This is a genomic window from Staphylococcus caseorum (genome assembly GCF_049943195.1).
In the GTDB taxonomy this organism is placed as follows: domain Bacteria; phylum Bacillota; class Bacilli; order Staphylococcales; family Staphylococcaceae; genus Staphylococcus; species Staphylococcus equorum_A.
In genome coordinates this window covers 2595220-2710562 of sequence record NZ_JBNFUA010000001.1, presented here as the reverse complement: position 1 = coordinate 2710562, position 115343 = coordinate 2595220, and the positions used below count along the sequence as shown (strand labels likewise).

Sequence of the window (115343 nt, the reverse complement as noted above, 5' to 3'; positions counted from 1 at the left end):
ACATCAAGCACCAACTCCATCATTTATTATTTTATCTTAATTATGTATAAAAAGAGGCACAGACAAAACCAATTTGCCTTGTGACAAATCAAATTCATCTCGCCTCTCCTTATTTATACATGGCTGACAATCATCGTCATGTCACCATTAAATTGAATCTCATCGTCTTCTGTTGTCAGTATAAAGTGCGTACCTTTGTTTAAACTGTAGTCGCTTCCGTCTACAGTGATTTGTCCGCTGCCTTCAACAATTGAAACAAGACAGTAGTCCTGCGGTTTTCTATAATTTAAGTTACCATCGATTATCCAACGTTCAACTGTAAAAAAATCATTGGACACAAATTGTGTGTACTGCTGTCCTTGGATATTTTCATGTATTGGCGTTGTATTAGGCGAGTCTTCTGAAAGATGAATTACTGCTTTACTCTGTTCTAAGTGCAAATCACGTTTGTTTCCATCTTTATCTACACGATCATAATCATATATTCTATATGTCGTATCCGAAGATTGTTGTGTTTCTAAAATCATAATACCTTTTCCAATAGCGTGTACTGTTCCAGCTGGTACATAGAAGAAATCTCCTGCTTGTACTTTTACTGTTTTAAAAAGGGTATCAAATTGTTGTTGATCAATCATTTCATTTAATTCATCCTGATTTTTAGCGTTTACATCATAAATAATCTCTGCATCTTCTTGTGCATCTAGAATATACCAACACTCTGTTTTGCCATATTCACCTTCATATTTTTGTGCATATTCATCATTTGGATGGACTTGAACTGATAATTTATCGTTTGCATCTAATATTTTCGTTAATAAAGGAAATTTAGCATCTCCAGTTTCACCAAATAATGCTTTATATTCATTCCATACTGTTTCTAATGTTTTACCTTTATGTTTACCATTCTCAATTATATTCGGTCCATTGGGATGTGCTGAAATCCCCCAACATTCACCTGTATATTCATTAGGGATGTCATAATTGAATGATTTTAAAGCCGTACCACCCCATATACGTTCTTGAAAAACGGGTTGTAAGAATAATGGCATATGCGCATACCTCCACTTATATTTCTTTTAGTATATCGTATATTTGTTCTGTATGTGTTGCATCGATTAAACTTTGACGGATATCATCATCCATTAGCGCTCTAGATAAACGCTGTAACAATTTCAAGTGCGTATCACTACTATCACTTGGTACTGCAATTAAGAAAACAATTTTTGGTAATGTGCCATCTAAGCTATCCCAATTCACGCCTTGTTTATTATTCATAACTGCTACGATTGGTTTTTTCACTGCATCTGATTTAGCATGAGGAATTGCCACATTCATGCCTATAGCCGTTGTCGACTCCATTTCTCGTTTTAAGACGTCTGCTTTCAGTCTTTCCGTATCTGTAATATAATCATATTTATTTAATTGACCTACAAGATGTTCAATTGCTTCGTCTCTTGTCAATTTCTTCTCTGATATTTCAATTACCTCTTGCTGAAATACTTCAATTTCGTCATCTGTTGTTGCTTGTTTATCTTCGCTTATTTCAGCGCTATTTTGCGTTGCTACTTCTGTATCATTCTGAGTTTGCGCAGCCATTCCTGCGTCTGTATGCGCTGCATCTCCAGCTATTGCTGGTGTTTTTCTTCTTAGTGTCAATACTGAGAACATTGTCACAACACTACCTACAATTACTGCTATAAAGAACCAAAGCACTTGATCAATACCACCAAGCACAGCTACGATAGGTCCACCATGCGCTACTCTGTCACCTACACCACCAATTGCTGCAATCGCCGCAGCAATCATGGCTCCTATCATATTAGAAGGTATAATACGTAAAGGATCTTGGGCAGCAAAAGGAATCGCACCTTCCGTTATACCAAATAATCCCATTGTAAATGAAGCTTTACCCATTTCTACTTCACCTTTATTAAACTTGCGTTTGTTGATAAATGTTGCAAGACCTAGACCAATAGGTGGTGTACATACTGCAACAGCAACCATACCCATTACCGCATAGTTTCCTTCAGCAATCAGTGCTGAACCAAATAGAAATGCAACTTTATTTACTGGTCCACCCATATCAAAAGCAATCATTGCGCCAATAATCAACGCTAAAATCACGATATTTGTTCCTTGCATACCTTTCAGCCATGTCGTTAAGCCTTCAAAAATACTAGCAATCGGTGCGCCAATTAAGAAAATAAAAATGAGCCCTACGATAAGTGAAGATATTATCGGTATAATGATAATCGGCATAATTGGAGCCATTACTTTTGGTATTTTAATATTTTTTATCCATTTTGCAATATAACCCGCTATGAAACCTGCTACGATACCACCTAAAAATCCTGCACCTGCGTCACTACCATAAAAACTACCATCAGCAGCAATCGCACCACCGATCATCCCTGGCACAAGTCCCGGTTTATCTGCAATACTTACCGCAATATAACCTGCCAAGATAGGGACCATAAAGCTAAATGCTAAATTCCCAATATTTTCAATTGATTTCCAAAATGAATCTTCTGGTATTACTAACCCTTCAGGTGTAGCTTTGCCCCCTAAAGTCAATGCAATCGCCATTAATAGTCCACCAACAACGATAAATGGAACCATAAATGAAACACCATTCATCAAATGTTGATATATCATTTGCACGCCGCTTTTTTGCTCTTCATCATCTTGATTAGAAGCGCCTGTCGCATTAGCGTCATGATGTATGTGCGCATCTTTATCGATAATACGTTGAATGAGTTCTTGTGGTTTCTGAATACCTTCTCGAACACTTTCATTAATTAATAATTTCCCATCAAATCGAGATAAATCTACTTGGCGGTCTGCGGCAATGATAATCCCATCCGCTTCTCTAATTTCTTTCGCTGTCAAAACATTTTCAGCACCGACGCCTCCCTGCGTCTCTACTTTAATGTCTGCACCCATTTCTTTACCTGCTTGCTCTAATTTCTCTTGAGCCATATACGTGTGTGCTATCCCATTTGGACACGATGTTATCGCTAAAATTTTCATAACGTTCATCCTCCTTACTTATAATTGTAAACGCATTCATAAGCATATAAAAAAGAATAATTGCCGTTGGTAGTGCCAATTATTCTTTCACTAACTGAATTACTTTATCTTTTAAAATTTGATCTTCAAGCACTAGCAACTGATCTACATCATTTTCAGTTAAATTAGCTATCGTATGAATGATTTTTTTCATGGCTGGAATATCTTGTTCTGCTATTGCTAAGAAAAAGACTAATTTCGCCCTATTTTGTTTCCAGCCAAAACCCTGCATATTTTTAAAAATTACCACGTGTGATTTCAGCACCTTTTCAGGGTCGCCATGGGGAATACTAATACCCTTTCCTATAAAAGTAGAAGAAAATTTTTCTCTTTCTAAAGCACTTTGAATATATTTTTCGGTAACTGAATGGTTGTCTCTGAAAATAATTTGCGCCTGTTCAAATACATAGGATGCTTCTGTTAGCTCTTGTTTGTCTGAGTGTACATCAAATTGAATGGCTGCTAATTCATCCTGATTTAGCACAGGATTTTGCTTATGGCGTATAAAGGATTGAATTTTATTAGCATCTTCGTTGGAAAATAGTGGCGAAACTTCCATTACTTGCAATGTATCTGGCACCTGAGATTTATCTATAAAGTACGTCGTAATTAAAGCATCGACACCTGAAAAATCATACTGTGACACATCTTCTAACTTCAATGTATCTATCACGTATATCCTATCATCTAAATTTGCTATCTTAGCTTCTAATAAACTTGAAATACCCAAACCATAATAGCAAGTAATTACGATATTAAAACGATTTTTCTCATTACGATCTATGGATGATTGAAAATGTAATGCTAAAAATGCAATTTCATCTTCTACTAGATTTATTTTTGCGTCTTTAGACAGATGATTTACAGTTTCATATAAGGTGTTAAAAACAAAAGGATAATGTTTTTTAATATCTTCAGTTAATGGATTGTTAATGTAGACATTTTTAGCAATGCGTAAATAGGTTCTACTAAAATGTGAATAAACATTGTCTCGTAATGCTTTATCTTTGGTAAAATTCACTCCTACACTTTTTTCCATTTGATATATCATCCTATCGATGTAACTTTTAACGAACACTTTTTCTAAGCCTAAATCGTATTTATTAAAATAGTAACTAATAAAAAATGAAAACAATTTTGCAGTTTCATCACTTAACCCATATGCTAATTTTTTATTTATTTCGTCTATACAATGCTGGGCTATAATTTGTGATTCTTCATCTATAACCCACGAAGCATCATCGTCATTGTTTCTTTTAAATATAATAATAAGATGTATGAGCAATTGTCGAATTCGAATATCGGAAGTTTGTATTTGGTAATCACTTAAGTTACTTTTAATAATTTGAAATATCATTTGAATATGTGCTTCCGGTATTTCATTTAGAATGAATTGCTCTACGGTCTGGTCTTTTGTCGAGAGCTGATTTAAATGCAGAATTGCATTTCTTATATTCATTTCGTTACCATTAACTGTGATACCTTTTTTCTTAGTAATGTTTACACTAATATCAAATGATGTACACCATGATTGTATTCTATTTAAATAGTCATTTACTTCTGATTTTGTTAAATCAAAGTCGTTTTCCAATTGATCAATGGTCATAGGTTGTTGATGCATTAGCAACTGATAGCCTAATTTCAACAGTATTTCACTTTCTTTATTCGTAAATGCTGTAACGATTTCTGCCAATTGTTCCACACTATATAAGGTACGATTCATTTTATATCCTCTACCTTTTACACTAACAATGAGTTCTTCCACTAACTCGCTATTAATATACTTAATATCACTTCGTACAGTTCTGTTGGAAACATTCAAGTAGTTCGCTATTTCGTTTGCACTTAAATAATCATTGTTATTATTTAATATTAAACGAATAAGTTTAGCATGTCTTTCTTGCATAGCTGCACCGCACTTTCCACATTATTACACGCCTTATTAGTAAGCGTTTCCTATAATATCAAATACATTGTAGCTATAACTCATTATATAAGCAAGGAGTTCACTGTTTGCATAACGTTACATTAATTTCTGCTGTAAATTATTGTTTTAAATAAAAAAGAGATAGCAACTGAAATTTTCATTCATTACTATCTCTCAATTATTAGTTTGTTACTTTACTAATTGTTTGTTGTATATATTGATGTGCCACTTTGAGTTGTTCAATTTCTGTTTGACTGAGTTGAATTTCAAACCTCTGTTTAATACCTTCACGTCCCACTAATGTAGGTAGACTAAAGGCACTCTCATTCAAACCATATTCATTACTTATTGAAGTTAACGGCATGATGGTCTGTTGGTTTAATGCAATTGCTTGTATTAAATAATTAACTACTTTCGATATCGCTACATTTGTCCATCCTTTTTTATAAAACACATCCATAGATACCTGATCAATTTCTGAAGTTATACGTGTTTTATCGATTGGTGACGTATGCGTCAATTGTTCAAATTCATCTAATGTCATGCCATAAATTCTAACTTTACTCCATACTGGCACTGCATGTTGTCCATGTTCTCCAATCACAAATGCTTCAACATTCTTAGGGTCAACTTGGTAATATTTCGCAATCAATGTTTTAAAGCGAGATGTTTCCAAAGCTGTTCCAGTACCCATTATTTTATGAGAAGGATATTGAGATGCATTGCTCATATAAGTAATTGTATCCACTGGATTGGAAACTACAATAACAATCGCATCTTGTGTCACTTGATTAATTTGTTTCATGACTCCCTCAATCATAATTCTGTTACCTTTCGCTAGTAATACACGATCGCCCTCATTAGGATCTGTTGGCACACTCGCTGTAATCACAATGAATGATGCATCAGCTAAATCTTCATAACTACTTTCTCGAATATTGATGTGTGTTGAATTCGGTAAACCTTGCGTGTGCAAATGATCCAGTGCTTCACCACTTGCTCTTTCTGTATCTGTATCAATTAATACAATATCTGAGAATAAATTTAAATTTTGGACGTCTGTGAGTACTTGGCTTCCTACTTTACCAAGTCCAATGATTCCTATTTTGGACATTTTATCCCTACCTTATCTATAGAATATTAATATATGATACTTTTAACTACTATATAAAATGTAACAAACGCATTGTGTTATATCTTATTTTTCATATGGAATGACATCTTGACCGTATTCTTTTTTAATAAAGTCTTGTGTATCTTTTGATTGTAGTACTTTAATTAACGTTTGGTATTTTTTATCATTTTTATGTCCTTTTTGAACGGCAACTATATTTGCAAATGGTGATGATTTATCCTCAACTGCAATCGAATCTTTATGTGGTGTTAGACCGTTATCGATAGCATAGTTAGAATTCATAATAACTGCCGCGCCTTCTTTACTGTTATATGTTTTAGGTAAAAATTCAGCGCCTTGTTTGTTATTAAATTTTAAATCTTTTTTATTTTCTACAATATCCTCAAATTTTGCATCTTCAATATTTACACCTTTTTTAATTTTAATTAAGCCTTTATCAACAAAAAAAGATAAGAAGCGTCCTTCTTCAGCAGGGTTGTTCGATACATAAATCGTTGATCCTTTAGGGATATCTTTAATATCTTTATATTTTTTACTGTAAACACCCATTGGCGTAGTTAAGACTTTCCCTACTTCTTCAATATTATAATTATGATCTTCTTTTTCAGCTTTTAGATAAGGTACATGTTGGAAAAAGTTTGCATCTACATCGCCTTTATCCAATAATTTATTAGGTACTTTATAGTCATTCACCGTCTTAATTTCTAAATCATAACCTTCTTCTTTCATTGCTTTTTTAGCATGTTTAAGCACTTCGCCATGTGGTGCTGGAGATGTTGCTATCGTGATTTTTTTATCTTCACCTTCGCCCTTTGAATTTCCGCACGCTGCCAATATAACTACTAATACTAATAATGAAACTAAACTTATAACACTTTTCATTAAATCTCTCCTTATAATTTGTTTTACTTTACGACTAAAGCTATGTATAAAAAAATACTTTCTCTTCATTTTCAAGAGAAAGTATCCACCTTCTCTCATCTTTGAAAGTAAAATTACTTTCTGTGAATTAGCACCATTTCAAAAACGACGGTTGCTGGGCTTCATAGGGCACATCCCTCCACCACTCTAGATAAGAGTAAATCATATGCAATTGATTGTTTTAATCCTAGCATCGCGCTCATGATTAGTCAATAAGTTTTTAGAAAATTCTAAATCATTTGTTTTCATAAACATTTTACTTTCGTTCCATGTGAAACAATAATCATTCTGATAAATAACTTTATAATTTGAGGAGTTTAAAGAAAGAATAATACCTTAATTTAATATATACATCTACAATAATAATATAAAATATATATAAAAGTATGCGTAATAATTTTATGAAGTGGTATATATACATTAACGAGATAGAAACAATACATAACATGAGGAGTTGCATAATAATGAGAATTTTAGTCTTAGGAGCAGGTGGTATCGGTGGTTACTTTGGTGGTCGCCTAGCTGAAGGTGGTCAAAATGTTACATTTCTAGTACGTTCAAAAAGAAAAGCATATCTAGAACGAAATGGTCTATCTATTCATAGCGAAAAAGGTGACTGTCATTTTAACCCTCAACTTATTACAAGAAAAGACCGCGTGAAACCATTTGATGTAGTACTCTTGTCTTCTAAGTCTTATCATTTAGAACATGCCCTTGAAGATTTAACACCATTTGTTAATGGCAATACGGTGATTATTCCATTACTTAATGGAATCGCACATCTACCGAAGTTACAGTCAACTTTCGGCGACAATAAAGTCATGGGTGGCTATTGTGTCATTGAAACGACGATAAACCCCGTAGGTGAAATCGTTCATACAAGTCCTTTTGACAAACTCTTTTTTGGTGAATTGAATGGCGACCAAAGTGAACGTGCTGAACAAATTGCTCAAGCTTTTTCAAATACTAAGGCTGAATTTATTTTAAGTTCAAATATCCAGCAAGGTATGTGGCATAAATATTTAATGATCACTGTACTATCAAGTCTTACTACACTCATGCATGCACCAATTGGACCAATTCGTGATAGCGTGGGAGGCGTAGATTTTATTGAGTCACTATACAACGAAGCCGCTTCAATTATGCGTGCACATAATGCGCCCATTTCGGATAATATCGTCGATCAATATATGAAATCACTGCCGCAATTATCTTATCACTTCAAGACTTCTATGCAACGAGATATGGAAAAAGGATTAAATATTGAAGCAGATCATTTACAAGGTTATTTGTTACATTTAGCAGCATCATACCAAATAGATGCGCCTCTGCTAACTACTGTTTATCAAAACCAAAAAGTATATAAAGAAATGCTTCAATAATAACTATTTATTATTGATTTCAGAGTGTCGACAAAATCTATTGTTTTGTTGGCATTTTTTTGTGCACGCTTTCCGCGGGCACACCTCAGCCTGTAGTCTTCGGCTAGTGCTTTTCCCGCCGGAGTCGGCACAAATCACTGACTTTATTTAAACAAAAATAATTTTATTATTGAAGAAAGATTGTCTCAAGTAAAAATACCTATAAAAAATAAACCAAGTGCTATAAAAGCACTTGGTTTATTTATGTTTTGAAAGTATTCATAATAAAACATATTGAAAAGTTTCATTATGTTATTTTTTTATCATTAATTTTTTGAAACCATTTATAATCAGCGGATAGAACAACGCTAAAATAGTCATCAATGATAAAACGATACTAATTGGGGATCCCAAAAATATATCTCCTACATTGTTATTACTAACTATTAAGCTTTTACGGAAATTCTGTTCCATATCTGAACCTATAATTGCTGCCAAAATCAAAGGTGCAAGTGGAAAATCTAATAATTTCATAACTAATCCAATAATACCGAAAATAATTAAAATATAGAAATCAGTTATACTATAACCTAATGTATATGTACCGATAAACGCTAGCACCAAAATAAGTGGATATAAAACTTTTGGCGGTGTACGTAATATCTTTAATAACAATCCTATTAAAGCAATGTTTAAAATCACTAAAAATATATTACCGATAAACATGCTATTAACGAGTGTCCATATCGTTTCAGGTTCGTTTGCAAATAATAAAGGCCCTGGTTGTAAGCCTAGCATAACTACCGCACCTAAAATCACAGCCGTTGTCCCTGAGCCTGGAACGCCCATCGTTAATAATGGTATTAAAGCACCTACTGATGCAGCATTATTAGAAGCTTCTGGCGCAGCTACACCTTCTATTTGTCCTTTCCCAAAATTCTTACCATTTTTAGATATTTGTTTTTCGGTTGAATAGCTTAACATTGCCGCAATAGAGCCACCAGCTCCTGGTAAAACACCTATTAGAAATCCAATAGGACTTTGTCGAAACATAGCACCTCTTGTTCGTTTCCAATCTTCTTTTGATAATTTCATTGATCCTACATCAGCTTTAGGCGGTTTCAATGCATCTAAATGTAAATAATTATATAATACTTCTGCTACTGCATATACACCAATGATAACTACTAAGAAGTTGATGCCTTCACTTAGATGAGGTATGTCAAAAGTGAAACGATAAATACTTGTTTGTAAATCAACACCTACTGTACTAACAATTAAACCGATACTCGTGGCAATAAACCCCTTAACCATCTTTCCAGATGATAAAGTTACAATAGCTGAAAGTGTAAATAAGAATAGTAAAAAATATTCTTGTGGACCAAATTTTAAAGCGAAGGCAGACAATGGCTTAGCTAAAATGATAAAACCAAACACTGCAGTAATACCACCTATTAATGAAGCTATAGCTGAGATAGTTAGTGCTTTACCAGCCTCTCCATTTTTGGTCATCGGGTAACCATCGAATGTAGCTGCAATCGCTGAACCATCACCTGGCGTATTTAATAAAATCGAACTTCTCGAGCCACCGTACATGGCGCCATAATAAATTGAAACCATTAAAATCAGTGCACTTACTGGTTCCATACCGAATGTCACAGGTATCAGTACTGCAACCGCAGTCGCAGGCCCTAATCCAGGTAACATACCTACCACTGTACCTAGAAAACCACCGATAAGTACCCATAAAAGGTTCATCGGATGAAACGCAGTTGATAATCCTTCTAAAAAACTACCTGCATCAATCCCCATTTAAATCACCCTCCTTAAGGTAAACTGACATTCAATAATTGTGCGAATGTGTACCATGCAATGCCAGAAAAAATCACCGTAACTAAAATATTTTGTAACCATCTTTTATATCCATTAATTAAGAACATAATCGCACCTAAGAATATAATTGTTGAAATTAAAAAACCAAGACGTTCGAATATTAAAGCGTATATCACTGTTAAGATAATTGTTAAAACGATACGTATAAATGTTTTTCTTTCTAGTAATTGTGAAAAAGCTGTGAATTCTTCGTGACGTTTTTTAAACTCTTGATAAAAATAAACAATGCTCATTATAAGAAGTAATAAACCAACTAACATTGGAAAATACATCGGACTATTAGGGTCTCCAATGTTTGATTTTGGTATATTAATTGTTAATACTAAATAAACTACACCAAATAATATTAATAATACTGGAAAGACAAGTCGTGACATTTATACTCCCCCTTATTTCAGACCTGAATCTTCGACTAATTTTTTATATTTCTTGCGTTGTTCTTTTAAGAACGCTTCACTTTCTTCGCTATCTTTGTAAAAGTTTTCCCAATCATTGTTTTTTCTTATTTCTTGCCATCTGTCAGATTCAACTACTTTTTTCATTGTAGTATCCCAATATTCACGTTGTTGTGGTGTCATATCTTTCGGTCCCATGACCCCACGCCAATGTGGAAATACGACATCAACACCTTGTTCTTCCCAAGTAGGCACTTCTTCAATACCTTCAACTGGTTTATCTGCAGTGACTGCCAACATTTTTAATTTCCCAGTTTGGTGTTGTTCTTTAACTTCAGAGACTGCAGTAGATGCAACATCTACGTGACCACCTAATAAAGCCGTTTGTAAATCTCCTCCACTCTTATACACAAGGAAATCTATTTTTTCTACATCAACACCAAATTCTTTTGCTGCCTGTACAAATGCTAAATGATCATTGTTTCCTAAACCTGGTGCGACACCTATAGTTAAGGATTCTGGATCTTCTTTTAGTTTTTCCATCACTTCTTTACCAGAGCTTAAGTTAGATTGATTAGATGCTGTTAAACTAATCCATTCAGTTGCTAAAATAGCAATAGGAGTGAAATCATCTGTACTTAAATCACTTAGCCCTAATTCATTGTTAGATAATAATAAACTGGAATTAATAGATATGGTGTTCGGTGAACGTGATTTTAAATATTGCCAACCTACCTCTCCACCACCTCCAGGTTTATTAATAACATTGACATTTTGCTTTGTTAAGTTTTCATCGATCATAATTTTTTGAATGGCACGAGCTGTTGTATCCCAACCGCCTCCTGGAGAAGCCGGTGCAACAATTTCTACCGTTTCATTGGGAAATTCCTTATTTGACGCATTCGAATTATTATCTTTGCCACAACTTGCTAGCACAATTGAAAAAATGACAATTAAAATCCCCCATCTTTTCATCCTAATCCCCCTTTTGTTGAAAGCGTTTACAAACTAACTTTATATTATCAGATAATTCAGTCTATTAAAACATTAATTTATGCTTTTTATGTTTTTCTTATTTGAAAGTCAATATTTTAAAAGTTATATTAAAATATTAATAAAAGTGCTAAGTATTATTTAAAAAGGGCATCAATAAGCTTCGTTATAATACTTTATCTAGTAGTTAAAATAAATGCTTAATCACAGTAGAAACAGGATATATTAAGTATAATGCTTTCTTTAAAATTCTATTTTAATCAAATATGTATTAATAAGGATTAAACGTATAATTTGGGGGGATTTACTATGGGACAGAATCATCCATTTGATAAAGCTACACAACTAACTGAAGAAACGCCTGGTGTTTATAGTGGCCATACGTCCGAAAAGTATGCCAATATGATTGGTCCGTTTGGTGGTGTTATTGCATCTACGTTACTTCGTGCCGTCTTAGAACATCCAGAACGATTAGGAGAACCAGCATCATTAACTATCAACTACGCAGCACCTGTAGCTGATGGCGATTTTAATATTATAGCATCACCGACTCGAACAAATGGATCTACTCAGCATTGGTATATTGTCCTTTCTCAAAATGATAAAACTGTTATTACTGGAACGGCTGTTACTGCTCAACGACGAGATACTTGGTCTACTACCGAGATAGCGTTCCCTAATGTACCAGCTGCTGAAAAAGTTGCACTTCCATCTATAGAGGGCGCACCACCTTGGTTGCAGAATTATGATATACGAATTATTAAAGGGGCACCACTCGCGTTATCACAAACACAATCTAACAATGCTCATGATTCAACGACGCTTCAATGGATACAAGACAATCCAAAGAGAAACCTCGATTTTCTCTCACTTACTTCAATATGTGATGCTTTCTTTCCACGTATTTGGGTGCGTCGTGAAAAAATGGTGCCGATTGGAACAGTTTCAATTACCATTTATTTTCATTCTGATTCAGAAACACTTAAAAAACATGGCGATCGAGAAGTCTTAGGCCATACGCGTGCGCTAAAATTCTATGATGGCTTCTTTGATCAAACTGGAGAAATATGGAGCTATGATGGAATTTTACTCGCGACGACGAGCCAATTTGTTTATTATAAAGAATAACTATCTTAAATTTCATAAGAATTAAAAAAGAGCTATAAAGCATCTACGACATAGATGCTTTATAGCTCAATTTATGAAATATTTTAATGACTTACTTCTTCATTTTGAAAATGTCCACCATGATATTGATCTACATATTGATAATCATGTTCTGTACGCGCTTTCAAAATTGCGTTTCTTAATAGATTATTTACTTTATTTTTTCCATGTATGATTTCGCCCCATACACGTGCATTTTCTTGTACAAATGTTGTACGTGGTTTACGCTCTTCTTCAAATTCTTTAAATGCTTGTTCATAATTCGTTTCATGTTTTTCTAACATATCAGCCATGAATGATGCATCTTCTAAAGCTTGGCATGCGCCTTGAGCAAGATACTGTAGCATTGGGTGCGCCGCGTCGCCCATCAATGTGAAGTTGCCTTCTGACCATTTATCAATTGGCTTGCGATCAAACATTGGCCATCTTTTTTGTCTTGAAATATAAGAAACTGCAGTTTGCACTTTATCACATGTCCCTGAGAATACTTCATCCATTTCTTCTGGTGTACCCCAGTCATCTGCGAGTTCATTACCTGGTTGATAGTTTTTACTTTTAAATACAACAACTTGGTTATAAAGTTCACCTTTACGTACTGGATATTGTACAACATGCATATCAGGACCAATCCACATATAGACATCGTCCAGGTTACCAATATTAGTAACTTCTTCCATTGGAATTGCACCTCTATATGCAACATATCCTGAACAAATAGGTTCGTCATCAATTAAATAACCGCGTGTAGTAGACCATAAACCATCTGCGCCGATAACAGCATTTGCTTCATGACTATCACCATTTTTAGCTGTGACTTTTACATCTCCGTTGTTTTTTGTTTCTATGTTTTTGATGTATTGATTTGTAGATAATTCAATATCAGGATGTTCTTCACATGCTTCTAATAAAATACGATGCAAATCAGAACGATGAAGTACGATATAAGGTGCACCATATCTCTCACGATAATTTGAATCGATATCTAGCGCAGATAATTCTTCACCCGTAAATGCGTTCATTAATACTAACCGTTTTGGAAAAACAGCTACTTCATTAATCTTATCCATTACGCCTAATTTTTGTAATACATTTGTACCATTCGCCGCAAGTTGAATACCCGCGCCAATTTCTTTGATTTCTGGTGCCTTTTCTAAAACTTTAACATCATTTCCATTCTGAGCAGCACCCAAAGCTGTTGCTAAACCTCCAATACCGCCGCCAATAATGATCATTTTTTTATTTTCATTACTCATGATGTTTACCCCCTTGTTTTAAAAATCAACTTTAAAAAATTATTATGATTAAGTTATTTTATATCATGTAATGTTATTAACGAAAATCGTCTGTAAATTCGCTAATTATTTTTTGATGCCCCTTGTTTTCTTCTAAACTATTTCCTCTTTCTAACTCAAAGCGATCCATAATTGGAATATCATTAACTGAGAATAAATATGAATCTTCACTTGCTACATGTTCATGCCAATTCCAGTTTGGTACTACAAAGTAATCCCCTTTTTTCCAATTAAATTTCATACCATTAATAACGGTATAACCAGATCCTCTATGCACACAATATATAACTGAGTGTGTATGTCTATGTGCTTTTGTATGATGTCCTTTAGGTAAATGTGTCATTCTAGAGCCGACCGTTGGGTTAGCAGATTTTCCTGTTGACGGATTAATATATTCAACTGTAAATCCATCATATGGATCAGGTTCAAAGTTCATAAGACCGTTGATTGCATCTACAGTGCGATCCCATTTATAGTTAGCCAGTGGCGCTACATCAAATTTGTCATCACCAATTGGACGTACCATTCCACCTTGATATCTTTTTTCAGAGAAGTTATCTGGAACATCAGGTTGTTGCAATCCATCTTCGTATGGTTCAAAGAAAGTACCACCTAGATTATAAATAGTAGGAATATCTAACGCATCCATCCATATCATTGGTTCATCACCTAAATGACCATGACCATGCCATAAATTTTTAGGCGTTGTTAAAAAGTCCCCTTCTTCCATAAATATACGTTCACCTTGAACAATTGTATATGCGCCTTCACCGTCAGTTATAAATCTGAGTGCACTTTGCGTATGACGGTGTGAAGGAGCTTCTTCTCCTGGTTGTAATAATTGCACTGCTGCATAAAGCGTCTGAGTAGTCGATACATGTCCCCATGGTTGACGATAAGTTAATCCTGGGTTTTGAAAATAGATAGCACGACGCTCGCCACCTCTGTCAGGCGTAAATATTTCCGCTGCCTCTGATAATTTTTTCTTCAACAATTCACCACTCCATAAATAAGCTTGTGCGTGTGATTGTGGTGTCTTATTCATTACTTCAGGAATAGCTTCCCAAAGTGGTCCTAAGTTATATTGTTGAATATCTCGTGTGAAATCTTTTACGTCACTGTCTTGTAAGAAACTTCCTTTATCTGCCATAAAAAAATCTCCCCTTTATAATATAATTTTATTCAGGCACTTTACTTAAATTTCTTTTAATTTGCTCAAGATGCTTTTCAATATGCTCATCAATAAAATGTTCAATAATAAATGAAACTGGTTTATTACCAAATTTTTCGAAATTTCGATGTGGATTTTCTTCTGCTAAACGACTTTCGTCAATTTTTGAAAGTCTTTCATTTACTTCGTCTTTCAAATTCGAAATTGATTGTATAACATTTTTAACATTTAATGCTTCTGGGTTAGACACTGCTTCTAATCTAGCTTCATCTTTCAAACCTCTTCCCCATTTTGAACCCGGTTCTGATAATACTGTTTCAGTTTCGCTTAACCAATATGAAGTCGCTTCTTTAACATGATTTAAAATTTGTAAAATAGACCATTCATCTTCTGTTGGGTTCCAACGTATTGTTTCTTCTGGCAAACCATCTACTACTTCTAAAATATTATCTAAAGTATGTTGAATTGATTCGATATACGTTTCTATTTTCGACATTTTATATGCCTCCTTCAAATTTATTTTTGTTTATTTTCTGCAACTACTTTATTTTCTAAAGCACCTATTTTATCGATTTCTATTTTTACGACATCGCCATCTTTCATAAATACTTGTGGATCACGCGCTGAACCTACGCCACCTGGTGTACCTGTTAAAACGATATCTCCTGGTTTCAATGTTGCTAATCCAGATAAGAAAGCAACTAATTTTTGAACTGTGAATACATGATTAGATGTATTTGAACGTTGCATTTCTTCACCATTTAAAGTGAGTACCAACTCTAATCCGTCTGGATCTTGTAATTCATCAGAAGTCATAATCCATGGACCCATTGGCGCTGTGCCATCTACTGTTTTTCCTTGTAGCCATTGCAATGTTCTTTGTTGAATATCACGATAAGTCACATCGTTAACGATTGTGTATCCTGCTACATAATTAAGTGCGTCTGCTTCAGATACGTTTTTTGCTTCTTTACCTATTACAAAAGCAAGTTCTGCTTCATAATCTAATTTATCTGAGATAGGATAATGAACAATATCGTCTTCTGGACCAACAATTGTATTATCAAATTTAGCAAATACTACTGGATTTTCAGGTAAGTCACGACCCATTTCTTTAATGTGTTCTTCATAATTATGTCCTACGCAAAACATTTTTCCTGGATTTTGAATAGGCGCCTCTATTTTTACGTCTTCTTTTTTATAAATTAATTGATGATTAAATACATCTGGTTTAGCTTGTGCAAACTCGATTGCTTCTTTAGCATAGTTTAAACTTTCTTCTCCACCTTCAATGAACCCCTTCGCATCAGATGGAACATATGCTTCAGCAATCGTTTCACTACGATATTTCCCCTTGCTTTGTAATAAAGCTTGAAATGCGTAGTTTAAATCTACCACTTCATTTTTTTCTGTTAATGTACCTAACCTAGAATAACCATTTGTTTTAAAAGTAATCAGTTTCATAAAATATCTCCCTTTGTTTTAAAATTTAAGTTTTCTTTATCAATAAAAACTTATTCTTTCTAATGATTTTCCACTAATGTGATAATGAGTTCACCATTTGTAAACAATTATAATTAATTGTCAGAAAATTGTCAATCTTCCTTTTGGCAGTAATTCATTTCTATTAGTATAAAAAGTCATTATTTCAAACTAAAATTTAGGAAATGTATAGTGGTAGAATATTGTGCTATAATTTGTTTGCAATGAAGGAGAGTGAGTAATAAATGGCGGATAAAAAGAGTAAAGACTATATCCAATCTTTAGATACAGGTATTAAAATATTGAATGTTTTACAGAAATCTAAATCTCCTATGAAATTTAGTGAGATTCAACAAATTACTTCTATTACGAAAAGTAACTTATATAAATATATGAATACTTTAGCTAATAATGAATTAGTCTATCGTAATCCAGCTACAGGTGAATATCATTTAGGGAACCAACTCATACAACTGGGTATGTCGGCAATGGGTAATTTAGACTCACTAGCTATTGTGACACCATACTTACAAGAAATTGGCCGTCACAATAATAATACAGTGCTGTATTCAGTAATCACTAGACGAGGCCCAGTCGTTACAAAAATTTGGCATGCAGAAGGTATTTTGAATATTGGTGCACAAATTGGTACAGTACTCCCCCCGAAATCTTCTTCCGGTAAAATATTTGCAGCCTTTTTTGATGAAACTCAAAAAGAGTACGAAGATGAAGAATTAAATAAAATTCACAATCAACAAATTGCTTTTGCTGAAGAACCGTTGATCCCTGCAATTTCTTCTGTTTCTTTCCCTGTGTTTACATTTAATAAAGAATTAGAAGGAATCATTTCTGTTATAGGAGTAAAAGACAATTTACCGGATTCCCTAGACTCACCAGATACATATTATTTATTAGAAAAACAAAAAGAAATTTCTAAATTATTAGGTTTACACCTTTAATATTCAAGATAATTTAAATCATTTTCTGTTGCTTAGTCTAATAATTGAATATATAATCACCCATTAAATTATTTTAATGGGTGATTATTTTAAGGTTTAAATGTCATATTAATTACGCCGCTCACCCCTTTTCTACTTAGTTTTCTAACAGTTTGAATTACCACTCCATAACAGTTAAATATTCTTAATTTTCACATTTTTCATTGTAATTGTAAAAAAATACCTATATAGTCACCACTAAAGAACAAAGGACACTAATATGATAAATATACTGTTTTATTATTATATTTTATTATTAGCGTTTAATTTCATGGAGGGGTATATTTATGGGGGAAATCAATACAACCAAAGTAGTTAATAAAAGTAAGTTCAACAAATTTCATTTCAAATTAATTTTTTGGAGCTTTTTTCTTATTATTTTCGACGGCTATGATTTAGTTTTGTACGGGACAGCAGTACCTATGTTAATTGAGGATTGGGGGCTCTCCGAAATTGAAGCAGGTACTTTAAGTAGCTATGGCCTATTCGGCATGATGTTTGGGGCTATAGGTTTTGGCATTTTAGCTGATCGTATTGGTAGAAAAAATGTCATAGCAATCACATTGATTTTATTCAGCTTATTTACATGTCTTTGTGGGTTTGCTGCAAATACAACACAGTTTGGCATTTATCGTTTTTTAGCAGGTTTAGGTTTGGGGGGTATCATGCCTAATGTCATTGCACTAGCAACAGATTTTGCACCTGAAAGAATGAAAAATCTTGTAGTTTCAATTGTGTTATGTGGCTACTCAATTGGTGGTATTCTTGCACCAGTATTAGGGTTAACATTAATGCCTATCGGAGGCTGGCGTTCAATCTTTTGGGTAGCAATTTTACCTATATTTGCACTACCTTTTTTACTTAAACAATTACCTGAGACTTTTAGTTATTTAAATCGTACTAATAGGAAAAAAGAAGCAGTAAATACATTAAGAAAAATTGATCCAAAACTTAACATATCTATGAACGATACGATAAAAGATATCGAAGTTTCTACTACTAAAGTGCCTTTAATGGACCTATTTAAAGAAAATCGGGCGCTCAGTACAGTCTTATTTTGGTTAACTTTCTTTTGCTGTTTGTTAATGATTTTTGGTTTAAATACATGGCTACCAAATTTAATGATGCGTGCTGGATATGAATTAAATTCTAGTTTAGTATTTTTAATCGTATTACAAGTTGGAGCAATCATTGGAACACTTATAATCGGAAGACTATGCGACAAATTTGGTTCCAAAAAACTACTTGTGCCATTATACATTGCTGGCGCTATCTCTTTATCTCTATTGTCTTTAGGTAAAGATGTTAATATATTTGTTATTTATATCTTAATTGCGATCGCAGGCGCTGCTACCATAGGTTCACAAAATCTCGTTCAAGCTTTCGTATCGCAATATTTCCCAGCTTATATTAGATCCACAGCGCTAGGTACAGCTTCTGGTATTGGGAGAGTCGGCGGAATGATTGGACCACTAATGGGTGGATTTTTACTCACATTTGCATTACCTATGCCGTTGTACTTTATCGCTTTTGCTATTCCAGGTTTAATAGCTGCCTTAGCACTTTATTTAATACCGATGCAGCATGCAAGTGAAGAATATAAAAAAATGTATCAGGCCAAAGACGTGCCGAAAGACATACCAAACGAAGTTAAATAACTTAATAATTTAGAAGGGAGTGGGAGAAAAATTAGATTTCTCTCCTACTCCCTTTTTTGTACGCTTAACTTGGACATAGCCTCAGCCTTGTAGTCTTCGGCTAATCCTTTTCTTTCAAGAGTCAGCCAAACCACTACATTTTTAATATCAATGTTTATTTCATAAATCAAAATTTCGTACAATTATGTAGTACATTTATAAACATACTGCCTTATCGCTAGAGATTAAATTAAAACAAATCGGGAAGATAATGATTAAGAAGGTGAAATGATGTTAGATAGGGAAGAAGTTTTTAATTATGTAAATCGTAAGTATGATGTGAAACCAGATTATCCTTGGAAAACTTATTCGAATTTTGCAGCTTTAAGACATAAAGCTAACAAAAAATGGTTTGCTTTAGTGATGAATATTGCTCAAGACAAATTAGGGTTAAATGGCTCTGATGAAATAGATGTATTAAATTTGAAAATCAGACAAGAATTTATTGGACCTTTAAGAAAAAAAGAAGGGTTTTACAAAGCCTATCACATGGATAAATCCAATTGGATAAGTATCAATTTAAATGAGATTAACTCTATAAATCATATTAAAGATTTAATAGCAGAAAGTTATGAGCTAACAAATTAACTTTTACAGTTTCATTGATCATTTTTAATAAGACTTCATACTAAATTGACATTAAAAAACAGGTAAGCATCCTTAATTTATAAGATGCTCACCTGTTTTATCTTAATTATTTAATTTTACTGTTCCTCTGCTTCTTTTTGATTCGTACGTTTTTGTAATAAAATGGCTGCCGCTGCTAAGATTAAGACTAAAACGGCGATACCGATAAGCCCAAGATATTTCGCAATATTACCAAAAACAATACCTACGACTAAGAAATCTGTATCTGAGAATGTCGTTGCTGCGCCACCAAGTTCACCTAGGAATGGCAAGAACAGCAGTGGTAAGAATGTAATTAACAAGCCATTTAATGCTGAACCTGCTATTGCACCTCTAATACCACCACGTGCGTTACCAAATACGCCAGCCGTTGCCCCAAGGAAGAAGTGAGCTACTACACCTGGAAGTATAACTACCCCACCAAATAAGAATAAGACGAACATGCCCAAGACCCCAACTATAAAACTGACAAAAAAGCCAATTAATACAGCATTTTGTGCATAAGGGAAGACTATAGGACAGTCTAATGCTGGTTTTGTGTTAGGTACTAATTTTTCAGAAATACCTTTAAACGCCGGCACGATTTCAGCCAATATTAAACGTACACCCGTTAATATGATAAACACACCAGCTGCAAAAGTAACCCCTTGAATCAGTGAAAATACAATAAAGTTTTGACCGTCACTAATTTCTGTATGTACGAAGGTTGGACCCGCAAATAACGCTGCCACAAAATAGAGTAATGTCATTGTTAATGAAATACTGATTGTACTTTCTCTTAAAAAGCTCAAGCCTTTAGGAAAATTAATTTCTTCTGTTGATTTAGACTTTCCTTTAAATAACTTTCCAATCTCTCCAGCTGCCCAATAACTGATCGTACCAAAGTGACCTAAAGCGACTTGGTTAGTCCCAGTTATTTTCTTCATTGTTGGTTGTGCTAACGCTGGTAATATAGCCATAATCAATCCTAAAATAATAGATCCTGTGATTACTGTCAATGTCCCAGTGATATTACCTACTGACAGTAATATAGCTAAAAAGGCTGCCATATAAAATGTATGATGACCTGTTAAAAAGATATATTTCAAATTCGTAATACGTGCGATAATGATATTAACAATCATCCCAAACACCATAATTAATGCTGCTGTTGTGCCATATTGTTCTAAAGCAATTGAAATAATCGCTTCGTTATTAGGTACGACACCTTGCACGCCAAAAGCGTGTTGGAATATTTTTCCAAATGGTTCTAATGATTGTGTTACAACATTCGCCCCTGCACTTAACACTAAAAATCCAAGTATCGTTTTAATCGTACCGGACGTGATGTCAGTGGCTGATTTTTTCTGCATAATTAGACCTATTAAAGCAATTAAAGCAACTAATATAGCAGGTTGACTCAAAATATCAACGATAAAATCTAGGATAGGTTTCATAACGTTGCCCCCTTACTTATAATTTATAAAATGTTCAAATTACTTAATTTCTCATTCAATTTATTTTGTAACTCTTCTTTATCTAGAATATTATCTAAAACAATAACGTCCCCTAAGTGCTTTGTATTTTCTTCTAAATCTCTACCGCAAATAAATAAATCTGCCATATCAGGACTTGCAGACATGACATCACTGTGTTCAACTTTAACGTCTGATGGTGCATTTAAATTTTTTAAAGCTTCCTGTGCATTCATTTCCACCATAAAGCTACTTCCTAAACCGTGACCACATACAACTAAAATTTTCATTTTCATCATTCTCCTTTAAATATATTTATTATTTCATCAATGTCTGTTGCTGCTAATAATTTATTAACTGTGTTCGAATCCCCTAAGATTGTTGCTAAATTTCTTAAAAATTCTAAATGTCCCTCGTTATCAACAGCGCTTAATACAAACACGAGAGACGCATGATGTCCGTTCTCAGAAAAGTTAATATGGTGATTCAATTTCAATAAACTTAATCCTATTTTTTTAACATCATCACTCGGTCTAGCATGCGCTATTGCAATTTCAGGTGCTATTACAATATAGGGCCCTAATTCTTCTACGCTATAAATCATCTTTTCAATGTATTGTTGTTTAAAGTACCCTTGTTCTAGCAGAGGTTCAGATGCAACACGAATTGCATGTTTCCAATCATCTACTCGATCTCGTATCTGTACTTTATCCGATGATAAAATTTCCGGACTCATTTATATCCCCCTTATTAATGTTGACTTACATCACGAATACATGACATGATATCTGCTATATTTCCAGAAAACAGTGTTGCTCTCGTTGCTTCCTCCATGATTAGCTCGCTAAATTGTCGCAAAGCATTTAAATGTATCTGCGGCTGCTCCGTAGCTAATGTAATAATGATATGTACTGGATCATATTGCTGATGATTAAAGGTCACACCCGTTTTAAAATGAACTAAACTAAAGCCTACAGGTTGTTTAACATGTTTATGGTTAGCATGAATCAATGCAATATGAGGACTAATTACCATATAAGGTCCAAATGCATCTAATTGTTCAATAATGTCAGCAGCATAGGCCTCATCTACGATTTGATCATTTACAAGCGGTGATACACATTGTCTAATTGCATCGTTTCTTAAAAGTGTTTGCTGTTGTGTCAATATTCGAGATTGTGGTAATACTTCTTGTAACGTTGGTCCTAACCCTTTAACATCATTTACATATCGCTCTCTAGAATGGTTAATAATTTCATTCAATTGTTTTCGATCGTCTTTATTTAAAAATGGCGAAACCCTAATTACTGGTACGCTTGCTTGTTCAAAAGGAACCGTAGAAATGATATAATCAATACCTTCATGTTTTAGCATTACTTCATCTATTTCATATATAGAATAAGCATCTACAATTTCTAATTCTGGATAAATATGATCCATCCTACTTTTTAATAATTGAGATGTTCCTATACCTGATCCACAAAGTAATACGACTTTAATGGCATTTGTTGTCACTGCTGAAATCCGTTCAATCGCAGAAGCAAAATGCAGTGTGATATACGATAATTCATCATCAGTAAAGTGTATTTGGTAATTTTCTTCAATGCCCCATACATGCCTTTTAATTCCTTCTATAATATGGTGATACTGCGTATGGATTTCCTTATTTAAAGGGTTCGCATGCGTCATATCAAACTTCAATCGATGAATTGCAGGTCTCAAATGTACGATTAAACCATTTGCTAATTTGCTATCAGACATTAAATCTAGTCCTAACTCACCACTCATACGTTCAATCAATTGTTCTGTTAATATCTCTAAATCGTCTATTTGTTGATTGAGTTCATTCACTTCTGACGTTTTAGCACCTAATAAATGTAAAGTAATAAAAGCTGCTTCACTTTTTGGAAATTCAATCTGAAAAATATCTTCTAATTTTTCTTTAATTTTAAGTGCAATATAAAATTGCTCTGTTTTAGCGAGCTTTTCATACTCTTTATCAGGTATATCGAAGGCAAAATGTTCATTTGTACGATGAAGCGCAATCAAAATGTGATAAATCAATCCATCAATTGCACTTTGAACTAATTGATATTTTGCATCTAATAATATAGAAGTTACTGTTAAACGAATTTGTTCTAACTCTTTATTCGAAAAAAGTTGATGACCCATGTGATGTGTGTGCGTTTGAAAATATTCATGTACACGTGTGGCATAGGCTTTACGATAAGCATTTTCCTCACCCTGAATTACAAACCCTTTATTTTTCTTGTACTCAAGAAACAAATCGTTTTCTTCTAACCAAGATTGAACATTTTTTAAATCTTCAACAATTGTACGACGTGTTACTGAAACCAATGTTGCTAATACTTGGGATGATGTGGGTTCAATCGATTCAAACAACTTCAAAGTGATATATAATATGCGTTCTTTCTTTGAATAATGCATCGATGTTCCCGTATATTTTGGCTCTAATGTTGCCAACTGAAGCGCTGTTGTTGTAATCTTTATCCCATCATATTTATTCCGATGAATCGTTAAATCTAATTTATCTTCCATAGTTTCAATGTATTCAAGGTCATATTGTATTGTTCTTTCAGATACATTGAACTGTGTTGCTAAATTATGAATTTGAACAAAGGCTTCACGTTCAAGTAAGTACGTTAATATATGATGTTGTCTCTTGCTTAACACATCAGCAACCTCCTTACAGTTATATTGTAATCGCTTTCTTGTACGTGTGGATGTGTAATCTATTTCGTCTCACAATACGAAAAGTTGCACATCTAAATAAAAAATACTATTTTTAAATTATAAAATGCATTGATCTAATTTGATACATTTTTGTTTATTTTTCAAAACAAAAAAGATGTAAAAGTAATTAAACTTTTACATCTTTTGCTGACATTATTTCACTACCATAACAAATCATTCAATTATTTATTATTTTTTACTTCTTTATATAAATCTATCATTTCCTGGGCAATATCTTTAAAAGTGATTGCCGTCATTAAATGGTCTTGACTATGCACTGTTAACAGCGTCAAATTGATATGTTCACCTTGTGCTTCCTTTGTTAACATATTCGTTTGTACATGATGTGCTTCAAGCAAAGCAGCTTCAGCTTGTTTCAGTTTCGTTTCCGCTTCATCAAACGCACTTTTTTTAGCTGCAAATATGGCTTCCATAGCATGACTTTTAGCATCACCACTATAAGCAATGAGCGACATTGCAAATTCCAAATTCTTCTCTTCTTCAGTCATTGTTCCACCCCTATTCGCTCATTAAACGTTCAGCTGCACTTAATACGTTTGCGCCATTCATCGTACCGTAATCTGTCATTTCAATGACTTCTACAGGTATGTTTTTGTCTGTACATTTTTTAGTATATTCATCTTTTTTAAAACGGACTTGTGGACCTAATAACAAAACATCTACTTGAGCATCTTCAATTTTTTGATCCGCTTCTGTCGTTGAGACTGCAAATATTTCACGGTCTAAATCTTGGTTTTCAGCTTCTTTTTGCATTTTCTGAACTAACATACTTGTACTCATTCCAGCTGCACATACAAGCATTATTGTTTTTTCTGCCATATAAATCCCTCCATTTATTATTACTATAACCTATCTGTTAATTGATCTCGCTATCATGGATAATGTGTGGCGTTGTCCACGTATCGCTTTACTTAATTCAAAAATATTTTCTACAGGAGCTAAACCGCCATAGCCTGCGTCACCAATATGTTGAATATCCACACCGCATATTTTATTTCGAATTGCGAAGTCCCTAATTGTACTGGCGTCAGAACTCTCTTGACTTGTCCCTATTGCTGACATGACTAAACCACCATGATGATGGACTGCTTTCACTATGTCTTTTAATTGTGCTTCATCAAATCCTGGAACTGTTCCAATAGATGGTACTAAAATAATATCAGCACCTGCATCAATAAATTTTTCAACATATGCTTTAGTAATTACAGGTTCATCTACACCTGCACTGTGCATTTTTCCGGCTATAATCAATCCTGAAAAATTTGCTCTTGTCTCAGCAATTGCACCAACAATTTTTTCATTAGATACGCCAGTACCTGGATTCCCCGTCATGCAAATAAAGTTTATGCCTAATTTTTCTAAAGCTTTTACTGTTTTCGGACTTGCTTGTCGTCCTTTAGCAATATTTAATTTTTCTTCTGCCATGCTCGCTTGCTCATCTACTGGTTCTAAATTGACACCTATAGGTCTTGCAACAAGACGTCTTAATTCTTTAATGACATGTTTTTTCTCGTCTATGTTTTCTACTTTAGGATTGAACGCGTCTAATCCATTTAATAAAATCAAATCTGCCCCGAATGCACGTGATAGTTCTGCATTTGTTATATCGGGTGTCACTGGTGTACGCGTAACAACATTCTCTGCTAAAACAACGCGACCATCACTTGCTTTAATACTTTGTTTTAATTCTTCAGCCGTCATTTTCACTATTTCTGAGGCATTAGCACTTAATAATCTCTTAACCATATTATCTACTCCTTTATTTTGGTTCTTCCGTTTCTTTTTTTCCGTTTACTTCTTTATCTTCTAAATATAAATTATATTTCTCCATTGCTCTATAAAATGGGTAATAGAGTAAAATATCGATAATGATACATACAATTTGAACCAATGAACCACTATAATGCCCTGTCGCTAAAAATCCACTGATGATAGGTGGTATCGTCCATGGCATCGCCGTCCCATTGGTGAGATGCACGATCCCGCTCGACATTGCGAAATACGTTATCGTCGCATTAATCATTGGTGCTAATACAAATGGAATAATTAATCTCACATTAAGTACAACAGGCAAACCAAACAATGTTGGTTCATTAATATTAAATATTCCCGGCATTAAAGTAAGTGGTGCCATCGTTTTTGTGATTTTACTGGAACGTTTTTTAAAAGCTAATATCGCAATTACGATGACTAGACCTATTGTTGAGCCACCGCCTCCCATAAATACAAAATTATCAATAAATGGCTGCGTTATGATATGCGGTAAGTCTCCGTGTGGATTGGCTTGATATGCTAGACGGTTTTCATCAATATTTTTCAACCAAATTGGTTGCATAACTGCATTTACTACGTTTGCACCATGGATACCGACAAACCAAAAAGCACTATTAAGACCAACTAAGATAATGGTACCGATCAAGCTACCTCCCATCAGACTTAACGGTACACCTAATGTATTAACAATCAATTCATGGATGTTGCCAAACGGTAAATTATCCAATGCGATATATACAGCAAGCCATAATATGATAATCGCTGCCCCAGGTATTAATGCACTAAAACTTTGTGCGACTGCTGGCGGCACTTGATCTGGCATTTTGATTCTAATGTTTCTATTGATAAACCACTGAAAGATTAACCCTGAAAGAATACCAATAATAAGTGCTACAAATAAACCCTGACTTCCCATATATATTTGAGGTATTGCTTCTTCAGGTACTTTATCTCCAGTCATTACATTCGGTGTGACAACTAAAAATGCTGACATCGCAATAATACCGGCTGAAACCCCATCTGTATTATATTGCCGGGCAATACTATGGGCGACACCAAAACTTGCAACTAGTCCCATTAATCCGAATGTCCCATTCACTGCTTTCATTAAATATGGTTGAATCCCTTGTGCTTCTAGCCACTCTATCCAGCCCGGTATCGCAATACCACTGATTACTAAAAATAATGAACCAATAATAATCAAAGGCATTGCAACGATAATACCATCTCTCATTGAAATCAAAATTTTATTAGACCCCAATTTAGAAGCGACTGGTAACAAATGTTTTTCTAATGCGTCATTAAATTTACTCACATCAACACCCCATCGTAGATTCGATTTTGAAAACGCTTTCAATGTTTTGATTAATTATAATTTATAATCAATTATGTGTCAATATAGTTGCAACTTTTTATTTTTAATATAATAATAAGAGTATTAAGAAATTATGGTGATAAAAATGAAAGCAAACATGACAAATAAACAGCGGATGATACGTGGCCAAATTTTAAATGAAATATACGTACGTGGCCCTATATCAAGAGTTGACATAGCAAGAAATACGGGAATCACACCAGCAACAACAACTGCAGTAACCGCAGAACTAATACAAGATAATCTCATTAAATCTACGGATATTGAAGTTGATCATTACGATATTGACACTAAAAAAACGTCAGGACGCAAAAAAATATTACTTACAATTTGTAATAAATACAATTACTATGTTGGTATTGAATTAGCCAGAGATTTTGTAACGTTATGTTTAACTGACAATCTTGGTAATATCGTTGATCAGAATATGATTGATATTACTACAATACAATTCTTAAAAAAAATTACTCCAAACTTTATATTGGAAGAACTTAATCATTTCTTAAAACAACATGCATCTTATAATATTCAAGCAGTTGGCATTGCTTTACCAGGTCACTTTGATGAAACAGATCAACAAATTGCTTCGAATAGTGTTTGGTCCGGTTTTGATTTGAAAAATTTACTTTCTCGTATTGACCTGCCTGTATTTTTAGAAAATAACGTACATTGTATGAGTCTATATGAACATTTACTTACATCAGAAAATGATGGCGAAAATTTCATCTTCTTCCATGCTGTAAAAGGGATTTTTTCATCTAGTATGTACCGTGGTAATTTATATGGAGTTTCCAATTTTTCTGTAGGGGAAGTTGGACATACCATCATCCATCCAGACGGTGAACGCTGTGAATGTGGTCGTAGAGGGTGCTTACAAAACTATTTAGGTGGTATGAATATTATAAATAAAGCTAAAGTTATTTATAGAAGTGCTCAAAGCACATATCTCACAAGTTTAGTAGCAGACTCAAATGATATAACTTTAGATACTGTTATAGAAGCGTATCGTTTAGGCGATAGTGGCATCGTACAAATTATCAAAGATGCTATGCGTGCAGTCGCAATTACGCTCAATAATTTAACCATGTTAGTAGATACTAATAAAATTTATTTGCATGGACCATTATTTAACAATGATATTACAGATGTCATTTTAAAAGAATATTTAAGTTATCAAAACTTATACGGTGGATTAGGTGAAATTGATTTTCAAATGAAAGTTTATCACCCCATTAATGGGGCCAAAGGTGCCTGTGCCCTTGCCATCCACCAACATTTAATTTGGTCAGAATTATAGATTAAGTCAAAATATAATAGTTCGATAAAAGAGTTAGCGGAGGATTTTTTGTCTTCCGCCTTCTTTTTTGATTTCTAACACTTATTAATGACAAGTATTATCTATAAAAATTTTTATCCCTCACAAAAATTAAATAAAAATAACTTTTTAAATTATTAATTTTTTCCTTTTTTGAAAAAGCGGTGCGCACTAGATATAACTGTGATATTCTATTTTAATAAACATATTATAAGGGGGATTTTTATGCATTGCCCAAATTGCGGGGAGTCAGTTACAAAAAAAGATTTATTTTGTGGTGAGTGTGGTACCAAATTAACACTTCAAGATCAATCATCTACTGACAATCCAACTACTAATCAACATACATCTAAGTCTGATGCATCACAGAATCATGAACCATCTCATACCTCTCATCAGCCAAAACAACCAAGTCAATCAAACAAAAACATTACCAAACATTCTGATGATATTTTTAATGAGGCAAAATTATTTTTCTCCAGCTCATTTTCTAGGACAGATGAGGCAGTTATAAGTAAACATCAATTTACATTTAAAACGCTTTTCAGTCTCATTATTGCAGGGTTTATAATTACACTTATTTTATTATCTTTAGTTATACCAGCAGAGGTAGCATTTTTTGCGACAAGTAAGGCTAATATCGTTTTTAACATTACCTTTTACATACTAATATCTATTTCAATAATTTTTGCCATTACATTATTATTGATTAAACTGCTAAACATTAAAATCAGTGTACATAAAGCACTTTCAGATTTTGTATTAATTAATACTTTTTCTGTAATTGCGTTCTTATTAGGCTTATTATTTCTAGCCATTAATGTGCCAAGCTTTGGATCAATGCTTGTTTTAATTTCTATGCTATTTACATTAGTGTCACCAATTTATCTCACAACAAAGCACAGTCATATGCATCAACTTCGTATGCCCGTGATTTATGCTATTTTAATTTATATTCTTATTTTAGGTGTCCTCCTTCGCATTCTTATTGAAGGAACAGTTTCAAATTCTTTAAGTGCTTTAGATTCATATTTTAATACAGATTATTAAGGAGAGAGTTAATTAATGAAATACTGTAGTAATTGTGGAGCCGAAATTAAACCAAACCAAAAAGTATGTACACAGTGTGGCACACCTGTACATCAACAACGTAGTACAAATAACAACGACAATCATAATAAAAAATCAAAATTACCACTTTATATTACAATTGCTGTCATTGTAGTTATCATTATTGCATTATTTACAGCTTATAAGATAATTGAAAGTCAGCTTTCACCGACAAAACAAGCTGAAGCTATTTCAAATGATTTAAAAAATAATAAGCCCAGTAACTTAACTCATAATTTAAAAGCAAACGGCGAGTCTCTGTCTAAAGACGAAGCCAAAGCTGTCTATAAATATATTAATGAAACAGATAGCCCTGAACGTGTTGGTGATGAAATTCAAAGCGCTGCACAAGGTATGAAAGATAATACAATGGGTGGCACTTCTGTTACGGTTGGCGATAACGAACTCATAAACATCTCTCAAGATGGTAAAAAATGGGGTATATTTAAAAACTATAATTTTAATGTAAATGAAGCGTCTGTTACCATTCTTCCTGAAGAAGATAGTACATTATCTTACAAACATAACGACGATACGAAAAAAGTGAAACTAAAACAAGGTAAGACAAAAACACTTGATGACTTCCCTATTGGAATATACGATTTAAAAGCTACTCAAAAAGTAGATGGTAAAAAGTTTGATGGTGTCGTTCATATCGATATGTCTGAAAGTAACGATGCTGATCCTCAATTCAAACAAAAGCGTTTTACTGTAAGTACTGACTCAGCATATATCGATTCAGATTCACTAAAGCTTTATATCAATGGTGAAAAACAACAAGACTTTGATGAATACGCTAGCGAAACATTTGGTCCATACTCACCTGACGAAAAAGTAGAAGTATATGCTACAACTGAAGTTGAAGATAAACAATTCACATCAAATGTCGAGAATGTTTCAAGCCCTGAAAACGACGAAGAAGAAGTTGACGTTACTTTAACCTTTGATGATGATGCTATTAGCGACCATGAAGACAAAGTATTTGAAAAAGAAACTCAATCTGAAGATGACGAAGACGCATCTAGTTCAGATGAGGAGGATGTCACACGTGATAATGTTATAGACAAAGTCGAATCATATGAAGGCGAAAGTTTAGACACTGATACTTATACTTATAAAGAACCTGAAGAAACAGATGATGGTTGGGGATTTTCATTTACCGATAAAGACGGTAATTTAGCTGGATCATATACTATAGATGATGACGGTTATGTCACAGAATATGATGAAGACGGTGAAGAAGTCGATTCTGGATATTAATATTATTTTATAGGGAGTGGGATAGAAATCTAATTTTTCTAATAAATTTCGTCGTATGAACCCAGCCCGGCACAGCTACTGTAAACAAGTGCTTCAGCGCTTTTAAAGAACTACTTGTCTTCATAAATGAAGTAGTAGTTCTTTAAAAGCTTGATATAAGCGCATTTTCAATTCAGTCAGCCACTGCAATATAAAAAAACAGCCTGAGACATGTGCTATGTCCCAGGCTGTTTTTTATTTAAATAAATCTTTCTTGCTTCTTTTCAAAATAATTTTAATAATATGTAGTTATTCACGTTATTCGAACATCTTCACTTCCCTTTTTTCTAATCACTCTACGCCACTTTCATTTATCTTTTTTAATTGTCACAATTTTAGTAACTTTTATATGTAAATCTATACTGATGTAATATTACATGTTAGAATTTTATTGAAGTAAACTCGTAATATTTATCTATAAATACACTAGATCCTAGGGACCTGGACTGCTGATCCAGGTTTCTTATTATTTAAGAAATAGGTGAAAAAATGAACTTCGTAGAATTAACAGCAAAAGAATTCACTGATTTTATTAATCAACATTTTGTGCATTATACCCAGTCTTATTCTCATTTTCATTATAGAAATAAGAATAAGACAGATGTACATTTAGTAGGCGTTAAAGAAGATGATAAAGTGATAGCAGCTTGTCTATTAACAGAAGCTAGGGCATTAAGGTTTTTTAAATACTTTTATTCTCACAGAGGTCCTGTTTTAGATTATAGTAATCCAATATTAACTAAATTCTTTTTTGAAAATTTAAAAGTATATTTAAAAACTCAAAAAGCATTATTCGCTTTAATAGATCCATATATTTTAGAAAATATTAGAGATGCTGATGGAAAAATAATTGAACACTATGATAATGAAAAGCTTAAAAATGCATTATCAAAATTAGGTTATGCCCATCAAGGTTATAGTATTGGTTACTCTACTACTAGCCAAATTAGATGGTTATCTGTTTTAAATTTAAAAGATAAAAGTGAAAGTACCATATTAAAAGAAATGGATTATCAGACACGTCGTAATATTTAAAAAACTTTTGAAATGGGTGTGGAAATAAAAACATTGGATATTTCAGAAACCGATGTTTTCTTTGAACTATTTCAAATGGCAGAAGAAAAGCATAATTTTAAATTTAGAGATAAAGCTTATTTTGAGGAAATGCAAAAAATTTATGCTAATCATTCTATGTTAAAACTCGCGTATATCAATTTAGAAAATTATAAGCAGCAATTGCAAAAGAAAAACGCTAACCTTCTTTTAGAAATTAAAAATTTAGAGAATAAATTACAAGAAAACACTAATTCTAAAAAAACGAAAACGAAATTGAAGCAATTAACGCAACAACAAAACAGTTACGAAAGAAAAATTAATGAGACGATTGAATTAATTTCAACTGAAGGAAATATCTTGAATTTAGCTGCTGCATTTTATATATACACGAAAGATGAAGTTTATTACCTATCTAGTGGTTCTAATCCTAAATACAACCAATTTATGGGGTCTTATCGTTTACAATGCGATATGATTAAATTTGCCATAGAGAACGCTATTCCAAGATATAATTTTTATGGCATTACTGGAGACTTCAGTGAAACTTCTGAAGATTATGGCGTACAGCAATTTAAAAAAGGCTTTAATGCACACGTAGAAGAATATATTGGCGATTTTATAATTCCAATCAGAAAATATTTATATAAACTATATTTATTAAATAAAAATAGACATATTAAGTGAATTAGATTCAAAACCAAATGCTGTAAATGTATTTGGTTTTTGAATCTATTTTTTGTTCGTTCATTTCATTACTCAATACCACTTGAAAATGTCAGTGATTCGGGCCAACTCCTCATTAATTAATAAAGTACTAGCCGAATACTATAGGCTGAGGTTGCGCCCGCGGACAGCGCGCACAAAAAAATGCCAACAAAGTCGGAAACTTTGTCGACATTCTAAACCAATACAAACTTGTATCGCTTTTGTATATTTATTTAATTTAAAGCTGAATCATCAACGATAACTTCTACATTTGGATGTTGATGCAATATTGAAGCAGGAAGTGATTCCGACACTTTACCATCCATTAATTGTTGGATTGCATCTTGCTTATTACTTCCAAACGCTATTAGAATGATGCGTTTCGCACTCATGATAGATGCTAAGCCCATTGAAATAGCTTGTTTAGGTACATCTTCAATATTATCGAAGTGTTGACTATTTGCTTTGATTGTTGAACCCGTTAAATCTACTACGCGTGTTTCACTTTCAAATGATGAAAATGGCTCATTAAAACCAATATGTCCATTTTCACCGATACCTAAGATTTGAATGTCTGCTGGTCCTGCATTTTGTATACATTGCTCATAGGCTATACATTCTTTTTCTACATCTTCTGCATCACCTTTAGGTAAATAAATATTATCTTCATTCCAAGTGCTATTATGATTGAATAAATGTTCTTTCATATAAGCATGGTAACTTTGTTCGTGATCTGCCGCTAACCCAATATACTCATCTAAATTAAATGTCACCACATCAGTTAATTCTGTGTGATTAACATTAATTAATTCCGCTAAGTATTTATAGATATCAATCATTGTACTTCCCGTAGCAAGACCTAACACAGCATTAGGTTGCGACTTTATTTGTTTCAAAAGCTCTATAGCAACATATTGACTCGCCGTTGTGCGATCTTTCAAATTTATAACGTTCATATTTCTACCCCATTCTTTCTAATATCACTATATATTTTCATAATTAACATTTAATAACCTATATTACATAATTATCTATTTTTTATCAAATTAATATAAAATGAATCATGCATACAATACCATTATACGCTTGTTTATGACTGTTCACTATCTAATAGTTCTTGTACTTCATTTTTTATCGTAGTTACATGGGGACCATAAACAATTTGAACGCCGTTCCCCTTCTGAATCACGCCTCTTGCTTCGGTCGACTCTAATATTTTTCTATCAACATCTTTATCAGTCTTTAAGGTAACTCTTAATCTTGTTGCGCAACAATCAACGACATCAATATTCTCTTTACCACCTAGACCTTGAATAATCGTTTTAGCACGATCAGTTGCTTCTACTGTTTCAGCCGCTTCTCCTTCTTCACGCCCAGGTGTTTTGAAATTAAATTTCGTAATGCAAAATCTGAATATAATATAATAAAGCATAAACCAAACGATACCTATTGGAATTACCCACAAGAAATTCGTCTTAGCATTGCCCTGCAATATACCAAATAATAGATAATCAATGAAACCACCACTAAATGTTTGACCAATCGTAATATTAAATATGTCTGCGAGCATAAACGCTAAACCATCTAAAAAGGCATGTATGACATAAAGAACCGGTGCTACAAATAAGAAACTGAATTCTAATGGTTCTGTAATTCCTGTTAAAAATGATGTTAACGCTGCAGATAACATTAATCCGCCAACGACTTTTTTACGTTCTGGCTTTGCAGTATGGTAGATTGCCAATGCAGCACCACATAAACCAAACATCATAGTAATGAATCTACCTGACATATATCTTGATACACCCGAATAATATTTAGTAACATCAGGATCACCCAATTGAGCAAAAAAGATATTTTGTGTACCTTGTACAATTTGTCCTTTCACTTCTAAAGTACCACCCAGTGCTGTCTGCCAAAATGGTAAGTAAAAAATATGATGTAAACCAAATGGCCCCAAAAGCCTTAAAATAAAACCAAAGAAAAAAGTACCAATAACTCCTGTTTTATCTACAAGTCCTCCAACACCAAATATCCAACCTTGCACAGTTGGCCAAATAAAGAACATCAAGACACCTAATATAATAGAACCTAATGCTGTGATAATAGGCACAAAACGTGAACCGCCAAAGAAGCCTAAATAGGTTGGTAAGGATATTTTATGGAACTTATTATGTAAAAGCGCTGTCATGATGCCGGTTATAATACCGCCAAATACGCCTGTTTCCACTGTTTGTATTCCTAGGACTGTACTTTGCCCTTCTTTAGCTAAATTACCGTCTGCTAATGTATCTGTAATAATTAACAAACCATTCATTGAAGCATTCATAATGAGGAACCCTAACATGGCAGCTAAACCTGCTGTTCCTTTATCACTTTTGGCTAAACCAATCGCAACACCTACTGCAAAAATGACAGGTAAATTTTGGAAGACAATATCACCTGCAGATGACATTAATATAAATATATTTTGTAATAGTTCAATATCCAATAAAGGATATGCTTTGATTGTATTTGGATTACTTAATGCGCCACCAATACCTAACAATAAACCGGCTGCTGGTAAAATTGCTATAGGTAACATAAAGGACTTACCGAATTGTTGTGCTTTCTCAAATAGCTTACTCATAATTGATTAACCTCCTAATTACCATAAATATACAAGTAAAGAAAATGATAATCAATACAATTCGTCATTATGAAAAACATTTTCAAAAGGGTATAACTCTTTTTTATGTAAGCCCTTTATTATAAACCCCGTTTAGTTCACTTAAATAACAGTTTTCTTTATACATTAAAAATAATTTGTTTCGCCCATTAGGACACTTCACAATCTACATCGTCATATTAAAAGTTTCGCGACGGTGTATTGAGCCAGCTTTTTCGATAAATAATAGTAGCAGCAGACTACAAGCTGTGACTTCATAAGTCGTGCAAAAAAATGAGGAGGGACAGAAATCAAAATTTGAAATTTGATTTCGTATTCCCTCCCCTACGACTATTACTTCGCTTAAAATATATCGCCTAGTGTCACTGACATAATTGCTTTTATAGAATGTAATCTATTTTCAGCTTGATCAAATATCACAGCGTGCTCACCTTGAAATACGTCATCCGTAATTTCCATTTCAGACAAACCATATTTTTCATAAATCTGTTGTCCTACTTCAGTGTTTAAATCGTGAAATGCTGGTAAACAATGTAAGACGATTGCATTAGGATTCATCGTATTCAATAACATTGATTCATTTACTTGGTAAGGTAATAATTCATTAATACGGGTTTCTAAAACAGATTGATCCTCACCCATTGATAACCATACATCTGTATAGATAGCATCTGTTTGATAAATTGCTTGATTCACGTCATCCGTAATTAAAATTTCACTCTGAGATTGTGCAGCATAATCCTTAGCCATCGTTTGAATTGCTTCATCAGGTTGTAAAGATTTAGGTGCAGCAATATGTACGTTAACGCCTAATATAGCTCCAGTGATAAGTAAATCATGTGCTACATTATTTCTAGCATCACCTACATATGTTAATGTTTTACCTTCTAAAGTTCCCCAATTTTCTTTTAATGTAAAGAAATCCGCAATCATTTGCGTTGGATGCCACTCATTCGTCAAGCCATTCCAAACTGGCACATTGGCATTTTTAGCTAAAGATTCTATATCTTTTTGATGATAACCTCTAAATTCAATGCCGTCATACATACGACCTAATACTTTTGCAGTATCAGCTGTAGATTCTTTCACACCTAAGTGAATATCACCTTGGCCGAAATACTCTGGATAAGCGCCCAAATCATACGCAGCAACACTAAATGCCGAACGTGTTCTTGTAGAGGGTTTTTCAAAGAGTAACGCTAAATTCTTTCCTTTCAGATAAGGATGAGGGATCCCACGTTTTTTCTTTTCCTTTAACTCTCCAGTAAAATCTATTAATGTATTCAATTCTTCTGCTGAAAAATCGCATGTTTTCAAAAAGTGTTCTCCTTTAAAAACTTGTAACTTATTTAAAGCTGTTGTGTTCAACCCCATTTTCATCACTCCAATATTTTTATAAGATTTATATACATAATATACGTAATTCACATATAAAACAAGTATAAATATGCTTTATTATGTATATTATTGAATTTTAGTTTAAAATGTTATTTTTAATTATTTGATAAACAGCACTCATTTTAACTAATGAATTTAACATTTATGCAGTTTTTCAAAGCATTTATGCACTGTGAATTTTCAATAAATAACACTTGTGAAATTTATTTTTTGAGTTATGCATGAATACGCATTGTGCTACTTTTTTGTACTACAATGACGCTGAAATACTTCATTGACGGAGGTGATTGATTCTGTTAACTAAAATTGTGGCTGTAATCAAACAGATCGTTGCTCAATTTATTTCTGGTGGCTTCCAAGAAAAATAAGTCATTCATTTCCAGTCCATTTCAAAACGATTGCATAATCAGCTTTTAAAAATAAAAGAGTCCCATTCTAGTTTTAAAACTAGAATGAGACTTTTTTAATGGTAAATATTTATTTTTTAATACATGCTTTTTACGATTACGTTGCTTCTTTCTTACTAAGCTTTGCACGCTCTTCAGGCGTTTTTAAGAAACGTGTCATAATTGCACTTGCTACATATAATCCAAAGATTAAGTACATCATGCCTTTTACACCAATACTATCGTAGAATAACGCTACTAATCCAGGCCCAGCAAATACACATAACCCTGCACCTAAGTTTAGTATAGCCATCGCTGGCCCTTTGTCGCCATCACCTACAAGCGAAGGTACAAGTGCAGAAATTGGAACAAATCCTGCTAGACACATACCCCATAAAAACCCTACAGTGCCGATGACAAATACATTACCTGTAAATAATTCTGGTACAAAATACAATCCTAATGTGAACACAGCACAACCAATACCGCCGATGTATGAGATTGTATTTTTCCAACCAATCTTGTCACTCAATGCACCGAATATTAAATTAAATATAATATTTGCGACAAAAATTGTTCCCCAAATATTGAGCCAAGTTGTTGTTGCAATTCCTTTAGATGCTAAATATATCGGTAAGAACAATGGAAATGCATATTGTGCTGCTTGATTAATAATTCTTACGATACATGCCACTGCGACGCGTGGTTCTCTTTTTAATATCGTAATTCCAGCACCCATTTCTTTTACATGTTCTTTCACACCATGGCCTTTCTCTTCTATTTCAAATTGATCTCTGTTTACAAATACAGCTAAAAACGTTCCAATAAGCACCCATATAATCGCAGTCCATAAAGTGAACACATGACCAAACCATTGAATTGCGAATGAAGAATAGAATGAACCAAGTACGCTTAAACCACCTGTAAATACAAACCAGAACCAACCTACTGCGGCACCCAATCGTTTTTGAGGTGAACGGTAAGCGACCCACACTAAAAATGAATAAGCAAACAACGGATAACCAAATCCTCGAATGGCATACGACGGAATCATTAATTCATAATTCATCGTAGGTATTGCAAATCCTACGAATATAATATGACCAACAATATACAGCCCTGTGCCTAACAACATAACTTTACGCGGTCCAATAATTTCGACCAAGACGCCTGAGAACCAAGATCCAATTGCAATGGTCACACCATAACAAGTCGTTAAAATTGCAGTTTGTTGAACGGATAAGCCGTGATCATGAAGATAAGGGCTTATCCAAGCAAGTTCTAATCCATCACCCATCATAAAGATTAATACGCCAATATACCCCCATAATAAAGTTGGTGGCATACCCATTTTTGATAATTTTTTATTCATATTTAACACACCCCTATGTAATTAAATTGATAACTTGTGGCTACTTATACAATTACAAAACATACTAAAAACCTAAGTGATAAAAATAAATTTTAATTGCTGCCTTTCATATTTCATCGTACAGAAAACGCTTTCATATATTGTCTTTATATTATTGTATTTTTTCTAATAATGCAAATTTATTTTCGTTTTCTTTCGTTCCTTTTCGATTAATGATTATTTTTAGATACTTTTCATATAATCAACACTTCTATAGCACTTTATTAATTCTACATAGCTATTTTTTGGATATGTTTAATAATTTATTTAAGTTATATATTAATTACAGAAGATTGATTTTTATTTTGAAAACGTTTACAATAATTATGATTTAATCATCATATGACTAGATGATATTAATTTTGTAAGTTAGGGGTTAAAATATATGCTGTTATTAATTGCTTTAAGTGCAGTAATTGTACCGTTTATCTTTTTAGTACTACTTCGTATGTCAGCTTTAAAAGGTATGATAATCAGTGCAATTGTTGTTACATTATTGGGAATATTTGTTTGGGGTATGAAAGGTAATGTCGTAATTGCTTCATTATTACAAGGTACACATAAAACGTTTACGATTCTATATATCTTATTCGGTGCACTTGTATTACTTAACACATTACGACAAACTGGGGCTGTAAATCGTATTAATGCAGGCTTCCAGAAAATATCTGGAGATATGCGTGTCCAAGTGATTATCGTCGCATTCTTATTTGGGTCATTAATTGAAGGTGCGTCTGGTTTTGGTACACCTGCAATGGTTACAGCGCCATTAATGGTTGCTTTAGGTTTCAGACCAATGATTGCTGTAGTATCTGCATTAATCGCAGATAGTGTTGCCGTATCATTCGGTGCAGTTGGTACGCCTGTTCTTGTAGGATTAAGTACATTGACAGATGCTGATAGTGCATTCTTCCAATCTACTGCTGAACGTATCACTACATTAGATTTATTGAGTGGTGTTTTTATTCCAATTATTGTAATCATTACTTTAGTTGTTTTCTTTGGTAAGAAAAATAAATTAAAATCTATAATTGAAATGTTACCGTGGCTCGCTTTAATTGGTATTGTTTATGCTGGGTCAGCATTTGCCTATGCATTCTTATTCGGCGCAGAGTTCGTTGCAATTTTAGGTTCATTAACTGGTCTTATAGTAGCAGTTATAACTGCAAGTAAAGGTTGGTTATTGCCTAAGACTGAGTGGAAAGATGGATTAGATGATTCATACGAAGCTGATGAATCTGAACACACAATGAGTTTACTTACTGCTTGGGCACCGTATTTAATGGTAGTTGTCTTATTATTACTTACTAGAACAGTACCATTTATTAAAGAATTCACAACAAGTGTTTTAGATTTAACTTGGACTAACATTATGAATTTTGAAAGTATTTCATCAGATTGGGAAGTATTGTATTCACCAGGAACCATCTTAATAATATCTGCAATATTTGCGATACTCATTCAGAAAAAACCGTTTAAAGATCTGACTAAAGCTAGTGTAGAATCTTTAAGTACAATTAAGATAACTGGTATTACGCTTATTGCGACACTCACAATGGTTCATGTGTTCATCAACTCAGGTATTAATGCTAATGACTTAATTAGTATGCCTGAATATATAGCTAATGCTATGTCCGAATACTTAGGTCCAATTTGGTTATTTGTCGCTCCGTTCTTAGGTGCTTTAGGTTCGTTTATTACAGGAAGTGCTACTGTTTCAACACTTACGTTCTCACCAATTCAAATGAATATCGCAAACGCAATTGGTGCTGAGCCGTTCACTGTATTAGCCGCACAAATTATTGGTGCCGCCGCAGGTAATATGATTTGTGTTCATAACGTTGTTGCAGTTTGTGCTGTTGTCGACATGCCAGGTAAAGAAGGTAGTGTTATTAGAAAAACGCTCGGACCTGCACTACTATATTGTGCACTCGTAGGTATTAGTGCATATATCTTCACACTTTTTTTCTTCTAATTTAGTTGGAAGTTAATTAATAAATAAAACAGACTAAATGCTTTGATTAGCATTTAGTCTGTTTTTATATGTTCTTTTTTAATACTACAAAACACCTGGGATATTCAATAGATTAAAGTGTATTTTTACTTTATAACTTCGTTATATTATCATACTCCTTAATATTTTGATAAAGTACAATTAACTTATTAATTAAATTTATTTGCCAAACTAAACAATGGATTGGATGGGGATCTACAAATGAAATTTAAAAACGTTACGTTATTAACCTCTGAGTTGGAAGAAACTTTGCAGTTTTACGAAGAAACATTAGAATGTCCTGTTCAAGTTCTTGATCACGATTCTTTTATTGTTCAAATTGGGGAAACTCAATTAAATTTTCAAAAATCCGAAGAAATCAATCAACCGTTTTACCACTTTGCAATAGATATTCCTTACAATCATTTTTACGATATGAAACAACACTATCAAAATATTTTATTTTTATTGATGGAAGATGGCCAACATACAACTTATTTTGAATCTTTCGTTGCACATTCAGTTTATTTTAATGATCCTTCAGGTAATATTGTCGAACTCATTGCAAGGGTATCTAATATGACAGATGAACCTGAATTTTCAAGAATTAGTGAAGTCGGATTTGTCTGTAATGAGCTAGATGATGTGTATCAAGCTTTAACCAATCACCATCTTACAACACATGAAGGGCGTTCATTTTCTCCAGAAACTTTAAATTTTATGTGTGATACAAAGGATGAAAGTTATATTTTATTAACACCTGAAAATAAAAAATGGATTTTTTCTGATAAAGCATCTACTGCATTTCCGATAGCTATTGAAACACAAGACTTCAAATTAACTTATGATGACAAACATCAATGGTCTTTAGTATCTTTATAAATTTATACATAAAAAAGGATGGAAGCGTGACATTATTTATGTCACACACCCATCCTTTTTATATTCAACATATTATTCTCTGACTTGTGATTTGTCACTGACAAACTTTTTTAATGTTTTATCTAATCCATCTTTTGCTTCTTTATCATAATCATAAGTGCCGTCTTCATTTGAAGTGATGTGTTTATCTAATATAAATCTGCCTTTGTGAATTGTGTCTGCACCTAGTTCTTTAATCACTGGATCCAAACTATATTGAATTGCTAATACATGCGCAAAGGTTCCGCCTAATGCTAATGGCAATACTGTCTTACCTGTGAAAGCGCCTCTTGGCAATAAATCTAAATACGTTTTAACAATACCTGAATAGGCTGCTTTAAACACAGGCGATACGATAATGATACCATCTGCGTTTTCTATTTTTTGATGTGTTTCATTAATAGACGCATTAGAAAAATCCGCTGTAATCAACGCTTCTGCGTCTAATTGATGAACATGTACAACATCTGTATCAATACCTTCATCTTCTAGATATTTTTCAGCATACTCGACAATACCTGTTAAACGAGATTGTAATTTATTTCCACCTGCAATGATTGCTACACTTGCCATCTTTAATGTCCTCCTTTATTTATTCAAACTGCTTATACTTTCTCAGACACCTGACAAGAGCTCAATTTTTAAAAACTAAACATGTTATTGTTATGCATGTTGTTTCTATTGAATTTAAATTTCTGCTGTACTATAACTATATTGCTTATTAAATTGCGGTTTATATTGTGATCCTGGATGCGTAGATCTTAAATACTTTTCACCTTTACCGAATAAATTTTCTCTAAGTGTTGTATTTTCTTCATCATAATCTTTATGATAAACGCCTCGTGCTTGTAATATTGGAACCACTTTTTCTATGAAATCTTCATATGAATTTGGTATCGTTCCATACGCAATATTAAACCCATCTACATCAGCAACTTCAACCCAGCGCTCTATTTCATCAGCAATTTGCGTAGGTGTGCCGACAAAGCGAACTGAGCCAATACCTAAGCCATGATGCTTAATAGCTTCTTTCAACGTCCATTTACGTGTTGGATCTTTCGCATAAATATCTAACAAGCTTTGAATCGCATCTGTTTCAATATCTTCTAAATATTGATCTGGGTCAAATTGAGAAAAGTCTATGCCTGTGTGTCCACTTAATAAAGCAGCAGTTCCTTCATAAGTGATATGTTCGATTAACTCTTGATGTAATTGTTCTGCTTCTTCTACCGTATCACCAATAACGGGAACAATCATAGTAAATACCTTTAAATCTTCTTTATTTCTGCCTTGCTGTGTTGCTCTAGAACGAATGTCATTTACATCATTAGCTAGGCCTTGAAGTGAGTGATTCACGACAAAGATTGCTTCTGCATGTTTACCTGCAAAGTTACGCCCTTTATCCGAAGCTCCTGCTTGAAATAACACTGGTGTACGTTGTGGAGATGGCTCTACAATATGTGGCCCAGGAACATTAAAGAAACGCCCACTGTGATTAATTAAATGTACTTTATCTGGATCTGCATACGTGTTGGTAGCTTTATCTTTTACAACGGCGTCATCTTCCCAACTACTTTCCCACAATTTATATGTTACATCTAAAAATTCGTCTGCACGATCGTATCTTGTTTCTTTAGGCATACGTTCTGTTAATCCTAAATTTTCCGCTTCACTTCCTAAATAAGATGTCACAACGTTCCAACCAATTCGGCCATGTGTTAAATGATCTAATGTAGAAAATTTTCTCGCAATATCATATGGTTGAAAATAAGTCGTAGATACAGTTGGTGCAAATCCTACGTGTTCTGTTGCTTGCGCCATAGCAGATATCACTAATAATGGATCATGATCTGGAACTTGTACGGCATGTTGTACAGCTGTTTTATAATCATTGCCATATTCACTATACGTTCCTAATACATCAGCGATAAATAGTGAATCGAACTTCCCTTTTTCAAAAAGCTTTGCAAGCTTCACCCAATAATCGATGGTGCCATGTTGTGCGCCTTCATGTTTGTCATGTTTCCAAAGACCAATTGCATGTGGTGCTGGTGAGTTCTGAATAAAGCCATTAAAATGTATTTGTTTTTTTCCCATTGTATTACCTCCTATGAGTTTAAGTCACGCTTATGCTTATATTTCATCGTTATGATTTTATTTTTTTATTTATTTTGTAAAATAATTTTATATTAATTAGATATATTTAATCGGATATTAGTTGAAAATTATTTTTCAATCGTACTTAAATCTCCAGCTGGCAAATCTAATTCCCAAGCTTTTAAGACACGACGCATAATTTTACCAAAACTTGTTTTCGGTAATTTATCCATAAAATCAATTTCTCTTGGTGCAGCATGTGCAGCTAAACCAGTCTTAACAAATTGTCTTATTTCAACTTTAAGTTCATCCGTTTTTTCTACGCCTTCACGCAATGTGACATATGCTTTGATAATTTCACCTCTTACGTCATCAGGGATACCAATAACTCCTGCCTCTGCAATCGCTGGATGTTCTACAAGTTTAGACTCAACTTCAAACGGGCCTACTCTTTCGCCTGATGTCATAATCACATCATCTACTCTACTTTTGAAGAAAAAGTAATTGTCTTCATCTCGATATGCTGAATCTCCAGAAATATACCAACCATTCACAAAATATGAATTGAATTTTTCTTCATTTTTCCATATTTTTCTCATCATAGAAGGCCATCCTGCTTTTAACGCCAAATTACCTAATGTATTCGGAGGTAATTCATTACCTTCGTCATCGACAATACTTGCTGTAATACCTGGTAAGGCTTTACCCATAGAACCCAATTTAATAGTCTGACTTGGATAATTCACAATCATTAATCCACCGGTTTCTGTCATCCACCAAGTATCTAGTATACGTCTGCCATATACTTCATTGCCCCAACGAATCACTTCTGGGTTTAAAGGTTCACCGACTGACAAAATACTTCTTAACGTTGATAAATCATATTGCTTAGTGAATGTCTCGCCTTTACTCATCAACATACGTAATGCTGTAGGTGCGGTATACCATAATGTAACTTTATATTTTTCTATCATTTCATACCATAATTCTGGAGAGAATCTTCCACCTATGACACAATTTGTTACGCCGTGAAGCCAAGGACTGAATATGCCGTAGGACGATCCTGTTACCCAAGCTGGATCTCCAGTACACCAATAAATATCATCTTCTTGTAAATCTAATACATATTTTCCTGTAATGTAATGCACAATCATCGCATCCTGTGCATGTAAGACGCCTTTAGGTTGGCCAGTTGAACCAGACGTGTAATGCAATACAAGTGGGTCTTCACGATTTAACCATTCAATGTCGAAACTATCACTCGCATGCTTGAACGCTGTATGAAAATCAATATGTTCTGGCGATACGTTGTCACCCACAACTATAATAGTTTCTAAGTCTGGTAATTTTGAGTAAGGCACACGGGGTAATAACTCTTCTGTTGTAACTAAGACTTTAGCGTCTGCATTGCTTAAACGTTCTTCTACTGCTTGATCCATAAATGCTTCGAATAATGGACCACATATTGCTCCAGTTTTTAAAATACCTAAAAATGAAAAATACAGTTCTGGCATTCTAGGCATATACACAAACACTCTATCGCCTTTTTCTACGTTAGCTTCTGTCTTTAATAGATTCGCTACTTTATTTGAAGCTAGCTTTAAATCTTCGAAAGTAAAAGATGCTTCTTGTGCGCTGTCTTTATAATTCAAGGCAATTTTTTGCCCTTTACCGTTATCTACGTGACGGTCTATACATTCATATGCCATATTTACTTTTCCTGTTTCATACCAAGAAAATGCTTTTTCCGCTTCTTTCCAATCAAAGTTATTATATGTATGTTCATAATCTTGAAGATTAAAGTTTCCTTTTTCACCTTTTAAAATTTCAGTTGTCATGTGTATGCCTCCTATAAAGATTTAAAAATCATTATAGATGGAACTTTCTGAATATTCAACCTATTATTTAATAATTCCGATATATTTAGTATGATTTAAATCTTTGAAACCTAGAGCCACATATCTTAGCAGTTTTACAAATAATTTTAAACTTTTTTAATTGTTCTACAATATCATTTTAAATTATTATAGTTTAAATGATATTTATTATTCATTTGATTATGATAGCTTTGGTGTGATAATTGATAAGAAAAATAATTATCACGCTAGCTTAAATTTTATAATTGACGAGGATAAATATGGTATTAACACCTCAAGGGATATAGAGGTCTTTTGAGAAGATATTTGAGACTCATGGAAGTATTTGGTTTATTTAGGGAAACTGAGGATAATAGGCGATTATATAGCATTGTAATGAATGATTGAACTTGTATTTTTAAAAATTGCAGTGATTTGAGGTGATTCCCAAGCTAAAAAAGACTAACTATTTATTGTTAATAAATAGTTAGTCTTTTTTTAAATATATGATTGGTCGTACTATTGTTGGATGGTTGTACCAACGTTTTGACCACTTTGTAATTTCTTAATAATATGTGATTCATTACCTGCAGCAATGACTACTTTTTCACAGCCTGATTCAATCGCTTGAATCGCATCTTGAACTTTAGGAATCATACCGCCATATATTGACGCTTGATCAATATAGTGATTGATACGTTCAGCATTCAGTGTAGCTTGCACTTTTTCATCAATGATGACACCAGGAATATCACTTAATAGATAAATTGGCGCCTGTAAAAATTGTGCGATTTTATATGCTAATGTATCTGCATTAATGTTATAGAGTTGCCCCGTGCTTCTATGTTGACCTATAGATGCAATGACTGGTACAAATTGTTCTGTTAACGAAGCAAGTACAGAAGTATCGACATCTGTAGGTTCACCGACATAACCATATTTATCGTCTAATGGGATGACATCAAATAATTTTGCATCTACGCCATTTATACCAATGCTTTGAATATCTGATTTATTAATTTTGCTAACAAGCGTTGGATTCACTGATCCAATTAATGTCTGACTTGTCACTGCAAGTACTTCACGCGTTGTTACTCTCAAACCATCTTTAAATTGTGTAGATACCCCTTGTTGCTCTAAAGCTTCATTAATAAAAGGTCCACCGCCGTGTACAATAATGGGTTTAAATCCTTGTTGTCTTAAATGTGCAATGTCTTCTATTGTTGAATCATGTAAATTTGTCAGAGTGCTGCCACCTATTTTAATTACAATATAGCTCATTGGTCACACTCCTTAGGTTCTATATGAAGCATTAATACGTACATATTCATATGATAGGTCACAACCATATGCTGAAGCTGCGCCTTCACCATTACCGACTGATGCTTCAATATAAATGTTATCTGCTTCTAATTGTTTTTTTAAATGTAACTCATCAAATTCAACTGACATGCCTTCTTCAACAACAGGCACATTACATAAAGAAACATTCGTCTGACTTGGTTCTATGTCTTCAGAAGCATAGCCCATTGCTGTGACAATTCTTCCAAAGTTGGCATCTTCGCCATGAATTGCTGTTTTCACAAGGCTTGATGATACAATACTTTTAGCAATTTTTCTTGCTTCTGCAACATCATTTGCACCTTTAACTTTAGCCGTAACTAATTTCGTTGCCCCTTCACCATCTTTAGCTATTGATTTAGCAAGATACTGACTCACGAAATTTAATGCATATTCAAATTTTTCCCAATCAGGGTGTAACGTATCGAGTTTATTATGGTTCGCTTGTCCATTCGCTAAACCAAGCACCATATCGTTTGTACTAGAATCTCCATCAACTGTAATCATATTAAAAGAGTTATCAATCGTTTGTTTTAAACAATTGTCTAGCGTGTCTGCATCAATTTTGGCATCTGTCGTAATAAATGACAGCATTGTTGCCATATTCGGATGAATCATGCCTGAACCTTTAGCTGTTCCTCCAATTGTTACAGTTATATCATCAATTTCAACTTGCACAGATAAATGTTTAGTAAATGTATCCGTTGTTAAAATCGCTTGATTGAAAAACTCGCTTTGATTATATTGTTCTTTTAAGACATTTTGTGTACCGTGTTGTATCTTATCCATTGGTAAAAATGATCCTATAACGCCCGTAGATGCGACGCCTACGCTCTCTTTGGATAAATTCAAATGCTCTGCTACCCATGCTTGAGTGTCTTTGGCATCTTGAATACCTTTTTCACCAGTACATGAATTAGCATTTGCTGAATTCACTACAATGGCTTGTAACGATTGATTATTTTTAATCGTTTCTTCAGTAACTTTTAACGGTGCTGCTTTAAAACGGTTCAGTGTATAAGTACCTGCTGCTGCAGCTGCTGTCGTAGAGTATATCCATCCAAAGTCTTTTTTCTTTCTTCTTAATCCAACATGCATGCCTCCAGCTATAAAACCTAATGGAGAACTTACATCACCTTGTAAATCTATTTTCAATTGGTTGAGTGTATCTAACGTTTCAATATCTTTCATCCCATCTCACCTTTCTTTTATATTACGGATATACAGGTAGTTGTATTAACCCTGTTGCTTCATTTAATCCATACATTAAGTTTAAATTTTGTATCGCTTGGCCACTTGCACCTTTGACTAAGTTATCAATAACAGAGACAATCACTGCTGTTTGCGTTTCTTCGTCAACATACATACCGATATCACAGTAATTACTACCATATACTTCTTTAGTTTTAGGATAATTACCTAAATCTCTAATGCGTACAAAGGGTTTACTATCATAATATTGCTTGAAAGTTGCATGTAAATCTTCGCTAGTAGTTTGTTTGTTTAATTTCACATATATCGTAGAGAGTATGCCACGTGTCATTGGTACTAAATGAGGGGTAAATACTACTTTGATATCTTCATCTGCTAAATGCGAGACATACTGTTCTATTTCAGGCTTATGCTTATGTTTACCAATCGCATAAGCACTCAAGTTCTCATTCATTTCAGCGTAATGGACGTGTTGTGTCAGTGACCTTCCAGCCCCTGAAACACCTGTTTTGGCATCTATAATAATTGAGTCATGTTGAATTATTTTTTGATCTATTAACGGATGTAACGCTAATAATGTAGCAGTAGGAAAACAGCCTGGGTTAGCTACAAGTTGTGTATTGGTTTGATCTACTTCAGACCATTCTGCAATACTATAATTTGCATCATCTAATTGTTGTTGTGTCGCAGCTGCTTCACCATAAAACTGTTGATAGATATCTCTATTAGTTAATCTGAAATCACCTGACAAATCGATGACTTTTATATTTTTCTCTACCAAATCAGGCGCTATATGTTTACTTACATTTGAAGGTGTAGCAAAGAACATCACATCACAGTCAACTGTTTCAGTGTCTAAAGCCTCGTAGCGATGCGTTAAATGAGTTAAGTGAGGAAATGTTTCTTTTATTGGTTCATCCGCTTTAGAATGTGAAAAGATATATTTTATTTTTACATTTGGATGGTGCTGTAATAATCGAATTAATTCGACCGCACCATAACCACTTCCTCCTACTATCCCAACTTCTATCATGACGTTCATTCCTTTCTGAATATTCGAACTTTTTTAAGTGTTATGCTTTACTTTTTTCTAAAACTTCTGTTATTACTTTTATAACTTTATCAATTTCTTCATCTTCAATAACAAGTGGTGGTGCAAGTCTAATAATATTTCCTTGTGTTTCTTTACATAGCACACCTTGTTCAATCATCTCTTGACAATAAGATTGTGCTGGTTCAGTTAATTCAATACCGATAAATAATCCTCTGCCTCTCACATCTTTTATGATGTTGCTGTCTATCAGCTGTAAATGGTTAAGTAATTTTTGTCCTTGTTCAGCAGAACGTTCGATTAAGTTTTCATCAATTAACACATCTAATGCTGCCATTGATACTGCACATGCAAGTGGATTACCTCCAAATGTCGAACCATGTGTGCCAGGTGTAAGTACTTTCATCACGTCATCATTAGCTAACACTGCTGAGATCGGATAAAGACCACCACCAAGTGACTTACCTAATAAGTAGATATCTGGTTCTACACCTTCCCATTCCATTGCAAACATCTTACCTGTTCTACCAAGACCAACTTGTATTTCATCTGCAATAAATAGAACGTTATGTTCATCACATAAGTTTCGAACCTCTTGGATGAAATAATCTGGCGGTACGTTGACGCCACCTTCACCTTGGATTGGCTCAAGTACAATTGCTGTTGTATTTTCGTTAATGAGTGATTTCAAGCGAGTGATATCTCCGAAATCCATATATTGCATATTATCTAGCAAAGGTCCAAAACCTTTTTTATAACTTTCTTGCGAAGATAGCGATAAGGCACCTAGTGTACGACCATGGAAATTACCATTCATTGCAATAATTTCGCCTTGGTTTTCCGCTATACCTTTAACATCAGATCCCCATTTACGTGCAATCTTAATTGCCGTTTCAATGGCTTCAGTGCCTGTATTCATAGGCAACACTTTTTCCTTATTGGCAAGGGAACATATTTTCTCTTCCCATTTGCCTAAATTGTCGCTATATAATGCACGTGATACCATAGTTATTTTTTCGCTTTGCTCTTGAAATGCTTTTATAATTTTCGGATGACAATGCCCTTGATTGACGACTGAAAAACCTGAAATACAATCAATGTAGCTATTATCTTCAACATCCCAAACTTTAGCACCTAGACCTTTCGTTAAAGCCAGTTTAAGTGGGCTATAATTGTTCGAACTGTATTGATCTGTTAGTGCAAATAAATCATTCATCGAAACCCTCATCCCTTTTCTATAAATATTCTAAATTTTGAATTAATATCCATAAATCATACACGTAATTTTACAATTAGTCAAAGACTAATTAAAATAATAATTAAATAAACGATTGTTTTAAAGCCTTTTTACAAATTTTATACAGACTTAACATTTCTTTGAATACTGTGATGACAAACTATAAAATGTATATATGTTGTATGATTTGGTGCCTGTTGGCTTTTAAAAAACTTGTTATGTAATTATTTCATGGTAGTACCGCTCTATTATTTTCATAAAAAAGGCAAACTAAGTTTACTTTTCACTTAGTTTGCTTAATATTAATTATCACTATCTAAGATTTTTCATTTACTATTTTAGAATTATGTTTTTTACATAAATTTGAGCTTTAATCTTTATTGATTTGCTTAGTACATTTAAAAAGATAAACTTCGCCGTAATATGCTGTATCAAACTTTAATAATTAGATATGAAATCATGCGGGGAATGAATCTCGTTAATACAATATTTAACGTTACTTGTTAACAATAAGAAAGCAACGCTTACAAAGTATAAAATAATTCATAAACTGCTACCATTTTATTTGCGTGCTTGCTAATTTATTTTACGTTCAAAACAAGGCGAATGCACTTTTTATACAAACTCTTGTATACGAAGTTATTATACGCATATAAAAACTCAAGTCAAATCGACTTTTTAATCGATAATAACTGTATATAAAAGTATCTTTATACAAATTAGGCGTACTTAATGTATAAAGATATGGCACAATTCATTCGCCTTCAGTCCTATAGATAAAGTCCATAGCGTGTCATTTTACGATGTTACTCATTTATTCATTAAAAGTATATTCACTGTAAATATCACATTTACGCTTAATAGCCTTCAAACGTTGTAATACCAACACTTTCAGCCAATTCATAGCCTTTCAAATCACAAATTTACCCTTATTTTACTTTTTTATTGTATTTATACACAAATGAAGCAGTATCTACAAGGAATTGTGTTTAATCCATTCAGATACTGCTTTTTATGATGTTACTCAAATATATAATTATGCTTTTAGTAAGGTGATTACATAAATAAATCTAGTATTAGAACAACAATTAATCCAGTAATTGATGTCGTCAATAATAAGACGCCCCATGTTTTAAATGTGTCTTTTATTGAAATATTAAAGTATTCTTTAAATAGCCAAAATGAAGCATCATTTACGTGTGTAATGGTATTACTACCTACCGCAGTAGCAAGAACCATAAGCACTGGACTTACGTTAAATGTAGGGATCAGTGGTCCTACAATACCTGCTGCAGTAATCGCTGAAACTACACCTTGCCCAGTAGCAATACGAATTAACGCTGTAATGAGCCAAGCCATAATAAGTGGTGAAATATTAGTATCTTTCATAATGTCTGCTATATAGTTCCCAACATTAGCTTCTAATATAACTTCTTTGAACGCACCACCTGCACCGACTATGAATATAATCGTTGCAACACCTTTCAAGCCAGTTTCAAATGTCTTCATCATGTCATCCATATTTTTACCTTTTCTAAGACCAAAGATAACAATAGCAGTTAAAATAGCAATAATAAGACTGATTTCTGCACTTCCTATAAAGGTCACAGCTTCATGTAATAATGTATCTTCAGTAATAAATAAACTTAGAATTGTTGAAATAGAAATTAAAATAGCAGGAATAAGTGGTATAAATAAACTCATTCCAAAACTTGGCATTTCACTTTCAGAAAAAACCTTGTTCTTTTTTAATAACGGAGGTACTGGGTAATCCATTTTCTTCATAAACTTAGGTAATACAACACCAGCCATAATTACACTAGGTACAAAGACAATAATGCCTAATATATAAACCATGCCCATATCTGCATTGTAAGCATCTACAAGTGCAGTTGGACCTGCTTGAGGTGGGAATATACTATGAGATAGCGTCGTGGCAGCAACCATAGTAATAGCTAACTTCATAAATGGTGTTTTTGCTTCCACAGCAATACTAATTACTAATGGTGCTAAAATCATAAATGCCACTTCATAAAATACAGAAATCCCAAATACAGCACCTACAATAATTAATGCCCAATGCACATGTTTAGCACCAAATTTATTTATAAGTGTTGATGCAATGCGTTGTGCTGCACCTGAATCCACCATTAATTTACCGAGTACTGCACCAAATCCAATAATAAGTGCAAGACTTCCTAACGTTGATCCTAATCCTTCTTTAATCGTGTCTAATATTGCAACAGGTTTCATCCCGTTTATAAAACCAACCACTATTGCTGAAAAAATGAGTGCTAGAATACTATTGATTTTGAGCTTAATATTTAAGAATAATAGTAAGGCAACCCCTATTACGAGTGAAATGAGTGGTAGATGTTCGCTTAAAAATGACAATTTCATGTCCTCCCATCCCTTAATAACTTATGAAAGCGAATTCACAATTCCTAATTATAATAGATTTAATTAAAAATAACAACGTTGTTATTTAAAAATTGCATTTAATTTAATTTCTCAAAAGGTATTCAACATATTAATATAAAAATAAAAGCATACCCGTCATTGTATATAAGTCGCTTTATAACAATAACGGATATGCTTTTTAATTTTGTTTATGGTACGTATCAAAATGCCATTGCTTATCTTTCAGAATATCTCTATAGAACGGATCAGTGCCGATCACTTTAATGCGATCTGCTAACGCTTCTACTTCGTCTAAATGATGTGTGGTTAATATAATCAGATATTGTGCTTTCATTTTATTGAGCAAGCTATGAATATCATATCTTGATTTCAAATCTATACCTACAGTTGGTTCATCTAATATTAATATTTGCGGTTTGCTTAAAAGTCCTATTAATACATTCACTTTTCTTTTCGTGCCACCTGATAGTTTCGACACAGCAACTGTTCTATCTGTTAAATGAAGTTGGGATGCATACTGGTCTATCATGTCTTCGGTTATAGGATTTTTGCATAACGCCTTAAAGCAATTGATGTTTTCATTTACTGTCATGTGTTCAAATAACGCAATATCTTGAGGTACATAACCGATCATATCTTGAAGTTGCTTTTTTGCAACTTGGTCACCAAAGTAAGTAATATTGCCATAATCCGCTTCCTCTAATCCTGAAATCATTCTTAACAAAGTAGATTTTCCAGCCCCATTTTCACCAAGTAAAATAGTTAACTGTTTATCTTCAAATGTCATATTTAGCGATTCAAAGATGCTTTTACTACGGTATTGTTTTTTGATATTTTGTAATTCTATCATCTTATCACTCCTATAATTGTATGAAGATATAAATTAAACCCATCACCAGTGCATATATAAGTGTCATAAATAGTCTATGGCTTAATGTATTTACTTTAAATAATAGCCAAGCTACGCCCAATTCATAAATTAAAATAACCCATAGCGATTTCACATAAAACATCAACGATAAACTTTGCTGAAATACGACTGCTGTCACACTTAATAAAATCATTAATATCATAGTATGTGCAATAGCATATGTGCCAAACAATTTAAGGCGACTATAGCGGAACATAAACAACCTTGCCAATGCACCATTTTGTTTCAATCTTTGATGTAACACAATTTGAACACTGCTGACGCATAATAAAATTGCAAAGACAACACTTAATGATATAGAAGTATTAGAACTGTGATTAATAACATAATGCGCTATCTTTGATTCTGGTGTTTCTTGATTTAATTTTCTATTAACTGCTTTTAATGAAGTATCTTGATCATTATCTTCTAAGTGCGACTTCACTATATTAGGTATTTGCTGTTCATACAAAGAACGACTAATCATTTCTAACGTAATATCTCCAATAAAGTCATCTCTGCCATATAGGGTTAGTGCATCTTTTAAATGATTACTATGCAACTTGTCACTATAATTTTCTGGTATTTGCAAACTGACTACCGCTTCTTTTCTAGTAACGCGTTCCTCAATATATGCTTCTTCAAGCGGCACATGCTCTACCTGCACAAATTCGTTGCCATCTATAGCTTCAATCAAACTTTCAGATGCTGACGAACGTTCTTGATCTTGGACTGCCACTGGTATTTGAAACGATTGATTGAGTGTCTTATATAAGCCCCACACCGCTAATAAGGCACATAATAATAGTAGCGCTAGTAACACGTATTGTTTCCACTGTTTTACAACTACGATAAAAAGGTAAGGTTGAATCATCTACGATACCTCCCAACAATGACAAATATTAATACAACAAATGATAATAGAAAGCTAATATAAAACATGATCGGCGTTTCTAAAATGTAATTATTTAATATGATTTCCAACATTTGATTTGTTACAAAACTAAATGGTTGTACCGTGAAAATACCATTGAATAAATGCTTGAAATATATAGTAGGTATGATTAGACCTGATAGTAACAAAATGATAATACTGAATATACTTTTCAAAATATAATTCATCCATTTAGATGATATTAAATCAATAATCGTCAGCCAGATTATCAACATCAAGATATAATATATGAGTTGAATCACTACAGTAGACCAATTGTAGCTTTCAAAATCATTCGGCAATACATTGAGCATCCAAAACAAGCCAACTACAGCCCAGATACTTGTATATAATAATGTGAATAAACTTCGAATAAGCGTCAGTTTCTCAAATGAAAAATGATACATACTTAACCTAGATTTCAGTGCTGTTACTTGATTCATTTTTAAAATTGAAAATAATGATAAAGCGAAGATAAAAATAGACGCTAAATAGCCGGTTATCACATAATAGCTCGCAGTATCGTATATTTGTACAGGTTTATAATCAAACCCACCTGTACGATTTAACCCTGTAAACAATAAGTCTGTTAATAAAAGCATTGTGTCTTCTTTTCCAGCATCCTCTGCAAGTGATGTATAAGCGAGTCCCCCACCCATAGACAACATGAGTCGATTGTACACTGAACCTGTTAATTGATTAATAACTAAACTTTTAGTCGATTGTTTATCATATGTATAAACTGAAATAGGCAAGTTACCATTTTTATAAAATGACTTAGTCATTCCTTTTTCAAACACATAGTATCCTTCTAACTTCTGAGCTTTTAACAATTGGTGTGCTTCTTGTTTATTATAGCGTTTGATACTAATATCTTTGCCTAAGTCATCGCCCATCGATTTAAGTATTAATGCAGTTTCTGTCGATTGATCGCGATCTACAACACCAATTCTAAATTTGGAATCATTTTGATTAAATTGTTGTATGACAAGTAAGGTTGAAAACAAACCAATGATAATTAACACTAAATATAAAAATAAATGCCATTTTTTCAATAAAAAAGAGTGGTAAATGCGAAACAATTGTAATGTTCTCATTTAACCACTCCTTTCATTAATATTTTAGTTTAGTTTAAATTCTTGTAATGCTTATTTATCTTCAAGATCTTTCACAACATCTTTCAAGATGTCTCCAGCATTATCAGAAATTTCTTTTTGTAATTTACTGAAATCACTGTTAGACATTGTATTTAAGTCTTTCGCACCAGCTTTATCAAACTTAATGTCTTCTTTAAGTTTAGTTTCGCCTTTGATGTTAACTGTAACAGGTTCATATTGAACTTCTGTAGTAATGTCGAGATCTTGTTTCTGTGAATTATTCTTCACATCAGTCTCTAATTTATTTTCATATTCAATTGTAGTTTCATCGTAGTTTGCACTGATTTCGACATCGCCTTTATCAGTACGTTTGTTACCGTCCACTGTTTCTTTATTTGTAACTTTGATATCTGATTCTTTAATACCATCATCAAAACCTAATGTATATTTATCTTCATACTTATCATCATCTTTTGTTGACTCACCTTTAAGCGAAATCTTAGCCTCATCAGCAGATACGTTATAATCCATAACTAACTTGTCATCATCGATTAGACTTGTACCCTCTAATTTAATTTCAGCACCGCTGTTATCTTTCAATGTTAAATCGCGTTTAAGAATTTGATTATCATCTTCCCATATTACAGATTTAATACTTGGGAATTCATCTTTATCAGCATCTTTCACTTCTTCTAAAGCTTCATCAATTGAATCATCATATTCTTCAGCATTAAATTGGTCTTCTGCAATGCCTTTAATATCTTTATCTTCTTTAGCTTTTTCTAAAACTGCTGTCAAAATTGATTTCGTTTCAGTTTTGCTAATATTCATTGTTACTTTATTCGTATCTTTCTCTTCGCCATCCACATCGATCTTATCGTCTTCTTTTTCAAAATTATCATCATCAAGTTTATCGATAATTAATTCACTATAGCGTTCACTAATTTTCTCAACTTTTTCTTGTGAAATTTGTGTACCAGATAATAGAGAATTTAAATTCAATGTATCATTCGTGATTGCTGAATTGTTGCTGTTCATACTTGATGAACTACTTGAAAAACTGCTTGACGAACTAGTTGATGAACTATCCACTGTTTCACCCGTTAATTTTTCATAAACATCTACGAGTTCATCATTTTTAGCTTTGTAAACATCATCTAAAATTGGTGCTGAGTAATATTGATTGTCCTTATCTGCTGCCCATTGAAACTCCCCAATTTCATTGTCGGCTACAGTAGGGTTTAATGCTAGTACTGACTTTTCGTTCTCTGGATCATGTCCCATTTTAAATCCTAACCCAGAAGCATCTATTGCAGATTTTGGTATATCAGATGATTTAAGTAATTTCTCTGGTACATCTGCACTTGCATCTAAACTAATTAAATATGACTCATCTTTCATTTTGTCTTGAAATTTAAATTCATTTTCAAAACGGTCCTCAGCGTATTCTTGTATTTGCTTAGCGGTTTCTTGCTCACTTAATAAATATGTGTTCTTCGGTGAATTTTTCATGAAATAATAAGTAGCTGCACCACCTATCCCAACAACGAGTAACACCCCAATAACGACTGCTATGACAATCTTCACTGTCTTTGACATATCGTCCAACCTCCCATAAACTTTTATTTCTTTTATAATATCACAAAACTTATAATATTAATTAATTAATTTGATAATTTTTATAATTTTTCGCATATTTTTAAATTATATATTTATACTTTTTATACCAATGATATTATTTAATTAAGCGCAATATATTGTGCTTAATTAACGATTGTACAAATTATTACAAATCACTCTTATAGATTCATTACATAAAAAAGACGCAATGCCCATGAATAAGCATTGCGTCTTTTCGAAATTATTTAATTCTTATAATTCACTTTATTAATCTTTTTTAACTTCATCTTCCCACCAAAGTGCATCTTTAGGATTTTGAATGACGTCTTCATAATCTTCTTGGTTTTCAACGTTTGGATAATTTCCTCTCAATGATTTATTTGATGTTGATTTAAACATTGTTAAGAAAATAATAAGTCCGATAACGTTAATAAACATCAAATAATATGAAGGTGAAATTTCTTGACCTGTCGTTTGTACTAACATTGATAGAATAAATGGTGTCAAACCACCAAATATTGCAGCACCGATATTATAAACAAGTGACAAGGTACGTAATCTCACTTTTGTATGGAACATACTTGGTAACACTGATGGCATTACGCCTTCAAATGTAGACATGAATAATGCGATGATAAATAATCCTAAGATAACGACTGGTATCATTGGAATACTCATGAGCCAGAAAGCAAGCACAGAGAATAAACTAAAGCCAATTAAACCAAATAAAATCGTCTTCTTATTACCAACTTTATCACTGTACCAACCAAAGAAAAATACGGCTGGTATCATTACTAACATTGTGACTGTACTCAGTATAGAACTCATGGTGCCCCCTAAGTTAATGGTTGAGTTTAAGTACGATGGCATAAAGGATAGCACCATGTAGTTAGCCACATTTAAGAATGCTACACCAGCGAAACAAACGATGATATCTTTCCAATAATATTTAAATATATCTAAATAAGAATATTCTAATTCTTCTTGTTCTTCTAATGTCGATTCATAAGCAGGACTTTCGTCTAATCCTGTACGCAAGAAGATACCTACAATACCTAATGGCGCAGCAAGGATAAATGGAATTCTCCAACCCCAGTCTGCCATTTGTTGATCGCTTAACAATGCATACATAAGACCAGCTAGAACTGCCGCCATAATACTACCTGCGAGTGTACCAATTTCTAGTCCACTACCTAACTTACCACGTGCTTTATCTGGTGATGATTCTGCTATGTACGTCATCGCACCAGCGTACTCTCCACCAGTTGAAAATGACTGAATCATACGTACTACAAGTAATAGAATTGGCGCCCATATACCGATTTGATCTTGCGTTGGTAGTAACCCAAGCATCAATGTTGAAGCTGCCATAAGTAATATTGTTGATGATAATACAACTTTCCGTCCATATTTATCCCCTATATGACTGAAGAAGATACCACCAATCGGTCGTACTATAAATGCAAAAGCAAATACAGCAAATGTAGATACAATTTGCATCTCTTGCGGTAAATTACCAAAGAAATTGGCACTTATAACTACCGCTAATTGCGCATATAGCCCGAAGTCAAACCACTCAATTGCGTTACCAATACCTGTGGCAACCACACTTTTTTTAGCTTGATCGGAATCTACCCTATTAACTTTTTCTTTTTTAAACTTCACAAAAAAAACACCCCTTAATTTTTGTCTATCAATATAACATAACCTGTGCACAAATTTTTAAACAATTTAAATTTAATGTTCCATGTATTTTGCGTTTAAAATGCATAAATACTTATATATCAAAACGATACAGCACTCTACTTTATTCTCTATATTTATTATAATTACCATAGCATTGGACTTCATGGATTAAAAAATAAGATCAATTAGATAAAATAAATTTATTTTAAATCACATTATGTTATATAAATACTTTTTACAAATCAAAAATCATTCTTAAATTAATTATTCAGAACGAAACATATTGATTTCTTTGGTATAATAGCCTCATAAAAATGAACATATGGAGGCACTCAAGTTATGAAACAAATTTATTTTAACCATGATGGTGGCGTAGATGACCTCATCTCTTTATTTCTTTTAATACAAATGGATGATGTAGAGCTTATTGGTGTAAGCGCAATTGGCGCAGATAGTTATATCGAACCAGCAGTAAGTGCATCTCAAAAAGTAATTAACCGCTTCTCCGACCAACCAATACATGTGGCCGCTTCAAAAGAACGTGGTAAACATCCTTTTCCAAAAGATTGGCGAATGCATGCATTTTTTATGGATGCATTACCTATTTTAAACGAATCATCAAACCAAAAATCTTTGTTATTAAAACAGCCTGCTTACCGAGATATTATAGATAAATTACAAGACCATTCTCAAAAAGTCACTTTACTTTTTACAGGACCCTTAACAGATTTAGCCAAAGCTATTACAGTAGAGCCTACTATTGTTCAGAATATCGACCGCCTTGTGTGGATGGGTGGTACATTTTTAGATAAAGGTAATGTTGAAGAACCTGAACATGATGGTACAGCTGAATGGAATGCTTTTTGGGATCCTGAAGCTGTTCAAATTGTGTTTGATACGGATATCAAAATAGAAATGGTAGCTTTAGAAAGCACGAATCAAGTGCCTATGACATGGGATGTTAGACAAGCATGGGCTAACGAACGTCATTATCCTGGCGTAGATTTCTTAGGTGTAAGCTATGCTGCTGTCCCACCATTAACACATTTCCAAACGAATTCTACTTACTTCTTATGGGATGTATTAACAACAGCTTACGTTGGCATGCCTGAACTCGTTCACCAACATAGCGTAAATGTATCTGTACATACTGAAGGTGCCAGCCAAGGCCAAACGTATATTGACAACTTAAATGGTAGAGCTATTTCAGTTGTTGACCACGTTGAACATGATGCTTTCTTCAAATACATCACTGATTTAGCTAAAAATGTCATACGTTAAAAAGTAAATACTAGTTTTACTAATATAAAAAAGAGGGATCTCCAATTTGTGGAAGATCCCTCTAATCATTAAATATTTTTAATAGACACATATATTAATAACTATCCGGAGTTAAATATTGTTTATCGATGACATCTTTAGTAATTGTTTCTAAACGCTGTTTCGTAACGTCATTTTCGTGATCATAGCTTAATGCGTGTCGTTTTGCTAACTTATCATCGTATCTTTTGAGTGGATACATTTTAAAACTATGTCTTGTGTTGTCATCTAGCGGATTAGCTATTTCATAATGCGTAATTAAAGATTGCCATTTAACATCTTTAATCGTTACACCCTTGGGCAATTTCTCAATATTAAAACGAATATTACCCCCTAATACATTACTTTCATCACCAGTAGTTTGCCCATTCAAAAAATTTCCCAGGGAATAAGCTACAAGTGTCTTATGATTGTCTTTGCCTTCTACCCACTCTATAGGTTGGATGACGTGAGGATGTGTCCCAATTACAACATCTACCCCTGCATTTGCAAATACTTCAGCATATTTTTTCTGTTTACGCGTTGGTTCATGTTTGCCTTCACTTCCCCAATGTGCCGACACAATAACCGCATCACTTTGTGTTTTAGCTTTCGCTACATCTTTTTTAATCTGAGTTTCATCAAAATAGTTGATATGATAAGGTTTTTCAGGAGAAATATCATTTGTGCCATATGTATAACTTAATAGTGCAACTTTGATTCCATTCCTCTCAACAACGGGTATATGATTTCTCGCTTTTTGTGAATTAAACGCGCCAGTATATAAGATATCGTCAAATTTTTCCCATAAATTTATCCCATTCAGCAATCCATCGGTCCCTTGATCAAGCGCATGGTTATTCGAACCATTAACAATGTCAAACCCCACATCAACGATATCATCCGCTATATCCGTCGGCGTATTAAATTGTTTGAAGCCTGAAAATCCTTTTTCATCTCCACCAATTGGTGATTCTTGATTTATATACGAAATATCCGCAGATTTAATGTCTTCTTGTAAGTATTCATACATAGGTTTAAAGTCGAAACTATTATCATCTTGTAATGCATCCTGATAAACTACTGGATGGATTAAATTATCTCCAACTGCATAAAATGAAATTTTATCTACTAATTGCTTTTGGTCTTGCAAGCATAGTCCACTAAAAAATATAAAAACAGTAAATAACAGTGTCATCATTATTTTATATTTCCACATAGCTTCCCCCCTTTGACCATTTCAAAAAACATTCACATTACATATATTAATTCTATTATAATTAAACATCTCAATTTATTATAGAGTATTTACAATAAACTCAAACTTCTTTAACAATATAATAATTGGGGCTGAGACATAAATTTATGTCTCAGCCCCAATTGGATTCAGCTTATAATATTATACGTGCTTAGTAATTGTTTCTGCTGGTAAACGATATGAACCATGAGCAGGATTTTTAGCTTTTCCTATCGCTATAATCATGACAGGTTCATAACGTTCTGAATCTATATCAAAGGTTGTTGCTATTTGATCACTTTCAAATCCACCTATTGGATTCGTATCATAACCATAAGCTCTGGCAACTAACATGAATTGCATAGCAGCTAGACTACCATCAATTTTTATAATATCGTTCATTTCACTTTTTTCTAAACTTCTATAGAAAGGTAATACTTTCCCAAGCAATTCATCTTTCACATCTTCGGGCATTAACCCTTGCTTAACAGCGTTACTATAGATTTCTTCACCGTATTCATGACTTTGCATATCCCCAAAGATAACTACCATTGCGGACGAAGTATCATTTTGACGTGTATTAAAACGTATAAGTGGACGTAATTTATCTTTACCTTCATCACTTTCTACAACTAAAAAGCGCCATGGTTGCATATTCACTGATGACGGTGCTTTTGTTGCTTTTTGAATCATTTCATCCATTTCTGAAGTTGGTATTTTAACTTGCTCATCAAAAAGTTTTACAGATTTTCTATTCATTACTATATCTTCAAAGTCGTTATTAATCATTATTCATTTCTCCTTAACTATTTTTAACAAAATCAAATTATACTCAATTTATTTAGATTTACAAATCATCTGTTTGAGAATGAAATAAATAGTAACGAGAACTTAAATAATCATGAACAATACTTCATCAGAAACTTAATATAAGGATACGTTTTTCAAAAAAATCTATTATACTCTTTTTAATTAAATACAATTCATTCACTTAAACTTCACGAGTGCAAAATCACAAGTTGTTCTAATCTGTTATTTGCATAGACATCGTTATATTTCTATCACAAAAACCCATTTTTTCGTATAATTTTTTAGCAAAGTTATTCGCAAAAACATTCAGCCTTACTTCTTTGATATTTTTCGCTTTAAAATACTCGCCGACAAATTGTATTAATTCTTCAGCGACCCCGTGTCTTCTATATTCATCAAATACATACAACTCATATATAAATCCATACTCTTCTTGAATAAAATAATCTGTTTTGTCATCTATAAGTACGAAACCTTTCATGTGAGATTCTTCTATTAATACATAATATTCAGCACCTTCGCTTATTAACTGTTTTGACACTGATCTCATCGCATGATCTGATAAGTCAAAGTCTGCTGTTATTGCTTCTTTAAATACAGTCGGTATCGTCTTATTGATTATTTTCAATTCTTCTTGGTTTGCTTTTCTAATTGTCATTATTATGCACCCTTTCTTCAACACTCTTTCATTCTAAATACTTACACTCATTGTTATATCACTTTACATTTCAAATAATTTTTATTACTTTGACAATACCCTAAATCAAAAGAAATTAATTTCAAGACTGTGCAAAATAAAAACTTTATCGTCTGACAACTTTAATATCAATAGAATTCTTATTAACTACTGGATATATTGTATTTTTATAGTAAAATAGGATAGTGACTTTATCTATATACCATTAATTACAGGCGGCTTCACTATATTATCTAAGATAGTTTTTGTAATATACAAGACCTATTTTTAATTGTGAATACTGTACATGATACAATGGATGCTTTACAATCAACAGATCATCCGATGATTAACAACCATTGTTTTTTAAATAGAGCATTTCAATAACTTACAACGCTATTATCAATAGTTGAAAATATTATAAAAAGTTCGATATATTCTACCTTATATCAAAATATAAAGAGAAAATTTTTTAAAAAGAGGGAATAAATAATGAAGTCTATATCTGTCATAGTGACTTATTACAACTCAGAAGACTATATAGAAAGATGTTTAAATAGTCTTAAAAAACAAAGATTTCAAGATTTTGAGTTAATTTTAGTTAATGATGGTTCAACTGATAATTCAAAAACAATCGCAACACAAAGTATTGCAAATTGGGATATACCAATAAAAGAAATTGATTTACAACAAAATACAGGTCATGCACATGCAAGAAATATTGCGATGCAAGAAGTAGATGCACCATATTTTATATTCATTGATTCAGATGATTATTTAGCTTCTTATGCACTTGCATTTTATATGAAAAAAATAAATCAATTTGACGCACTTATTTCACCAATACATTCATTTACACTTGATATACCACAATATATAGACCAAGACTTAGTGCGTGTAGACTATTTAGATACGAAAACTAAATCAAATCAATTTTTACGCAAAAATTCAGCATGTAATATTGTCTTTAAAACGGCTATCGCACGTGGACATAATTTACAATTTAATGAAGGCTTAGATGTCTTTATTGACTGGTCTTTCATATTAGATTTCATAAAATACTCAAACGGTTTTGTACGTGTGAGTCGCTTCCCATTTTATATCAAAGGCGAAGTTTATGACCCATTCTTAAAACCAAGGTTATCTAAACAAGATTTCGGCATCGTCTTCAACGATTATGTTTATAGTTTTTCAGACTCTATCCAACGTGCACCTTTAAAAGAAAACAAACGTTTCATAAAAAATAAAATGAAAAGTTTATTTAAATATTCGTTTGAGCCTTCGTTGAGAAAAACACCTGAAAGATATGAACAAAATAGTGAGTTATTACCAAGCGTTACAAGACAACTCTTTCCTACAATTTTCAAAAATGAAAAACCTTTATTTATTGCTGAAGCACTCATGCTTATGTTTAATAAGAGAAAATCAGCATTTAAAATTAATCAGCTTAGAAATAAAGCAAGATTAGCTAAAAATGTTGTTTTACGCAGAAAAAATAAACATCGTGCACTTTACCAATTGACAGATTCTGAAAATAAAGTTAATCCAAAAACAATCGTATTTGAAGCTTTTGGTGGTAAAAATTACAGCGATAGTCCTAAATATGTTTATGAATATATGATGAAACATCATCCGAATTATGAATTTATATGGGTATTAAAAAAGCCTGACAGCATACAAATACCAGGCCCAGCAAAAAAGGTTCGAAAAAATTCTAAAGCATACTATGATGCTTATTCTAGAGCAAAATATTGGGTATCAAATGCTAGGCTCCCACTGTTTCTAAATAAAAAGCCTAACCAAGTCTATATCCAAACTTGGCACGGTACGCCATTAAAACGCTTGGCAAACGATATGAAAGTCATTCGTATGCCTGGAACAACAACAGATCGTTATAAACGCAACTTCAGAGAAGAAACAAATCGTTGGGATTATCTCGTTTCACCAAATGCTTATTCATCAAAAATATTTGAAACAGCATTCTGGATGAATCCAGAACAAATTCTAGAAATTGGTTATCCTAGAAATGACGTTTTAGTTAATCGTTCACAAGACGAAGCCTATCTTCAAGAAATCAAAGAAAACTTAAATTTACCTGAAGATAAGAAAGTGATTATGTACGCTCCTACATGGAGAGATGATGAATTTGTTAAAAAAGGTAAATACTTGTTTGATTTGAAAATAGACTTAGATAACTTACAGGAACAATTAGGTGACGAATATGTGATTTTATTAAGAATGCATTACCTAATTTCTAATGCCCTCGATTTAAGAGGTTATGAAGAGTTTGCAATTGACGTTTCAAATTACAGTGACATCTCTGAATTATACTTGATTTCAGATTGTTTAATCACAGATTATTCGTCAGTCATGTTTGATTACGGCGTACTAAAAAGACCACAGTTCTTTTTCGCTTATGATTTAGATAAATACGGTCAAGATTTACGTGGTTTCTATCTTGATTATCATAAAGATTTACCAGGTCCAATTTATCAAGATGCTTATAAATTAGTTGATGATTTGAAAAATTTAGACCAAGTAAAAGTAGATTACAAAGATAAAATCGACACTTTCTATAATGACTTTTGTTCATTAGAAGATGGTAAATCGTCTAAAGCAATTTCTGATTTAATTACTGGTCAACAAGACGAGTAGTTTTTATACAAGCGTTTCAGCGCTTGTATTCCTTTTTAAATTAGCCTTGTGGGGCGGGAATAAGCAATCAAATTTCAAATTTTGATTGCTTATTCCCGCCCCTATTTTCATTTAATTTTTGAGCTAATAACTGCCAAGCTCTGTGATAATTATCGTCTAATTGTACAGGTTTAAAACCAAACTCAAGATACATATTGATGGCTTTATAACTTATCGTTTGTGAAGTTAAATAAGCTTTATTATGATGTAACGCTAAAATATTCATTGCTGCACTAAGTAATGGCTTAGATAACTTTTTGCCTTGATATGCTGGTATGATGCCAACCCAATGAATTCTCCCCATCATTTGACTATCATCACCTAAATAGCCATACCATGCAGTAGTCGTACCCACAACTTCTTGCTTCTCATTTTCAATGAAGATACAACGTTGTTCCATCTCTGTTACATGATTTCCAAACTCTTTATCAAACCTTTCTAATGCCATTTCCTCAGTTTTAAACTCACCTGCTAGCGTTTCTATATAAGCCCATAATTTTTCATCGCCTTTACGAAATTTCCTAATGACAAAACCTTTAGGCACATCATACTGTGGTATGTCATCTAACTGTGTTCTCACCATTTGTACTTTAATATTTTCCATTCTGCCGCACCCCACATCTTTAAATTTGTTATATCAACTTATGTTTATAATAGCCTTATTCCCATCATAAAAACACCTATTACAACTTCAAATAAAAACTTATCTATTATGCACATTATAAATTTATGAAAAATATAAAAAAACTGCCAACCAAAAAGTTATACACTTTTGGTGACAGTGAAAATATCTAGGATGATATTCAAATCTATACTTCCTTATTTTGAAACACCTATCGTGTTCAACAATACAATACCTATGAGTATAAACACGATTGCTATGATGCCTGTGAGATTTAGATTTTCATTAAATAAAACGACTGCGAGTACTGTACTTAGTACTAATCCCAAACCAGCCCAAGTGGCGTAACTTAAGCCTAACGGTAGATATTTCATAGCTAAACTAAAAAAATAAAAACAAATCATAAATGAGATGATTGCTGATAAACTTGGGTATAATTCACTCAAGACTTCAGAAGCCTTGAGTGAAACCGTGCCTGTTACTTCAGTAATAATAGCAATCAATAAATATAAATAAGCCATAATACTCCTTCCCTAAATCGAAGCACTTGGAAAGTTAATCGTTTTTATATTAACGCTTTTACCAATCACGCTACTTCTATTTAATCAATATCAAAGTTCTATTTAACTATCGTAGCAATAGTTCTCTTTGTAATTTACAACTCTAAAGCAGCATCATTTTAACAGCTATAAATAATAAGCAACTGGTGAAAATCATTGAATTTATGACTTCACCAGTTGCTGTTTTTAAATTATATAGATTGGTTCATTACTTTTATTTTACTGTTCCTGCATCTTTGTCATGTACACCATGACGATAGAAATCAATGTTTTCTGGTTCCATAGGTTTTTTACCACGGATAATGTCTGATGCTTTTTCTGCCATCATTAATACAGGCGAGTGGATATTTCCGTTTGTAGTGCGCGGCATTACAGATGCATCTACAACACGTAAGTTTTCCATACCATGTACTTTGAATGTCTCAGGATCAACAACTGACATCTCATCTGATGCTGGGCCCATTCTACAGCTACATGATGGATGTAATGCTGTTTCGCCATCACGTTTAACCCACTCAATAATTTCTTCATCTGTTTGTACTTCAGGTCCTGGAGAAATTTCTCCACCATTAAATGGATCTAAAGATTTTTGAGACAAGATGTTTCTGGCTACTTTGATAGCTTCAACCCATTCGCGTTTATCTTCTTCTGTAGATAAGTAGTTAAATACGAAATCTGGTTTTTCAAATGGATCTTTAGATTTAATCTTCAAGTAACCACGAGAGTTAGAATACATTGGACCTACGTGTACTTGGTAACCATGAGCATGTGGCGCTTTCGTCCCATCGTATCTTACTGCGATTGGTAAGAAGTGGAACATTAAGTTTGGATAATCTACGTCGTCATTTGAACGTACAAATCCGCCGCCTTCGAAGTGGTTAGATGCTGCTGCACCTTTACGACCTAAAATCCATTGCAAGCCAATGAATGGCATCTTCAACTTATTAAGGCTAGGTTGCATTGAAACTGGTTGTTTACATGCATGTTGCACGTATACTTCTAAATGGTCTTCAAAATTTTCTCCTACGCCTGGTAAATGTAAACGAGGTTCAACACCAACTGAACGTAGGTGTTCTGAATCACCAATACCAGATAATTGTAATAATTGTGGAGAGTTAATTGCGCCACCTGATAAAATAACTTCTTTCGCATTCACTGTATGTTCTTTACCATTCTTCTTGAATGTTACACCAGTTACTTTATTACCTTCAAAATTTAATTTAGTTACAAATGCACGCGTTTGTACGTCTAAGTTTTTACGTTTCATAGCTGGATGCAAGTAAGCTCTTGACGCTGATACACGTCTACCATTATGCACTTGACTATCAAAAGGTCCAAAGCCTTCTTGACGGAAACCATTAACGTCTGGTGTTTTATTATAACCTGCGTCAACACCAGCATTGAAAAATGCTTGGAATAACGGGTTTTTAGCAGGTCCACGTCTTAATTTAATTGGACCGTGGTGACCACGATACTGATCATCTTTAGTAGAACCGAATGTTGTTTCCAAACGTTTAAAGTATGGTAAACAATGGGCATAGTCCCATGATTCCATGCCTTCTGGTTGCGCCCATTTTTCATAGTCTAATGGGTTACCACGTTGATAAATCATACCGTTAATTGAACTTGAACCACCTAATACTTTACCACGCGCATGTCCAACTTTACGGCCATCCATATGTGGTTCTGCATTTGTTTCATAAATCCAGTCATATAGTTTATTTCCTGCTGGATACATTAATGCTGCTGGCATTTGGATTAATAAATCCCATGAATAGTCACTACGTCCAGCTTCTAATACAAGTACTTCATTAGAAGCATCTTCACTTAAACGGCCACCAAGTACCGAACCGGCACTCCCACCACCAATAATGATATAATCATATGATTTTTTCATTTTTGATAAAACCTCCTAAATTTTTAATTATTAATATTTTATATTTGTGTGTAATTTACTTATTGTTTACCAAACCAATTTACTGGTTCTGGGTTCGTATTACGTAGAATATGTTTTTCAACTTGATATTCTGCTAAGCCTTCTTTACCAAGTTCTCTACCAATACCTGATTGTTTGTAACCACCCCATGGTGCTTGTGCAAAGTATGGGTGGAAGTCATTAATCCAAACTGTACCCATCTTCAATTTATTAACAACACGTTCAGCTTTACCGATATCTGAAGTGAATACGCCACCTGCTAAACCATAAATTGAATCATTTGCTAGTTCGATTGCTTCTGCTTCTGTTGAAAAGCCTTCAATCGTTACAACTGGACCAAATACTTCTTCTTGTACAATACGCATTGAAGTATCACAATCTGTAATGACAGTTGGTTCAAAGAAGAAGCCATCTTGTAAGTCTTCACGTTCTGGTCTTTTACCACCAATAGCAATCGTTGCGTTTTCTGATTTTGCAACTTCCATATATTTTTCTATTTTTTCTCTGTGTTCAGCTGAGATAACTGGACCCATTTCAGTTTCTGGATTAAATCCATCACCTAATTTAATATTTTTAATTCTTTCAACTAAAGCTGTTTCGAATTTATCTTTGATATCGTTGTGTACTAAGATTCTTGCGCCTGCAGAACACACTTGGCCTGCATGGAAAAAACCACCATTCAAAGCTTGATCGACTGCAAGATCAAAATCAGCATCATCAAAAATAATATTAGGATTTTTACCACCAAGCTCTAATGCAACATTCGTTACGTGGTTAGCAGCTTGTTTCATAATATGTTTCCCTGTTTGAATGCCACCTGTAAAAGATACTAGGTCTACTTCTTTATGAGATGATAACGGCTCTCCTACTTCAGAACCTTTACCTAAGACTAAGTTAATAACACCTTTAGGGAAGCCAACTTCCTCCATCAATTCAAATACACGAATTGTTGTTAGCGGTGTGATTTCACTTGGCTTCATAACTAGCGTACAGCCTGTAACTAATGCCGGAGCAATCTTCCATGAAGCTTGTAGTAAAGGGTAGTTCCATGGTGTGATTTGTGTGACAACACCTACTGGTTCTTTTATCACTTTACTTTCAGTATTAGGAATTGGTGAATCTATCATTTCGCCACCATCTTTATCAGCTAAACCAGCAAAATAATGAAATACATTCGCAATGTCGTCCATGTCCGCATATGATTCTTCTAATGTTTTACCTGTATCCAATGTCTCAAGTCTTGCTAATTCTTCACGGTGTTCTACGATTAAGTCGGCAATTGCGCCTACTTTTTTACCTCTAGATTCACTTGTTTCTTGAGACCATTCACTGCCTTCAAATGCATTTCTTGCAGCTAAAATGGCACGTTCACTATCTTCTGAAGTACCTTCTGCGACTTCAAAAATGACTTCTTGGTTATATGGATTAATAATTTTTCTTGTTTCTTCGTTCGAGCTATTTACCCACTCACCATCAATATATTGACGACGAGATAATTGATTTAAAAGTTCCATGAAAATTACCTCCGTTAAGTTTGTTAAATTTTTATTTAACGAATTTTACAAGCTTTATGTTAGCATAGTAATCGAAAGGGTGTCAAACGAGTTTAGTTATAAGCTGGTTATGGATTTGTATAATTATAAAAATATAGTTATTTTGAATTCCTTAATCATCAATAGCTTGAATTTGTATAAAAATTTATCGGAGGTGTACATCGTGGTACATTCAAACAACCCTGATAAGCAATTGGATGAAGCTAAAGACATCGTCATCAACGCAATTGGTGAAACGATGGACCTATACGGGATTAACAGAAGTGTAGGTAATTTATTTGGTACTATGCTCTTTGAAGACAGCATGACGTTAGATGAAATGCGTGAACAACTACAAATGAGCAAACCTAGTATGAGCGCTGGAGTTAAAAGACTCCAAGAATTCGATCTTGTCAAACAACAGTTTACACGTGGCAGTAGAAAACAACATTTCATTGCTGAAAAAGACTTTTTCAATTTCTTTAGTAACTTCTTTACCCGCAAATGGAAAAGAGAAATTGTAATTAACTCTGAGGCTGTTCATGATTCAGTAGCTATCCTTGATAAGGTCATCAATGACAAAAATGCTGATGCAGCTACAAAGACAGAAGCTAGCGAAGTCAAAGCACAATTAATTGATACATTGCCTTACTATGATTGGTTAGATAATTTGGGCCAAGCAATCGAAAGTGGCGAAATATTTAAATACTTCCCTATTCCAGAAAATAAGAAATAACACTTATTTCATTATTTCAGAGTAATTGTACAATCGAAAAATGGCAGTTAGATTTCACTTTAGATATCTAGCTGTCATTTTTTTCATTTCCAGATACACTTTTCTCATTGATTTCAATACATTTAGTGAAAAAGCGATGTAAAAATAGGCATTTAAAATTCCTGATACGTCACAATCCACTTCCATCTCCCACTACAAAAAAGCAGTGAAGCAATCTATCGTCATAGATGCTCCACTGCTATATATATTTTTTTATCTATAAGTTGTCGTCATTTTTCTTTTCTCTCACCTGTGTAATTCTCAGTGAGCGTCGTTCTACTTCTTTATATTTATCCGCACGGCGCTCAAGTTTGAGTCGATCCTCATTTAATGTCCGTAAGAACGAGATCATCATCATGACGAAGACAATGAGTACTGGCACACTAGCAAGTAAGGAAGCTGTTTTTAACACTTCCAATGATCGCTCACCACCAACAAGCATTAATGCAAATGGTAATAAACATAAAGCGAATGCCCAATATAAACGGTTTGCTTTCAAAGGTTCTCCAACCACTTTTTTCTGAGATGCTGCTGCTAAAATATAAGACCCAGAATCAAAAGTCGTTGCTAAGAACAGTACCGCAGAAAGTAAGAATAAAATAATAACTAAGTTAGGGAATGGTAATTGATGCAACACTTCAATTATAGTTGCTTCTGTACCATGCGTGTTTAAATTCTGAACAACATCAAACGCTCCAGTTAATTGTAAATAAACTGCATAGTTACCGAAAATACCAAAGAATAACATACAGCCTAAAGTACCGTATATTATCGTACCTAGAACGACTTCTTTCATAGTTCGTCCCTTAGAAATTCGTGCAATAAACAATCCAATAAACGGTGCATATACAATCCACCATGACCAATAGAATATTGTCCAATCTTGTGGGAAGTTCGTTTCCTTACGTCCACCGATACCTCCGAATGGTTCTATCCATGTCGCCATTTGGAAGAAGTTTTTCACCATATTACCCATACCTGTTATGGTTGTTTCCATAATAAACACAGTTGGGCCAACAATCAGCACAAAACCAAGTAAAACAAATGAAAGAATAACGTTCCAATCACTTAACACTTTTATGCCTTTTTTCAATCCAGAATAAGAACTGTATGCAAAAAGTGCAGTTATGATAAATAGAATCGCACCACGCATGACCATACTATCTCCGTCTAAACCGGTCAATCTTTCTATACCTGCTGTAATCATCGGTACGCCAAGTGCGAGTGATGTTGCAGCGCCTCCAAGTAAACCGAAGATAAATATAATATCAGTAACTTGTCCAATAAAGCCATCTGTTTGGCTTTTTAAAATAGGTCTCAACGTTTGGCTGATTTTAAAGACTGGTTTTTTCTTCACGAATATAAGATAACCAATACATAGTGCTGGCAATACAAATGTTGCCCATGCGATAGGACCCCAGTGGAACATGCCATACATTGTAGCGTAGTTTAAAGCACTATCTGTCATTCCTTTACCACCGTGTGGCGGATCTTGATAGTAAAAAGCCCATTCAATAACGCCCCAATATAAAATATCTGAAGCAATACCAGCACAGAACAGCATTGCTGCCCAACTAAAATTATTGAATTCAGGTTTATCTGTAGCTTTACCTAATGTCACATTTCCATATTTTCCAAATGCAATGTACAAAACAAATATTAAAATTGCTAAGCCAATAAATAAGTATACTGAACCAATTGTACTTACAACAGCTTCATTCATTTTCGTAATAATCTCTTGACTGGCCTTTGGAAAAACCATCATAGGAATTACTGCAATTAATAAAATTACGGAAGACCCTATAAAGGTCGTCCAATCCATTACTTTATTCTTTTTCAATTGTTGAACACCCCTCATAGTAGATTTGTATGTAAAATTACCGCTAATAAATTTAATGAATTAGCAAGAACTATTTAATTATTCACAAACATGAGCCTAACGAATTTTAAATAATAATGCAAATTGCATTCAAACGAGTTATTTGTAAAAGATGAATAATTATATAAAAACAACAATTAATTTGAATACGGAAATCGCTACAATCACAGTGTTAAGTTTAAACTTAACGAAATTAATGAATCTTACAAACTTAACTAACTGTATTTTTATACAATAAAGATGAATATATATTCTATTTTATTTTTTTATTTTCTTTATGTATTCGGTGTTTTTTAAAAAATATTTCGTTTAATTTTTACATTTCTTGCTTTTTGTTAATATTACTAAAAAGCATAAAATAATTATAAATATAAATGCCTTGAAATTGCTTCAGATTAAACTAACTTCGAGTTTAAATTAATGGCGTTCAAAACTAAAAAAGGAGAGGTAAGTGTGCACAAAAAAGTGCCAACAAAGTCAGAGATTTTGTCGACACTCATAATCTATTTTTATAATTTTGTTTTTGCCATCTTATATTGCATTTACTGTTATCGAATATTAATATTTTGCAGCATCAGATGATGGATGTAAGATTGATTCTACATCTTTGTCCGATAATTCATAATCATAAAATTTTTGATAATATGTTTTAATTTCATCTTTCATATTATATTTAAATTTATCTGGATGGTTATGTTGTGCCATCCATTTCAACATTAATGGGGCATCGCCATTTGGTGGGAACCAACGATAAATACCTAACGGTACTTTATAGACCTCTTTATCTTTCACTGCTTTCACTTGGCTCCAATCTTGGCCATCTGTTTTATTTTCAATTAAATCTTCTGGTTGTGTTTCAGTGAAATTCGTAATGTAAATTTTATCCGGATTCCATTTATAAATTTGTTCCATATTAACTTCTTTTTGTCCCTCTACGCCATCTTCTCCAACTACATCAATGCCACCCGTTGCTTTAATCCATTTTTCACTATGGAAATTTGATCCAGCTACAACGATAGAATTATCTGTGTGCTGATGTAGAAATAAAACTTTGGGTTTCTCTGATTTTTTTGTGTCTTTCAAGCTTTCATCAATCATTTTTTGAGATTTTTCGCCCTCTTGCATAAACTTATCAGTTCTCTCACTTGTTTTACCACCTTTGATGTCTGAAGTTACTTCCAACCAGCTATTAAATGTAGTCAATGGATCGTCATCTTCATCATTTACAGTTTCAAGACCAATTGTAGGTATACCACTTTCTGCAACTTTATCTAAGGTTTTCTCTTCAGATGCAAGTTCAAAGTAGACATCTGGATTGATTTTAGATAATTCTTCTATATTTATATCACCATTTTTCACAAATTCAGTAGATGCTTTTTTAACATCAGGTGATATTTTAGCTAGCATTGAATTTTCTGCAGCATTATAGGCATTAGGATGTAATCCCTTAATTTCTTTAGTAGAATTCGTCCCTACAAACCAAGCAGAGAAATAAGGCAGTATGCCGCCTACTACAATACTATCTGGATCTTTTTCAACCTTCACTTCACGATTGGTTTGATCCGTAACAAGCTTTTCCTCTTTCGTTAATTCTTTATCTTCTGAATTACTCGCTGTACTGTTTGAACTGCATGCAGTAAGTAATGTAGCTGACAATACAATCCCAGCTAGGATACTATATTTTCTATTCATTGCTGATCTCCTGTTCATATCCATTTTTCTAATCTAAGTCAGAATAACTTAGTTTAATTTGTAAGACCTAGAGCTATATAAAAACCCTCAAAACTTGATTAATTACCTCCAATACCATTAGAAGTTTATATTTATGCATATTTCCCTATATATAAACCATTTTAGTGATAATGATAATCAATTTCAATATATTTTTAAATTATCTTACTTTTAGTTAAAAGTATTCTATAATATAGAAGGAATACTAAAGTATTGAATAAAGAGGTTTTAAAAATGGATAAAAAACAAATTGTAAATTATTGGGATAAGCGTGCCGAGTCTTTTAGTAAAGATAAACAGGCAGAATTAGAAAGTAGTCATGCAAAAGCTTGGCTGAAAGAAATAGAATCAATTATTCCATTAAGAGATGGTTTAAAAGTCTTAGACATAGGTACAGGTGCTGGTTTTCTAGCAATCTTATGTGCGCAACAAGGTGCTGAAGTTTCAGGTATTGATCTAGCTCCTGATATGATTCAATCTGCAAAACAGAATGCACAACAATTAAATCAAAGTATACAATTTAAAGTCATGGATGCAGAACATCTAAATTATGAAAATGAAACTTTTGATGTCGTTATCGCTCGAAATGTGACATGGCTATTGCCCCACACACAAGCTACTTACAAAGAGTGGTTACGTGTGTTAAAACCAAATGGTCATCTTATTAATATAGATGGAAACTATGGCAAAGATTCCTTTATTAATTACGGAGATATCTCAACGGATCATGCACATAATACACTGGGAGATGAAATGTTGCAGGAAAGCGAAGCCATCAAACAAAGCATACCTATTAATCACCAATCAAGACCACAATATGACATGAATATCTTAAAACAACTAGGATATGAGGCCATTCATCTTGATACTGGCGTATATACTCGAATATATAAAGAACAAGATGCTTTTTATAATCCAACACCTATATTTTTAATATCAGTCACTAAACCTATGACCTAGTTTAATGTACATTTTTTTATATTAGATAGAATATTTATTATATTTTAATATCTTAAGTGCCTTGAACTTGCGTTATGCTTCAATTTTTATCATACTAAAAGAGAATACAGTAAAAGGAGTGGTAAGAATGAATAAAGAACAATTTGATAAAGTGAAAAATGGTAAAGGTTTCATTGCTGCATTAGATCAAAGTGGTGGTAGTACACCAAAAGCGCTTAAAGATTACGGCGTTACTGAAGATCAATACGATAGCGAAGATGAAATGTTCAAACTCGTTCATGACATGCGTACACGTATTGTATCATCACCTTCATTCAGCGCTGATAAAATTATTGGTGCAATTCTTTTCGAACAAACGATGGATCGCGAAGTAGACGGTAAACATACTGGAGATTACTTAGCTGATAAAGGCGTTGTTCCCTTCTTAAAAGTTGATAAAGGCTTAGACGAACAAAAAGATGGCGTTCGATTAATGAAACCTATGCCAGATTTAGATGCTTTATTAAGTCGTGCCAACGAACACAAAATTTTTGGTACAAAAATGCGTTCTAATATTTTAGAACTTAACAAAGATGGTATTGATTTAGTTGTAAAACAACAATTTGATGTTGCTAAACAAATTATCTCTGCTGGATTAGTTCCAATCATTGAACCAGAAGTTAATATTAATGCTGAAAACAAAGAAGAAATTGAAGCATATTTAACTGACTCAATCTTAGAAGAACTAAACAAATTAAACGACGATCAACTTGTAATGTTAAAATTATCTATCCCTACAAAAGCTAACCAATATCAAACACTTATTGACCATGCTAATGTTGTTCGTGTTGTTGCACTATCAGGCGGATACAGTAGAGAACATGCAAATGAAGTCCTTAAACAAAACAAAGATTTAATTGCTAGCTTCTCTCGTGCACTTATTAATGATTTAAATGTAAACCAATCAGATGAAGAATTTGATAAAATCTTAGGTGAAACAATCGAATCTATTTATGACGCTTCAGTCAATAAAGCCTAAATAAATAATTCCTACACATTATTTATTTCCCAGGAAAAGCAAAGCGCTTGAGATTTGAATACCTCAGTGAACTAATAAAAGCAGTTTTCTACTCAAAATGTAGAGAACTGCTTTTTTATGTCATACTCTTACTAAAATGTGAGGTGATTTGAGATTATAAGTTCAAGAAGTGCCTATGGTATGTAATAAGTAATAACATCCTAATTACCTTTTTCAATTTCAGGATAAACAATATATCCATCATCTTCTATAATAGGCAAAGCACCCCATTGTCCTAATTCGTGTTGTTGCTGAATAATTTGTTGTTGGTTATCAAGCATAATATGATGTACAGACCATTCGTGAGCAGCTAGCCAATTACTCACAATTAATCTGTGACATCGCGCTGGATGTGGTTCAGAACACATGTAAGCTACACGTTTTGAATGTCCTAATACTTCTAATGCTTTGATTCCTTCTTGAAAATCCGCTGTCAAAGTGTAATCAGCATAATTATGGAAAGATTCATTATTCCAAGCTTCATTTATTGTTCTACCTACACTTTCAGAGGCTTTTCTTCTACCACCTAACAACGTATTATATTGATATTCAATATTTGCTTCAGTAAGCCATTGTCTTATATTGTCTTCATTAAATTGAGGATTGCGTTTACTGCCTCTAAATGCACGTATATCCACAATGACCTCTATATTAAATTGTTGAAGCATATCTATAAATTGTTGTTCTGAGTGATTCGCGTGACCTATCGTATATATTTTCGACATTCTAATCCCCCTTACCGTTGATACATCCTGTATTTATACTATATAACCTAATTGAATTTTTATAATCTCATTTATTTAATTTTAAGATATATTGACTATAAACTAATTCTTAAAATATACTAGCCATCATTGAAAAATATCTATATACTAAATTTAATTTATAAAATAACTTTATTTAAAGATTAAGGGGACTAAAATGAAGAATTATTTACATAGGTGGGTCATAGAAGCACTCAGTTTTATGGCTTTAGGGTTATTTGGGTCATTAATTATCGGGTTAATTTTGGATACAATAGGTAGTCAAACATTACTGCCTCAATTAGATCTATCATTTTTAACTGAAATTGGTAAGGTCGCCATGTCTGTGACAGGTGCGGCGATAGGTGTTGCAATTGCATATGGATTAGGTGCAAAACCACTCGTTATTTTTTCATGTGTTATTGTAGGAACATTGGGCTATACCACTTTTGAAGGTGGTCCTGTGGGGGCATATATTGCTACTTTAATCGTAGTTGAACTGAGTAGATTATATGCAGGCAAAACAAAAATCGATATTATTGTAACACCCTTACTAACAATTATTATTGGGGGTTTCATTGCGAAAAGTTTTGGTCCAGCGCTCAATCAATTTATGACTGGATTGGGCAAAATCATTAACGCTGCTACTGACCAACAACCATTTATAATGGGGATTCTCGTAGCAGTCATCTTTGGTTTAGCTTTAACAGCACCTATTTCTAGCGCTGCACTTGCGTTGATGCTTGATTTAAGTGGTTTAGCTGCTGGCGCGGCGACAATTGGTTGCGCAGCTCAAATGGTTGGGTTTGCAGTCAATGGCTTTAAAGACAATGGATGGGGAGGTATATTATCTATGGGGATTGGTACAAGCATGTTACAAGTTCCAAATATTATTAAGCACCCTATGATACTCTTACCGCCAACGCTTGCGAGTGCAATTGTTGCGCCTATCATGACAACATTGTTCCCTATGACGAATAATGCTGCTGGTGCAGGTATGGGAACAAGTGGATTCATCGGACAAATTATGACAATCAATACGATGGGCGGTTCGCTGCAAGTCTGGTTGTTAATCCTTGTATTCCACATCCTATTACCTGCAGCAATCAGTTTTTCACTTTATAAACTATGTTTCAATAAGCAATGGATTAAACCTGGGGATCAACTTATCCATATCGCTAGTTAATTTTTAAATAGCAGTGGTTTTGTCCAAATCTTACGGGAAAAGCGTGCACAAATAAGCAGTCCAAATATAAAATTTGGGCTGCTTATTTGTATTTATCATATATTAAAATAATATTACCTATCTTCTTGTACTGGTACTTGCTCACTACTCACAACATTTTTCTTTTGCGTAAAATAGAGCACAAATGCAATGAAATACCAAACTAGAACAATCAACCATTCTGATGGCCAAGCCAATGATGATGGCATGCCAGGAAGGTATATGATTAAGAATAACACACTTAATACAATTGCAATTATGCCGACTGCTTTACCATTCTTAATACGATAAGGGCGTTCTAACTCTGGCTGTGTTTTTCGTAACTTAAGGAATGAAATAGCCACGAGTAAATAACCTAATATAACACCTATGCCACCTGCATTAACAATCCACTGAAGTGCTGGTCTACCTAATAATGGTGCAACAAATGCAAGTACACCTAAGAATAAAATACCGTGTGTAGGTGTTTTAAACTTCGGATGAATAAAAGCAAACCATTGAGGAATCATCTTATTTTTTGCCATAGCATATAAGATTCTACTACCACCAATAATGAAAGCATTCCAGCTCGTAATAATACCGGCTACCCCACCAAGCACGAGTAAGATACCGAAACCACTATGACCGAATAAATTGACCATCGCATCAGCTGTTGCTAAGCTACTTGTCGTCAGCGCTTGTGGAGATAATCCTGTGGATACACCAAAAACAATTAATAAATAAAATATGACTGACGCAATAATAGAAAATATTAAAATACCACCAATTTTTTTAGCCGGTGCTTTTACTTCTTCAGCTATTTGCGGTATGACGTCAAATCCCACAAACAAGAAGGGAATCATCATTAAGACAGACATTGTACCACCAACACCATTTTCAAATGGTTGTAAATTATTAAAGTTACCATTAAACCCTGCACCAAACACAAGTAGCAACCCTACTCCAACGATAAATATTGTAAATACTGTTTGCATAATCGCTGCTGGCTTAACGCCGAAGTAATTAAGTGACGTTAAGATGATACTTCCTACAGAACCGATGAGTACCCATGTTAGATAAACATCCCATCCTGCGATATTCCACAATAACCCTTGATGCTGAAACGGAATCACATAATCTATCACAGTTGGCAAAGCAACCGCTTCGAATGTTATTACAGAGACATAGCCAAAAAGTACCGACCAGCCGGATATAAAAGCAATTCCCGGAGAAAATGCTTTTTTCACAAAAACAAATCCTCCCCCTGTTTCAGGAATTGCTGCGGCTAACTCTGCATATGTAAGTCCTATCACGATAACTAAAAATCCACCTATTAAAAATGCAATAATACTTCCTACAAAACCTGCTGTTGAAACCCATTCTCCTGATAATACGACCCATCCCCATCCAAGCATGGCGCCGATAGCAAGAAACAAGACATCAACAATACTCATAGATTTATTAAATTCTGATTTCATTGAACATACCCCATATCATTCATCAAATTTCAAAAAGTGATATATCAAGGCTGAAATAACATCTAATTAATTACGATAATTCCAACCTTGCAATCACTTTATTTCCGCACTTTGTTTACTTTTAAATCATTTCATATTGTAATTGTTGAAAATCAAACTCATCTGCTAAGTTTCTATTGATAGATATTTAGTTTCTAAATATGGTTCAATTCCTTCTGTGCCGCCTTCTCGACCATAGCCACTTTCTTTCAAACCACCAAAAGGTGCATGTGCTGCAGAAGGACCACCGTCGTTCCATCCAATGACGCCGTACTCTAATTCATTAAATAGTTTCAATCCAGTACGATAATTATTTGTGAAGAAATATGAAGCCAACCCAAATTCAGTATCATTTGCAATGTCTATCACTTCATCTAAATCTTCATACGTCATGATTGGTGCCACAGGTCCAAATGTTTCTTCATGCATCACTTTCATGTTCAAATCTACATTAGAAATTACTACTGGTTTTAAGAAATTACCACCTAATGCTTGGATTTCTTCTAAACTACGAGATAACTTACCACCTTTGTCTTGTGCATCCGTAATATGTGTTAACACTTTCTCGACAGCATTGTGATCTATTAGTGGACCTATTTTAACTTTCTTCTCTAAACCATCACCTACTGTGAGTGCATGTACTTTTTCAGTTAGTCTTGCTGTATATTGTTCCGCTATATCTTTATGTACAAAGATACGGTTTGCACATATACATGTTTGTCCAGCATTTCTGAACTTAGAAGCAATCGTCCCATCAACGGCTGCTTCAATATCTGCATCATTATGTACAATAAACGGTGCAAGACCTCCAAGTTCCATTGTTACATTTTTAACTGTTTGTGCTGATTGTTCAATTAATGTTTTACCAACAGCTGTCGATCCAGTAAACGTTATTTTATTAATTTGGTCATGGCCAGTAAATATATCACCAGCATCTTTACCTGATGCAACAATATAAGATATCGCATCTTTCGGAATACCCGCTTCATGTGCAAGTTCTACTAATTTGATTGTAGTTAATGGCGTCTTCACTGCTGGTTTACAAATAATTGTACATCCTGCTGCTAAAGCTGGTGCCATTTTACGCGTAATCATTGCTGCCGGAAAATTCCAAGGTGTAATTGCTCCAACCACACCAACTGGAAATTTATCTATAACCATTTTCTTTGAAGGTGTATGAGCTGGAATTGTACGCCCATAGACACGTTTCGCTTCTTCCGCATACCATTTCACATAAGAATTTGCATAAGCTACTTCCCCTTGAGCTTCAGCCAAAGGTTTACCACCCTCAAGTGTGATCAGACGTGCAAGTTCATCTTGATGTTCATCTATAAGTGTAGCCCATTGGTTTAATTTAGCAGCACGTTCATGTGCATCTACATTTTTCCATTCTTGAAAGGCTTGATGAGCCCGGCCTATCTGCGCATCAATCTCCTCATGCGTCGTGTAATCTAAACGTTCAACTACTTCATTCGTTGCTGGATTATATACTTCTAACTGTTCCATATCATTCACTCCTTATAAAAAACGTTTTATACTCCATGTCTATCATTAACTTATACCCTTTAATATTTTGAAAATGAACTTCATTCATTAAGAGACACTATAATTTGAAGTCACTTCATCAAATACATGCGTTAAAATGTTTAAGCCTTGGTTAAGTTCTGCATCAGTTATTACCAATGGCGGTAAGAAGCGTATTACATTGCCTTTAATTCCTGCAGATAATAACAATAAGCCTTTGTCATTTGCGATTTGTGTAATTTTACCTGTTAGCGCTTTATCAGGTAAACCTGTTTCAGCATCTACAACTTCAAAAGCGACCATAGCCCCTAGTCGACGAATCTGTGCGATCTGCTTGTGTGACTGACTGAGTTCTTCCAAATATACTTCAATGTTGTGTCCAAGCTGTTCTGCTTTATCATTTAATTGCTCTTGCTCTATAATATCTATTACTTTTAACGCAGCTTCACAAGCTAATGGATTACCTGCATACGTGCCCCCTAATTCTCCTGGCGCTGCACTATCAATAATTTCTGCTTTACCTACTACGCCACTTAAAGGAAATCCAGCAGCAAGTGATTTAGAAACTGTGATTAAGTCTGGTTCAATACCAAAATGTTCAATTGCAAAGGGTTTACCTGTTCTTGCAAAACCCGTTTGTATTTCATCTACAACAAAAACGATACCATTGTCTTCACAAATTTGTTTTACTGTATCAACAAACTTTTGATCAGGAATAATAAATCCACCTTCACCTTGTACGGGTTCCATGACAATACATGCAACATCACTTGGATCTACAGTTTCAATGAAGAAGTCATGTAATTTATGAATCACTTGATCTACATACGCATCTTCCGTCAATTCTTCAGATTTTTCAGAAATATCAGGATAAGGTGCTTGATAAACTTCAGGCGCAAATGGACCGAATCCATATTTATAAGGTTTCACTTTACTTGTCATAGACATTGTTAAATTTGTACGACCGTGAAAACCACGTACAAATGATACAACTGCTTGTCTTCCTGTATATTTCCGAGCAATTTTCACTGCATTTTCTACTGCTTCAGCACCAGAGTTTAGTAAAATAGCTTTTTTAGCAAATTCACCTGGCGTAATCTCTGTTAATTTCTGTGCTAGGTTAAGGTAACTTTCATACATCATGACATTAAAGCCAGGATGTATGAATTTATCTAGCTTTTCTTTTAAATGTTTAGTAATTTCTGGATGCGTATGACCGACATTAAGTGTACCAATAGCACCAGCAAAATCAATAAATGTTCGACCCTCTACATCAGTAATTGTTGCTCCTTGTGCTTTATCTGCAACATGCAAATTTCCGTTACTCACACCGCGCGCTACATACTTTTCTCTTTTTTCTTTAAAATACTCAAATTGATCTGACATAAAAAAACCTCCTCATGCTTATTAAAAAAGATTTATGGTTGTCTAAAAATTTAAGTCATTATTGGTCTTATGTAAAGACCCAGTTTGAACAAATTAATGGTACCAGTTTAGTTAGAAAGAACTTGTTTCAAACGATTTACAGCTTCAGGTATCTGTGATTGTTCAATTTTCGAGAAACCAATTATTAATATTTTAATCGCCTCATTCTTTTGAAATGTTTTTACGGAAAAGCGTTTTATGGTATAGAGTTCTAATTTTTGTGCTTTTGCACGTGTTTCAATTTCTGTATATGTATAAGGAGAAGTTACTTCTATGATGAAGTGTAAACCTGCACGTGTATCTTTTATTTGAATATCATCTTTAAAAACATTTTCTAAATATTCGATTAATAGAGATCTTCTTTTTCCATATAGTTGATGCATTTTTTTAATATATTTTTCGTAATGACCTTCTTTAATCATTAAATTGAGTGTTAATGCATTCAACATAGAAAAGTCTGGTATCATATTGTCATTTTGTAATTCAAACTGCTTAATCAATTTTGATGGTAAAATCATATAACTCATACGTAAACCTGGCATTAATGTTTTGGAAAAAGTGCCCAAGTAAATCACACTGTCATTTTTGTCAAAACTAAACAATGACGGTATATTGTCTGTTTCATACTTAAACTCACTATCGTAGTCATCTTCTATAACATAACTATGCGTTTGGCTTGCCCAGTTTAATAAATCGATTCGTCTTGAGACAGGCATAATAGTACCCATAGGGAACTGATGAGATGGTGTTACGATAACAGCATTAGGTTGCGTTTGTTTGAGTTGATCTATAGATATACCTTTATGATCTAATTCTATTGCTGTGGTTGATGTATTGGTTTGATTAAGTAATGTTCTAAAACGGGAATAACCAGGATTTTCTACAGCAATCGTTACGTTTTTTTCCAATAATTGAATTAACTGCATCAATAAAGTATTCGTTCCTGATCCTATAACGATTTGTTCAGGATGACATTGGATTCCTCTTTGATATGACACGAGTTTCGCAATAGATTGTCTAAGTTCTATTGGACCTTTAACATGTGGAATGGTCGACAAATAATAATCATAATCTTGGAATACACGCTTTGTTAACTTTGCCCATGTATCCACTGGAAATTCTGATATATCTGTACTCATATGGGAAAAAGAGTAATCAAATGTAGTTCGAGTTGTTTGCTCGTGACCATCTAATGAAATCTGAGCGTCAGGGTCTATAATTAATTTATCTAACGGTTCTATAAAATAACCTTTTCGTTCCTTTGTATAAATGTAACCTTCAGCTAATAACTGCTCGTAGGCTGATTTCACACTGTTCACACTCACATTAAGATGCTTTGCCATATCTCTTTTTGAAGGGATTTTTTCATGACTTTCATATTTGAATGCGAGTATATCATCTTTTAAGCGGTTATATAACTGTCTATAGATATATTGTTCTGTGTCCCGTTGCATAATTACACCTCTTCGCTATATTATAATTCGTTTATTATACACGTGATTCAGTCTACTACACTAATGAAATCATTTTTTCTATTTTCATTTAAAAAACAACGGTAGCCACCATTAGGTTAACTACCGCTGTTGGTATTGATTTTACGTAAGTAATTATCAAACATTAGAATCAAATCTTATAAAATTGGAGATGCTAATTTAGCAATAGACTGCTTAAACTTAATCCAATGTGAACGCTGTTCGTAACGTTCTTCTGTGAGTTCTTTTGAAATTTTAAGATCTTCGAAGAATGCTGCTTTTAATTGTTCTGCGATTTGTGTGTCATACATAAATGCATTAATTTCAAAGTTTAATTCAAAGCTGCGGACGTCCATATTTGCAGTGCCCACGCTTGATACTTCGTCATCAATCATGATCATTTTAGAATGGATAAACCCATTTTCATATGTGTACACTTTTACACCGTCTTTAATAAGTTGTGACACGCTTGTGATTGTTGCCCAATATACAAATATATGATCTGGTTTACACGGTATAATCAAACGAACATCGACACCTGATTTCGCAGCAATACGTAAGGCATTAATAAAACCTTTGTCCGGTATAAAATAAGGACTGTGCATATAGATAGATTTTTTAGCATTCATAATCATCTTCATATAGCCAAATTCAATTTGATGCCAATTATCACTCGGTGCACTGGCAGCCAGTTGCATAGACACGTTGCCACCTTGATAGGCATTGTTCGGGAAATACCTTTTATTATATTCTAACTGTTCACGTTTAGCTTGCGAGTTCCAATCATGTATAAAGCTCAATTGCAGTGCATCGACACCGTCGCCTCTCACTCTTAAGTGCGTATCTCTCCAATAGCCAAACTTCTTGTTTAAGCCTAAATATTCGTCACCTATGTTGAAACCACCTACATAACCTGTCTGTCCATCAATAATTACAATTTTACGGTGATTTCGGTTATTTACTCTAAAGTTTATAAAAGGAACTTTAGATTTGAAAAATGCTTCGACTTGTCCGCCCTCTGACTGGAATTTTTTAAAATTAGAATTATGTACCGATTTAGATCCCACAGCATCATAAAGTAGTTTGACCTCTAGGCCTTCTGCGGCTTTTTCTTCTAGTATTTCAATAATTTCAGTACCTAAGCCGTCTAATTTCAAAACGTAATATTCCATATGAATATAACGTTTAGCATTACGCAAATCTTGTTTCATTTGGTCATATAAATCATGGCCATCTGTGTAAATATCGATATTATTGTTATTACTTAAAAAAGATTGTTCTTTAGTTAATAACGTGTTAGCAAGATCAGCATGTTTTCTTACAATAGGATTTTTTGAATCACTAATTTTGTTAGTATCATCTTGAAGTTGTGACCGTAATCTTTTCAGACCATCTTCAATTTGATTATGCTCAAACCCTCGTTCACGCTTTTTTCTAACTGCACGTCCGAAGAATATATACACAATAAAACCTAAAATCGGCATAACGAATAATAAGAATAACCATGCCCAAGTTGAGGTCGCATCTCTTCTATCCCTATCTAAAAATACAATAAGGAAAGCTAACACAATATTAATTAGAAAAAAGAAAGCTAACACGATTCTATATATCGGGCTTATACCTGTATCAAACATCAATTGCATAAAATCACCCCACTACTTCACTTTTATAAAAATTGTTATTTAAAAATTAACTGTTGCATTAAACTTTTTCATTTTATTCTCATATAAATTGAATGTCATAAATAATAACGTTCAACAAAGAATATTTCAATAGATATAATCATTTCAATTATATTCTATTATGAGTATTTTTACCATTTAAAATATATTTCATTTAATTTATGAAATATATGACCTCTTATTTTCGAACTATTTATTTTTGGTTGTGCTTGATTGTTCAATAGTACGATTACGTCCCGCTTGTGAGCCGAACAATGTTATAACAATCGCAGTAATTAATAAAATACTTAGAGAAGCAGTCCATTTACCAGTCATATCATGCAAGATACCAAATAATAACGGACCTATTGCTGCCACAAGATAGCCTACTGCCTGAGCCATCCCAGAAAGCTTTGCTGAGGTTTGAATATGTTCCGTTCTTAAACTAAAGAATGTATTCACTAAGCCAAACGCAAGACCGCCCGCAACGCCAATTAAAATAGTAGAAATAATTGCTAGATGTGGCACAACTAGCATAATTGTCACACCCGCAATAAAACATATCCCTGTAATAAAGGTTAATAAGAATTGCGATTTCATTTTAGTTGCAAATATAGGTGTAATGAAAGTAAATGGAATAATGGCTATCTGCATTATAGATAAATATGCACCTGCCTCATTAATAGACATGCCACTATGAGATAAATAAGCTGGCAGCCAATTAATCAATGAATAAAATATAAGTGATTGTCCTCCCATGAGTATCGTAATTTGCCATGCTAATGGAGATTTCCACACATTTACACTTTTCCGAGGTAAAGCAGTTGCAGTTTCTTGTGTTCCTTTTAATTGGAATGACCATATAATGATTGTTATCAGTGTGATGATTCCTATAACACTGATAGCGATATTATAGTTAAATGCCTTTACTAAAGGCGCTGTTCCATATGAGGATAATCCACCAAACACATTCATCACAACGGTATAATAACCTGTCATAATGCCGATATGTAGTGGGAATTTCGCCTTAATCATTGCTGGTGCCAGTACATTACCAAACCCGATACCAATACCTATCAGCACTGTTCCTATATATAACCATGAAATGTCCGTAATTGATCTGACAAGGACACCAATAAAGATTAAACAAAGTGCTAAGAAAATTGTTTTTTCTAATCCCATTTTATTACTTGTTCGAGCAGCAAATAATGAAATCACAGAGAATGCCAATAATGGCACCACTGTTATGACACTGACCGCACTATTAGACATCGCTAAATCCATCTTAATGTCAGGTAACGCAACACCAATAGATGTGATCGGCGCTCTTAAGTTAGCCCCTACCAATAAGATTCCTATAAATAATAACCAATTAAATGGTTTTGTGGTTCTATACTTTTCCATATTGTACCGCCTTGCTCACTTTATTTTAAAACAACACAATATATGGTACGATATGTACGTTATATTGTAAATAGGAGGATTCACTTGTATAATATTCAGAATATAGTAGCCAGAAATTTATCTGACTACCGAAAAAGACACAACCTCAGTTTAGATAAAGTTGCAACTGCAACTGGTGTGAGTAAAAACATGCTGAGCCAAATTGAAAAAGGCACTTCTAATCCAACGATTACAACGTTATGGAAAATCGCGAATGGATTACATTTATCGTTGTCTCAATTAACCGCGATGAATAATGATAGCGTTGACTTTATTGATGAATCAGATATCATCCCTATCATCGATGAACAAATAGCGATTTATCCTTATTTTCCTTACGACGATAATAAAAAATTTGAAATGTTTAAAATGGAGATACAAGCAGGAGGCAAGATGCTTTCTGAACCTCACCATACTGAGTCTGAAGAATATATTATTGTTAACAAAGGTCAGTTAAAAATAGAAGTCGATACAACAATGTATACAATCAATAGTAATCAAGCCTTCCGCTTCAATAGTGACGTGCCTCATTGTTACTTTAATCTAACTGATGAACCTGTTGTATTTACCGCAACGATTCATTATCAATAAACCATTCAATTTAATCATCATAATATTATAAGCCATTAGTCTCCTAGCAGAAATCTAATGGCTCATTTTGTATTCAAATTATTTTAGACTCGTGTTGATTCCTTAGGCGTTTCATCATAAAGATTTCATAATTATAAATAACTTGAAGTGTCGTGTATATTTGACACACACTTTTATGTCAGATATATTGTACATGTAATATATATTTGACACTAAAGAAGGGTAGTAAATCTATTATGAATAAAGTTAAAAGCTTTCGTACTGCTAAAGATATTTCACAACTCACACTTGCACGTTCAGTAGAAGTATCACGTCAAACCATTAATATGATTGAAAACGATAAATATAATCCCTCGCTTAATTTATGTATAAAGATTGCTAAAGCGTTAGGTGTCACCTTAAACGACTTATTTTGGGAGGATGATAATAATGAATAACAAAGATAAAAACCTCTATCAAAGCTTTGCAGGAACAATGAACGATCCTGATGAATATCAAAGACATGAAATTGACAAATTGCTTGCCAAACTTTCAATTATTTCACTATACATATTCTTAGCTTTACTTTACTTATCTATATTTTTTGATATTGAGCGTTCATTTATTTCACCTTTTAGTATAGGCGGTATCATATTTATAATTATATTGGCATGTAGATTGTCTATGAGTCATTTTGCAGCAGACCCCCTTACAATAGAAGTAATTGATAAAGAAACGTATCATCAAACATTAAAAAATTCACGTAACAAGAGAATTATATTTCTTATTGTAGCAATCACTTATATATTACTCGTTAACTCAGTCATTGCTCCAATGCTTGCAGGAAATGCATTAAATATGGAACGTCTAACTGACTTAAACACATTTTTCCCCGTAATCGTTATTGCAGTATTCACGATTGCTAAAGATTCACGTGTAAAACTTATTGATCAAAAGGAGACGTATGATGGAAAATAACAAGTTACTTCGTTTAATTCCTAACTTCAGGTTTACTGATGAATATGAAAGACAACAATTACTTCATGAATATGCCAAATATTTCATGTGGCTATTTTGGGGCATCATGATTATTTCTATAGCAGATATATGGATAGACTTTTACTTACACCGCATACCTATCTTAGGCATGTTAGGTTTTGCTTTAATTATGATATTATCTCTAATTATGATTATTGTTATTAGAAACAAAAAAATAGATGAAGTAGATACTTATTCAGAGGAAGCATGGACAAAAGAAATGAAGAAAGTGCGTAATGGGAGTTATATTTTTGCTGTTACGATGTTCTTGATTGCAAACTTTAATCAATATATTCTACCCTTTATTATACATAGTGGTGTTCCTGAGAAATCCGATATGCTGATTAACCTATTCATTTCTATTGGATGTGGCATTATAGCTGGTTTATTTGTTTATACCCTTGGTCGAAGAAAGGTTACACGTGCCTATATGGATAAATAAAACTAAAGAACCACGTACTCATAATTGAGCACGTGGTTCTTTAGTTTTTTCATGTCGTTTGAAATTTAGTTTTACAAGAATTTTTCAATATAAAATGCAGATTCTTCAATAGATTTATATTCCGTATTAATCACCGTCGCGTTTAATTTTTCAAAAATTTCTTCCGCATATACGAGTTCTTGTCTGATACGTTCAATACTATTGTAATTTGTAGGTCCATGTAATCCTAAAACTTTTACACGTTCATTACGAATATTCAAAATGTAATTAGGACTAGCAGTTAGACCAAATACTTTCAACTTCTTATATTTAAAGACTTCATCTGGTATATCAACTTCTGGCACTAAAGGAATATTCGCTACTTTATAACCCTTATTCGCTAAATACATGCTCAAAGGTGTCTTTGATGTTCGAGAAACCCCAACGATGAGCGCATCTGCTTCGCCTATATCAGTAAAATGTTTACCATCATCGTATTTCACTGAGTATTCCATCGCTTCAATTCTTTTAAAATAGTTTTCATCCAATTTGCGTAAAGCACCACTTTCATGACTAGGTGAACAATTCGTAAGTTGCTGAATAATCCCTATTAAATCTGACATATAGTCGACATAAGGTATTTGTTCATTTTGTGCATACTTTTGACCTACTATATTAAATTCTGGGTTCACTAACGTCGTAACGACGACTGCCCCACGTTCTTTTGCTCGTTTCAAAACATTGATTAATTCTGTTTCACTTTTAATAAATGGAAACTTCTTAATCTCTATTTGTGATACTTCTGGAAACTGAGTTAACGTGGCATGAATCATGCGTTGTGCAGTTTCACCAATTGAATCTGATACCACGAACAAAGTGAGTTGTGGTGTCTGTGTATCATTAAACACGTAATCGACCACCTTCAACTTCACTTTGTGCAGTAGAAAGCAATGCGCCTGGTACTCTATATGGAGAGCATGAGACATAATCGATATCTAAATTATTAAAGTATTGTATTGATTTATGGTCACCGCCAAGTTCACCACACACTCCAATCTTAAGTGTTGGATTTGCAGCTTTCGCTTGTTCCGTTGCTACTTTAACTAATTGTCCTACCCCTTCTACATCTAATGTTTGGAAAGGATCAATATCTAAGATGCCTTGTTCAGAATATGCACCAATAAATTTCCCGGCATCATCACGTGAAAAACCAAATGTTAACTGTGTTAAATCATTCGTACCAAAGCTAAAGAAATCACATTCTTTTGCTAAGTCTCCTGCAATTAGACAAGCACGTGGTGTTTCAATCATTGTACCTATGAGGTAATTTACAGATTCTCCCGCTTCTTGCTGTAATGCTTCAATACGTTCAGTAATTTGTGTCTTTAATGTCGTAAATTCTGCAACTGTTGAAACAAGCGGTATCATGATTTCTGGTTGGCAATCAATACCTTGTGCTTTTAATCTTAATGCACTTTCCATAATCGCTTCTACTTGCATCACATAAAGTTCAGGATAAGTAATAGCTAAACGACACCCTCTATGACCGAGCATTGGATTCACTTCGTTTAAATTTTCTATATATTGTTCTAATGTTTTTACTGATACATTTAATTGCCCAGCAACAGATGATTTTTCTTCCGTTGATTTTGGTAAAAATTCATGTAGTGGTGGATCCAACAAACGAATAATTGTCGGACGTTCTCCAGATAGTTTTAATATTTCTTCAAAATCTGCTGTTTGATATTGTTTAATTTCATTTAAAGCTGCGATACGTTTATCTTGTGTATCTGACAGAATGAAACGGCGCATTTCAACGAGACGTTCAGGTCCAAAGAACATATGCTCTGTACGTACAAGCCCAATGCCTTTTGACCCAAATTGATAGCCAGCTTGAATATCTTGAGGTGTTTCCGCATTCATACGTACATCTAATCTTGCTACACCATCAGACCATTCCATAAACTGTTCGAAAGCCTCGCTTCTTTCTGCTTTCATTGTTTCAACTTCTCCGACATAGATATCTCCTTGAGCGCCATCAACAGATATCATATCGCCTTCATGCAATGTGCCACCAGGATAATTTACAACTTTATCGACAACATTAATTTCTAAATCTGAGCAACCTGTAACACAACATTTACCCATACCACGTGCAACAACTGCTGCATGAGAAGTCATTCCGCCATGCGTCGTTACAATTGCTTCACTTGCGACCATACCTTCAATGTCTTCAGGTGAGGTTTCAGGGCGCATTAAAATAACCCTTTCACCTTGTTCAAATTGCATTTTAGCTGTTTCTGCTGAAAAGACAATTTTTCCACTCGCTGCACCCGGACTGGCTGGCAATCCTAATTTAGAAATAACTGAAGCGTGTTCGAGTGCTGTTCTATCAAAATTTGGATGCAATAATTGATCAATCGATTTTACTTCGACATTCATCACAGCTTCTTCTTTTGTAATTACACCTTCTTCAACTAAATCTACTGCAATGTGAATTGCTGCATTTGCTGTACGTTTACCATTACGCGTTTGTAAAATATAGAGTTGTTCATTCTCAATCGTGAATTCTATATCTTGCATATCTTTATAATGTGTCTCTAAGCGTTGCGATACATCTACAAATTGTTGATGTACATGTGGCATTTGATCTTTTAACGATTCAATATCTTTAGGTGTACGTATACCGGCTACTACATCTTCACCTTGTGCATTTAATAAATATTCTCCAAATAATTTCGCTTCTCCAGTGACAGGATTACGTGTAAACGCAACACCTGTTCCACTGCGTTCGCCACTATTGCCAAATACCATTTCTTGAATATTAACTGCAGTACCTATATCATGTGGAATTTCATTTAATTCACGATAAACTCGAGCACGGTCGTTATCCCACGATTTGAACACTGCCTCAATTGCTTCTGTTAGTTGATCAAATGGTGCTTGTGGAAATGGTTTGTATACTTCATCTAAATATACACCTTTAAAATGTTCACAAATTTCTTGTAACCCTTCTGCTGGAATATCAGCATCATTTTGATAATCATGTTGCGTTTTATAAGCATTAAAATATGTATCAAATGCATTCATTGGTATGCCATATACAACCTCACCAAACATTTGTAACAATCTACGATAACAGTCATAAGCAAAACGAGCATCATTTGTTTTCGCTGCCAATTTTTTCACATTATCATCATTTAGCCCTAAGTTTAAAATTGTGTCCATCATACCGGGCATAGATATTTTTGCTCCACTACGTACTGAAACAAGTAATAATTGCTCCTCAGATGAAAATGATTTTTCTGTACGTTGAGAAAATGCTTCCAATTGACTATTTAATTGTTCTGATAATGCTTCAGGCACTTTAGAACCATGTTTCAAGTATTCAATACAAGCTTCAGTTGTAAGTGTGAAACCATCTGGAACAGGTAGCCCTAAGCGTTTCATTTCAGCTAAATTGGCCCCTTTGCCACCTAGTAAATCTTTCATTGATTTTTGACCTTCGTCAAATGCATAAATATATTTTGTCATACTAAATCACCCCTATTTTTAAATACGTTATACTAATTGTTATTGAGTATGTCATATTAAAACCCAAAAAACAACTATAATATTTGAAAATTTGGAAAATATATTTATTTTTTCTTTATTACAAATTCATCCAATTTAAACGCATGCTAGCTGCTTAAAACATAAAAAAGCCCAAGCAATCATTATTAATGCATTGCTTGGAGCTTCTTATGTTCACCAGTTTATCGTCATATTTGAATGTAAGATATCATTTAATTTACTATGCAACTATGATGCTACAATATAAGGTACCCGCTTCATAGGTAGTTTTCATATCACCATCAATGAAATGTTATATTTCTATCAATCATAAAACGCACAGTTAATCTATTTAATATTTTCATTTGATATAAACTGGTTCTATTCATTGATAAATGTTAAAAGATTAAGTGAGTTAAATAGATAGATTGGTGCTATATAAACAATATAACATTTATAACTTGTGGCATTTACAATCATTCAAAATGACATGTTACAGAACAAAGGTCTGCTTTAAAGTAGGTGAATATTTTATATATAATCATTTGATAAAGTGATAAAGAGGTATACTTGCAATTGAATTATGTCGCGAGTAACAAAGGTGGAAATTATTAGTTTTGAATATGCTCAACTTTTAAGTTGAAAATAAGGTGCTACTTCCTCTGTAGTGTAATACTTATTTTATAACTTCGTGCTTTGCAAATACTTTTCTAAACAATACTTTTATTTCGCTTACATCTTGTTCACGCTCCTTCATCTCGAAATACACCAACGACACATTGATGTGAGTTATTACTTAACAACTCAATAATGGCACCATTTCCAAACAAAATTTCAAACTGAAAACAAAACGTTTTGCATCTATAAAGATTTTCGTTATTTATTTTATAGAATTATTTAGCAATAACTTAATTTTATTATATTGTCGTTCGTGTAATTTGTAAAGTAGTTTTTAATAATTTTCTAAAAATTGAAGTTCTAATATTTTATACCCGTTACAATTTGAAAATTCAATCATGACAAATATCAAAATTCTAAATTTTATAATCATTTGTTTTTCAAATCACACCTATCTATTCTCGCTTTAACACCACATCGCAATTTGCAATTTCAATGCCTCAGAATACTTTTTAGGGTTCAAGCCTGTAACTGTTTTACATTTTTCTAATCTATATAACAGCGTATTTCTATGAATATATAAGTGCTTTGCTGTTTGAGAAATATTCAAATTGTTGTTAAAAAATATTTTCAATGTTGCAATACTTTGCTCATCTAAATCCCCTAATATTCTTTTTTTGAATCTTTCTCTAATTTCCCTGTCTATTTGATATAACAGCGTTTTTTCTTCTACTTCTTCAAATGATACGAGTGGTGCTGATTGCTCATTTAACATAAATACAAGCTCACATTCTTCATACGCTTTTTTAAAATCGTTTAAATTTGTAAATATAAGGCTTGAGGTCATATGCACTTCCAATTGTAAGCTTTTAAACATTTGGTGAATTCGATTTATTTTCACATCTAATGCGCACTGTTCTTCATCAGTAGCAAGAATTACGATACGGTTATGATTTGTAAACGCAATGACAAAAGAACTAGGGTCAATCTTACTTGCTAATGTACGCACGATGCTGTTCCTAGAAAATATTTGTTTTTCAATATTGATGATAATGCATTTGCCAAATGTTAATAAATGCGTATTAAGCTGATTGCCCAAATGTTGAATAAAAGACTTAGACGGTTCACTTTTCAGCAATTCTTCAATAAATAACTCCTGACTACGTATATTTCCTTCTAATTCATATGTAAAATAATTTTGATATAGCAATAATTCCGTAGACATTTTCACTAAATCCGATACATGTGTAAGTTTTTCAGGATCACCTGTTATACCAATCACACCAACGATGTTATCTTGAAAAATAATCGGTAAATTCACGCCTGGTTGTGTTCCTTCTAATGTCGCACTATCTTCCTTTGATAATATGACTGTCTCTTCTCGTTCTAATACTTTACGTGCGCCTTCATGAATTGTCCCTACACGTTTTTTATCAAATGAGGCTATGATTTCCCCGTTAAAATTCATGATATTAATATTACTCTGTGTTCTTTTAGCTGTTTCTTCTACAATTAATGTTGCCATTTCTTCTGTAAGTATATTCATAATTTCACCACTTATCATTTTTATACAAAATTATAGCTTTATATTTGTATAGTTTAACTCTATTTTCAATAAAATAAAATCGATACAATGAAATAACAATCAAAAGAAAGCGTTTACAAAGGAGGAACCTCAAGTGAAAATCATTTTAGCACCAGATTCATTTAAAGGGAGTATGACAGCAACCCAAGTCTCAAAATATATGGCAGACAGCATTACAGAAGCATATCCACAAGCTGACATACACGCTTTACCCGTTGGTGATGGCGGTGAAGGTACGATGGAAGCACTAGTGAATGCCACTAACGGAAGCTTTCATACCGTTTCAGTAACAGGTCCTCTTGGAAATCATGTAACTGCGCAATATGGTGTACTCGATGATGACACATGCGTGATTGAAATAGCGGAAGCTTCTGGACTAAGACACTTAACTGACGATACTTTAAATGCAATGACAACAACGACTTATGGTACAGGTGAATTAATTTATAATGCCTTAAATAGAGGTTACAAAAAATTCATTTTAGCTATTGGCGGCTCTGCGACAAATGATGCTGGTGCTGGTATGTTGCAAGCATTAGGCGTCAGATTATTAGATGAAAATGGCGAAGCTATCGCCTTTGGAGGAGGTGCGTTGCAACATATTAAGCAAATAGACTTAACCCATTTTGACGCTAGAATTAAACAGTGTGAATTTATTATTGCGACGGATGTTCAAAATCCTTTAATAGGTCCTGATGGCGCTTCACATGTTTTTGGTAAACAAAAAGGTGCCACAGAAGATAATATTAAACAACTTGATGCCAATCTCACGCATTGGGCAAATCTTGTAGAAGGTAGTACGCATATTAGCCTTCATGATTTGCCAGGAGCTGGTGCAGCTGGCGGACTAGGTGGCGCCTTCAAAGCATTTTTACCTAGTCATTTTGAAGATGGTATTCAAGTAGTAATAAAACATACGCAATTAGAACAGCTTTTACCAAATGCAGATTTAGTTATTACTGGAGAAGGCAAAATTGATTTCCAAACTTTTTATGGTAAGACACCTATGGGCATCGCAAAATGTGCGAAACAATTTGATGTCCCTGTCATCTTTATTGGAGGTTCTGTTGAAATTGACATAGAACAATTTGATGAGGTAGGTGTAGTAAGTGCTTTTAGTTTAACCGATGGTCCTTTGTCACTAGCAGAAACAATAGCAAATTCGGAAAAATTAATAAAAAAAACAACGAAGAACATCATAAAAACATTTTTCCATAACCACTAGCATAATTAAGGGGATGTTTCGTTATGAGAATTAAAGATACGATTGAAAAAGTACCTGGTGGCTTGATGGTTGTTCCGTTATTATTAGGCGCTGCAATCAACACGATTGATCAATTACATTTGAATTTTATTACGAATGGTTTAAAATTTTTAGGCGCTCCAAAGACTGAAGAAGGACATTATGAGATGTTGCAAATTGGGGGATTTTCTCAGGATTTATTTAAAGATAGCGCACTCGTGTTAATTGCACTATTTATCTTTTGTGTGGGAAGCCAAATGAACTTAAAAATTGGTGGCAAAGCATTGAAAAAAGGTATGATATTAACATCAACGAAATATTTTTCAGGTTTAGGCGTTGGTCTTTTACTTGGAGCTATTTTCGATCCATGGACAGGGTTATTTGGTTTATCTACAATCGCAATTATTGCAGCAATGACCAATAGTAACAGCGGTATGTATGCTGCTCTAACAAGTGCCTATGGCAACCGCTCTGATATTGGTGGTTTATCTATATTAGCTATCAATGATGGCCCTTTACTTACATTAATTTCTTTAGGCTTTATCGGTACAAATTTTCCAGTCATTTCTTTCGTTTCTGTGTTATTACCACTCGCAATAGGCATGCTCTTAGGTAACTTAGATCCTAAAATCGCAGAATTTTTACGACCGGGAGAATCATTACTCATTCCCTTCTTCGCCTTTTCATTAGGAGCAGGAATGAATTTAGCCGAATTCTTTAATTTCTCAGTATTATCTGGTGGCCTCACATTAGCATTGCTTACATTTGTCTGTACTACTGTGACTGGCGTCATTGCTTTCAAACTCTTTAAAGAAAAAAGTGTCATAGGCCCTATTTCAGAATCTTCTACTGCAGGTAACGCCGTTTCCACACCTGCTGCGGTTGTCGCAGCTGCCTCAACTGCTTTAGCTAGTGGTAATTTGAGTCAAAGTGAATTTGCTATGATAGAAAAAGTAGCACCTATCGCGACAGCTCAAATTTCAGTTTCTGCTATTACTACGGCGATTTTATGTCCAATTGCTGTTATCATGGTAGATAAATACCAGAAGCGCAAAGGCATTGATGGCACCCAAGAACATTTCAAAACCAATCACAAAGCATTTTCTAAGATAAAACAAGCCACAAATACGGCCGATTATGAAAGCGCTTTAAATAAGAAGGAGGACTAACTTTGAAAACTACGATTTTATACGGCAAATCAAACGTTGAAGTTGACTTGCCGAAACAAAGTGTACTAATTGAACCCAAAAACATTGAGCCACTTGAAGACCATGTAACTGCGATACGCACAGCATTAAATAATCCAATTGGCTCCGAACCATTGCAAGACATGGTGAGTTCTGACCAAACTGTATCTATTGTTATTAGTGACATCACACGACCAACACCTAATCACATTCTTGTACCATTACTAATAGAAACATTAGCCCACGTACCTTTAGAAAATTTTGTAATTATCAATGGTACAGGTACACATCGCGATCAAACACGAGAAGAACTTGTACAAATGCTTGGTGAAGACATAGTAAGCAAAGTGAAAATTGTACATAATCATTGTAATGATAAGGATACACTTAAAAAAGTAGGCCATAGTCAATATGGTTGTGATGTCTACCTGAACAAAGATTATGTTGAATCTGACTTTAAAATTGTCACCGGTTTTATCGAGCCTCACTTCTTCGCTGGCTTCTCTGGTGGTCCTAAAGGGATTATGCCTGGCATTGCTGGCATAGAAACAATTATGACATTTCATAACGCTAAAATGATTGGCGATATACGTTCAACTTGGGGCAATATGCAAGATAATCCTGTGCAAAATATGACCCGGGAAATCAATGCAATGTGTAAACCAGACTTTATGCTCAACGTCACGTTGAATAAAGAAAAAGCGATTACCGAAGTATTCGCCGGTGAGTTATACGAAGCACATGATAAAGGATGTGAATATGCAAAAGCACATGCGATGTTCAAGTGTGATGAGCGTTTTGATGTCGTGATTGCTTCTAACTCAGGCTACCCTTTAGATCAAAACTTATATCAAACAGTTAAAGGCATGAGTGCAGCACATAAAGTAGTTAAAGAAGGTGGCAGCATTATTATGTTATCTGAATGTAGCGATGGCTACCCTAATCATGGCAATTATGCAGAGATACTAAAAATGGCTGACTCCCCTCAAGGGCTTGTCGACATGATCAGTGACCCTAACTTCGCGATGCTTGACCAATGGCAAGTACAAAAACAGGCTGTGATTCAAACTTTCGCTGATGTTTATTTATATTCTAAACTCAGTGACCAACAAACCAAAGATGCCATGTTGCATCCGGTTCATAATATTAATGAGACACTTAAAGCATTAGAAGATAAATATGGAAAAGATATGACGATAGGTGTTATGCCACTCGGACCACTTACTATCCCATACGTAGAATCATAATTTAGGAGGAATTATTATGTTAACTGAAGTATTAACTAAAGAACAACAATTAGAACGTGTATTAAAAAATATGAATCGTGTAATCGTCGCTTTTTCAGGAGGTGTAGATAGTAGCTTTGTATTAAAGAAAGCTATCGATGTACTCGGCACTGACAATGTAAAAGCAGTTATTGTAAAATCCGAATTATTTAGAAATGAAGAATTTGACCAAGCCCTTCGTTTAGGTGAATCACTAAATGCCAATGTGATAGAAACTGAAATTGAAGAATTAAAAGATCCAAATATAGTTGAAAACACACCAAGCAGTTGGTATTACAGTAAACGCTTATTATATTCAAAACTTGAAGACTTAAGAGTAAACTACAATTTCGACTATGTTCTCGATGGCATGATTATGGATGATTTAGATGACTTCAGACCTGGGCTCAAAGCAAGAACTGAATTCGGTGTTAGAAGTGTGCTACAAGAAGTTGAATTGTATAAATCTGAAATTAGAGAACTAAGTAAATCCAATGATCTACCTGTATGGAATAAGCCTGCATTATGTAGCTTGGCATCTCGAATTCCTTATGGTGAACCTTTAAATTTCACAAAGGTTAACAAAGTAAATGAAGCTGAAAAATTCATTTTAAGCTTAAACATTAATCATGTCAGAGTACGCTATCATAATAATATCGCAAGAATAGAAGTAGACGACACAGCTATCCCTGCAGTGCTTCAATATAAAAATCAAATCACACTTCGCTTGAAAGAACTTGGTTTTGATTATGTAACTATTGATTTAGAGGGATATCGTACAGGCAGCATGAATGAAGTCATCAATACACAAGATGAGATTTAACAAAATAAAGGTGGCATAACTATGACTGAAAACCAAGACCCAATAGAGTCATTACTTCTAGCGGTAAAAGAGAATGCGCTTTCCATTACAGAAGCAAAAGATAAATTGAGTCATTATGATGAATTAGGTTTTGCAAAAATTGATTTACACAGAACAAAACGACAAGGCTTTCCAGAAGTTATATTTGGGGAAGGAAAAACTGTAACGCAATTAGACGAAATCGTACACACATTAATAAAGCATGATGAAGTCATTTTAATTACTAGAATTGATCAAATTAAAGCAGATGATATCATCGCTAAATATCCACAACTTGAATACCATGAGACAGCACGTATCGTTTGTACACCTGTTAATAAAATTAATAAAACGGAACATTTTGCAGCGATTATTTGCGCCGGTACGTCTGATCTGCCAGTAGCCGAAGAAGCGGCTATTACAGCTGAAGTTATGGGTATTTCAGTACAACGTTTTTATGACGTAGGTGTTTCAGGCATCCATCGTCTTTTTGCACATATCGAAACAATTCGTCAAAGTAAGGTGTCCGTAGTTATCGCTGGTATGGAGGGCGCGCTATCTAGTGTTGTTGCCGGTTTAGTTGATCACCCAGTCTTTTCAATACCTACGAGCGTTGGTTACGGCGCCAATTTAGATGGCGTTACCACGCTATTATCTATGGTTAATTCTTGTGCACCTGGTACGAGTGTGCTCAACATTGATAATGGATTTGGCGGTGGCTATAATGCCGCAATGATTATAAAAATGATCGAAAATGCTTAGAACGGAGTGAAACATTATGTCCAAAGCGATTTATCTTGATTGTCACGCTGGTATTGCTGGAGATATGTTATTGTCTTCACTTGTAGATTTAGGTGCGGATGTCACCTTTATTGAATCACAATTAAAAACATTACCGCTCAATCATTTCAAACTCGACTTCTCAACTCAAAACAAACAAGGCATTCAAGCCATGTCACTTAACATTGATTTCGAAGAAGCGCACCATCATAGAAAAGCATCAGATATCTTTAAGATGATCAAAGAGAGTAGCTTGCCAAGCAGAGTAAAGGATCGAAGCCTCAGGGTATTTGACGTGATTGCACACGCAGAAGCTAAAATTCACGGTATGTCTGTTGAAGATGTTCACTTTCATGAAGTTGGTGCTATGGACTCTATCATTGATATTATTGGCGGATGTCTTGCACTAGAAGATTTAGCTATAGATGAACTCTATGCCTCGCCTATTCCAACTGGTAACGGGAAAATCAATATCGCACACGGTGTCTATCCAGTGCCTGCCCCAGCTACTGCTGAAATACTCAAAGGCATCCCGCTTGCTTCATTTGATGTTAACAGTGAATTGACAACACCGACTGGCGCTGGTTTTATTAAAGCATTGGTTTCGGAAATCGGCCCTTTACCTGCAGTAACCATGGAGCAAATCGGTTATGGTTGTGGCACAAAAGATTTCGATTTTCCCAATGTTTTACGAACAATTCAATATACAGTAAAAGAAAACACGCCGACACAAGTCCAAGTGATAGTGTGCCAGATTGATGATATGACACCAGAGATGCTTGGTTTCTTTATAGAACAAGTACTGGATGACGGTGCGTTAGATGCTTACTTTACTCCAATTACGATGAAGAAAAGTAGGCCCGCCACACAACTTACAGTGATTAGTAAAATTGACGACGCACAATACTTTGAAGACTATATACTTAAAAATACAACCTCTTTAGGTGTAAGAAGTTATGCAGTCAATCGCAAAATTCTCCATCGCCAGTTTCAAACAATTCACACAAAGTATGGTGCTATATTAGTGAAAATAGGCATGATGCATAATAAAATTATCAAAGCGAAACCAGAATTTGAAGATGTAAAAAATGCAGCAATTCAATCTGGCAAGTCTTTCTCAACTGTTTACAATGAAATACAGCATGAAGTTTATAACCACATTAAAATAGACGAATAAAATAACCTAGCACGAGCCAAAGACTACAGGCTGAGGCTGTCCGCGGAAAGCGTGCACAAAAGACTGCTCCAAAATTATACGGACACAACGTAAAATCAAACATGCATTCAATTACTAACTATAGTCTTCAATTATTAGTAATTGAAAACATAATTCATGTTATTTTGCTGTTAAATCAAAGCAGTGATTTGGGCTGACTCCAGCGGGGAAAGCACGCGCCGAAGACTACAGGCTGAGGCTGTGCCCGCGGAAAGCATGCACAAAAGACTGCTCCAAAATCAAAAACTCAACAGACAGCATAAAATCCAGCACTCACACTTAAGTGAAGTACTGGATTTTTTATTGCTTAAATTATTTTAGAGAAGGACCTACTTTAATATTTGCACTATCTAATGCAAGTTCAAGTACTTCAATAACTTGAATACTATGTTCTAATTTTTCTTCTGCTAAATCGAAATTTTTATCATTAATAATCTGAACCATCTTCACAAATTCTTCGTACATACGATGTTTTTGTTGATTAACTTGATATGATTGCGTACCACCTTGGTTAAATGTTAGATCAAACGCTTTTAGCTCATTTGTTGGACCTTTAATATGAATTGTTGCATTTTCACCTTGTATGTACGACTGATTGTCAGAACTAGAGTCTTTTGCACCAATACAAACAACTTTCATTTCATCATAATCAAGATTTAAGATGCCAGATGTATCAATATCGTTTTTAACGTTAGCAAAATAAGCAACACCTTTAGGCATACCGAAGAGCCCAACTGCTAAATGGATATTGTATACATTGATATCCATGAGTGCGCCTCCACCCTTCTCAGGATCGAAAGCAGGTTGAATGATGCCTTTTTTGAAATTATCATATCTTGAAGAGTACTGTGAATAATTAAATTGGGCTATTTTACAAGTCCCTATTTCACTCATAGATTGTTTCAATACATCATAATTACTCAAATAAAGGTTAGTAATAGCTTCGATAATAATAACGTTATGCGCTTCAGCCAATGCTTTTAATGTTGTTAATTCTTCTTTAGTTAAAGTAAATGGTTTTTCACATATTACATGCTTCTGTTGCTCAATTGCTTTGCGTGCATAATCAAAGTGCAGATGATTTGGTACAGCTAAATAAATCGTATCCATATCTTCATCTTGAAGAAACTGATTATAGTCTGTAAAAATTGTTTCAATATTAAATTGTTTTTGTAAACTTTCTACATTTTCTGGATTTCTTCCTGTTGAAACAATGCTATGAAACTCAATGTCTGAAATTTCTTCCATCACTGGTAATGCTTCTTTGACGATCTTGCCCGCCCCTACGATACCTAATTTCATGTTTGTCTCTCCTTCTCACTTAATCTAAATGATGATGTATTATCACTTGGTGCAATATTAAATTATTGATAGCTATTTTAAAATCCATTCAATATACCATTATATTTGAATTCATCATGCAATTCAAAAACTACAGCCTTGATACAATTCGTATTTTGTTTTGAAAATCTCACTAGTGGTATACAATTAGTATAAAGGTATAACATAAAATCATTTTTTATATTCTTTAAATAAAGGAGGCATTTTTGTGTCCATATTTTATTTTTTAATATTTATAGTAATCGTTTTAATTATCTATTTCATTTTCCGAAAAAATTATAAAAAGGAAGCTGCAGTTAATAAAAGAAAACGTAAACGCGAAAAAAGAGTAGAAAACTATATTAACGAAGCTTTTCAAATAGAAAATTTAGAAGATGTTAAAGAAAGTAAAACAACAATTGCTTTGGTTTATCCTAAAGAAACATTAGATGTTGAACCTGAACAAGTCGTACAAGTAGAAAATCAAAGTGAAGAAAAAGTCGTAACAGAATTTGAAATGCCTGAAGGTATTAAAAGAGAAGAACTATATGACTTTTCTCTTAAACACACTAAATTTTATATCGCACATGATCGTTATGAACGTCTTAAAACGGTCGATGAAAATGAAAAAACAAATAGTGGCATTATAAAATAATTCAATTATTAAAGGAGTATGTATATGACACCAATTGTTAAAGCTTATTCAAATGACGAAGATATTGAAATTAATATCAACACATTGAAAGATCAAAAAATTAATGCAAAAGACATTTATGTTCTATCTCATGATGCCGATCATACAGCACGCATCGTGAAAAATACAGAAGTCTCTGGCATTGATTACAATCGTTCCGATGTTGGCGAAAAAGAACCAAAACAAGGTGATCAACTAAGAGATAAGTTACAAATTCTTGGCGTTTCTGAAAGTGATGCACAAGATTACGAAGAACTTATGGATCAAGGTAATGTACTACTCATTGTTACAGATCAACGTGCAGCAAACGTACTCTAAATTTAAATTAATTAGCTAAACTAATGCACCCCGCATTCTTTTAATTAGGATGCGGGGTGCATTATATCTTTTATACATATTGATTATAATTGATTAAAGTTATTTTCTTGGAGATCTGTAATTTTAGCAATTTCTACTTTTTGGTCTTTAGGCTCCAATACATGTAAATACTGTGCATCGTCGTTATCTTCAATTTTCTTTACAGTAATACGGTCATGTTCTATAGTTTCGATAATTATTTCTGAATGCTTATCTAGCGCTTCTTTAATATGTTGCTTATCCATGCTACAACCTCCTTAAGTAAAAGCTAATTGTATTTCGAATCTCTTCATCTTTTACCCTTAAGCTATTTTTCAAATCAAAGAAAACATAATAAACTGCTTTTCCTTTTTAATATATTCATTTGTAAAATCATGAAATGGCGTGATGACCAACTTGTATATAATAATTAAAGCTGAGACATGTATTTATGTCCCAGCCTTGATAATCAATTATCATTAACTTAATATTACATCTACTAATTCTTCTGCAGTGGCTTTACCGAAATAATATGTAATGTCTATTTCACTTAAAGCCTTTAATAAATCCTCTTTGACTACACGTACGTCTTTGAGTTGTTCTTCAACGTCTTTAATGTCGCCTTGCCCAAAGAAATCTCCATAAATACGACATGCTGAAATACGTCCTTTTTCTACAGAAAGAGAGACATCAATCGTGCCTGCCGCTAATCTCGCGTCTCTATTATATTCATAGCGTGGGGAACCACCAAAATTCCATTCCCAATTTTTATATTTTGAGGCTAGCATTTCATCAACGGCTTCCCAATCTGCATCAGTTAATTCATAACGCTTTGCGTCATTCGTATCATCAATGCCTAAAATCTCTTTAACCATCAAATCTTTAAATTCATGGATCGTTACATTTTGATATTCTGGTGCCAAATATTCACGAATATTGCCTACACGTGATCTTACAGATTTAATACCTTTGGATTCTATCTTTTTACGATTCGGCTTCAATACTTTAACCATAGGTTCATAATCTACATCCAATAATAAAGAATAGCCACCATAGATACGTCCCTTAATCAAAGTCATTGCCGCCCCAGATACTTTTTTATCGTGAATGGCTAAATCATTACGTCCACTTTGCACAGCTTCTGTTGCACCCAGTTGATGTAAAGCCTGTATACCTGGTTCGTAAAAGCGTTTGAAATTACCATAAATTGTATCGTCTTTTTCTAAAATACAACACATATTCACTGCACCACTGTCTACATAAACTGCGCCACCACCTGTATCACGACGAACGACTTGAATACCATGTTCGTCTAAATAATCTTGGTTAATTTCTACCGCAGTATTTTGAAAACGACCTATCTCCACTTTTGGATCACAGATATACGGAAATAAGATATCCTCATTTAAAAATATATTTTGGCTAACGTGAATTTGCATTGCTAATGCAACTGCACCATCTGTTATATATTCGCCATTGCGAATAGGTTCAATTAAGTACATATTGTTCTCCTATATAGTTAATTTTTTGTTGGCTTCTATCATGAGTGTTGAAATATCTTCAGTTAGATGTATTGTTCTATCTCGAATATTCTCTGGAATACGATATGCTTTCTTATTCATTGTCATAAATAAGGCATTTGGATTATGTCGTGTCATGCGTTGAAAAGGTTGTTTCACATATTGTGGTGTCGTATAACCGATACCTATTTCTAGATATAATACTTTATCTTCTTTATGTGCCTCAAGGAACTGATTGTAGCGAGATAACTGCGCATGAAAATCTGCATCCTCTACCATACCAACCTGTGCTTTTCGCTTATTAATTTCCATCGGCGCATCACATTTAGGGCAATGCGGCAAGAGTTCTCGTGGCACTTCCATATGCTCTTGTTCTGCAATCATTTGACGTATTGCAGCATCATCACGATAAGTCTGCGCATGACAATGTTGACTACATTGCCACAAGATGTACTCTCCTTGAATATGAAAAACTTTATCCAAATCAAAATCTGCCACTGCAAATGCATTATCTGCATTCGTCGTGATGATATGATAATCTTTATGACTTAAAATTTGATTAAGCGCAGTATAAGATGCGCCTACAGGTTGGTCTAAATAATTCAGCGCAACAAATCGACTTTGAAATGCCCAATACTCCTGCCAACTTTCGAATGTATGAAGACTTGCTTGTAACATATCAAAGAAACCGTATTTTTTAATAAAATCCGGGAAATTTTGTGTGAAACGTTCACCTATATACGTAAACCCGTCTGATGCTGACATACCCGCGCCTATCCCAACTACAACTGCTTCCGCTTCATTTAAAGCATCTGCTAATATATCGGATTGTCGATCATAATTTGTAGTTAAGACATCCCAAGTTGATTCAGTCATAATGTTTCAGTCCTTCCTTATACAATGCAGCATCTTTATCTGTAAATACATTGAAAATCACACTTATATCAGAATGATGTTCTTGTTTATAATGCATTACAGTCGAAATTGCTATCTGTGTTGCCTCATCTTGAGGGAAACCAAATACGCCTGTTGAAATACAACAAAAAGCAATACTTGATAAGTTTTGCTGATCCGCAAGTTCGAGACAACTTCGATACGAGCGCGCAAGTAAATCACGGTTCATTTGTGACACCGGTGTCTTACGAATTTGTGGTCCCACTGTATGAATGACATATTGAGCAGGCAAGTTATAACCAGGGGTAATTTTTGCTTTACCAACACCTTCACGTCTACCTTGTTTATCTATTAAATCTGCACAAGCTAAACGTAACTGGACGCCTGCTTTAGTATGGATGATATTATCGATACAGTTATGATTCGGCTCAAAACAGCCTAACAGCTTACTGTTAGCCGCATTTACAATGGCGTCTACCTCAAGCTGCGTGATATCACCTTGCCATAAATATATATCGTTATTGAGATATGGGGTTAATGATGTTAGCGACGTAACTTGTTGCGCATTGTAATTTTTTAAAAATGCATCTTGCATCTCAATAAAATCTGCTGCAATCGGTGTTGCTGGCCTTACATTTACTAACCCTCGAAACATTTCGAAACGTTCTGCTTCCGTATCAGGTAAGTCTGCAATGGCACCGTCATGTGTCTCTTGCCACAAATACTCAATCAAATACGCTAAACGTTCTGTTTGTTGCATAATTTATGCCTCAGGAAGTGCATTAAATGCTGCTTCGTCAACATTTTCTAATTTAACCAACCAATTTTCTTCAGCTTTTTCAGAATTTAAAAGCGTTGGTTCATCTTCAGCTTTTGTATTACGTGCAACAATTTTACCTGCTAATGGTGATTGAACGTCTAATACTGTTTTAGAAGCTTCAATACTAACGATTTCGTCGTCGACTTTAATATCGTCTCCACCCATAAATTCAACATAACCTACTGTTCCTACATCATCTTGTAATTCAGGTGTCATACTGTATACATACTGTTCTCCAACTTTTTCTACCCATAAATAATTTGCTAATTTTTTCATAAAATATCTTCCTTTCTCCAACTTGTTATAAATATATTTGCGCGAGTAATTCGATTGTACGACAGCATTGCGCTATGTCTGGGATCAAAGGTACAACCATCACTTCGTCAGCATTAAATGTTTGAATCATTGTGTCTATTTGTTTTTTTGCACTTTCTTTTGTACCTACAATTATACGAGCACGGCTTTGAGTAATCAAACGTTCATCTCTTTCAGAACGTTGATACAATCTTGCAGTTTCGATAGAAGGCAGGTGCTCAAATTCGGCAAATTGTTGTTTACCTAATAGCCATACGTCTAACGCTTGTGCCAGTGCTTCGGCTTCTGATGCTGTATCAGCAACTGCAACAAATGTAGTGAGCATAACAGTAGGCTTCATATTTAATGCCGTAGGTTTAAAGGCTTCTCTATAAGCTTGCACACTACTTTCAGCTTTTTTAATTGCTTTTTCATTAGGTAATAAAAAAGTCCCTAGTGTGTAGCCTATGCCTTGACGTCCTGCCATTTGTGCTGATGATACACTCGTACTTAACAGCCACATTTGAGGCATCGTCGTCACACGAGGTTGTGCGAATACTTGTTTAAAACGTTGCTCTGGTTCATGCTCCGTTAGATAGTGTCGCACATCCGTAATAGACTGCTCGTAGTCTAAGAAATGTGTTTTCGTTTCATTCATAGCTTGTTTTACACTGGGTGTACCAGAATTATTACCGATACCTAAGTCTACACGGTCTGGGTAAAATGCTTCTAATAATCGAAAGTTTTCTGCCACTTTAAACGGGCTGTAATGTGGTAACATTACTCCACCTGAACCGAGTCGAATTTGCTTCGTCTTTGCCAGTAATTGCATCATCAATAATTCTGGGCTGCTACATGCAAATGCTGGTACATTATGATGTTCCGTCATCCAAAAGCGCTTATAACCAAGATCGTCTGCTAATTGTGCTAAGCGTACTGTGTCTTGTAAGGCATCTTGTGCTGACTTGCCTTCATCTATCACAGCATAGTCTAAAATATTCAATTGAACCACGTGTGTGACCACCTCCACCGGTACTGAGCTTATATACTTTATTTGGGCTTATCATGTAAGCACTTTCGCTTGAGTGTATATCGTAACTCCGTTATGCTAAATTCCATGTACAAAGCTTGGCACACGTTACTGCAAAACATGTTCCCATTTTAAATTACTCTCACTCTCTAGGATAACTGATATAGAAAATTTTTGTTACATTTTGCTTGAAAAAATCACCATAATTTTTATTTAATTGACCACTATATCCTATTAGTGTTAATTTGAAATTACATATTACAACGAAGATAGAGGTTATAGTTATGAAAACTCATTATCAAGCATTATTCGAACCATTAACATTACCCAATGGCGTCGTCTTCAATAACCGTTTTGTGCTATCACCTATGACTACGAATTCCTCAACACAAGACGGTCATATTACCGAGCAAGACCTACTTTATGCACAACGTCGGGCACACGCTGCGCCCCTACAAGTAACAGGTGCAGCCTATATTGAACCTCATGGTCAATTATTTGAATATGGTTTTAGCATCACTGATGACAGTTGTATACCTGGTTTGAAAAAATTAGCAACTGCAATGAAAAAAAATGGCAATAAAGCCATTTTACAACTGACACATGCAGGCCGATTTTCAAATCAAGCCATCTTAAATTATGGCCAAGTTTATGGCCCAAGCCCTATGTCTTTAAATGTCCCTATTCAACATGATGTTCTAGCTATGTCTGTAGATAAAATTACCTCTGTAACGCGTCAATATGCCGAGGCAACTTCTCGTGCTATACAAGCTGGTTTTGATGGTGTAGAAGTTTCAGCTGCCCAACGCTTACTTATACAAACATTTTTCTCTACTTTTTCTAACCAACGAACAGATCAATATGGAAATCAAAATTTGGAAAATCGTGCACGTATCGGGTTGGAAATACTAGCTGCTGTACAAGATGTCATTGATAAAGAAGCACCACCACAATTTATTTTAGGCTATCGCGCTACACCTGAGGAAACACGAGGTAGTGATGTCGGTTATACAATAGACGAATTCAACGAACATCTGGATTGGGTATTAGATACAGCGAATGTGCAATATTTAGCAATTGCAAGTTGGGGGCGTCAAATTTATCAAAATAAAGTCCGTTCTGACGGCAAGCACACAGGACAATATGTCAATGCTGTCGTCCATGATTACCTTGATGGTAGAATTCCTGTCATCGCTAGTGGTGGTATTAATTCACCTGAAAGTGCGCTCGATGCCTTACAACATGCAGATATGGTAGGAATGTCGTCTCCATTTGTGACAGAGCCAGATTTTGTCTTAAAATTACAAGAAAATCGCCCAGAGGATATTGATTTACATGTAACAATAGACGATATTGATGAACTCGCGATTCCATACGCAGCTTTTAAAGATATCGTTAAAATGATGGACTACGGCGAAGGTTTAAAAAAAGAAACCCGTGACGAGTTACGTAAACTTGAAACAAACTATGATCAAGTAGACTATAAAGCAATAGAAAAAGACTAATTTTAGATACTGACAAACTGAGCAGATAATACACCTTAGTTTGTCTTTTTTATATCACGTGATTGCTTTGTAAAAATGAATTAATATCTCAAAATATGTAAAAAGCATTGGACCGTATCATGTCCAATGCTTTCTTGTTAGGTTTTATGTGAATTTAACCATTTTGTTTGGCAAATGCTTGGCCAATTGCATTTAATTTATGTGGTGCATCATGTACTGCCATCTTCACTTCAACTAGGTGCATCATGTCTGGTTGTGCCTCTATTTCGAAGAATGTATTTTGTAGTGTCTCACTTGTTGTCACATCGTGTACGATGACTTCATCTTTCCCACCGAAGACTGTTGGTAATAATTTATAATCCCACATTTTAATATCATTGTATGGCTCATTTTCTCCGTGAATTTTACGTTCAACTGTATAACCATCATTATTAATAACAAAAATAATCGGTTTGATTTGCGCTCTGATCATCGAAGACATTTCTTGTACTGTTAATTGTAGAGATCCATCTCCAATTAGCAATAAATTTCTGCGCTGTGTATTTGCCATTTGTGTGCCCAGTGTCGCTGGTAGTGTATAGCCGATTGAACCCCATAAAGGCTGTCCTATAAATGTATTGTTACTATATAACGCTAAATCATAAGCACCAAAGAATGATGTGCCTTGTTCAGCTAATATCACGTCATCTTGTTTAATAAAATCTTGCATCATTTTAAAATAAGTTGCTTGAGATAAAGGATCTCCATTCAAATCGTATTGATTTTCTTCAGGACGTTGAAATTGAGGGAACGTTGTGTCATTAACGTAATTAATTGTATTTAAGCCATCCAATAAATCGATCAGTGCGACTCCCATATCTTTCGTTTCATTCATTTTGAAATGACGATGATTAATCATAACGACATCATCAATATCAAATTGATATGAATATCCTGCAGTTGCTGAATCTGTTAATTTCGCTCCAATATTTAAAATTGCATCACTTTGATCCACGTAATTTCTAATATCTTCTTCTGCTAGTGAGCCATCATAAATACCCATGTAATATGGGTTTTCCTCATTAAAAGCACCTTTGCCTAGTGATAGTTGTGCTACAGGAATATGCGTTTGATTCACAAATTGCTCAAGCTTTTCATGTAAATCAAAACTATTAATCTCGTGGCCGGTAATTATGACTGGTTTATCTGCACTTTGTAACTTTTCTTTAATCATGTTCACATACTTAGCAACATCCATCTCCTGATGTTGCGGCAATTCAAACGGTTGGTCTACTTCAATTTCTACGCTTGCTACGTCAATTGGTAAATGTATATGCACTGGACGTTTTTCAGTTAGTGCTGCTTCAATTACTCTAGGTATTTCTACTAGGGCATTTTCAGGCGTAAGATACGCTTGTGTCGTTGTAATCGGCTCATACATTTTTCTATAGTCATCAAAATTCCCTTCTCCTAAGGAATGATGGACATATTTCCCTGCATTTTCTACTGCTCTTGTAGGCGCACCGGTAATTTGAATAACCGGAACACGTTCAGCATATGCGCCAGCAATACCGTTAACAGCACTGAGTTCTCCTACACCAAATGTTGTTACCATTGCACTCATCCCTTTTAAGCGCGCATAGCCATCAGCCGCATAACTAGCATTTAATTCATTTGTGTTACCAACCCACTCTATGTCATCACGACGAATAATATCATCTAGAAAAGTAAGGTTAAAGTCACCTGGCACACCAAATACTTTATCAACGCCAACAGCACTGATACAGTCCATTAAATATTGTCCTATACGTTTTTTCATTCATCATTTCCCCTTTTTTATCCATCTCTATTACACTACAAACTTAACTTAATTAAGATGAAAGGTCAATGATGTTGACTTTATTTTTCGCTATTTTTTATATGTTAATTCTAACTGATGAATCATATGTGTCAGCATTTCATTATTCGGCGTCGCCACACCACAGGCTTTACCGTATGTAACAATTTGTCCATTTAAATAATCTATTTCTGTTAGACGCCCTTTATATAAATCTTGATGCATCGATGGATAATGTAAGCCTTGTGATTCAATTGGATAAGCAGCTTCAATTTTGTTAATTAAATTTTCAAAATTGAGTTCTAATCCACGGGCTTTTGCTACAGCTACAATTTCTTCAATAATAGGAATAACCATTTGTCGTGCTTGTTCATATTGTGAAAATTGGTTTATTGTTTTATCTAAAATCGTACATAATGGATTCAATACACTGTTCAATGTGGCTTTTGACCATATAGATTCAAAGACGTTGTCACTGATCGTAGAATTTAATTTTGCATTATTAAAAATTGCATTAATCGCTTCTGTACGATAGTCTTCGCCACCGTCTGCACGTTGCAGTTCTATTGTTCCTGTACCTTCTAATAGTATTTGTCCAGGGCCTCTTAATCCTGCTGTCCACATCGTGACTGCTAAAAATATTTGTGATTTCGGTATAATTTTGGCAAAACGTTCTTCATGTCCTAAGCCATTCATCATTGTTAATACCGCCGTCGTTTCTTTAATCGCATTAGCTTCATTCAACGCCTCGATCATTGCTTCTGAATCCATCGCTTTTGTTAAAATGATAATCAAATCATATTGTTCATCGATTTGTTCTGGCAACTGCGCTTTGATATTAATATGATATGTTTCCTTTTCTGTTTGTATATTCAAGCCATGTTGCTGAATATTCGTAATGTGTTCTGTCCAATAATCTATTAAAGTTACATCATATCCTGCTTCGGCAATTTGCGTTCCAACACGACCACCCATTGCTCCGGCCCCTGCAATTGCTATCTTAACCATATAACCATCCTCTTCTTTATTTCATAATAGTAATTCAACAAGTTAATTACATTATTTGTAGTTAGAAATTGTTTAATATTTAAATGACATAAAGTGATTTGTATAATTTAGTCTTTCTTATTCTCGTCTTTTAAATATTTCACTTCTTGGAATCCTGTACGATAAGAAGCAAATTCTTCCATTATCGCATACCAATCATTGCCTACTTTTTTCTGTATATTTTGAAATAAATCGTTTTGCGTTTTATTAAGTTCTTGTACTAATTTTTTTCCTTTTTCTGTGGGGTACAAAGCTTTAATACGTTTATCCGCTTCAGTGGGTTGTTCAGTGATATATGCCTCATCTTTTAATTTTTTCAACGTTGCATGACTGCCTTGTTTAGAAATCTCTAAACTTTTCAATAAATCTTTTATTGTAATTCCAGGTACTTTTTCGATAAAAAACAAGAACCTATGATGTTGTCTGTTTAAGCCATATGCTTCAATAATTTCATCTGCTGTATTTATAAACGTTTTGTAAGCAAAATAAAATAACAAATTCTCATAATCATTATTATTACCTTCCATTATTCACATTCCTTTTTTATAATTTTTAGCGCATCAGCGGGGGTTACTAATTAATGTATTGATAACACTTCAGTCGAACTCTACAAGTGCTTTAAATGTGGCTCCAATAATCCGGAAAGCTCTCCTACTAAAGTATCTATATCACATGGTTTTGATTCTTCAATCCACCATATAATAACGCCTACTACAGCAGAGGATAAAAACTGGGCAGTAATTTCACTGTTTTGTTTATTTATGGTGTCTCGCATTTTCTTTGATAATGTTTGCTTAAGCATATTAAGATCTGATTTCTTAACCAAAGTTTTCAAAATATCGTACTGATCGTCAATTACGTACATGACTTCACGCAAGGTTTCTTTATTATCTCCTGATTCTGCAAGATAAAGATTGCATTTATCCACTGCTGCACCCAAAATATAATCAATTGCATGGTCTAAAATGTCGTACTTATCTATAAAATTCAAATAAATGGTGCCTCTATTTATATTGGCATGTTGAGCAATATCATTCATTGATATTTTATCAAAGTCTTTTTCTCTAATCAGTTCAACAAAGCTACGAATAATAAGTTTTTGGGATTTTTCTTTTCGTTTATCCATTTTAACTCCTTTTAATATCAACAATTTTAAATATTTGTTCATTAAACATCAACAAGGTTGTATTGTTCATTGAGTTTAAATCTTATTAATGATAACTTCAAGTTATTAAACAATTGTTCAATAATCAAACTGGAGTGATAATGATATGAAAATTTTAATATATGGTGCAGGTGTACAGGGGCAATTTTTAGCTCACGCACTAAATACCAAAGATAATGACATTACAATGTTTGCACGTGGAAAAACTTTAGAGCACTTGAATCAAAAAGGTTTAAAACTTAAGCATTCATTGCAAAGGAAGACGACAAATGAACCTATAACAACGATAAGTACACTTTCAGAACATGATATTTATGATGTTATTTTTGTAACTATGAAGTATTCAGATTTTTACAATGTTGTACCAACACTAGCTCAAAACAAAAGTGAAAACATTATTTTCATTGGAAATAACATGAACCCTAAATTACTACAAAACACATTAACGCAACAGAGTAATCACCCTAAGCATATCACTTTCGGCTTTTTAATGACTGGTGGTTCAAGAGAAGCAAGTCATACTAATATTTTAAGATTTAATGCTGGAGAACTCAAAGTAGGTAACATGTATGGAGAAATTACTTTTTCAGACAAACTGAA

Annotated in this window: 98 protein-coding genes, 1 pseudogene and 1 riboswitch (2 of these 100 only partly in view); of the genes and pseudogenes, 31 read left to right on the top strand and 68 right to left on the bottom strand. The window is 33.8% G+C overall.

The features are described 5' to 3' along the window. From ACP3TL_RS13480 to ACP3TL_RS13455, 6 genes are all read right to left on the bottom strand, one after another. A protein-coding gene (locus tag ACP3TL_RS13480) for an ROK family protein (RefSeq protein ID WP_069833146.1) crosses the window boundary here: on the bottom strand, positions 1-4 show its 5' portion. It extends 893 nt beyond the left edge of the window; the window shows 4 of its 897 coding nt (coding positions 1-4); it begins with the start codon at positions 2-4; the stop codon falls past the left edge of the window. A 109-nt stretch (positions 5-113) separates the two neighbouring features. Then, a complete protein-coding gene (gene manA, locus ACP3TL_RS13475) occupies positions 114-1049 on the bottom strand; it encodes a mannose-6-phosphate isomerase, class I (RefSeq protein WP_069833145.1) in 936 nt (311 codons plus the stop codon). Between the two features lie 16 nt (positions 1050-1065). Next, a complete protein-coding gene (locus ACP3TL_RS13470; RefSeq protein ID WP_285325764.1) occupies positions 1066-3030 on the bottom strand; it encodes a fructose-specific PTS transporter subunit EIIC in 1965 nt (654 codons plus the stop codon). Between the two features lie 79 nt (positions 3031-3109). Beyond that, entirely contained in the window at positions 3110-4975 is a 1866-nt protein-coding gene (locus ACP3TL_RS13465) for a BglG family transcription antiterminator (RefSeq protein WP_069833143.1), read from the bottom strand. 202 nt (positions 4976-5177) lie between these two features. Then, positions 5178-6110 carry a lactate/malate family dehydrogenase gene (locus ACP3TL_RS13460; protein WP_069833142.1) on the bottom strand — a complete coding sequence of 311 codons (933 nt, stop codon included), beginning with the start codon at positions 6108-6110 and terminating at the stop codon, positions 5178-5180. 84 nt (positions 6111-6194) lie between these two features. Next, positions 6195-7013 (bottom strand): MetQ/NlpA family ABC transporter substrate-binding protein, encoded by an 819-nt coding sequence (locus ACP3TL_RS13455; protein WP_069833141.1) that lies wholly within the window; start codon positions 7011-7013, stop codon positions 6195-6197. 92 nt (positions 7014-7105) lie between these two features. Continuing rightward, a riboswitch (SAM riboswitch) is annotated at positions 7106-7210 on the bottom strand. A gap of 306 nt (positions 7211-7516) precedes the next feature. On the opposite strand from ACP3TL_RS13455, the gene panE reads away from it, so the two are divergent. Further along, positions 7517-8434 (top strand): 2-dehydropantoate 2-reductase, encoded by a 918-nt coding sequence (gene panE / locus ACP3TL_RS13450; RefSeq protein WP_069833140.1) that lies wholly within the window; start codon positions 7517-7519, stop codon positions 8432-8434. Positions 8435-8725: 291 nt separating this feature from the next. On the opposite strand, the gene ACP3TL_RS13445 is transcribed toward panE, so the two are convergent. From ACP3TL_RS13445 to ACP3TL_RS13435, 3 genes are read right to left on the bottom strand one after another with little or no spacing between them, the layout of a single operon-like run. Beyond that, on the bottom strand, positions 8726-10225 hold the full coding sequence (locus ACP3TL_RS13445; protein WP_277575657.1) for a tripartite tricarboxylate transporter permease: 1500 nt from the start codon (positions 10223-10225) through the stop codon (positions 8726-8728). 14 nt (positions 10226-10239) lie between these two features. Further along, positions 10240-10683: a tripartite tricarboxylate transporter TctB family protein gene (locus ACP3TL_RS13440; RefSeq protein ID WP_069817837.1), complete on the bottom strand. Its 444-nt coding sequence runs from the start codon at positions 10681-10683 to the stop codon at positions 10240-10242. Between the two features lie 12 nt (positions 10684-10695). Further along, on the bottom strand, positions 10696-11676 hold the full coding sequence (locus tag ACP3TL_RS13435; protein ID WP_069817836.1) for a tripartite tricarboxylate transporter substrate binding protein: 981 nt from the start codon (positions 11674-11676) through the stop codon (positions 10696-10698). 327 nt (positions 11677-12003) lie between these two features. On the opposite strand from ACP3TL_RS13435, the gene ACP3TL_RS13430 reads away from it, so the two are divergent. Further along, positions 12004-12822, top strand: a complete 819-nt coding sequence (locus tag ACP3TL_RS13430; protein ID WP_285325770.1) for an acyl-CoA thioesterase — start codon at positions 12004-12006, stop codon at positions 12820-12822. 83 nt (positions 12823-12905) lie between these two features. Here the strand turns inward: ACP3TL_RS13430 and ACP3TL_RS13425 are convergent, their stop codons facing one another. The 4 genes from ACP3TL_RS13425 to ACP3TL_RS13410 all read right to left on the bottom strand — a co-directional run bounded on the left by ACP3TL_RS13425 (position 12906) and on the right by ACP3TL_RS13410 (position 16788). Then, a complete protein-coding gene (locus ACP3TL_RS13425; RefSeq protein WP_069833137.1) occupies positions 12906-14114 on the bottom strand; it encodes an FAD-dependent monooxygenase in 1209 nt (402 codons plus the stop codon). 76 nt (positions 14115-14190) lie between these two features. Next, positions 14191-15303 carry a cupin domain-containing protein gene (locus tag ACP3TL_RS13420; protein ID WP_069833136.1) on the bottom strand — a complete coding sequence of 371 codons (1113 nt, stop codon included), beginning with the start codon at positions 15301-15303 and terminating at the stop codon, positions 14191-14193. Between the two features lie 28 nt (positions 15304-15331). Then, positions 15332-15820, bottom strand: coding sequence for a DinB family protein (locus ACP3TL_RS13415; protein WP_069833135.1), 489 nt, complete (start codon positions 15818-15820; stop codon positions 15332-15334). Between the two features lie 20 nt (positions 15821-15840). After that, positions 15841-16788, bottom strand: a complete 948-nt coding sequence (locus ACP3TL_RS13410; RefSeq protein ID WP_069817831.1) for a fumarylacetoacetate hydrolase family protein — start codon at positions 16786-16788, stop codon at positions 15841-15843. A 263-nt stretch (positions 16789-17051) separates the two neighbouring features. On the opposite strand from ACP3TL_RS13410, the gene ACP3TL_RS13405 reads away from it, so the two are divergent. The 3 genes from ACP3TL_RS13405 (at position 17052) to ACP3TL_RS13395 (ending at position 20089) form a co-directional block, all read left to right on the top strand. Next, the gene (locus ACP3TL_RS13405; protein ID WP_069833134.1) at positions 17052-17765 is read left to right on the top strand and encodes an IclR family transcriptional regulator; all 714 of its coding nucleotides are present in this window, start codon (positions 17052-17054) and stop codon (positions 17763-17765) included. A gap of 326 nt (positions 17766-18091) precedes the next feature. Further along, positions 18092-19462, top strand: a complete 1371-nt coding sequence (locus tag ACP3TL_RS13400) for an MFS transporter (protein ID WP_069833133.1) — start codon at positions 18092-18094, stop codon at positions 19460-19462. A 270-nt stretch (positions 19463-19732) separates the two neighbouring features. Beyond that, on the top strand, positions 19733-20089 hold the full coding sequence (locus ACP3TL_RS13395; RefSeq protein WP_069833132.1) for an MmcQ/YjbR family DNA-binding protein: 357 nt from the start codon (positions 19733-19735) through the stop codon (positions 20087-20089). Between the two features lie 116 nt (positions 20090-20205). Here ACP3TL_RS13395 and ulaA read toward each other — a convergent pair whose 3' ends face one another. The 8 genes from ulaA to ACP3TL_RS13355 form a co-directional block, all read right to left on the bottom strand. After that, positions 20206-21564, bottom strand: a complete 1359-nt coding sequence (gene ulaA, locus ACP3TL_RS13390; protein ID WP_069833131.1) for a PTS ascorbate transporter subunit IIC — start codon at positions 21562-21564, stop codon at positions 20206-20208. Between the two features lie 23 nt (positions 21565-21587). Continuing rightward, entirely contained in the window at positions 21588-21872 is a 285-nt protein-coding gene (locus ACP3TL_RS13385; RefSeq protein ID WP_069833130.1) for a PTS sugar transporter subunit IIB, read from the bottom strand. A gap of 5 nt (positions 21873-21877) precedes the next feature. Then, complete coding sequence (locus ACP3TL_RS13380) at positions 21878-22318, bottom strand: PTS sugar transporter subunit IIA (protein WP_069833129.1); 441 nt, start codon at positions 22316-22318, stop codon at positions 21878-21880. A 14-nt stretch (positions 22319-22332) separates the two neighbouring features. Then, on the bottom strand, positions 22333-24276 hold the full coding sequence (locus ACP3TL_RS13375) for a BglG family transcription antiterminator (RefSeq protein ID WP_069833128.1): 1944 nt from the start codon (positions 24274-24276) through the stop codon (positions 22333-22335). A gap of 242 nt (positions 24277-24518) precedes the next feature. Next, positions 24519-24845, bottom strand: a complete 327-nt coding sequence (locus tag ACP3TL_RS13370; protein ID WP_069817822.1) for a PTS lactose/cellobiose transporter subunit IIA — start codon at positions 24843-24845, stop codon at positions 24519-24521. Between the two features lie 10 nt (positions 24846-24855). After that, positions 24856-25176: a PTS sugar transporter subunit IIB gene (locus ACP3TL_RS13365; protein ID WP_069817821.1), complete on the bottom strand. Its 321-nt coding sequence runs from the start codon at positions 25174-25176 to the stop codon at positions 24856-24858. Between the two features lie 30 nt (positions 25177-25206). Next, entirely contained in the window at positions 25207-26103 is an 897-nt protein-coding gene (locus ACP3TL_RS13360; protein ID WP_069833127.1) for a DUF7916 family protein, read from the bottom strand. A 13-nt stretch (positions 26104-26116) separates the two neighbouring features. Beyond that, the gene (locus ACP3TL_RS13355; protein WP_069833126.1) at positions 26117-27445 is read right to left on the bottom strand and encodes a PTS sugar transporter subunit IIC; all 1329 of its coding nucleotides are present in this window, start codon (positions 27443-27445) and stop codon (positions 26117-26119) included. Positions 27446-27578: 133 nt separating this feature from the next. On the opposite strand from ACP3TL_RS13355, the gene ACP3TL_RS13350 reads away from it, so the two are divergent. The 4 genes and pseudogenes from ACP3TL_RS13350 to ACP3TL_RS13335 all read left to right on the top strand — a co-directional run bounded on the left by ACP3TL_RS13350 (position 27579) and on the right by ACP3TL_RS13335 (position 32969). Continuing rightward, complete coding sequence (locus ACP3TL_RS13350; RefSeq protein WP_069833125.1) at positions 27579-28802, top strand: ROK family protein; 1224 nt, start codon at positions 27579-27581, stop codon at positions 28800-28802. A 243-nt stretch (positions 28803-29045) separates the two neighbouring features. Continuing rightward, complete coding sequence (locus ACP3TL_RS13345) at positions 29046-29870, top strand: zinc ribbon domain-containing protein (RefSeq protein ID WP_069833124.1); 825 nt, start codon at positions 29046-29048, stop codon at positions 29868-29870. 15 nt (positions 29871-29885) lie between these two features. Next, positions 29886-31190 carry a TcaA second domain-containing protein gene (locus tag ACP3TL_RS13340; protein WP_069833123.1) on the top strand — a complete coding sequence of 435 codons (1305 nt, stop codon included), beginning with the start codon at positions 29886-29888 and terminating at the stop codon, positions 31188-31190. 528 nt (positions 31191-31718) lie between these two features. Beyond that, positions 31719-32969: pseudogene (locus ACP3TL_RS13335) on the top strand (aminoacyltransferase). 254 nt (positions 32970-33223) lie between these two features. On the opposite strand, the gene nagB reads toward ACP3TL_RS13335, so the two are convergent. The 4 genes from nagB to ACP3TL_RS13315 form a co-directional block, all read right to left on the bottom strand. Then, positions 33224-33946, bottom strand: coding sequence for a glucosamine-6-phosphate deaminase (nagB, locus tag ACP3TL_RS13330; protein ID WP_069833122.1), 723 nt, complete (start codon positions 33944-33946; stop codon positions 33224-33226). A 134-nt stretch (positions 33947-34080) separates the two neighbouring features. Further along, complete coding sequence (gene ptsG, locus ACP3TL_RS13325; protein ID WP_069833121.1) at positions 34081-35619, bottom strand: glucose-specific PTS transporter subunit IIBC; 1539 nt, start codon at positions 35617-35619, stop codon at positions 34081-34083. Positions 35620-36000: 381 nt separating this feature from the next. After that, on the bottom strand, positions 36001-37032 hold the full coding sequence (gene argF, locus ACP3TL_RS13320) for an ornithine carbamoyltransferase (protein ID WP_069833120.1): 1032 nt from the start codon (positions 37030-37032) through the stop codon (positions 36001-36003). Positions 37033-37560: 528 nt separating this feature from the next. Then, positions 37561-38814: an MFS transporter gene (locus tag ACP3TL_RS13315; protein ID WP_069817807.1), complete on the bottom strand. Its 1254-nt coding sequence runs from the start codon at positions 38812-38814 to the stop codon at positions 37561-37563. 424 nt (positions 38815-39238) lie between these two features. On the opposite strand from ACP3TL_RS13315, the gene ACP3TL_RS13310 reads away from it, so the two are divergent. Both ACP3TL_RS13310 and ACP3TL_RS13305 read left to right on the top strand, forming a co-directional pair. Then, positions 39239-40828, top strand: coding sequence for an L-lactate permease (locus tag ACP3TL_RS13310; protein WP_069833119.1), 1590 nt, complete (start codon positions 39239-39241; stop codon positions 40826-40828). A gap of 240 nt (positions 40829-41068) precedes the next feature. Next, entirely contained in the window at positions 41069-41728 is a 660-nt protein-coding gene (locus ACP3TL_RS13305) for a hypothetical protein (protein ID WP_069833118.1), read from the top strand. A 72-nt stretch (positions 41729-41800) separates the two neighbouring features. Here ACP3TL_RS13305 and ssuE read toward each other — a convergent pair whose 3' ends face one another. The 13 genes from ssuE to ACP3TL_RS13240 form a co-directional block, all read right to left on the bottom strand. After that, positions 41801-42340 (bottom strand): NADPH-dependent FMN reductase, encoded by a 540-nt coding sequence (gene ssuE / locus ACP3TL_RS13300; protein ID WP_069833117.1) that lies wholly within the window; start codon positions 42338-42340, stop codon positions 41801-41803. 114 nt (positions 42341-42454) lie between these two features. Then, entirely contained in the window at positions 42455-43864 is a 1410-nt protein-coding gene (locus ACP3TL_RS13295) for an LLM class flavin-dependent oxidoreductase (protein ID WP_069817800.1), read from the bottom strand. Between the two features lie 128 nt (positions 43865-43992). Then, the gene (gene acsA, locus ACP3TL_RS13290) at positions 43993-45702 is read right to left on the bottom strand and encodes an acetate--CoA ligase (protein ID WP_069817799.1); all 1710 of its coding nucleotides are present in this window, start codon (positions 45700-45702) and stop codon (positions 43993-43995) included. A 537-nt stretch (positions 45703-46239) separates the two neighbouring features. Then, entirely contained in the window at positions 46240-47001 is a 762-nt protein-coding gene (gene argB / locus ACP3TL_RS13285) for an acetylglutamate kinase (protein ID WP_069833116.1), read from the bottom strand. Between the two features lie 12 nt (positions 47002-47013). After that, complete coding sequence (gene argJ / locus ACP3TL_RS13280; RefSeq protein ID WP_069833115.1) at positions 47014-48252, bottom strand: bifunctional glutamate N-acetyltransferase/amino-acid acetyltransferase ArgJ; 1239 nt, start codon at positions 48250-48252, stop codon at positions 47014-47016. A 22-nt stretch (positions 48253-48274) separates the two neighbouring features. Continuing rightward, on the bottom strand, positions 48275-49306 hold the full coding sequence (argC, locus tag ACP3TL_RS13275; protein ID WP_069833114.1) for an N-acetyl-gamma-glutamyl-phosphate reductase: 1032 nt from the start codon (positions 49304-49306) through the stop codon (positions 48275-48277). A 40-nt stretch (positions 49307-49346) separates the two neighbouring features. Beyond that, a complete protein-coding gene (gene rocD, locus ACP3TL_RS13270; RefSeq protein WP_069833113.1) occupies positions 49347-50540 on the bottom strand; it encodes an ornithine--oxo-acid transaminase in 1194 nt (397 codons plus the stop codon). A 1077-nt stretch (positions 50541-51617) separates the two neighbouring features. Beyond that, positions 51618-52955, bottom strand: a complete 1338-nt coding sequence (locus ACP3TL_RS13265) for a gluconate:H+ symporter (RefSeq protein ID WP_069817794.1) — start codon at positions 52953-52955, stop codon at positions 51618-51620. Positions 52956-53160: 205 nt separating this feature from the next. Next, a complete protein-coding gene (locus ACP3TL_RS13260; RefSeq protein ID WP_285325786.1) occupies positions 53161-53832 on the bottom strand; it encodes an ABC transporter ATP-binding protein in 672 nt (223 codons plus the stop codon). Positions 53833-53842: 10 nt separating this feature from the next. Continuing rightward, on the bottom strand, positions 53843-54766 hold the full coding sequence (locus ACP3TL_RS13255) for an ABC transporter permease (RefSeq protein ID WP_069833111.1): 924 nt from the start codon (positions 54764-54766) through the stop codon (positions 53843-53845). Further along, positions 54763-55923, bottom strand: a complete 1161-nt coding sequence (locus ACP3TL_RS13250; protein WP_285336796.1) for an ABC transporter permease — start codon at positions 55921-55923, stop codon at positions 54763-54765. Before ACP3TL_RS13250 ends, ACP3TL_RS13255 begins: the two co-directional genes overlap by 4 nt. Before the next feature lie 51 nt (positions 55924-55974). Further along, complete coding sequence (locus ACP3TL_RS13245) at positions 55975-57522, bottom strand: DUF6583 family protein (protein ID WP_069833109.1); 1548 nt, start codon at positions 57520-57522, stop codon at positions 55975-55977. Between the two features lie 288 nt (positions 57523-57810). Beyond that, positions 57811-59208 (bottom strand): MFS transporter, encoded by a 1398-nt coding sequence (locus ACP3TL_RS13240; protein ID WP_069817789.1) that lies wholly within the window; start codon positions 59206-59208, stop codon positions 57811-57813. Between the two features lie 360 nt (positions 59209-59568). Between ACP3TL_RS13240 and ACP3TL_RS13235 the strand changes: the two genes are divergently transcribed. Beyond that, positions 59569-60510 (top strand): nucleoside hydrolase, encoded by a 942-nt coding sequence (locus ACP3TL_RS13235; protein WP_069833108.1) that lies wholly within the window; start codon positions 59569-59571, stop codon positions 60508-60510. Positions 60511-60604: 94 nt separating this feature from the next. Here the strand turns inward: ACP3TL_RS13235 and ACP3TL_RS13230 are convergent, their stop codons facing one another. The 3 genes from ACP3TL_RS13230 to ACP3TL_RS13220 form a co-directional block, all read right to left on the bottom strand. Beyond that, positions 60605-61747, bottom strand: coding sequence for a CapA family protein (locus ACP3TL_RS13230; protein ID WP_069833107.1), 1143 nt, complete (start codon positions 61745-61747; stop codon positions 60605-60607). A gap of 180 nt (positions 61748-61927) precedes the next feature. Continuing rightward, complete coding sequence (locus ACP3TL_RS13225; RefSeq protein ID WP_069816595.1) at positions 61928-62554, bottom strand: nitroreductase family protein; 627 nt, start codon at positions 62552-62554, stop codon at positions 61928-61930. Between the two features lie 235 nt (positions 62555-62789). Next, positions 62790-63233: a GNAT family N-acetyltransferase gene (locus ACP3TL_RS13220; protein ID WP_069833106.1), complete on the bottom strand. Its 444-nt coding sequence runs from the start codon at positions 63231-63233 to the stop codon at positions 62790-62792. A 510-nt stretch (positions 63234-63743) separates the two neighbouring features. Here ACP3TL_RS13220 and ACP3TL_RS13215 point away from each other — a divergent pair. Next, entirely contained in the window at positions 63744-65906 is a 2163-nt protein-coding gene (locus tag ACP3TL_RS13215) for a bifunctional glycosyltransferase/CDP-glycerol:glycerophosphate glycerophosphotransferase (protein WP_081325326.1), read from the top strand. 67 nt (positions 65907-65973) lie between these two features. Here the strand turns inward: ACP3TL_RS13215 and ACP3TL_RS13210 are convergent, their stop codons facing one another. The 4 genes from ACP3TL_RS13210 to betB form a co-directional block, all read right to left on the bottom strand. Next, positions 65974-66549, bottom strand: a complete 576-nt coding sequence (locus tag ACP3TL_RS13210) for a GNAT family N-acetyltransferase (RefSeq protein WP_069833105.1) — start codon at positions 66547-66549, stop codon at positions 65974-65976. 215 nt (positions 66550-66764) lie between these two features. Continuing rightward, entirely contained in the window at positions 66765-67088 is a 324-nt protein-coding gene (locus tag ACP3TL_RS13205; RefSeq protein WP_069833104.1) for a DMT family transporter, read from the bottom strand. Between the two features lie 253 nt (positions 67089-67341). After that, on the bottom strand, positions 67342-69024 hold the full coding sequence (betA, locus tag ACP3TL_RS13200; RefSeq protein ID WP_069816587.1) for a choline dehydrogenase: 1683 nt from the start codon (positions 69022-69024) through the stop codon (positions 67342-67344). Positions 69025-69083: 59 nt separating this feature from the next. Beyond that, the gene (gene betB, locus ACP3TL_RS13195) at positions 69084-70577 is read right to left on the bottom strand and encodes a betaine-aldehyde dehydrogenase (protein WP_069833103.1); all 1494 of its coding nucleotides are present in this window, start codon (positions 70575-70577) and stop codon (positions 69084-69086) included. A 202-nt stretch (positions 70578-70779) separates the two neighbouring features. On the opposite strand from betB, the gene cudC reads away from it, so the two are divergent. Next, positions 70780-71331, top strand: coding sequence for a choline uptake/conversion transcriptional regulator CudC (gene cudC, locus ACP3TL_RS13190; RefSeq protein WP_069833102.1), 552 nt, complete (start codon positions 70780-70782; stop codon positions 71329-71331). Between the two features lie 256 nt (positions 71332-71587). Here cudC and ACP3TL_RS13185 read toward each other — a convergent pair whose 3' ends face one another. Next, entirely contained in the window at positions 71588-73210 is a 1623-nt protein-coding gene (locus tag ACP3TL_RS13185; protein WP_069833101.1) for a BCCT family transporter, read from the bottom strand. A 597-nt stretch (positions 73211-73807) separates the two neighbouring features. Then, complete coding sequence (locus ACP3TL_RS13180) at positions 73808-74941, bottom strand: ABC transporter substrate-binding protein (protein ID WP_069833100.1); 1134 nt, start codon at positions 74939-74941, stop codon at positions 73808-73810. Between the two features lie 273 nt (positions 74942-75214). Here ACP3TL_RS13180 and ACP3TL_RS13175 point away from each other — a divergent pair, with 273 nt between their 5' ends. Both ACP3TL_RS13175 and ACP3TL_RS13170 read left to right on the top strand, forming a co-directional pair. Then, positions 75215-75940, top strand: a complete 726-nt coding sequence (locus ACP3TL_RS13175) for a class I SAM-dependent methyltransferase (RefSeq protein WP_069833099.1) — start codon at positions 75215-75217, stop codon at positions 75938-75940. Positions 75941-76067: 127 nt separating this feature from the next. Further along, the gene (locus tag ACP3TL_RS13170) at positions 76068-76958 is read left to right on the top strand and encodes a fructose bisphosphate aldolase (protein WP_285325796.1); all 891 of its coding nucleotides are present in this window, start codon (positions 76068-76070) and stop codon (positions 76956-76958) included. 200 nt (positions 76959-77158) lie between these two features. Here the strand turns inward: ACP3TL_RS13170 and ACP3TL_RS13165 are convergent, their stop codons facing one another. Continuing rightward, positions 77159-77722 carry a DUF488 domain-containing protein gene (locus tag ACP3TL_RS13165; RefSeq protein ID WP_069816575.1) on the bottom strand — a complete coding sequence of 188 codons (564 nt, stop codon included), beginning with the start codon at positions 77720-77722 and terminating at the stop codon, positions 77159-77161. Between the two features lie 196 nt (positions 77723-77918). Between ACP3TL_RS13165 and ACP3TL_RS13160 the strand changes: the two genes are divergently transcribed. Further along, positions 77919-78926: a PTS sugar transporter subunit IIC gene (locus tag ACP3TL_RS13160; RefSeq protein WP_069816573.1), complete on the top strand. Its 1008-nt coding sequence runs from the start codon at positions 77919-77921 to the stop codon at positions 78924-78926. Positions 78927-79039: 113 nt separating this feature from the next. Here the strand turns inward: ACP3TL_RS13160 and ACP3TL_RS13155 are convergent, their stop codons facing one another. The 6 genes from ACP3TL_RS13155 to ACP3TL_RS13130 form a co-directional block, all read right to left on the bottom strand. Next, complete coding sequence (locus ACP3TL_RS13155; protein WP_069816571.1) at positions 79040-80422, bottom strand: APC family permease; 1383 nt, start codon at positions 80420-80422, stop codon at positions 79040-79042. Positions 80423-80587: 165 nt separating this feature from the next. Next, positions 80588-81967 carry an NAD-dependent succinate-semialdehyde dehydrogenase gene (locus tag ACP3TL_RS13150; RefSeq protein WP_069833098.1) on the bottom strand — a complete coding sequence of 460 codons (1380 nt, stop codon included), beginning with the start codon at positions 81965-81967 and terminating at the stop codon, positions 80588-80590. Between the two features lie 87 nt (positions 81968-82054). Beyond that, on the bottom strand, positions 82055-83371 hold the full coding sequence (gabT, locus tag ACP3TL_RS13145; protein ID WP_069833097.1) for a 4-aminobutyrate--2-oxoglutarate transaminase: 1317 nt from the start codon (positions 83369-83371) through the stop codon (positions 82055-82057). Positions 83372-83478: 107 nt separating this feature from the next. Beyond that, positions 83479-84864 carry a MocR-like transcriptional regulator GabR gene (gene gabR / locus ACP3TL_RS13140; protein ID WP_277575665.1) on the bottom strand — a complete coding sequence of 462 codons (1386 nt, stop codon included), beginning with the start codon at positions 84862-84864 and terminating at the stop codon, positions 83479-83481. A 176-nt stretch (positions 84865-85040) separates the two neighbouring features. Then, positions 85041-86525, bottom strand: a complete 1485-nt coding sequence (gene cls, locus ACP3TL_RS13135) for a cardiolipin synthase (RefSeq protein ID WP_069816564.1) — start codon at positions 86523-86525, stop codon at positions 85041-85043. 228 nt (positions 86526-86753) lie between these two features. Then, positions 86754-87947: a CynX/NimT family MFS transporter gene (locus tag ACP3TL_RS13130; RefSeq protein WP_069833095.1), complete on the bottom strand. Its 1194-nt coding sequence runs from the start codon at positions 87945-87947 to the stop codon at positions 86754-86756. Between the two features lie 84 nt (positions 87948-88031). Between ACP3TL_RS13130 and ACP3TL_RS13125 the strand changes: the two genes are divergently transcribed. The 4 genes from ACP3TL_RS13125 to ACP3TL_RS13110 all read left to right on the top strand — a co-directional run bounded on the left by ACP3TL_RS13125 (position 88032) and on the right by ACP3TL_RS13110 (position 90036). Beyond that, positions 88032-88577 carry a helix-turn-helix domain-containing protein gene (locus ACP3TL_RS13125; protein WP_069816560.1) on the top strand — a complete coding sequence of 182 codons (546 nt, stop codon included), beginning with the start codon at positions 88032-88034 and terminating at the stop codon, positions 88575-88577. 236 nt (positions 88578-88813) lie between these two features. Beyond that, positions 88814-89014: a helix-turn-helix transcriptional regulator gene (locus tag ACP3TL_RS13120; RefSeq protein WP_069816558.1), complete on the top strand. Its 201-nt coding sequence runs from the start codon at positions 88814-88816 to the stop codon at positions 89012-89014. Further along, a complete protein-coding gene (locus ACP3TL_RS13115) occupies positions 89007-89534 on the top strand; it encodes a hypothetical protein (RefSeq protein ID WP_069833094.1) in 528 nt (175 codons plus the stop codon). The genes ACP3TL_RS13120 and ACP3TL_RS13115 overlap by 8 nt, the downstream gene beginning before the upstream one ends. Continuing rightward, on the top strand, positions 89524-90036 hold the full coding sequence (locus ACP3TL_RS13110) for a hypothetical protein (protein WP_277575667.1): 513 nt from the start codon (positions 89524-89526) through the stop codon (positions 90034-90036). The genes ACP3TL_RS13115 and ACP3TL_RS13110 overlap by 11 nt, the downstream gene beginning before the upstream one ends. A gap of 71 nt (positions 90037-90107) precedes the next feature. Here ACP3TL_RS13110 and ACP3TL_RS13105 read toward each other — a convergent pair whose 3' ends face one another. The 3 genes from ACP3TL_RS13105 to ACP3TL_RS13095 form a co-directional block, all read right to left on the bottom strand. Continuing rightward, positions 90108-90923 (bottom strand): pyruvate, water dikinase regulatory protein, encoded by an 816-nt coding sequence (locus ACP3TL_RS13105; protein ID WP_069816547.1) that lies wholly within the window; start codon positions 90921-90923, stop codon positions 90108-90110. After that, positions 90916-93549 carry a pyruvate, phosphate dikinase gene (ppdK, locus tag ACP3TL_RS13100; RefSeq protein WP_069833092.1) on the bottom strand — a complete coding sequence of 878 codons (2634 nt, stop codon included), beginning with the start codon at positions 93547-93549 and terminating at the stop codon, positions 90916-90918. The genes ACP3TL_RS13105 and ppdK overlap by 8 nt, the downstream gene beginning before the upstream one ends. 1102 nt (positions 93550-94651) lie before the next feature. After that, positions 94652-95731: a CdaR family transcriptional regulator gene (locus ACP3TL_RS13095; RefSeq protein WP_069833091.1), complete on the bottom strand. Its 1080-nt coding sequence runs from the start codon at positions 95729-95731 to the stop codon at positions 94652-94654. A gap of 133 nt (positions 95732-95864) precedes the next feature. On the opposite strand from ACP3TL_RS13095, the gene ACP3TL_RS13090 reads away from it, so the two are divergent. The 6 genes from ACP3TL_RS13090 to larC are packed head-to-tail and all read left to right on the top strand — an operon-like array spanning position 95865 to position 102263. Then, positions 95865-96995, top strand: coding sequence for a glycerate kinase (locus ACP3TL_RS13090; protein ID WP_285325806.1), 1131 nt, complete (start codon positions 95865-95867; stop codon positions 96993-96995). A gap of 23 nt (positions 96996-97018) precedes the next feature. Next, positions 97019-98182, top strand: a complete 1164-nt coding sequence (locus tag ACP3TL_RS13085) for a 2-keto-3-deoxygluconate permease (protein ID WP_069833089.1) — start codon at positions 97019-97021, stop codon at positions 98180-98182. A 2-nt stretch (positions 98183-98184) separates the two neighbouring features. Beyond that, the gene (gene larA / locus ACP3TL_RS13080) at positions 98185-99447 is read left to right on the top strand and encodes a nickel-dependent lactate racemase (RefSeq protein ID WP_277575668.1); all 1263 of its coding nucleotides are present in this window, start codon (positions 98185-98187) and stop codon (positions 99445-99447) included. A gap of 16 nt (positions 99448-99463) precedes the next feature. Beyond that, entirely contained in the window at positions 99464-100288 is an 825-nt protein-coding gene (gene larE / locus ACP3TL_RS13075; RefSeq protein ID WP_069816535.1) for an ATP-dependent sacrificial sulfur transferase LarE, read from the top strand. 21 nt (positions 100289-100309) lie between these two features. After that, positions 100310-101068: a nickel pincer cofactor biosynthesis protein LarB gene (larB, locus tag ACP3TL_RS13070; RefSeq protein ID WP_069816534.1), complete on the top strand. Its 759-nt coding sequence runs from the start codon at positions 100310-100312 to the stop codon at positions 101066-101068. 16 nt (positions 101069-101084) lie between these two features. Then, the gene (gene larC / locus ACP3TL_RS13065) at positions 101085-102263 is read left to right on the top strand and encodes a nickel pincer cofactor biosynthesis protein LarC (protein ID WP_069816532.1); all 1179 of its coding nucleotides are present in this window, start codon (positions 101085-101087) and stop codon (positions 102261-102263) included. Positions 102264-102614: 351 nt separating this feature from the next. Here the strand turns inward: larC and ACP3TL_RS13060 are convergent, their stop codons facing one another. Then, positions 102615-103604: a Gfo/Idh/MocA family protein gene (locus ACP3TL_RS13060; RefSeq protein WP_069833086.1), complete on the bottom strand. Its 990-nt coding sequence runs from the start codon at positions 103602-103604 to the stop codon at positions 102615-102617. A gap of 247 nt (positions 103605-103851) precedes the next feature. On the opposite strand from ACP3TL_RS13060, the gene ACP3TL_RS13055 reads away from it, so the two are divergent. Both ACP3TL_RS13055 and ACP3TL_RS13050 read left to right on the top strand, forming a co-directional pair. After that, complete coding sequence (locus ACP3TL_RS13055) at positions 103852-104277, top strand: hypothetical protein (protein WP_069816528.1); 426 nt, start codon at positions 103852-103854, stop codon at positions 104275-104277. A gap of 24 nt (positions 104278-104301) precedes the next feature. Further along, a complete protein-coding gene (locus tag ACP3TL_RS13050; RefSeq protein WP_069833085.1) occupies positions 104302-104634 on the top strand; it encodes a YflT domain-containing protein in 333 nt (110 codons plus the stop codon). Positions 104635-104717: 83 nt separating this feature from the next. On the opposite strand, the gene ACP3TL_RS13045 is transcribed toward ACP3TL_RS13050, so the two are convergent. From ACP3TL_RS13045 to ACP3TL_RS13020, 6 genes are all read right to left on the bottom strand, one after another. Further along, entirely contained in the window at positions 104718-104918 is a 201-nt protein-coding gene (locus tag ACP3TL_RS13045; protein ID WP_069816524.1) for a hypothetical protein, read from the bottom strand. A 213-nt stretch (positions 104919-105131) separates the two neighbouring features. Next, positions 105132-106154 carry a lipoate--protein ligase gene (gene lplA, locus ACP3TL_RS13040; RefSeq protein ID WP_285325815.1) on the bottom strand — a complete coding sequence of 341 codons (1023 nt, stop codon included), beginning with the start codon at positions 106152-106154 and terminating at the stop codon, positions 105132-105134. A gap of 9 nt (positions 106155-106163) precedes the next feature. Next, on the bottom strand, positions 106164-107048 hold the full coding sequence (locus tag ACP3TL_RS13035; RefSeq protein WP_069816520.1) for an SIR2 family NAD-dependent protein deacylase: 885 nt from the start codon (positions 107046-107048) through the stop codon (positions 106164-106166). Beyond that, positions 107041-107826: a protein-ADP-ribose hydrolase gene (locus ACP3TL_RS13030; protein WP_069816517.1), complete on the bottom strand. Its 786-nt coding sequence runs from the start codon at positions 107824-107826 to the stop codon at positions 107041-107043. The genes ACP3TL_RS13035 and ACP3TL_RS13030 overlap by 8 nt, the downstream gene beginning before the upstream one ends. A 3-nt stretch (positions 107827-107829) precedes the next feature. Further along, positions 107830-108162: a glycine cleavage system H family protein gene (locus ACP3TL_RS13025; RefSeq protein ID WP_002506490.1), complete on the bottom strand. Its 333-nt coding sequence runs from the start codon at positions 108160-108162 to the stop codon at positions 107830-107832. Positions 108163-108187: 25 nt separating this feature from the next. Next, positions 108188-109192 carry an LLM class flavin-dependent oxidoreductase gene (locus ACP3TL_RS13020; protein ID WP_285325820.1) on the bottom strand — a complete coding sequence of 335 codons (1005 nt, stop codon included), beginning with the start codon at positions 109190-109192 and terminating at the stop codon, positions 108188-108190. Between the two features lie 302 nt (positions 109193-109494). Here ACP3TL_RS13020 and ACP3TL_RS13015 point away from each other — a divergent pair, with 302 nt between their 5' ends. Further along, entirely contained in the window at positions 109495-110715 is a 1221-nt protein-coding gene (locus ACP3TL_RS13015; RefSeq protein ID WP_069833083.1) for an NADH-dependent flavin oxidoreductase, read from the top strand. 154 nt (positions 110716-110869) lie between these two features. Here ACP3TL_RS13015 and ACP3TL_RS13010 read toward each other — a convergent pair whose 3' ends face one another. The 4 genes from ACP3TL_RS13010 to ACP3TL_RS12995 all read right to left on the bottom strand — a co-directional run bounded on the left by ACP3TL_RS13010 (position 110870) and on the right by ACP3TL_RS12995 (position 114704). Then, positions 110870-112513: an alpha-keto acid decarboxylase family protein gene (locus tag ACP3TL_RS13010; protein WP_069833082.1), complete on the bottom strand. Its 1644-nt coding sequence runs from the start codon at positions 112511-112513 to the stop codon at positions 110870-110872. Positions 112514-112603: 90 nt separating this feature from the next. Then, the gene (locus ACP3TL_RS13005) at positions 112604-113539 is read right to left on the bottom strand and encodes a ketopantoate reductase family protein (protein WP_069833081.1); all 936 of its coding nucleotides are present in this window, start codon (positions 113537-113539) and stop codon (positions 112604-112606) included. 107 nt (positions 113540-113646) lie between these two features. Next, positions 113647-114105, bottom strand: a complete 459-nt coding sequence (locus tag ACP3TL_RS13000) for a MarR family winged helix-turn-helix transcriptional regulator (RefSeq protein ID WP_069833080.1) — start codon at positions 114103-114105, stop codon at positions 113647-113649. A gap of 80 nt (positions 114106-114185) precedes the next feature. Further along, positions 114186-114704 (bottom strand): TetR/AcrR family transcriptional regulator, encoded by a 519-nt coding sequence (locus ACP3TL_RS12995; protein WP_069833079.1) that lies wholly within the window; start codon positions 114702-114704, stop codon positions 114186-114188. 145 nt (positions 114705-114849) lie between these two features. Between ACP3TL_RS12995 and ACP3TL_RS12990 the strand changes: the two genes are divergently transcribed. Next, positions 114850-115343, top strand: partial view of a ketopantoate reductase family protein gene (locus ACP3TL_RS12990; protein ID WP_069833078.1) — the 5' portion only. It continues 424 nt past the right edge of the window; the window shows 494 of its 918 coding nt (coding positions 1-494); its start codon is at positions 114850-114852; the stop codon falls past the right edge of the window.

Bases quoted from the DNA above. Each gene is read 5' to 3' on its own strand.
- ACP3TL_RS13470 (WP_285325764.1), bottom strand. From the start codon at position 3,030: ATGAAAATTTTAGCGATAACATCGTGTCCAAATGGGATAGCACACACG.
- ACP3TL_RS13345 (WP_069833124.1), top strand. From the start codon at position 29,046: ATGCATTGCCCAAATTGCGGGGAGTCAGTTACAAAAAAAGATTTATTT.
- ACP3TL_RS13460 (WP_069833142.1), bottom strand. From the start codon at position 6,110: ATGTCCAAAATAGGAATCATTGGACTTGGTAAAGTAGGAAGCCAAGTA.
- ACP3TL_RS13030 (WP_069816517.1), bottom strand. From the start codon at position 107,826: ATGCAACAAACAGAACGTTTAGCGTATTTGATTGAGTATTTGTGGCAA.
- manA (WP_069833145.1), bottom strand. From the start codon at position 1,049: ATGCCATTATTCTTACAACCCGTTTTTCAAGAACGTATATGGGGTGGT.
- argJ (WP_069833115.1), bottom strand. From the start codon at position 48,252: ATGAAAGATATTGAAACGTTAGATACACTCAACCAATTGAAAATAGAT.
- ACP3TL_RS13455 (WP_069833141.1), bottom strand. From the start codon at position 7,013: ATGAAAAGTGTTATAAGTTTAGTTTCATTATTAGTATTAGTAGTTATA.
- ACP3TL_RS13170 (WP_285325796.1), top strand. From the start codon at position 76,068: ATGAATAAAGAACAATTTGATAAAGTGAAAAATGGTAAAGGTTTCATT.
- ACP3TL_RS13305 (WP_069833118.1), top strand. From the start codon at position 41,069: ATGAAATTTAAAAACGTTACGTTATTAACCTCTGAGTTGGAAGAAACT.
- ACP3TL_RS13025 (WP_002506490.1), bottom strand. From the start codon at position 108,162: ATGAAAAAATTAGCAAATTATTTATGGGTAGAAAAAGTTGGAGAACAG.
- ACP3TL_RS13225 (WP_069816595.1), bottom strand. From the start codon at position 62,554: ATGATTAATAACGACTTTGAAGATATAGTAATGAATAGAAAATCTGTA.
- ACP3TL_RS13400 (WP_069833133.1), top strand. From the start codon at position 18,092: ATGGGGGAAATCAATACAACCAAAGTAGTTAATAAAAGTAAGTTCAAC.
- ACP3TL_RS13250 (WP_285336796.1), bottom strand. From the start codon at position 55,923: ATGAGAACATTACAATTGTTTCGCATTTACCACTCTTTTTTATTGAAA.
- ppdK (WP_069833092.1), bottom strand. From the start codon at position 93,549: ATGACAAAATATATTTATGCATTTGACGAAGGTCAAAAATCAATGAAA.
- larC (WP_069816532.1), top strand. From the start codon at position 101,085: ATGTCCAAAGCGATTTATCTTGATTGTCACGCTGGTATTGCTGGAGAT.
- gabT (WP_069833097.1), bottom strand. From the start codon at position 83,371: ATGTCAGATCAATTTGAGTATTTTAAAGAAAAAAGAGAAAAGTATGTA.
- ACP3TL_RS13405 (WP_069833134.1), top strand. From the start codon at position 17,052: ATGGCGGATAAAAAGAGTAAAGACTATATCCAATCTTTAGATACAGGT.
- ACP3TL_RS13230 (WP_069833107.1), bottom strand. From the start codon at position 61,747: ATGTGGAAATATAAAATAATGATGACACTGTTATTTACTGTTTTTATA.
- lplA (WP_285325815.1), bottom strand. From the start codon at position 106,154: ATGTACTTAATTGAACCTATTCGCAATGGCGAATATATAACAGATGGT.
- ACP3TL_RS13220 (WP_069833106.1), bottom strand. From the start codon at position 63,233: ATGACAATTAGAAAAGCAAACCAAGAAGAATTGAAAATAATCAATAAG.
- ptsG (WP_069833121.1), bottom strand. From the start codon at position 35,619: ATGAGTAAGCTATTTGAGAAAGCACAACAATTCGGTAAGTCCTTTATG.
- ACP3TL_RS13350 (WP_069833125.1), top strand. From the start codon at position 27,579: ATGGTGATAAAAATGAAAGCAAACATGACAAATAAACAGCGGATGATA.
- ACP3TL_RS12995 (WP_069833079.1), bottom strand. From the start codon at position 114,704: ATGGATAAACGAAAAGAAAAATCCCAAAAACTTATTATTCGTAGCTTT.
- ACP3TL_RS13340 (WP_069833123.1), top strand. From the start codon at position 29,886: ATGAAATACTGTAGTAATTGTGGAGCCGAAATTAAACCAAACCAAAAA.
- ACP3TL_RS13005 (WP_069833081.1), bottom strand. From the start codon at position 113,539: ATGGTTAAGATAGCAATTGCAGGGGCCGGAGCAATGGGTGGTCGTGTT.
- ACP3TL_RS13010 (WP_069833082.1), bottom strand. From the start codon at position 112,513: ATGAAAAAACGTATAGGACAATATTTAATGGACTGTATCAGTGCTGTT.
- ACP3TL_RS13310 (WP_069833119.1), top strand. From the start codon at position 39,239: ATGCTGTTATTAATTGCTTTAAGTGCAGTAATTGTACCGTTTATCTTT.
- ACP3TL_RS13085 (WP_069833089.1), top strand. From the start codon at position 97,019: ATGAGAATTAAAGATACGATTGAAAAAGTACCTGGTGGCTTGATGGTT.
- gabR (WP_277575665.1), bottom strand. From the start codon at position 84,864: ATGCAACGGGACACAGAACAATATATCTATAGACAGTTATATAACCGC.
- ACP3TL_RS13260 (WP_285325786.1), bottom strand. From the start codon at position 53,832: ATGATAGAATTACAAAATATCAAAAAACAATACCGTAGTAAAAGCATC.
- ACP3TL_RS13110 (WP_277575667.1), top strand. From the start codon at position 89,524: ATGGAAAATAACAAGTTACTTCGTTTAATTCCTAACTTCAGGTTTACT.
- ACP3TL_RS13360 (WP_069833127.1), bottom strand. From the start codon at position 26,103: ATGGTTAAGAGATTATTAAGTGCTAATGCCTCAGAAATAGTGAAAATG.
- ACP3TL_RS13410 (WP_069817831.1), bottom strand. From the start codon at position 16,788: ATGAAACTGATTACTTTTAAAACAAATGGTTATTCTAGGTTAGGTACA.
- ssuE (WP_069833117.1), bottom strand. From the start codon at position 42,340: ATGGCAAGTGTAGCAATCATTGCAGGTGGAAATAAATTACAATCTCGT.
- ACP3TL_RS13395 (WP_069833132.1), top strand. From the start codon at position 19,733: ATGTTAGATAGGGAAGAAGTTTTTAATTATGTAAATCGTAAGTATGAT.
- ACP3TL_RS13235 (WP_069833108.1), top strand. From the start codon at position 59,569: ATGAAACAAATTTATTTTAACCATGATGGTGGCGTAGATGACCTCATC.
- ACP3TL_RS13180 (WP_069833100.1), bottom strand. From the start codon at position 74,941: ATGAATAGAAAATATAGTATCCTAGCTGGGATTGTATTGTCAGCTACA.
- ACP3TL_RS13160 (WP_069816573.1), top strand. From the start codon at position 77,919: ATGAAGAATTATTTACATAGGTGGGTCATAGAAGCACTCAGTTTTATG.
- ACP3TL_RS13155 (WP_069816571.1), bottom strand. From the start codon at position 80,422: ATGAAATCAGAATTTAATAAATCTATGAGTATTGTTGATGTCTTGTTT.
- ACP3TL_RS13445 (WP_277575657.1), bottom strand. From the start codon at position 10,225: ATGGGGATTGATGCAGGTAGTTTTTTAGAAGGATTATCAACTGCGTTT.
- ACP3TL_RS13165 (WP_069816575.1), bottom strand. From the start codon at position 77,722: ATGTCGAAAATATATACGATAGGTCACGCGAATCACTCAGAACAACAA.
- ACP3TL_RS13215 (WP_081325326.1), top strand. From the start codon at position 63,744: ATGAAGTCTATATCTGTCATAGTGACTTATTACAACTCAGAAGACTAT.
- argC (WP_069833114.1), bottom strand. From the start codon at position 49,306: ATGATAGAAGTTGGGATAGTAGGAGGAAGTGGTTATGGTGCGGTCGAA.
- ACP3TL_RS13130 (WP_069833095.1), bottom strand. From the start codon at position 87,947: ATGGAAAAGTATAGAACCACAAAACCATTTAATTGGTTATTATTTATA.
- argF (WP_069833120.1), bottom strand. From the start codon at position 37,032: ATGGGGTTGAACACAACAGCTTTAAATAAGTTACAAGTTTTTAAAGGA.
- ACP3TL_RS13435 (WP_069817836.1), bottom strand. From the start codon at position 11,676: ATGAAAAGATGGGGGATTTTAATTGTCATTTTTTCAATTGTGCTAGCA.
- ACP3TL_RS13380 (WP_069833129.1), bottom strand. From the start codon at position 22,318: ATGAGTCCGGAAATTTTATCATCGGATAAAGTACAGATACGAGATCGA.
- argB (WP_069833116.1), bottom strand. From the start codon at position 47,001: ATGAGCTATATTGTAATTAAAATAGGTGGCAGCACTCTGACAAATTTA.
- ACP3TL_RS13440 (WP_069817837.1), bottom strand. From the start codon at position 10,683: ATGTCACGACTTGTCTTTCCAGTATTATTAATATTATTTGGTGTAGTT.
- ACP3TL_RS13245 (WP_069833109.1), bottom strand. From the start codon at position 57,522: ATGTCAAAGACAGTGAAGATTGTCATAGCAGTCGTTATTGGGGTGTTA.
- ACP3TL_RS13365 (WP_069817821.1), bottom strand. From the start codon at position 25,176: ATGGCAGAAAAAACAATAATGCTTGTATGTGCAGCTGGAATGAGTACA.
- acsA (WP_069817799.1), bottom strand. From the start codon at position 45,702: ATGACAACTGAAATTTTAAAAGGTGAAAAAGGAAACTTTAATCTTCAA.
- ACP3TL_RS13415 (WP_069833135.1), bottom strand. From the start codon at position 15,820: ATGTCGAAAATAGAAACGTATATCGAATCAATTCAACATACTTTAGAT.
- ACP3TL_RS13120 (WP_069816558.1), top strand. From the start codon at position 88,814: ATGAATAAAGTTAAAAGCTTTCGTACTGCTAAAGATATTTCACAACTC.
- ACP3TL_RS13255 (WP_069833111.1), bottom strand. From the start codon at position 54,766: ATGATTCAACCTTACCTTTTTATCGTAGTTGTAAAACAGTGGAAACAA.
- ulaA (WP_069833131.1), bottom strand. From the start codon at position 21,564: ATGAAACCTATCCTAGATTTTATCGTTGATATTTTGAGTCAACCTGCT.
- ACP3TL_RS13205 (WP_069833104.1), bottom strand. From the start codon at position 67,088: ATGGCTTATTTATATTTATTGATTGCTATTATTACTGAAGTAACAGGC.
- ACP3TL_RS13425 (WP_069833137.1), bottom strand. From the start codon at position 14,114: ATGAGTAATGAAAATAAAAAAATGATCATTATTGGCGGCGGTATTGGA.
- ACP3TL_RS13000 (WP_069833080.1), bottom strand. From the start codon at position 114,105: ATGGAAGGTAATAATAATGATTATGAGAATTTGTTATTTTATTTTGCT.
- ACP3TL_RS13210 (WP_069833105.1), bottom strand. From the start codon at position 66,549: ATGGAAAATATTAAAGTACAAATGGTGAGAACACAGTTAGATGACATA.
- ACP3TL_RS13035 (WP_069816520.1), bottom strand. From the start codon at position 107,048: ATGACTGAATCAACTTGGGATGTCTTAACTACAAATTATGATCGACAA.
- ACP3TL_RS13430 (WP_285325770.1), top strand. From the start codon at position 12,004: ATGGGACAGAATCATCCATTTGATAAAGCTACACAACTAACTGAAGAA.
- larE (WP_069816535.1), top strand. From the start codon at position 99,464: ATGTTAACTGAAGTATTAACTAAAGAACAACAATTAGAACGTGTATTA.
- ACP3TL_RS13015 (WP_069833083.1), top strand. From the start codon at position 109,495: ATGAAAACTCATTATCAAGCATTATTCGAACCATTAACATTACCCAAT.
- betA (WP_069816587.1), bottom strand. From the start codon at position 69,024: ATGAAAAAATCATATGATTATATCATTATTGGTGGTGGGAGTGCCGGT.
- ACP3TL_RS13050 (WP_069833085.1), top strand. From the start codon at position 104,302: ATGACACCAATTGTTAAAGCTTATTCAAATGACGAAGATATTGAAATT.
- ACP3TL_RS13175 (WP_069833099.1), top strand. From the start codon at position 75,215: ATGGATAAAAAACAAATTGTAAATTATTGGGATAAGCGTGCCGAGTCT.
- ACP3TL_RS13060 (WP_069833086.1), bottom strand. From the start codon at position 103,604: ATGAAATTAGGTATCGTAGGGGCGGGCAAGATCGTCAAAGAAGCATTA.
- cls (WP_069816564.1), bottom strand. From the start codon at position 86,525: ATGCAATTGATGTTTGATACAGGTATAAGCCCGATATATAGAATCGTG.
- ACP3TL_RS13385 (WP_069833130.1), bottom strand. From the start codon at position 21,872: ATGAAAATTTTAGTTGTATGTGGTCACGGTTTAGGAAGTAGCTTTATG.
- betB (WP_069833103.1), bottom strand. From the start codon at position 70,577: ATGGAACTTTTAAATCAATTATCTCGTCGTCAATATATTGATGGTGAG.
- ACP3TL_RS13370 (WP_069817822.1), bottom strand. From the start codon at position 24,845: ATGACTGAAGAAGAGAAGAATTTGGAATTTGCAATGTCGCTCATTGCT.
- ACP3TL_RS13045 (WP_069816524.1), bottom strand. From the start codon at position 104,918: ATGGATAAGCAACATATTAAAGAAGCGCTAGATAAGCATTCAGAAATA.
- rocD (WP_069833113.1), bottom strand. From the start codon at position 50,540: ATGAATGATTTATTTGCACTAACAGATCAATACAGTTCGAACAATTAT.
- ACP3TL_RS13465 (WP_069833143.1), bottom strand. From the start codon at position 4,975: ATGCAAGAAAGACATGCTAAACTTATTCGTTTAATATTAAATAATAAC.
- nagB (WP_069833122.1), bottom strand. From the start codon at position 33,946: ATGAACGTTATAAATTTGAAAGATCGCACAACGGCGAGTCAATATGTT.
- ACP3TL_RS13115 (WP_069833094.1), top strand. From the start codon at position 89,007: ATGAATAACAAAGATAAAAACCTCTATCAAAGCTTTGCAGGAACAATG.
- ACP3TL_RS13095 (WP_069833091.1), bottom strand. From the start codon at position 95,731: ATGAATATACTTACAGAAGAAATGGCAACATTAATTGTAGAAGAAACA.
- ACP3TL_RS13295 (WP_069817800.1), bottom strand. From the start codon at position 43,864: ATGGGAAAAAAACAAATACATTTTAATGGCTTTATTCAGAACTCACCA.
- panE (WP_069833140.1), top strand. From the start codon at position 7,517: ATGAGAATTTTAGTCTTAGGAGCAGGTGGTATCGGTGGTTACTTTGGT.
- ACP3TL_RS13420 (WP_069833136.1), bottom strand. From the start codon at position 15,303: ATGGCAGATAAAGGAAGTTTCTTACAAGACAGTGACGTAAAAGATTTC.
- larB (WP_069816534.1), top strand. From the start codon at position 100,310: ATGACTGAAAACCAAGACCCAATAGAGTCATTACTTCTAGCGGTAAAA.
- ACP3TL_RS13315 (WP_069817807.1), bottom strand. From the start codon at position 38,814: ATGAATAAAAAATTATCAAAAATGGGTATGCCACCAACTTTATTATGG.
- ACP3TL_RS13150 (WP_069833098.1), bottom strand. From the start codon at position 81,967: ATGGAACAGTTAGAAGTATATAATCCAGCAACGAATGAAGTAGTTGAA.